93 protein-coding genes and 1 riboswitch (1 of these 94 running past the window's edge) are annotated in these 115,343 nt (G+C 71.9%); of the genes, 41 read left to right on the forward strand and 52 right to left on the reverse strand.

The annotated features are described in order from the left end of the window. A protein-coding gene (locus tag ACIBCM_RS01830) for an alpha-N-acetylglucosaminidase (protein WP_399239034.1) crosses the window boundary here: on the reverse strand, positions 1 to 230 show its beginning. Its footprint begins 2,926 nt before the window's first position; 230 of the gene's 3,156 nt are visible here — the first part of the coding sequence; the start codon lies at positions 228 to 230; the stop codon falls past the left edge of the window. Between the two features lie 102 nt (positions 231 to 332). Between ACIBCM_RS01830 and ACIBCM_RS01835 the strand changes: the two genes are divergently transcribed. After that, entirely contained in the window at positions 333 to 869 is a 537-nt protein-coding gene (locus ACIBCM_RS01835; RefSeq protein ID WP_399239036.1) for a hypothetical protein, read from the forward strand. 428 nt (positions 870 to 1,297) lie between these two features. Here the strand turns inward: ACIBCM_RS01835 and ACIBCM_RS01840 are convergent, their stop codons facing one another. From ACIBCM_RS01840 to ACIBCM_RS01850, 3 genes are all read right to left on the reverse strand, one after another. Continuing rightward, positions 1,298 to 2,833 (reverse strand): DUF1996 domain-containing protein, encoded by a 1,536-nt coding sequence (locus ACIBCM_RS01840; protein ID WP_399239038.1) that lies wholly within the window; start codon positions 2,831 to 2,833, stop codon positions 1,298 to 1,300. A 273-nt stretch (positions 2,834 to 3,106) separates the two neighbouring features. After that, on the reverse strand, positions 3,107 to 3,754 hold the full coding sequence (locus ACIBCM_RS01845; protein ID WP_399239040.1) for a LuxR C-terminal-related transcriptional regulator: 648 nt from the start codon (positions 3,752 to 3,754) through the stop codon (positions 3,107 to 3,109). Further along, on the reverse strand, positions 3,739 to 5,040 hold the full coding sequence (locus ACIBCM_RS01850) for a histidine kinase (RefSeq protein ID WP_399239042.1): 1,302 nt from the start codon (positions 5,038 to 5,040) through the stop codon (positions 3,739 to 3,741). Before ACIBCM_RS01850 ends, ACIBCM_RS01845 begins: the two co-directional genes overlap by 16 nt. Before the next feature lie 215 nt (positions 5,041 to 5,255). Between ACIBCM_RS01850 and ACIBCM_RS01855 the strand changes: the two genes are divergently transcribed. Beyond that, positions 5,256 to 7,400, forward strand: a complete 2,145-nt coding sequence (locus ACIBCM_RS01855) for an MMPL family transporter (RefSeq protein ID WP_399239044.1) — start codon at positions 5,256 to 5,258, stop codon at positions 7,398 to 7,400. Positions 7,401 to 7,695: 295 nt separating this feature from the next. Here the strand turns inward: ACIBCM_RS01855 and ACIBCM_RS01860 are convergent, their stop codons facing one another. Next, positions 7,696 to 8,688, reverse strand: coding sequence for an NAD-dependent epimerase/dehydratase family protein (locus ACIBCM_RS01860; protein WP_399239046.1), 993 nt, complete (start codon positions 8,686 to 8,688; stop codon positions 7,696 to 7,698). A gap of 137 nt (positions 8,689 to 8,825) precedes the next feature. On the opposite strand from ACIBCM_RS01860, the gene ACIBCM_RS01865 reads away from it, so the two are divergent. Beyond that, positions 8,826 to 9,482, forward strand: coding sequence for a hypothetical protein (locus ACIBCM_RS01865; protein WP_399239048.1), 657 nt, complete (start codon positions 8,826 to 8,828; stop codon positions 9,480 to 9,482). Positions 9,483 to 9,526: 44 nt separating this feature from the next. Then, a complete protein-coding gene (locus ACIBCM_RS01870) occupies positions 9,527 to 10,939 on the forward strand; it encodes a PepSY-associated TM helix domain-containing protein (protein ID WP_399239050.1) in 1,413 nt (470 codons plus the stop codon). 67 nt (positions 10,940 to 11,006) lie between these two features. Here ACIBCM_RS01870 and ACIBCM_RS01875 read toward each other — a convergent pair whose 3' ends face one another. From ACIBCM_RS01875 to ACIBCM_RS01895, 5 genes are all read right to left on the reverse strand, one after another. Beyond that, positions 11,007 to 11,600 carry a winged helix-turn-helix domain-containing protein gene (locus ACIBCM_RS01875; protein ID WP_399239052.1) on the reverse strand — a complete coding sequence of 198 codons (594 nt, stop codon included), beginning with the start codon at positions 11,598 to 11,600 and terminating at the stop codon, positions 11,007 to 11,009. 340 nt (positions 11,601 to 11,940) lie between these two features. After that, on the reverse strand, positions 11,941 to 12,753 hold the full coding sequence (locus tag ACIBCM_RS01880) for a DUF6891 domain-containing protein (protein ID WP_399239054.1): 813 nt from the start codon (positions 12,751 to 12,753) through the stop codon (positions 11,941 to 11,943). 94 nt (positions 12,754 to 12,847) lie between these two features. Next, on the reverse strand, positions 12,848 to 13,867 hold the full coding sequence (glnII, locus tag ACIBCM_RS01885) for a glutamine synthetase (RefSeq protein ID WP_399239056.1): 1,020 nt from the start codon (positions 13,865 to 13,867) through the stop codon (positions 12,848 to 12,850). Between the two features lie 244 nt (positions 13,868 to 14,111). Further along, positions 14,112 to 15,344 (reverse strand): ARPP-2 domain-containing protein, encoded by a 1,233-nt coding sequence (locus ACIBCM_RS01890; protein ID WP_399239058.1) that lies wholly within the window; start codon positions 15,342 to 15,344, stop codon positions 14,112 to 14,114. Beyond that, on the reverse strand, positions 15,341 to 16,771 hold the full coding sequence (locus tag ACIBCM_RS01895) for a hypothetical protein (RefSeq protein ID WP_399239060.1): 1,431 nt from the start codon (positions 16,769 to 16,771) through the stop codon (positions 15,341 to 15,343). The genes ACIBCM_RS01890 and ACIBCM_RS01895 overlap by 4 nt, the downstream gene beginning before the upstream one ends. 364 nt (positions 16,772 to 17,135) lie before the next feature. Here ACIBCM_RS01895 and ACIBCM_RS01900 point away from each other — a divergent pair, with 364 nt between their 5' ends. Then, positions 17,136 to 18,062 (forward strand): Gfo/Idh/MocA family protein, encoded by a 927-nt coding sequence (locus ACIBCM_RS01900; RefSeq protein ID WP_399239062.1) that lies wholly within the window; start codon positions 17,136 to 17,138, stop codon positions 18,060 to 18,062. A gap of 90 nt (positions 18,063 to 18,152) precedes the next feature. Here ACIBCM_RS01900 and ACIBCM_RS01905 read toward each other — a convergent pair whose 3' ends face one another. After that, positions 18,153 to 19,025, reverse strand: coding sequence for a haloalkane dehalogenase (locus ACIBCM_RS01905; RefSeq protein WP_399239064.1), 873 nt, complete (start codon positions 19,023 to 19,025; stop codon positions 18,153 to 18,155). Between the two features lie 91 nt (positions 19,026 to 19,116). On the opposite strand from ACIBCM_RS01905, the gene ACIBCM_RS01910 reads away from it, so the two are divergent. Further along, positions 19,117 to 19,599, forward strand: coding sequence for a MarR family winged helix-turn-helix transcriptional regulator (locus ACIBCM_RS01910; protein ID WP_399239066.1), 483 nt, complete (start codon positions 19,117 to 19,119; stop codon positions 19,597 to 19,599). Between the two features lie 473 nt (positions 19,600 to 20,072). Here ACIBCM_RS01910 and ACIBCM_RS01915 read toward each other — a convergent pair whose 3' ends face one another. Next, entirely contained in the window at positions 20,073 to 20,729 is a 657-nt protein-coding gene (locus ACIBCM_RS01915) for a hypothetical protein (protein WP_399239068.1), read from the reverse strand. A gap of 569 nt (positions 20,730 to 21,298) precedes the next feature. Next, positions 21,299 to 21,661 (reverse strand): arsenate reductase family protein, encoded by a 363-nt coding sequence (locus ACIBCM_RS01920; protein ID WP_399239070.1) that lies wholly within the window; start codon positions 21,659 to 21,661, stop codon positions 21,299 to 21,301. A 247-nt stretch (positions 21,662 to 21,908) separates the two neighbouring features. On the opposite strand from ACIBCM_RS01920, the gene ACIBCM_RS01925 reads away from it, so the two are divergent. Together ACIBCM_RS01925 and ACIBCM_RS01930 are read left to right on the forward strand one after the other, a co-directional pair. Continuing rightward, positions 21,909 to 22,199, forward strand: coding sequence for a hypothetical protein (locus ACIBCM_RS01925; protein WP_399239072.1), 291 nt, complete (start codon positions 21,909 to 21,911; stop codon positions 22,197 to 22,199). A gap of 260 nt (positions 22,200 to 22,459) precedes the next feature. Next, positions 22,460 to 24,076: a glycoside hydrolase domain-containing protein gene (locus ACIBCM_RS01930; protein WP_399239074.1), complete on the forward strand. Its 1,617-nt coding sequence runs from the start codon at positions 22,460 to 22,462 to the stop codon at positions 24,074 to 24,076. Between the two features lie 478 nt (positions 24,077 to 24,554). Here the strand turns inward: ACIBCM_RS01930 and hemC are convergent, their stop codons facing one another. Then, positions 24,555 to 25,490, reverse strand: coding sequence for a hydroxymethylbilane synthase (gene hemC / locus ACIBCM_RS01935; protein ID WP_399239076.1), 936 nt, complete (start codon positions 25,488 to 25,490; stop codon positions 24,555 to 24,557). Positions 25,491 to 25,657: 167 nt separating this feature from the next. On the opposite strand from hemC, the gene ACIBCM_RS01940 reads away from it, so the two are divergent. After that, a complete protein-coding gene (locus ACIBCM_RS01940) occupies positions 25,658 to 26,794 on the forward strand; it encodes an amidohydrolase family protein (protein WP_399239078.1) in 1,137 nt (378 codons plus the stop codon). Between the two features lie 102 nt (positions 26,795 to 26,896). On the opposite strand, the gene glnA is transcribed toward ACIBCM_RS01940, so the two are convergent. Continuing rightward, positions 26,897 to 28,306 carry a type I glutamate--ammonia ligase gene (gene glnA, locus ACIBCM_RS01945; protein WP_399239080.1) on the reverse strand — a complete coding sequence of 470 codons (1,410 nt, stop codon included), beginning with the start codon at positions 28,304 to 28,306 and terminating at the stop codon, positions 26,897 to 26,899. 220 nt (positions 28,307 to 28,526) lie between these two features. Between glnA and ACIBCM_RS01950 the strand changes: the two genes are divergently transcribed. Continuing rightward, positions 28,527 to 28,994, forward strand: a complete 468-nt coding sequence (locus ACIBCM_RS01950) for an RDD family protein (RefSeq protein ID WP_399239082.1) — start codon at positions 28,527 to 28,529, stop codon at positions 28,992 to 28,994. A gap of 412 nt (positions 28,995 to 29,406) precedes the next feature. On the opposite strand, the gene ACIBCM_RS01955 is transcribed toward ACIBCM_RS01950, so the two are convergent. From ACIBCM_RS01955 to lipB, 4 genes are all read right to left on the reverse strand, one after another. Continuing rightward, on the reverse strand, positions 29,407 to 30,123 hold the full coding sequence (locus ACIBCM_RS01955) for a DUF4191 domain-containing protein (RefSeq protein ID WP_399239084.1): 717 nt from the start codon (positions 30,121 to 30,123) through the stop codon (positions 29,407 to 29,409). A 10-nt stretch (positions 30,124 to 30,133) separates the two neighbouring features. Next, positions 30,134 to 30,352: a hypothetical protein gene (locus ACIBCM_RS01960; RefSeq protein WP_389269699.1), complete on the reverse strand. Its 219-nt coding sequence runs from the start codon at positions 30,350 to 30,352 to the stop codon at positions 30,134 to 30,136. A 369-nt stretch (positions 30,353 to 30,721) separates the two neighbouring features. Next, the gene (gene lipA / locus ACIBCM_RS01965) at positions 30,722 to 31,675 is read right to left on the reverse strand and encodes a lipoyl synthase (protein ID WP_399239086.1); all 954 of its coding nucleotides are present in this window, start codon (positions 31,673 to 31,675) and stop codon (positions 30,722 to 30,724) included. 172 nt (positions 31,676 to 31,847) lie between these two features. Then, the gene (gene lipB / locus ACIBCM_RS01970) at positions 31,848 to 32,642 is read right to left on the reverse strand and encodes a lipoyl(octanoyl) transferase LipB (protein WP_399239088.1); all 795 of its coding nucleotides are present in this window, start codon (positions 32,640 to 32,642) and stop codon (positions 31,848 to 31,850) included. Between the two features lie 372 nt (positions 32,643 to 33,014). Between lipB and ACIBCM_RS01975 the strand changes: the two genes are divergently transcribed. Next, complete coding sequence (locus tag ACIBCM_RS01975; protein ID WP_399239090.1) at positions 33,015 to 34,463, forward strand: regulator; 1,449 nt, start codon at positions 33,015 to 33,017, stop codon at positions 34,461 to 34,463. Between the two features lie 640 nt (positions 34,464 to 35,103). Here ACIBCM_RS01975 and ACIBCM_RS01980 read toward each other — a convergent pair. Together ACIBCM_RS01980 and ACIBCM_RS01985 are read right to left on the reverse strand one after the other, a co-directional pair. Then, positions 35,104 to 36,456 carry an NAD(P)/FAD-dependent oxidoreductase gene (locus tag ACIBCM_RS01980; RefSeq protein ID WP_399239092.1) on the reverse strand — a complete coding sequence of 451 codons (1,353 nt, stop codon included), beginning with the start codon at positions 36,454 to 36,456 and terminating at the stop codon, positions 35,104 to 35,106. Positions 36,457 to 37,121: 665 nt separating this feature from the next. After that, on the reverse strand, positions 37,122 to 38,024 hold the full coding sequence (locus ACIBCM_RS01985; protein ID WP_399239094.1) for a TIGR01777 family oxidoreductase: 903 nt from the start codon (positions 38,022 to 38,024) through the stop codon (positions 37,122 to 37,124). Positions 38,025 to 38,068: 44 nt separating this feature from the next. On the opposite strand from ACIBCM_RS01985, the gene ACIBCM_RS01990 reads away from it, so the two are divergent. Next, positions 38,069 to 38,581 carry a GNAT family N-acetyltransferase gene (locus ACIBCM_RS01990; RefSeq protein WP_399239096.1) on the forward strand — a complete coding sequence of 171 codons (513 nt, stop codon included), beginning with the start codon at positions 38,069 to 38,071 and terminating at the stop codon, positions 38,579 to 38,581. Between the two features lie 252 nt (positions 38,582 to 38,833). Here ACIBCM_RS01990 and ACIBCM_RS01995 read toward each other — a convergent pair whose 3' ends face one another. After that, a complete protein-coding gene (locus ACIBCM_RS01995) occupies positions 38,834 to 39,355 on the reverse strand; it encodes a DUF4240 domain-containing protein (protein WP_399239807.1) in 522 nt (173 codons plus the stop codon). 132 nt (positions 39,356 to 39,487) lie between these two features. Between ACIBCM_RS01995 and ACIBCM_RS02000 the strand changes: the two genes are divergently transcribed. Further along, positions 39,488 to 40,405 (forward strand): SDR family oxidoreductase, encoded by a 918-nt coding sequence (locus ACIBCM_RS02000; RefSeq protein WP_399239098.1) that lies wholly within the window; start codon positions 39,488 to 39,490, stop codon positions 40,403 to 40,405. A gap of 175 nt (positions 40,406 to 40,580) precedes the next feature. Here the strand turns inward: ACIBCM_RS02000 and ACIBCM_RS02005 are convergent, their stop codons facing one another. The 8 genes from ACIBCM_RS02005 to ACIBCM_RS02040 form a co-directional block, all read right to left on the reverse strand. Next, positions 40,581 to 41,549 carry a helix-turn-helix transcriptional regulator gene (locus tag ACIBCM_RS02005; RefSeq protein WP_399239100.1) on the reverse strand — a complete coding sequence of 323 codons (969 nt, stop codon included), beginning with the start codon at positions 41,547 to 41,549 and terminating at the stop codon, positions 40,581 to 40,583. Between the two features lie 33 nt (positions 41,550 to 41,582). After that, positions 41,583 to 42,401 (reverse strand): MerR family transcriptional regulator, encoded by an 819-nt coding sequence (locus ACIBCM_RS02010; protein ID WP_399239102.1) that lies wholly within the window; start codon positions 42,399 to 42,401, stop codon positions 41,583 to 41,585. Between the two features lie 305 nt (positions 42,402 to 42,706). After that, positions 42,707 to 45,376: a pyruvate dehydrogenase (acetyl-transferring), homodimeric type gene (gene aceE / locus ACIBCM_RS02015; RefSeq protein WP_399239104.1), complete on the reverse strand. Its 2,670-nt coding sequence runs from the start codon at positions 45,374 to 45,376 to the stop codon at positions 42,707 to 42,709. A 657-nt stretch (positions 45,377 to 46,033) separates the two neighbouring features. Next, positions 46,034 to 46,657 (reverse strand): GntR family transcriptional regulator, encoded by a 624-nt coding sequence (locus ACIBCM_RS02020; RefSeq protein ID WP_399239809.1) that lies wholly within the window; start codon positions 46,655 to 46,657, stop codon positions 46,034 to 46,036. Positions 46,658 to 47,470: 813 nt separating this feature from the next. Further along, the gene (gene sucB, locus ACIBCM_RS02025; RefSeq protein ID WP_399239106.1) at positions 47,471 to 49,312 is read right to left on the reverse strand and encodes a 2-oxoglutarate dehydrogenase, E2 component, dihydrolipoamide succinyltransferase; all 1,842 of its coding nucleotides are present in this window, start codon (positions 49,310 to 49,312) and stop codon (positions 47,471 to 47,473) included. 119 nt (positions 49,313 to 49,431) lie between these two features. Further along, positions 49,432 to 50,820: a dihydrolipoyl dehydrogenase gene (lpdA, locus tag ACIBCM_RS02030; protein WP_399239108.1), complete on the reverse strand. Its 1,389-nt coding sequence runs from the start codon at positions 50,818 to 50,820 to the stop codon at positions 49,432 to 49,434. A 395-nt stretch (positions 50,821 to 51,215) separates the two neighbouring features. Further along, positions 51,216 to 52,751 (reverse strand): leucyl aminopeptidase, encoded by a 1,536-nt coding sequence (locus tag ACIBCM_RS02035; RefSeq protein ID WP_399239110.1) that lies wholly within the window; start codon positions 52,749 to 52,751, stop codon positions 51,216 to 51,218. Between the two features lie 375 nt (positions 52,752 to 53,126). After that, entirely contained in the window at positions 53,127 to 53,981 is an 855-nt protein-coding gene (locus ACIBCM_RS02040; RefSeq protein WP_399239811.1) for an adenosylcobinamide-GDP ribazoletransferase, read from the reverse strand. Between the two features lie 36 nt (positions 53,982 to 54,017). Here ACIBCM_RS02040 and ACIBCM_RS02045 point away from each other — a divergent pair, with 36 nt between their 5' ends. Beyond that, positions 54,018 to 54,776: a hypothetical protein gene (locus tag ACIBCM_RS02045; protein WP_399239112.1), complete on the forward strand. Its 759-nt coding sequence runs from the start codon at positions 54,018 to 54,020 to the stop codon at positions 54,774 to 54,776. Here the strand turns inward: ACIBCM_RS02045 and ACIBCM_RS02050 are convergent. From ACIBCM_RS02050 to ACIBCM_RS02065, 4 genes are all read right to left on the reverse strand, one after another. Next, a complete protein-coding gene (locus ACIBCM_RS02050; protein ID WP_399239813.1) occupies positions 54,722 to 55,420 on the reverse strand; it encodes a hypothetical protein in 699 nt (232 codons plus the stop codon). The genes ACIBCM_RS02045 and ACIBCM_RS02050 overlap by 55 nt on opposite strands. A 5-nt stretch (positions 55,421 to 55,425) precedes the next feature. Beyond that, a complete protein-coding gene (locus ACIBCM_RS02055; RefSeq protein WP_399239114.1) occupies positions 55,426 to 57,219 on the reverse strand; it encodes a phosphatidylglycerol lysyltransferase domain-containing protein in 1,794 nt (597 codons plus the stop codon). A 92-nt stretch (positions 57,220 to 57,311) separates the two neighbouring features. Beyond that, positions 57,312 to 58,406: a nicotinate-nucleotide--dimethylbenzimidazole phosphoribosyltransferase gene (cobT, locus tag ACIBCM_RS02060; protein WP_399239116.1), complete on the reverse strand. Its 1,095-nt coding sequence runs from the start codon at positions 58,404 to 58,406 to the stop codon at positions 57,312 to 57,314. A gap of 29 nt (positions 58,407 to 58,435) precedes the next feature. Next, positions 58,436 to 59,635 (reverse strand): bifunctional adenosylcobinamide kinase/adenosylcobinamide-phosphate guanylyltransferase, encoded by a 1,200-nt coding sequence (locus tag ACIBCM_RS02065; protein WP_399239118.1) that lies wholly within the window; start codon positions 59,633 to 59,635, stop codon positions 58,436 to 58,438. A 90-nt stretch (positions 59,636 to 59,725) separates the two neighbouring features. On the opposite strand from ACIBCM_RS02065, the gene ACIBCM_RS02070 reads away from it, so the two are divergent. Beyond that, the gene (locus tag ACIBCM_RS02070) at positions 59,726 to 59,929 is read left to right on the forward strand and encodes a hypothetical protein (RefSeq protein WP_399239120.1); all 204 of its coding nucleotides are present in this window, start codon (positions 59,726 to 59,728) and stop codon (positions 59,927 to 59,929) included. Positions 59,930 to 60,554: 625 nt separating this feature from the next. Here ACIBCM_RS02070 and ACIBCM_RS02075 read toward each other — a convergent pair. The 4 genes from ACIBCM_RS02075 to ACIBCM_RS02090 all read right to left on the reverse strand — a co-directional run bounded on the left by ACIBCM_RS02075 (position 60,555) and on the right by ACIBCM_RS02090 (position 65,345). Continuing rightward, positions 60,555 to 61,643, reverse strand: a complete 1,089-nt coding sequence (locus tag ACIBCM_RS02075; RefSeq protein WP_399239122.1) for a S1C family serine protease — start codon at positions 61,641 to 61,643, stop codon at positions 60,555 to 60,557. Between the two features lie 133 nt (positions 61,644 to 61,776). After that, the gene (locus ACIBCM_RS02080; protein ID WP_399239815.1) at positions 61,777 to 63,690 is read right to left on the reverse strand and encodes an ABC transporter ATP-binding protein; all 1,914 of its coding nucleotides are present in this window, start codon (positions 63,688 to 63,690) and stop codon (positions 61,777 to 61,779) included. A 270-nt stretch (positions 63,691 to 63,960) separates the two neighbouring features. Next, positions 63,961 to 64,704 (reverse strand): class I SAM-dependent methyltransferase, encoded by a 744-nt coding sequence (locus tag ACIBCM_RS02085; protein ID WP_399239123.1) that lies wholly within the window; start codon positions 64,702 to 64,704, stop codon positions 63,961 to 63,963. 44 nt (positions 64,705 to 64,748) lie between these two features. Beyond that, positions 64,749 to 65,345 carry a DUF3043 domain-containing protein gene (locus tag ACIBCM_RS02090; RefSeq protein ID WP_399239124.1) on the reverse strand — a complete coding sequence of 199 codons (597 nt, stop codon included), beginning with the start codon at positions 65,343 to 65,345 and terminating at the stop codon, positions 64,749 to 64,751. A 347-nt stretch (positions 65,346 to 65,692) separates the two neighbouring features. On the opposite strand from ACIBCM_RS02090, the gene ACIBCM_RS02095 reads away from it, so the two are divergent. From ACIBCM_RS02095 to ACIBCM_RS02120, 6 genes are all read left to right on the forward strand, one after another. Then, positions 65,693 to 66,493, forward strand: a complete 801-nt coding sequence (locus ACIBCM_RS02095; protein ID WP_399239126.1) for a PspA/IM30 family protein — start codon at positions 65,693 to 65,695, stop codon at positions 66,491 to 66,493. Positions 66,494 to 66,581: 88 nt separating this feature from the next. Then, on the forward strand, positions 66,582 to 66,860 hold the full coding sequence (locus ACIBCM_RS02100; RefSeq protein WP_399239128.1) for a hypothetical protein: 279 nt from the start codon (positions 66,582 to 66,584) through the stop codon (positions 66,858 to 66,860). Positions 66,861 to 67,366: 506 nt separating this feature from the next. Then, complete coding sequence (locus ACIBCM_RS02105; protein ID WP_399239130.1) at positions 67,367 to 68,632, forward strand: sensor histidine kinase; 1,266 nt, start codon at positions 67,367 to 67,369, stop codon at positions 68,630 to 68,632. Then, positions 68,629 to 69,315: a response regulator gene (locus ACIBCM_RS02110; protein WP_399239132.1), complete on the forward strand. Its 687-nt coding sequence runs from the start codon at positions 68,629 to 68,631 to the stop codon at positions 69,313 to 69,315. Before ACIBCM_RS02105 ends, ACIBCM_RS02110 begins: the two co-directional genes overlap by 4 nt. Before the next feature lie 181 nt (positions 69,316 to 69,496). Further along, on the forward strand, positions 69,497 to 72,637 hold the full coding sequence (locus ACIBCM_RS02115) for an efflux RND transporter permease subunit (protein WP_399239134.1): 3,141 nt from the start codon (positions 69,497 to 69,499) through the stop codon (positions 72,635 to 72,637). 103 nt (positions 72,638 to 72,740) lie between these two features. Further along, positions 72,741 to 73,418 carry an alpha/beta fold hydrolase gene (locus ACIBCM_RS02120; protein ID WP_399239136.1) on the forward strand — a complete coding sequence of 226 codons (678 nt, stop codon included), beginning with the start codon at positions 72,741 to 72,743 and terminating at the stop codon, positions 73,416 to 73,418. Positions 73,419 to 74,032: 614 nt separating this feature from the next. Here the strand turns inward: ACIBCM_RS02120 and nadA are convergent. Then, entirely contained in the window at positions 74,033 to 75,238 is a 1,206-nt protein-coding gene (nadA, locus tag ACIBCM_RS02125) for a quinolinate synthase NadA (protein WP_399239138.1), read from the reverse strand. Positions 75,239 to 75,508: 270 nt separating this feature from the next. On the opposite strand from nadA, the gene ACIBCM_RS02130 reads away from it, so the two are divergent. After that, complete coding sequence (locus ACIBCM_RS02130; protein ID WP_399239817.1) at positions 75,509 to 75,865, forward strand: HesB/IscA family protein; 357 nt, start codon at positions 75,509 to 75,511, stop codon at positions 75,863 to 75,865. Between the two features lie 162 nt (positions 75,866 to 76,027). Here ACIBCM_RS02130 and ACIBCM_RS02135 read toward each other — a convergent pair whose 3' ends face one another. Next, positions 76,028 to 77,632: a hypothetical protein gene (locus ACIBCM_RS02135; protein WP_399239140.1), complete on the reverse strand. Its 1,605-nt coding sequence runs from the start codon at positions 77,630 to 77,632 to the stop codon at positions 76,028 to 76,030. A gap of 125 nt (positions 77,633 to 77,757) precedes the next feature. After that, entirely contained in the window at positions 77,758 to 78,006 is a 249-nt protein-coding gene (locus ACIBCM_RS02140) for a hypothetical protein (RefSeq protein ID WP_399239142.1), read from the reverse strand. 130 nt (positions 78,007 to 78,136) lie between these two features. On the opposite strand from ACIBCM_RS02140, the gene ACIBCM_RS02145 reads away from it, so the two are divergent. Then, positions 78,137 to 79,111: a carbohydrate kinase family protein gene (locus ACIBCM_RS02145; RefSeq protein WP_399239144.1), complete on the forward strand. Its 975-nt coding sequence runs from the start codon at positions 78,137 to 78,139 to the stop codon at positions 79,109 to 79,111. 442 nt (positions 79,112 to 79,553) lie between these two features. Here the strand turns inward: ACIBCM_RS02145 and ACIBCM_RS02150 are convergent, their stop codons facing one another. Continuing rightward, positions 79,554 to 80,957: a cysteine desulfurase/sulfurtransferase TusA family protein gene (locus tag ACIBCM_RS02150; RefSeq protein WP_399239146.1), complete on the reverse strand. Its 1,404-nt coding sequence runs from the start codon at positions 80,955 to 80,957 to the stop codon at positions 79,554 to 79,556. 351 nt (positions 80,958 to 81,308) lie between these two features. On the opposite strand from ACIBCM_RS02150, the gene coxB reads away from it, so the two are divergent. From coxB to ACIBCM_RS02170, 4 genes are all read left to right on the forward strand, one after another. Beyond that, complete coding sequence (gene coxB / locus ACIBCM_RS02155; RefSeq protein WP_399239148.1) at positions 81,309 to 82,304, forward strand: cytochrome c oxidase subunit II; 996 nt, start codon at positions 81,309 to 81,311, stop codon at positions 82,302 to 82,304. Beyond that, positions 82,301 to 84,031: a cytochrome c oxidase subunit I gene (gene ctaD / locus ACIBCM_RS02160; RefSeq protein ID WP_399239150.1), complete on the forward strand. Its 1,731-nt coding sequence runs from the start codon at positions 82,301 to 82,303 to the stop codon at positions 84,029 to 84,031. Before coxB ends, ctaD begins: the two co-directional genes overlap by 4 nt. Continuing rightward, positions 84,028 to 84,426 carry a cytochrome c oxidase subunit 4 gene (locus tag ACIBCM_RS02165; protein ID WP_399239152.1) on the forward strand — a complete coding sequence of 133 codons (399 nt, stop codon included), beginning with the start codon at positions 84,028 to 84,030 and terminating at the stop codon, positions 84,424 to 84,426. The genes ctaD and ACIBCM_RS02165 overlap by 4 nt, the downstream gene beginning before the upstream one ends. Positions 84,427 to 84,631: 205 nt before the next feature. Continuing rightward, positions 84,632 to 85,876 (forward strand): Ig-like domain-containing protein, encoded by a 1,245-nt coding sequence (locus ACIBCM_RS02170; RefSeq protein ID WP_399239154.1) that lies wholly within the window; start codon positions 84,632 to 84,634, stop codon positions 85,874 to 85,876. 251 nt (positions 85,877 to 86,127) lie between these two features. Here the strand turns inward: ACIBCM_RS02170 and ACIBCM_RS02175 are convergent, their stop codons facing one another. Then, the gene (locus tag ACIBCM_RS02175) at positions 86,128 to 86,529 is read right to left on the reverse strand and encodes a hypothetical protein (protein WP_399239156.1); all 402 of its coding nucleotides are present in this window, start codon (positions 86,527 to 86,529) and stop codon (positions 86,128 to 86,130) included. 251 nt (positions 86,530 to 86,780) lie between these two features. On the opposite strand from ACIBCM_RS02175, the gene ACIBCM_RS02180 reads away from it, so the two are divergent. The 6 genes from ACIBCM_RS02180 (at position 86,781) to ACIBCM_RS02205 (ending at position 94,535) form a co-directional block, all read left to right on the forward strand. Next, entirely contained in the window at positions 86,781 to 87,401 is a 621-nt protein-coding gene (locus ACIBCM_RS02180) for a heme-copper oxidase subunit III (protein WP_399239158.1), read from the forward strand. Positions 87,402 to 87,495: 94 nt separating this feature from the next. After that, on the forward strand, positions 87,496 to 88,305 hold the full coding sequence (locus ACIBCM_RS02185) for a c-type cytochrome (protein ID WP_399239160.1): 810 nt from the start codon (positions 87,496 to 87,498) through the stop codon (positions 88,303 to 88,305). Then, on the forward strand, positions 88,302 to 89,381 hold the full coding sequence (locus ACIBCM_RS02190; RefSeq protein WP_399239162.1) for a Rieske 2Fe-2S domain-containing protein: 1,080 nt from the start codon (positions 88,302 to 88,304) through the stop codon (positions 89,379 to 89,381). Before ACIBCM_RS02185 ends, ACIBCM_RS02190 begins: the two co-directional genes overlap by 4 nt. Then, positions 89,378 to 91,054 carry a cytochrome bc complex cytochrome b subunit gene (locus tag ACIBCM_RS02195; protein WP_399239164.1) on the forward strand — a complete coding sequence of 559 codons (1,677 nt, stop codon included), beginning with the start codon at positions 89,378 to 89,380 and terminating at the stop codon, positions 91,052 to 91,054. The genes ACIBCM_RS02190 and ACIBCM_RS02195 overlap by 4 nt, the downstream gene beginning before the upstream one ends. A gap of 152 nt (positions 91,055 to 91,206) precedes the next feature. After that, positions 91,207 to 92,271: an anthranilate phosphoribosyltransferase gene (gene trpD / locus ACIBCM_RS02200; RefSeq protein WP_399239166.1), complete on the forward strand. Its 1,065-nt coding sequence runs from the start codon at positions 91,207 to 91,209 to the stop codon at positions 92,269 to 92,271. Positions 92,272 to 92,851: 580 nt separating this feature from the next. Continuing rightward, a riboswitch (SAM riboswitch) is annotated at positions 92,852 to 92,969 on the forward strand. A gap of 177 nt (positions 92,970 to 93,146) precedes the next feature. Beyond that, positions 93,147 to 94,535, forward strand: a complete 1,389-nt coding sequence (locus tag ACIBCM_RS02205; protein WP_399239168.1) for an aminotransferase class V-fold PLP-dependent enzyme — start codon at positions 93,147 to 93,149, stop codon at positions 94,533 to 94,535. On the opposite strand, the gene ACIBCM_RS02210 is transcribed toward ACIBCM_RS02205, so the two are convergent. The 7 genes from ACIBCM_RS02210 to ACIBCM_RS02240 form a co-directional block, all read right to left on the reverse strand. Then, positions 94,490 to 95,695: a glycerate kinase gene (locus ACIBCM_RS02210; protein WP_399239170.1), complete on the reverse strand. Its 1,206-nt coding sequence runs from the start codon at positions 95,693 to 95,695 to the stop codon at positions 94,490 to 94,492. The two genes, ACIBCM_RS02205 and ACIBCM_RS02210, sit on opposite strands and share 46 nt — an antisense overlap. 88 nt (positions 95,696 to 95,783) lie before the next feature. Further along, positions 95,784 to 97,196, reverse strand: a complete 1,413-nt coding sequence (locus ACIBCM_RS02215) for an SLC13 family permease (RefSeq protein WP_399239172.1) — start codon at positions 97,194 to 97,196, stop codon at positions 95,784 to 95,786. 675 nt (positions 97,197 to 97,871) lie between these two features. After that, the gene (locus ACIBCM_RS02220; RefSeq protein ID WP_399239174.1) at positions 97,872 to 98,534 is read right to left on the reverse strand and encodes a response regulator transcription factor; all 663 of its coding nucleotides are present in this window, start codon (positions 98,532 to 98,534) and stop codon (positions 97,872 to 97,874) included. Continuing rightward, the gene (locus tag ACIBCM_RS02225; RefSeq protein WP_399239176.1) at positions 98,531 to 100,129 is read right to left on the reverse strand and encodes an ATP-binding protein; all 1,599 of its coding nucleotides are present in this window, start codon (positions 100,127 to 100,129) and stop codon (positions 98,531 to 98,533) included. The genes ACIBCM_RS02220 and ACIBCM_RS02225 overlap by 4 nt, the downstream gene beginning before the upstream one ends. After that, positions 100,116 to 100,526: a small secreted hydrophilic protein gene (locus tag ACIBCM_RS02230; protein WP_399239178.1), complete on the reverse strand. Its 411-nt coding sequence runs from the start codon at positions 100,524 to 100,526 to the stop codon at positions 100,116 to 100,118. Before ACIBCM_RS02230 ends, ACIBCM_RS02225 begins: the two co-directional genes overlap by 14 nt. Positions 100,527 to 100,616: 90 nt before the next feature. After that, positions 100,617 to 100,898 carry an Lrp/AsnC family transcriptional regulator gene (locus tag ACIBCM_RS02235; protein WP_389269797.1) on the reverse strand — a complete coding sequence of 94 codons (282 nt, stop codon included), beginning with the start codon at positions 100,896 to 100,898 and terminating at the stop codon, positions 100,617 to 100,619. After that, positions 100,895 to 101,632: a rhomboid family intramembrane serine protease gene (locus ACIBCM_RS02240; protein WP_399239181.1), complete on the reverse strand. Its 738-nt coding sequence runs from the start codon at positions 101,630 to 101,632 to the stop codon at positions 100,895 to 100,897. Before ACIBCM_RS02240 ends, ACIBCM_RS02235 begins: the two co-directional genes overlap by 4 nt. 193 nt (positions 101,633 to 101,825) lie before the next feature. Between ACIBCM_RS02240 and ACIBCM_RS02245 the strand changes: the two genes are divergently transcribed. The 5 genes from ACIBCM_RS02245 (at position 101,826) to ACIBCM_RS02265 (ending at position 107,642) form a co-directional block, all read left to right on the forward strand. Further along, complete coding sequence (locus tag ACIBCM_RS02245) at positions 101,826 to 102,068, forward strand: hypothetical protein (RefSeq protein ID WP_399239183.1); 243 nt, start codon at positions 101,826 to 101,828, stop codon at positions 102,066 to 102,068. A gap of 44 nt (positions 102,069 to 102,112) precedes the next feature. After that, on the forward strand, positions 102,113 to 103,474 hold the full coding sequence (locus ACIBCM_RS02250) for an NYN domain-containing protein (protein ID WP_399239185.1): 1,362 nt from the start codon (positions 102,113 to 102,115) through the stop codon (positions 103,472 to 103,474). A 551-nt stretch (positions 103,475 to 104,025) separates the two neighbouring features. Continuing rightward, the gene (locus ACIBCM_RS02255; RefSeq protein ID WP_399239187.1) at positions 104,026 to 105,051 is read left to right on the forward strand and encodes an NlpC/P60 family protein; all 1,026 of its coding nucleotides are present in this window, start codon (positions 104,026 to 104,028) and stop codon (positions 105,049 to 105,051) included. Between the two features lie 280 nt (positions 105,052 to 105,331). Then, positions 105,332 to 106,363 (forward strand): NlpC/P60 family protein, encoded by a 1,032-nt coding sequence (locus ACIBCM_RS02260; protein WP_399239189.1) that lies wholly within the window; start codon positions 105,332 to 105,334, stop codon positions 106,361 to 106,363. Between the two features lie 28 nt (positions 106,364 to 106,391). Then, positions 106,392 to 107,642, forward strand: a complete 1,251-nt coding sequence (locus tag ACIBCM_RS02265) for a hypothetical protein (RefSeq protein ID WP_399239191.1) — start codon at positions 106,392 to 106,394, stop codon at positions 107,640 to 107,642. Between the two features lie 140 nt (positions 107,643 to 107,782). Here the strand turns inward: ACIBCM_RS02265 and ACIBCM_RS02270 are convergent, their stop codons facing one another. Beyond that, entirely contained in the window at positions 107,783 to 109,069 is a 1,287-nt protein-coding gene (locus tag ACIBCM_RS02270; RefSeq protein WP_399239193.1) for a glycosyltransferase 87 family protein, read from the reverse strand. Between the two features lie 155 nt (positions 109,070 to 109,224). Between ACIBCM_RS02270 and ACIBCM_RS02275 the strand changes: the two genes are divergently transcribed. Further along, entirely contained in the window at positions 109,225 to 110,379 is a 1,155-nt protein-coding gene (locus ACIBCM_RS02275) for a glycosyltransferase family 4 protein (protein ID WP_399239195.1), read from the forward strand. A gap of 154 nt (positions 110,380 to 110,533) precedes the next feature. Continuing rightward, on the forward strand, positions 110,534 to 112,153 hold the full coding sequence (locus ACIBCM_RS02280; protein WP_399239197.1) for a GMC oxidoreductase: 1,620 nt from the start codon (positions 110,534 to 110,536) through the stop codon (positions 112,151 to 112,153). 223 nt (positions 112,154 to 112,376) lie between these two features. On the opposite strand, the gene ACIBCM_RS02285 is transcribed toward ACIBCM_RS02280, so the two are convergent. Further along, complete coding sequence (locus ACIBCM_RS02285; RefSeq protein ID WP_399239199.1) at positions 112,377 to 114,173, reverse strand: AMP-dependent synthetase/ligase; 1,797 nt, start codon at positions 114,171 to 114,173, stop codon at positions 112,377 to 112,379. A 310-nt stretch (positions 114,174 to 114,483) separates the two neighbouring features. On the opposite strand from ACIBCM_RS02285, the gene ACIBCM_RS02290 reads away from it, so the two are divergent. Further along, positions 114,484 to 115,263 carry a metallophosphoesterase gene (locus ACIBCM_RS02290; protein WP_399239201.1) on the forward strand — a complete coding sequence of 260 codons (780 nt, stop codon included), beginning with the start codon at positions 114,484 to 114,486 and terminating at the stop codon, positions 115,261 to 115,263. Positions 115,264 to 115,343: the final 80 nt, after the last annotated feature.

Raw genomic sequence — 115,343 nt, forward strand, 5'->3', positions numbered from 1 at the left:
TCGGCGTGGCGGGGCAGCACTCTGCGCAGGGCGGCCCGGGCGGGGGAGGTGTCGAAGGGGGCGGCGGGGGCCGCGCCCGGCGCCGGAGCGGCGGCGGTGGCGGGCAGGGGGGCGGCTGTGGCCGTGGGCAGGGGCCCGCCGGCGGCCGTTCCCCTGCCGAAGGCCCCCGCGCCGAGCGAGCCCGCGGTACCCAGAACCGTACGTCTCGACAGCCCCGACTGTTCGAACATCGGCACTCCTCCGTGTTACCCACGTCACAGCTGGTGCGTGCGTGGCGCAGGTTACCCGGCGTTCCGGCCCGGGCGGGGGCACCGAAGGGGCACGATGACCGGATGCGGACGAGCACGAGCACCGGCGCGCGGCGTACGGCCCGCGCGGCACTGGCAGTTGGGGCACTGGTCCTGGTCGCGGCGTGTGGCTCCGGAGGTGACGGCGATCGGCGTGGCGGCGGGGACGGCGACGGTGACGACGCTCCCCGGACGGCCACGGGCACCCTGGAGGAGATCGCCTCCCTGGCGGACTGCAAACCGAACATCCAGACGGACGCCCGGGAACTGCGGCAGGCGAACTGCCGGACAGGTGACGGCAGATATGTGCTGACGACCTTCGCGACCGATCGCGGCCAGCGCGAGTGGATCAACGAGGCCAATGACTACGGCGGGGCCTATCTGGTCGGCCGCAAGTGGGTCGCCTCGGGAGACGAGAAGGTGATCGAGGTGCTGCGGGGGCGGCTCGGGGGCACGGTGGAGACCGGCTCGGAACACCACCGGGAGAGCGAAGGGAACGGAGGGAACGGGGAGGGCGACGGCGGCTCCGGTCAGGGCGGCGGCGACGCCTCGGGCGAGGGCCACTCGGGCCACGGCGGCTGAGGGGGACGGGTCCGGGCCGGCCCGTCGGGTTCGGGCGGCCGGGGCCCGGACCTGCCGGCCGGTCAGCCGCCCTGCCCGGACCCCGGGGCGGCGCGGACCCGGCCGGCTCGCGGGGCGCGCCCGAACGCCTGGCCCGCCGGCCCGGTGGGCACCCGGCAACCCGCTTGGCCCGGCCGCACCCGGCAACAGGCGCCGCCCCGCCCGTACCCCGCTCGGGTCCGCCTGGACAAGGGAGCGCCATACCGCAGACCGGCCACCGGGCCGGAGCGAAGGAGCCCGGCCGCGAACCCGAACCGCCGGGTGGCCGGCACCGTGACGGCGAACGGCCGGGCCCGTCCCCTCCTCCTCGGGGACCGGCCCGGCCGGGTCGGCGGAACCTGCGGCCGCCGTGGCGCGGAGCACCCGCGCCACGGACGGCAGCGGGGCCCTCAGGTGCACCGCTGGTTGCGGTTGATGCAGTTCACCATCCTCTTCATCAGGCTCTCGTCGAAGACGTTGATGAAGTCACCGTGGTCCGTGACCGGCTTGTGCAACTGCTCCGGGAAGGAGTCCACCGCGAAGCCGGGGCCCGGCGGGACGCTGTAGACGATCCGCTGGACCAGCTGCGGAATCGCCTTGAACCCGTTCCGGCACTTGCCCTGCGCGTCGGCGAAGGCCACATGCGTACGGTGGTTGGCGCTGTCGATGTTCTGACCGTCCCAGCAGCTCTGGAACTTGAACGTACGGACGACCTTGCTGCCCCGCGGGCAGATCGGGTACTTGTCCTTGAGCTGGCGGTTCTCGAAGCCGGTGCAGCTCCAGGAGGCGTTGGCGTTGCCGGGGCCGTTGACGAACGCCTTGGCGTCGCCCGTGATGATGCGCAGCAGCCGCGGCATCGCGGTGACCCGGCCGTTCGGGCTGCCGACGAACTTCAGGCTGACCTCGGCCGGGGTCTGGATCTCTCCGACGTTCTTGTCCTTGCCGCCGCCGTCCTCGTTGGCGTCGTTCTCGTTCTGGCCGTTCTGGAGGCGCAGCACAGGCCAGAAGTACGAGGAGCGGTCGCCGCGGTTGCGGCAGGTGGTGGCGCCGTTGGCGAGGTCGTCGTCGCTGGCGAAGGCGTCGTTGGCCTGGTTGCCCACGTAGTCGTGCATATGGTGAGCGCCGTTGGAGACCCCCGGTGCCACGATCACATTGTCGGGGTTGAACAGGCCGTTGCGGTTCACTCCGCAGTTGGTGGTGAAGGTGCCCCGGGAGGCGTTGCGGCGGTTCTGGGGCGTCTTCACATTCGGCCGGACGGAGCGGATGTCGACGAAGTCGGACGCCTCGGGGCCATTGCCCGCCTGGCCGCCGTCACCACCGCCGCCGTTACCACCGTTGCCGCCGCCGCCCTGGCCTCCGTTGGCCGCGCCGCCCTGGCCCCCGCCGCTGCTGCTGCCGCCGCCGGTTCCGTTGCCCCCGTTGCTCCCGCCGCCGCTCCCGCCACGGCCGTTACGGGTCTCGTTGCCGCCGTCTGCGTCGTCGTCGCGCAGGGTGCACGGGGCCAGGCCCTGCATGCCCCGCCATCTGGTGCCGCCGCGGTTGATGGCCGCCGCGATCCGGTCGATGCTCGCCTGGCGGCTGGTCTTCAGGGGTTCGAGGATGTCCTCGTCGGCGACCGCGGGATCCTGCCGGATCCGGTCCCTCCGGTCGGCGAACCGCTGGTAGGCATCGGTGATCTGGCTGTCCATCGTGGCCAGTTCGCGGTCGACCTCGACGCGCGCCTCCGGGGGCACATCACGGGGAAGGCCGTTCGCCGCCTCGGGGCAGTCGATGGTCGACGCCTGTGCGGCGTTCTGCGCCTGCTGCCCGCGCCGGCCGGACGGGCCTTCGTCCGCGGACGCGTACACATTGACCGCTACCAGCCCACCCCCGCCCATGATCAAAGCGACCGATGCGACCACGGCCCGGTTCGCCAGCTTCGAGCGTTTTCTTGTCCTGCGTCCCATGGAACTCCTCTGCTTCGTTGCCGGGCGTGGGTGGTTGTCTGTGTTTCTGGGGGGTCCCGGCAGAGGGAGAAGCGCGACCATTCATACGTGAGAGTTCGATGAGGCGTTCAGGACACGATGAACTTTGTATCAATCTCCAGGAGTAAAACCGGCATTCAAGGGAAAATCAGGGCCCCAGAAGTCGTGTAGTGGCCCCTGGATCTCCCGGGTGCCCCGGCCGCTCCGGTGTCTTATGAGAGCGGACTCATCCGCCGGGCGGGAGCCGAAGGCCGCTCAGCCGTGGTCCAGATAGGCCAGCACCGCCAGCACCCGGCGGTTGTCGTCGTCCGACACCGGCAGCCCCAGCTTCCCGAAGATGTTCGAGGTGTGCTTGGCCACCGCCCGTTCGGTGACGGTCAGCTGGGTCGCGATCGCCGTGTTGGAGCGGCCCTGCGCCATCAGCTCCATCACCTCCAGCTCCCTCGGGGTCAGCCCGCCCATCGGCTTGTCCTGCGCCCGGCGCGACAGCAGCTGTGAGATCACCTGAGGATCCATCGCCGTACCACCGCCGGCCACCCGCCGTACCGCGTCGACGAACTGGTCCGCGTCGAAGACCCGGTCCTTCAGGAGATAGCCGACCCCGCCGTTCCCGTCGGCCAGCAGCTCACGCGCGTACAACTGCTCCACATGCTGCGAGAGGACCAGCACCGGCAGCCCCGGCCGGGCCCGCCGCGCCGCCAGCGCGCACTGGAGGCCCTCGTCCGTGTGCGACGGCGGAAGCCGGACGTCGACCACGGCGACGTCCGGCTCCAGCTCCGCGAGCGCCCGGCTCAGCTCGGGCCCGCTCTCCACGGCGGCCAGGATCTCGCAGCCGTACGCCTCCAGCAGCCGCACCAGGCCGTCACGCAGCAGAAACAGGTCTTCGGCTAGAACAACTCGCAAGGAATCTCCATGGTGACCATGGTGGGGCCGCCCTCCGGAGAGCTGACGGCAAGGACGCCGTCGAATGTACCGAGCCGCCGCTCCACCCCGCTCAGGCCCGACCCCGCGCCGATCACCGCACCACCCCGGCCGTTGTCGGTCACCGCGATCCGCAGCGAGTCCTCGCCGTACATCATGTCCACCCAGATCCGGTCGGCCCCCGCGTGCTTGACCGCGTTGGTCAGCGCCTCGCTGACCGCGAAGTACGCCGCCGACTCCACCGGCGCGTCCGCGCGGCCCGGCAGCTCCACATCCACCTCCGTGGGCACCGGCAGCCGCAGGGCGAGGGCCCTGACCGCGTCGCCGAGCCCGCGCTCCGCCAGTACGGGCGGATGGATGCCCCGGACCAGGTCGCGCAGTTCGGTCAGCGCCTCCGCCGAGGACTCCCGGGCTCTGGCCAGCATCTCCTTCGCCTGGGCCGGGTCCTTCTCGATCAGCGCCTCGACGGTGCCGAGATTCATGCCCATCGCGACCAGCCTGGCCTGCGCGCCGTCGTGGAGGTCCCGTTCGATACGGCGCAGTTCGGCCGCCGAGCTGTCCAGCGCGTCGTGCCGGGTCTCGGTGAGCCGGTCGATGCGCTGCTCCAGCTTCTCCTGCCCGTGCGGGTCGAGCGCGCCGCCGACGATCCGGAAGTGGGTGTTCACCAGCGTGGGGCCGGCCTTGATCCCGATGGTCAGCAAGGCCGTGGCGACCAGTGCGGCGAGCACGGCCGTGCCCCAGCCGCCGACCGGGACGAACGTGTACCAGAACGGGTCCTCCACCGCCACCAACGGTATCCACAGACCGCCGGCGACCAGCAGTCCGAACACGCCCTGGAGCAGCAGGGCCGGCCCGAGGAGCGCGACGACCGCGCCCGCCGTCATGTCCACCAGGAGCCACTGGAGATCCCGCCAGGTCGCCGGGTCCTTCAGCAGATGCACACACTGCTCGACCTGACCGGTGACCCCCCGGCGCAGATCACGCGGGAAGGGGCGGTACGCCGCCGGTATCCGGGCCGAGGACCAGCGGGCGGCCAGCAGTCTGCGCTGCCCCGCGTGCATACGCACCAGCTTGAGGACCGCCGGAGTGGCGAAGACGCCCACCCCGACCGGGATCAGGGCGATGGAGACGACCGAGAGGACGAAGAGCGTGATGGACCCGGCCAGCGCCAGCAGCGCCAGGGTCAGCCCCCGGACACCGGCCGTCAGCGCCGCCGGGTAGTGACGGACCCCTGGCCCGGCACCGGCGCGTTCCCTCGTCGCTTCCATGATCCACCTCTCGCCACTCGTTTCCCTCATCCTGCCGCCCGGCCCCGGCCCGGCGCACTGGGCCTCACCACCGGCTCGGGGGTGGTGCTGGCACCACCCCCCTGACCTCGCCCTATGGCTCACGGGAGGGGTGCCCGGCGGCTGGGGCAGGCGCGCCCCGGTTCCTAGCGTCGTAGGCGACCTGTCGGGCGCTCGGTTTTGGGGGCGGAAACACCATGAGGCGCAACCTCGCGGCACGTATCGGGGTATGGAGTGCGTACCACCGGAAAACGGCGATCATCGGCTGGCTGCTGTTCGTCGTCCTGGCCACCGGCGTCGGAGGCGCGGCCGGCATGGTCGAGATGACCGCCTCCGAGGAGGGCGCGGGCGACTCGGCACGGGCCCAGAAGATCCTCGACGACGCCCGGCTCGACCGGCCCGCCGGCGAACTCGTCCTGGTCACCGGCACCGCGCCCGGCGCCTGGAAGGACACCGCCCGCGAGCTGACCGAGGCGATCGAGCGGACCGGAGAGGTCCGCGGCGTCGAGCCGCCGCTGGCCTCCGGCGACAACCGGGAGGCGCTGATCCGTTTCGAGATCAGGGGTGACTCCGAGACCGCGGCCGACAGGGTGGAGCCCGTCCTCGACGCGGTACGGGACGCGGGCCAGGGCAGCCCCGGCGTCGAAGTCCATCAGTTCGGGCAGGCCAGCGCCGAGAAATGGCTCGGTGATCTGCTCTCCGACGACTTCCGCAGGGCTGAGTTCACCGCCGTACCGCTCGCGCTCGGCATTCTGCTCGTCGCCTTCGGGGCGGTCGTCGCCGCCCTGCTGCCGGTCGGTCTCGCGCTGACCGCCTGTATGGCGGCCTTCGGTCTGCTCTCGCTCGCCAGCCACCAGCTGCATCTGTTCCAGACGACGTACTCGGTGATGTTCCTGATGGGCCTCGCCGTGGGCGTCGACTACTGCCTCTTCTATCTGCGCCGCGAACGCGACGAGCGGGCCGCCGGACACGACGCCGACACCGCGCTGCGGATCGCCGCGGCGACGAGCGGGCGGGCCGTGCTGGTCTCCGGCGCCACCGTGATGCTGGCGATGGCGGGCATGTTCCTCTCCGGGCTGATGCTCTTCGAGGGCTTCGCGCTCGCCACGATCCTCGTCGTGTTCATCGCGATGCTGGGCTCGGTCACCGTGCTGCCCGCGCTGCTGGCCTGGCTGGGCGACCGGGTCGACGCGGGCCGGCTGCCCTTCCTCCACCGCCGCCGTACCGGGCGCGCCCACCGGAGCCGCGCGGGGGCGGGCGCCCTCCTGCGGCCCGTACTGGCGCGGCCCGGGCTGTTCGCGGTGAGCGGCACCCTGCTGATGCTGGTGCTCGCCGCCCCCGCCGTGGGCATGAAGACCGAACAGCTCGGCATGGAGAAGCAGTTCGGCTCACAGGCACCGCTGTCGGTCGCGTACAAGAAGATCACCGAGACGTTCCCCGGCGGTCCCGAGCCCGCCCGGATCGTGGTCGAGGCCGACGACATCACGGCGGAGCCGGTACGGGCCGCCCTGGCGCGGTTCGACCAGGTCACCGTCCACCGCGCGGAGAACGTCGCCGAGATCGAGGTGCCGCTCGCGGGGAACGGCACCGACGAACGCTCCAAGGACGCCCTCGCCGAACTGCGCGACATCACCGTCCCCGCCGCTTTCGACGGCACCGGCGCCCGGGCGCATGTCACCGGGGAACTCGCGGAGTCCGTCGACTTCAACGACCAGCTGAAGCGCGGGATCGTGCCGGTCTTCGCCTTCATCACCGTCGTCACCTTCGCGCTGATGCTGTACTGCTTCCGCTCGTACCTCGTCGCCGTGACCTCGATCCTGCTCAATCTGCTCTCGGTGGGCGCCGCGTACGGGGTGATGACGGCCGTCTTCCAGCACGGCTGGGGCGCGTCCCTCCTCGGTACGGAGGCGGTCGGCGCGGTACAGAGCTATCTGCCGCTGTTCGTCCTGGTGGTGCTGTTCGGGCTCTCCATGGACTACCACGTCTTCGTCGTCTCCCGGATCCGTGAGGCACGGGAGCGGGGAGCCGGCACCCGGGAGGCGATCGCCGAGGGCATCCGCCGCACGGCGGGACCGGTGACCGGCGCGGCGGCGATCATGGTCGCGGTCTTCGCGGTCTTCGGCACGCTGTCCATGCAGGACATGAAGCAGATGGGCGTCGGGCTGGCGGTCGCGGTGCTGCTCGACGCCACGGTGGTACGCATGGTGCTGCTCCCGTCCGTCCTGGCGCTGCTGGGCGAGCGCACCTGGCCCGACCTGAGGCCCGGGCCGGGCCGGCCGCCGGTCGAGGACCTTCCCGTGTCCGGGGGCGGACACGACGGGCAGGTGCTCCAGGGGCGGTGATCCTGTGGCGGTCCGGCCGGGGACCCCGCCCGGCCGGACCGCCTCGTACCGGCACGCGCCGGATCGTCCCCGGCCCGGAACGCCCCCGCATCCCGCCCGCACTTGGACCGCCCGGACCCGGACCCGCTCCCCGCCGGACCGCCCGGACCCGGACCCGCTCCCCGCCGGACCGCCCGGCACCCGGACCGCCCCCGGCGCACCCTCGCGCGTCCCCCGCGGCCCGCCACGCTCCAACAGGAACCTTCCCCTCCACCAGGCGCCAGCTCCACCAGGCACCCGCCCTTCCCCGCACACCTCAGCCGCCCAGCAGCGCCGCCTCCACCTCCGGAGCCAGCCCCACACCCGGCCGCCCCGCTCCCCGCCCGTCCCCGCCGGACGACCGCAGCCAGGACCAGGTGTCCGCGACGGTCTCCTCCAGCGGCCGGCACCGCAGCCCCGCCGCCGACGCCCGGCCGGCGTCCAGCGTGTAGACCGCGTTGTGGAGATCCCGCGCCTCCACCGGCGGAACCCAGATCGGCAGATCGGTCCACGGCTCGACCCCGGCCGCGAGAATCGCCGCCGGGGGAGTCCACCGCAGATCGGCCGCGGCCCCGGTGACCCGTACACACGCCGTCAGGACCTCCTCGAACGCCGTCCGTCCGGGCTCGCCCGCCAGGTTGTAGGGACCGCTCAGCCCGGCCCGCGCCGCCGAGACGGTCCAGTCCGCGAGGTCGCGTACGTCGATGTACTGCACGGTCGCCTCCCGGGGCCCGGGCGCGAGCACCGGCCCGCCGCGCGCGATCCGGTTCAGCCACCACGGCAGCCGTCCCACGTTCTCCCGGGGACCGAGGATCAGCCCCGCGCGCACCAGCAGCGAGCGGTCCTCCCCGAACGCCTCGATCGCGGCCAGCTCGCCGCCCCGCTTGGCCTCCGCGTACGGCGCCTCCTCCGCGTCCGGTGAGCCGTCGTACACGGCCGCCGTCTCGTCGAACCCCGCAGGCGGCGGCCACGCGTACACCGAACAGCTCGACACATAGACATAGCGACCCGCGCGATCCGCCAGCAGCCGCGCCGAGTCCCGTACGGCGCGGGGCGCGTCCGACCAGGTGTCGACGACGACGTCCCACTCGCCCCCGGCGAGCGCCGCGAGTCCGCCGGGCACGGTCCGGTCGCCGATGAGCGTACGCACCCCTTGCGGCGGGGCGTTCCGCCCCCGGTTGAAGACGGTCACGTCCCAGCCCCCGGCGAGCGCCGATTCGGCGACCGCGTGCCCGGCGAACTCCGTTCCGCCCAGAATCAGAAGTCTCATGGGCGTGACTCTGCCCTCCGGCACCGATGAGCAACAGGATTTCTGCCGGCAGAAGAACACAAACGACCCCCGCGCGGGCAGGAGGAATCCCCGACCCTCTCCCGCGCCGCGCCCGGCGGTGGCAGCATGTGCGGACGATGACGGATGCCCGGTCGCCCCTGCGCGCCCTGCGGGCCGCGCTGTTCGCGGCGATCTGTGTCGCGTGGTCCGCGACGGGGCACGCGTACACCTCCGGGCACGATCTTTCCCTCACGGCACTCCTGCCCGCCTTCGGGACGACCGCGGCCGGCGCGTGGCTCGCCGGCGGCCGCCGCCGGGGCGCGCTCTCCATCGGCACCGGACTGCTGACCGCCCAGGGTGCGCTGCATCTGCTCTTCGTCCGGACCCAGGCCCAAGGCCGCGCCCACGGCCCGGCATCCGGGAGCGCCCCGGACGTCCACCACGATCCGGCCGCCGGCGCGGAGGCGCTGTCCGGGGGCTCCGCGCTCCTCGGATCCTCCCCGGCGGGCATGCTCGCCGCCCACCTCCTCGCCGCCGCCGTATGCGCCCTGTGGCTGGCCCGCGGGGAGGCCGCGTTCTTCCGGCTCGCCCGTGCCGCGGTCGCCCTCGCCTTCACTCCGCTGCGGCCACCGCTCACCGCCGTACCACTGCCGCCGGGCCCCCGGCCCCTCGTACCGCCGCGGCCCGGCACCGCGCCCGGTCTCCTCAGTGCCGTACTCGGCCACACCCTGGTGCGCCGTGGACCGCCCGCGCTCCCCGCCATCCGCGCCACGGCCCCCGGAGCAGCCGTCTGACCTGGGGCCTCTTCCCCATGTCGACACCAACTCCCAGGATCACCATGGCCATTGACGCCTCTGCCCACGGCAGAACCGAAACCGAGCAGGAGACCGCGACAGGCTCCGTATGGAGCGCCCTGCGGCCCCTCGTCCTCCGTCTGCACTTCTACGCGGGACTGCTGATCGCCCCGCTGCTGCTGATCGCCGCGATCAGCGGACTGCTCTACGCCCTCTCCTTCCAGGCCGAGAAGATCGTCTACCGGCACGAACTGACGGTTCCCGCCGGTGAGCGGACTCTTCCGCTCAGCCGGCAGATCGAGGCCGCCCGCGAGGCCCGCCCCGACGGCACGGTCACCGCCGTCTGGCCCGGCTCGGAGAAGGACGCCACCACACGGGTGCTGATGAGCGCCCCCGGAGTCGAGGAGGGCACGTCCCTCGCCGTCTTCGTCGATCCGTACACCGCCGAGATACGGGGAGAGCTGCCGTCCTACGGCAGCTCGGGCGCCCTGCCGCTGCGCACCTGGCTCGACTCCCTCCACCGGGATCTCCAACTGGGCGATCCCGGCCGCAACTACAGCGAACTGGCCGCGTCCTGGCTGTGGGTTGTCGCGCTCGGCGGCCTGCTGCTGTGGCTCGGCCGCAGGCGTACCGCGCGCCGCGCGCTGTTCGTCCCCGAGCGCGGAGCCAGGGGCCGCCGCCGCACGCTCTCCCGGCACGGCGCCGTCGGCCTGTGGGCCGTCACCGGTCTGGTCCTGCTCTCGGCGACCGGACTGACCTGGTCGCGGTACGCGGGTGAGAACATCGGAGCGGTCCAGGACCAGCTCGGCGGGGCCACCCCCACCGTCTCCGCGGCCCTCGCGCCCGGCACCGGGACCGCCGCGGGCGGTGACCACGAGGGCCACGGCGGCGGGGCCGGGGGCGCCCACCACGGCACGGACGTCGGCGTCGACCGGGCCCTGGCGGCCGCACGCGGCGCGGGGATCGACGGCCCGCTCTCCCTCACCCTCCCCGGCGAGGGCACCGGCTATGTGATCAGGGAGACGGACGCCACCTTCCCCGTCCATCTGGACTCGGTCGCCGTCGACCCCGCCGACGGCCGGGTCATCGACGAACTGCGCTTCGCCGACTACTCCATACTCGCGCAGCTCACCCGCTTCGGCATCGACGCCCATATGGGGGTGTTCCTGGGCCTCCCCAACCAGCTGGCCCTCGCCGCCCTCGCGCTCGCGCTCATCGCGCTGATCCTGTGGGGCTACCGGATGTGGTGGCTGCGCAGGCCCACCAAGGCACACGGGCTCCGCGGCGGGCGTCCCGTGCCGCGCGGAACCTGGCGCAGGGTGCCGCTTCCCGTGCTGCTGCCGCTGGCGGCCGTCACCGCGCTGATCGGATGGTTCGTGCCGCTGTTCGGCCTCAGTCTGCTGGCGTTCCTGGTGGTGGACCTGGCGGTGGGGGCGGTGGCGAGAGCCCGCGCCTGACCGGGACCGCGGCCCGGACCCGTACCTCCCCCGGGTCCGGGCCGCTCCCACCCGCGGTGAGCACGGATCAGGGGGCGTAGGTGTAGCCGACCCGGCGTACCGTCCGGATCGCCTGGCGGTGCTCGGCGCCCAGCTTGCGGCGCAGCCGGGCGACATGGACGTCGACGGTGCGCCCGTCGCCGACGTGTCCATAGCCCCAGACCGTGGTCACCAACTGGTCGCGGGAGTGCACCCGGTGGGGGTGTGCCACCAGATGCGCCAGCAACTCGAACTCCAGATACGTCAGCTCCAGCGCCCGCTCGTCGACCACGGCCAGCCGCCGCGCCGGGTCGATCCGCACCGGCCCGGACCCGCCCGGCATCACGGCGGCCGGCGCGGGCGCCGCGGACGGGTGCTGATCGGCCGGTACGAGGACGAGATAGCCGAGCATCGGCGGTCGGCCCGGCAGACCGGGCACATCGTGCTGCGGCGCGGGCAGCCAGGTGGCGCCGGGCGGCAGCAGCTCCGCCACCTGGACGAAGCCGCCGGGCGGGACGACCTCGTCGGGGTCGACGGCTCGCAGCCGGTGGCGTACGGGACGGCCCGGGACGAGGCGCCCCGGCTGGACGGCGGAGGCGGCGGCCCGGGCCTGGACCGCGGAGAAGGGACGGGAATTCACCATGAGAGGTCAGCTCTCTTTCGCGCGGAGGAGTCGACGAGTCGATGGGACGGACGTACGTCGTGCGCGCTGGCCGAAGGCCGGATGAGCGGCTTTAGAGGGCCCGCGCGTTCACCGCGCGGCAACACACCCGGTCGAAGTCGTGGTGCTGCCGGGAAGGCCAGAACGGCTCAAGGTCGGTGTGACCTGTCGCGGAGTTCCGGAAGCCTGCCATGGGCTCATTGAATCAGATGAACGGCGCCTCAAGGAGGGTCGCTCTCACGGACCGAGACGGTGATTCCGTCACACCCGCCCGTTCTCGGGCCGTTCGCCGCCCGTTCTCCGGCCGTCATCCGTCCTCGCCTCAGTTGTCCTCCTCGTCCTGCTCGTCCTCCTCGTCCGCGCCGAACTCCCACGCGTCGTCGGCGTCGAGGGCACTCATGTCCTGGTCGACGCGCTTGCGCCAGTCCAGCTTCACCTCGACGGCCCGGTCCGGACTGCCGCTCCACTCCACCCGGAGCCCCTGCGCGGCCACCGCCGCCACCACCTCGTGGCCGATCGCCCGCGTCGTGTCCTCGGAGCCGTCGAAACCGCCGTAATACAGGGACAGGGAACCGGTCTCGACCGCGCTGTCCACCGCCTGCGAGTGGAAGAAGACAAAGCCGCGCGCGCCGGGGGAACGCTCATCCCCTATCTCGGACATCCCGCAGGACAGACAGCAGGTGAAGTCCTCCCGGGCGGTGATGCCGGCGTCGTCCAGCGCGTTGAAGGCGACGGTGAGCCGGTCGGGGTCCAGCTCGCCCTCCCACCCGGCCTCCTCGGCCAGCCGCTCCCGCCACAGCTCGCCGATGAGCGCTTCGATTTCCTCCTCGTCCGGCCTGTCGTCCTCGCCGTCCTCGCCGTCGAGGAAGTCGGCCGCGAACTCGGCGAGATCCTCGATGCCCGTGTATCCGCCGGCGATCCGGGTCCGGAGTTCGGACGTCAGCTCCCTCATCACGTCCCAGACGAACTCCTCCTCCGCTTCCGGATCCTCTGCTTCCGGGGCCTCCGCCTCTCGGTCCTCTGCTTCCGGGTCCTCTGCTTCTGGGGCCTCCGCCTCTGGGTCCTCTGCTTCCGGGGCCTCCGCCATCGCCTCGTACCGTTCCCGGCCTTCGTCCGTCACCCTGATCTCCGGCATGCGGTCACCCTGCCACAGGCCACCGACAGCGAGGGGGTGCGCGCCTTATCACGGCGCGCACCCCCTCGGGAGTCTCCGGAACCCGGCGGTGGCCTCAGACCTGGCCGGCCTTCTCCAGGGCCGTGCAGCAGGTGTCCACCATCAGCCGGGTCACCACATACGGGTCCACGTTGGCGTTCGGGCGGCGGTCCTCGATATAGCCCTTGCCGTCCCGCTCCACCTGCCAGGGGATACGGACGGAGGCGCCCCGGTCGGAGACGCCGTAGCTGTACTCGTTCCAGGGGGCGGTCTCGTGCAGACCGGTGAGCCGGTCGTCGATGCCCGCGCCGTAGTTCTTGACGTGGTCGAGCGGCTTGGAACCCTCGCCGAGCGACTCACAGGCGGTGATGACGGCCTCGTACCCCTCGCGCATCGCCTTGGTCGAGAAGTTGGTGTGCGCGCCCGCCCCGTTCCAGTCGCCCTTCACCGGCTTGGGGTCGAGCGTCGCCGCGACCTTGAAGTCCTCGGCGGTGCGGTACAGCAGCCAGCGGGCGATCCACAGCTGGTCGGCGACCTCCAGCGGCGGGAGCGGGCCGACCTGGAACTCCCACTGGCCCGGCATGACCTCGGCGTTGATGCCCGAGATCCCGAGGCCCGCGGTGAGGCAGTTCTCCAGGTGCGCCTCCACGACATCACGGCCGTGGATCTCGTCGACGCCGACACCGCAGTAGTAGCCGCCCTGCGGGGCGGGGAAGCCGCCGACGGGGAAGCCGAGCGGGCGGTCGCCGTCGAAGAACGTGTACTCCTGCTCGATGCCGAAGACCGGCTCCTGCCCGGCGAACCGCTCGGCCACCTCGGCCAGTTGCGCGCGGGTGTTGGAGGAGTGGGGGGTCATGTCCGTGTTGAGGACCTCGCAGAGCACCAGGACGTGGTCGCCGCCGCGGATGGGGTCCGGGCAGGAGCGGACCGGCTTGAGCACCCGGTCGGAGGCGTGACCCTTGGCCTGGTTGGTGCTGGACCCGTCGAAGCCCCAGACGGGCAGCTCGGTGGCGTCGGGGAGGATCCTCGTCTTCGAGCGGAGCTTCGCGGTCGGCTCGGTGCCGTCGATCCAGATGTACTCAGCCTTGATGGTCACGGGGGCCTCATCCTTTGCGGGTCCAGCGGTATGCCAGGCAGCTTGGCAATGCGCGATTTCCCGTCCGTTGCCCTGATGTGAACCCCGTGTTACGACGTCCGTGATGTGATGAATACCACCGGCCCGTCCGCATTCCGCTTCGGTACGGACGCCGGTGGGGGCTTCCCTGCGGAGACCGGCGGGGGCGGGCGTGCACGGGGGCTCTCAAGGGGCGGGGCGCCCGGCCGTGGAGGGCCCCCGCGCGCTACTTCCCGGGCCAGTGCTCCACGCCCTGCTTCAGCATCCATCCGAAACCCGCGTCATGGATCCGGCGCACCAGATCGGCCCGGCCGGTGCCGAGCGCGGCGGCCGTACGGTCCAGATGCCAGTCGCAGTCGTGCAGCGACGACAGCAGATGGCCCCGGCGGATCTGCGCCTCGGAGAGCCGGAACGTCTTCAGATAGGCCACCCGCCCCCGGTGGTCGGTGATCACCTCGCCGATGTGCTGCTCCCGCACACCCCGCTGGAACGGCGGGAGGAAGCGCCGGAGCGTGAACGACCCCAGGGAGCGGACCCGCTCGAACGCGTACGACGGATCGAGCAGTCCGGCCGCCATCACGGCGTCATGGTCACGCGTCCACTCGCGCTCCTGCTCCCGGGCCGCGGCCCGCAGATCCGCGAGCGTCCGCACCCGGTTCTCGTCACGGACGACCGCCTCGAACGCGGGCACGGGCCGGCCGAAGAGGGCGTGCTGATGGACCAGGTCCCCGTACAGGTCCTCGACCAGCGACGGATGCAGGGCACGGTAGTCGTCGGGATGCGGTACGACGAAGGCCGAGGCGAGCGAGTCCGCCGCGTACACCAGCACACCGCACTGACCCTCATGGATCTCGAACACCCGCAGCGCTTCCTCGAGCCCGCGCACCCGCCATCCGCCGTAGGCCGCCTCCGCGCGCGGCGACAGCCCCTGGCGTACCGCACGCTGGGACCATTCGTCCCACATCACGGAAGGGCCGCCGAAGTGGAGCGCCAGATACCCCTCCAGCGCCAGATGCAGCGGGAGGAAGCGCAGCCGCTGCCCGCCGCCGTCCCGGTCCGGGCCCCGGCGTTTGGCGAGCCGGTGATGGCGGCGGACCGGGACATGCTCGGGCGCGGTGTCGCCCAGCACCGTTCCGTACGCCGCCGACCGTCCTCCGTCGCCCGACCAGTCCGCCACGAAACCGTGCGGAACGTAGGAGACATAGCGGTGGCCCGACCCGAGGTCCACGGTGCTGTCGGCGCGCCCCGCGTCCTCGTCGTCCGCGCGGATGTCGCAGTCGCCGGGCCCGTACTCCGCCCGGGTTCCCGAGGTCCCGCCCGCGGGGACCGGGCCGCCGTAGACCTCGTGGCGCAGCCGCAGCCCCTCCACGGGGGCGTTCCGCACCAGCGGCACCAGCCGGATTCCGCCCCACACCTGGGCGGGCGCAGCGACCAGCCCGGTCATGTCCAGACGGCTCATCGCGCCCCCTCGGTACGGTGGCCGGGGCGGTCCAGAAAGAGTCCGGTGCGCCGGTCCAGATACGCCTGGAGCTCCACGAGACCCGTACGGCCCGTCGCGAACTGCGCGATCTCCACCAGCGCCGCCAGATCCTCGGCGTCCCGGATCCCGGCCGTCGGCACCCCGGGCGCGAGCCACCGTACGTCGAAACCGTCCGCGTCGTACACGGGGTTCATATGCACGACACTGGTGCTCCGGCCCGGATCGAGCCGGGTCCGCCAGACGCGCAGCACCTCACCGGCGAGCCCCGGCGGCGCGTTGTCCCAGCCGTCCGAGACGATCACCAGCCGCTCGGGGGAGTCCTCCAGCGCGTCCAGCACCCGCATACCGAGCGGGCTCGCTCCCCGGGGCCGTACCAGCAGCGGATCACGGCCGCCCGACGTCCAGTGCGCGGTGTACGACTCCGCCAGTGCCTCCAGCAGCCAGTGCGCCCCCAGCGCGACCGCCAGCGGGCGGCGGCGCTTGACCCCGGAGCCGTACGACGAGTAGCTGTCGTCCAGCACGGCCGAGACCCGGCCCCAGGTCCCCGCGTACGGCCCCGCCGCCCGGAGCGCGGCGGCCCGGAGCGCGTCCCTCAGCTCCGCGCGCCGTTCCCCGCGCGTTCCGGGCGGAAGGGACAGGACGTAGAGAGCGAGCCGGGTCAGCGGCATCACGGTCAGATCGTGCTCCGTACCCGCGCTCCGCCGGGTCCGCAGCCGCTCCAGCCTGGTCATCCGAGGGGCGATCCGCTCCAGGAACAGCTCACGCGGGACCCGGTGCCGGGCGGCGAATCCCCCGGCGACGGTGAACGGCAGCTCGTAGATCGCCCCCTGCTCGTAGTGGGCGCGCCGGTACGCGTCCAGGAGCCCGTGCTCGTAGCGGACCCGTGTGCCGGGCCGGAAGAGAAAGTCGCCCAGCTCCTGGCCGACGGGCAGATGGGCGTGCCGCGCCACGGCCTTCAGACCGCTCCGGTACTTCACCGCGTCATGGCCCGGATCGGGCCGTGACGCGAGCCAGTCGCGCTGGATCGCGCGGGTGCGGCGGTTGTTGACCCGGGCGTCGCGGAGCGCGCGGAACAGCCGGTAGACACGCTGCGGCGGCAGCAGGGCCAGCCGCGCGGCGATCAGCCGGCCCTCCACCCGCTTCTGCTCCGCGGTCGCGTCGCCCGCCGTGCGCAGCAACTGCTCGACGATCCGGGCCGCGTTGTGGTCGTTGATGTCGAGGGCGAGCGCCGCCGCGTACACCGACCGGTAGTTGACCCGTACATACTCATGGAGGAAGGACAGCGAGAGCTGTTGCCGGCCCGCGTCCGAGTGGAACTCCCGCTGCCCGGTGGCCGTGACGGCGGCGTTCACGAACAGCAGCACGTCCTCGGCCGCGATCAGATCGGCGAAACTCTCCTCCGCCATGGCTCCCCCCGGCGCGGCTATGGGAAACCGGCCGGGGAATGGGGGCGCGATCAGCGAAATCACTGCATCAGAAGCAAGTCTCGGAAGTCGCACCGGAGTCCCGCGGCCGGTCCGCCCCAAGGTAGCACCGGGCGTCGTGGGGCCCCTTCGAATATCGGCGGAGGGGGTGGGCCGGGGAGCGGGGCCGGAGTCGGAGTCGGCACCGGTCCGCCGTGCCCGCGGCCCGGTCCGGGCGCCCCCGTCCAACGGAGCGCGGTCGTCCGGCCGCCGGCCCCGCCCGTCCACCGGAGTGTGATCGTCCGGTCCGTCGGCCCCGGCGCCACCCGTCCTGCCCGCCCGTGGCCCGGCGGGGCAGACTGGGGCCATGACACAGCCCCTGAGCACTGACGGAGCGCCCCGGCGGCGGACACGTATCGGACTCCTCGGCGCCGGGCCCTGGGCCGGGAGAACCCAGGCGCCCGCCCTCGGCACCCATGAGGGGGTCGACTTCGCGGGGGTGTGGGCCAGACGGCCCGAGGCCGCCGCCGCGCTCGCGGATGCGTACGGCACGAAGGCGTACTCCGGCGACGACGGCGCCGATGAGCTGCTCGCCTCCTGCGACGCCGTCGCGTTCGCCCTGCCCCCGGACGTCCAGGCCCCGCTCGCGGTCCGCGCGGCCGAGGCGGGCTGCCATCTGCTGCTGGACAAACCGGTCGCGACGACGGTCGCCGCCGCGGCGGCGACGGCCCGGGCGGTGGAGCGCGCCGGGGTCGCGTCGGTGGTCTTCTGCACCCTGCGCTTCGCGGAGGAGACCCGCGGCTGGATTGCCGGACAGGCCGCCGCCGGGGGCTGGTTCACCGCCCGCGCGCAGTGGCTGGCCCCGCTGTTCGCACCCGGCGGGGCCGGCCCGTACGCGGCCTCTCCCTGGCGGCGGGAGAAGGGCGCGCTGTGGGACGTGGGGCCGCACGTGCTGTCCGTGCTGATCCCCGTGCTCGGCGAGGTGACCGGGGTGACGGCGGCACACGGGCCCGGCGACACCGTGCATCTGGTGCTCCGGCACGCCTCGGGCGCGTCGAGCACGGCGACCCTGAGCCTGAGCGCCCCGCCGGAGTCGGCGGGCACCAGCCTCGAACTCCTCGGTGACCGGGGCACGGTGACCCTGCCGAAGTGGTCCGACGCGGTCGGTGTGTTCCGGCTGGCCGTGGACGCCCTGCTGGAGGCGGCGCGTACGGGACGCCCGCACGCGTGCGACGCCCGGTTCGGACTGCGGCTGACGGAGATTTTGGCGGAGGCGGAGGCCCAGCTGGCCTGACGGGGGCCACCGTCAGGGCCCTGGCCGGGGCGACGACCGCCACCCCACCCGCGCCGGCGGTCCGCGTACGCCCGTCGCCGGCGCAGGTCATCAGCTCTGCCGGTCGCCGGCCAGAGCGTGCCGCCGGGCCCAGCTGCCGATCGCCTCGGCGATGGCCCCGGGCTGGTCCTCGGGCGCGTGGTGGCCGGCCGGGCCGCAGTGCCGGGTTTCCAGCCCGGCGATGTTCTCCTCGCACCACTTCGCCGTCTGTTCGTCGATCAGCAAGGTGGGCGAGGAGTCGAAGGTGAGGAGCAGTTTGGGGACCTCACCGCTGCCGGCCAGCCAGGTGTCGTACCGCTCGACCCGCTCCGTGACATCGGCGGGGTCACCGTCCAGCGGCAGCGAGCGGGCCCATTCCAGAATCGGGCGACGGCTTTCCGGGGTGGGGTACGGCGCCCGGTAGGCCTCCATGTCGGCCGCGCTGACCGGGGTCAGTACGCCTCCGGTGAAGGCCGACTCCAGGAAGACGTTCTGCTCCAGTACGAGCGTCTCGCCCTCGGGTCCGCGCATGGCCTCGGCACGTGAGCGCGGTCCTTCGCCCAGGTCGCTCCAGGACATCGGGCGCACGATGGTCTCGAGGAAGGCGATACCGCGGACCCGGTCGGGATGGCGGGCCGCCCAGTCGAAGCCGAGCGCTCCTCCCCAGTCGTGGCCGACGAGCACCACCTCGTCCAGGCCCAGCCGGTCGAACCACTCGTCCAGGTAGCGGGCGTGGTCGGCGAACCGGTACGGCACATCGGGCTTGCCGGAGCGGCCCATGCCGATCAGATCGGGTGCGAGCAGGCGGGCGGGCAGGTCGACCGCGGACAGCACCTTGCGCCAGAGGTGGGACGAGCCGGGGTTGCCGTGCAGAAAGACGACAGGGGTGCCGCTGCCCGTCTCCTCGTAGAACATCGTCGAGTCCAGTACATCGATCACCGGCATGATGTCTCCCTATCGCTAGTCGCACTAACTGTTGCGGTGTTCATCAACGTAGTTCGTTAGTGCGACTAATGCAAGGGCTATGATGGGCGGCATGAGCAACAGCACGCCAGACATGGCTCCCTCGGCGGGCCGGCCGGCCGGTGCCCGGCGGCTGCGGAATCTGCGGACCCGGCTTCTGTCGCAGGCCGCGATCCAGTCGGATCGCCTGGTGAACGACGAGTTGGCGCGGGCGGGCGCGCGCAAGTGGCATTTCGCGGTACTCGCCACGCTGGAGGAGTTCGGACCCCTCAGCCAGGCGGAGCTGAGCAGCCGTACGGGCATCTACCGCAGTGACATGGTCGGGGTGATCAAGGATCTGGCCGACGGCGGACTGGTGGAACGCTCACCCAACCCCGCCGACCGCCGGCAGAACGTCGTCACCCTCACCCGGCAGGGCAACCGGCACCTGCTGAAGCTGGACAAGCTGCTGACCGACGTGGAGAACGAGGTGCTCGCGCCCCTCACGCCCGCGGAACGCGAGGAGCTGGCCCGGCTCCTCGCCGTCCTGGTGGACCATCACGGCCGGCGGGCGTGACCGGGTAGCGCTGCCGTCGCCCGGCTCGATGCCCGGGTGTCCGGGACCGGTTCCGACGGCTCGAAGGCCGTACCCTCTCCGAGAGGGCGGGCCGCAGGACTGTTACGCGGGGAATGGGCCCGGGCGCGCTGACTCGCCGTCGCCTCCGTCAGGGTGTGCCGCCCATGTCCGCCCCTCGGGGATGTCTCGCGGCTGCTCTCGTCCCGCCCGTGGCCGGGTGCGTAGGGGCGGGGCGCCCCGGCGGGCGTTCACCAGGGCGTACGGCGGGGGAGTGGGTCCGCCCGGGGGAGCCGGGTCATACGGGCCGCGGGGCTTCTCGGACGCGCGGCTGGAGAGCAGCCCCCGATCTGCGTTGACCTGCGGCCTTCCGCCCGGCACGGGCCTTGCCGGTGCCCGTACCGGGCGGAGTACGCCAGGGGTGCCGGGAGCCCTCGCGATTCCTGGCATACGGCCCTCCCGGCGGACCAGGGGGCTCAGCCCACCCGCTCGATCCGGGCCTTGCGGATGAGGAACTTGCCGGGCTCCCGTACCTGCTCGAACGCCGCGTTGTTCAACAGGGCGCAACTGCCGGAGACCGAGGCGACCTTCACGGTCGTCGACTTGTTGTTGTCGAGGTTCGTCACCTTGAGGGTGGTACCGATCGGGAACTGGTTGCTGGAGGCGGCCGGGGCGCCGCCCTCGCCGGACAGCGTCACCGTGGAGCCGGCGCAGACGACCTGTCCGACGGCTCCGCCGTCATTGCCGCCACCGCCCTGACCGCCGTTGCCGCCGTCCTGGGAGGGGGGTGCGGCGGTCGGGGGCTGCTGCGCGGGGGGCTGCTGCCGCGGCGGCTGGGCCGCCTGACCGCCACCTCCGCCGCCCACCGGGCAACCGGAAGCGGCCTGCTTCCGCCTGATCTCCTCGATGACGGCCTGGCGGTTGGCGATCCGGGCCTCGGACTGCGCGTCGGGATTGGCGCGCTGACCGGCGATGAAGCGCTCGTTGTTCCGGAGCGCGGTGTCCAGCCCGTCGCAGACGACCGATGCCTGGCCGGTGCCGGTCATGGCGAAGGCCGCGCCGCCGGCCGCGAGGGCGGTGACGACGAGCAGGGCGATCTTCTTCTTTCCGCTGAGGGTTTTCTTGCGCGACACGTGGGACTCCCGTCGGGTCGGTTCCGTGTGCCGTTACGTACGAGTAGCTTCGGGCTTCGTCTCACCCTCCTCACCCGTGACTTCCTTAACTTTCCTTAAGGTCGAACAGGGGTGGAGAGGGGTCCGCGGGGCATTCCGCTTGTGATCACTGCGGGGGAGGAGCGCGCCTGTGATCGCGGAGATGGCCGAGCCTGCCCGCAGACGGCCGCGGGTCCCGGGCCCGGTCCGCGGCGCGTTGCGGGACTCCGGGCGGGCCCGGGCGGCCCGGTCGGCTCGGGCGGAACGCCGGGCCGGGCCGGCTCGGACGGAACCCCGGACCCGGCAGGGCTCGTGGGCAGCGGCCGTACGCGGTCTGATGGAACAGGCCCACAGGATCCAGCCCATGGAATCCGGCTCCACCTGAGCGGAGGAAGCGCGGCCGGGCCGGTGGAACCCCCGGCGGCGTTGCCGACGAGCGCCCGGAGCGGTCGCGGAGGCCGCCGGTGATCCCGGCCCTGCCGGAGCAGTTCGCTCCGTACGGCTCTACCCGGCGCCGGCCCTGCACGGGGCCCGCGTCGGAGCCGGGGGATTCACGTCCGGCCGAGGGCGTCCCGTACCGCGTCCTCCGTGCGCGCCACGACGGCCGTCCCGTCGTCCGCGGTGATGATGGGCCGCTGGATCAGCCGGGGATGGCTCGCGAGTGCCTCGATCCACCGCTCGCGCGACGCCTCGTCACGGTCCCACTCCGCCAGCCCCAGCTCCTTCGCGGCGGCCTCCTGGGTCCGGGTGACGTCCCAGGGTTCCAGTGCGAGCCGGGCCAGTACGTCCTTGATCTCGTCCGCGCTCGGCACATCCTCCAGATAGCGCCGCACGGTGTAGGCGGCGCCCTCCTCGTCGAGCAGTTCGAGGGCTCCGCGGCACTTGGAACACGCCGGATTGATCCAGATCTCCATGGCCGCCACCGTACCGCCGGGGGCGCGCCCCCGGCGGTCCCGCCCGTTCTCCCGCGCGCTGTGCCCGGGCGGCGCGAGTGGGCCCTTTCCATGCCCCCGCCGTGCCCCTCCCATGCTTCCGGCGTGCCCTCGAATGCCCCTTGCGCGCCCGCCTCAAATGCCGTCTGGCCAGCGGCGATTGTCAGTGGTGGGCAGTAGACTGAACAGTAGTTCGGGATGGTCCCGCCACCGCGCCTGGAGGTTGCCGATGGCCGTATCCAGACTCATGAGGAAGCCCGCGAAGCCCGGGCACACGACCCAGTACGCACCGTTGAGGAAGAAGCCGCTGCCGGCCGGGCAGCCGCGTGAGTGGTATGTGACGCACAACCGCCGGCTGAAGGCGATGCGGCTGGCGATCGCCCTGCTCGACTCGGGTGTGTACCACCCGGCGACGGCGGACAATGTGAGGATTCGCGCGACGGCGGACCAGATCGGTGTGCACCCGCCTTCGGACACGACCTGCCGGATGGTCAGGGCCCTGATCCGGTACGGCCGCTGAGGTGAGGCCCCGGCCCGCCGTCCGTTCCCGGATGGCGGGTCGTCGCCAATACCCGTTCGGGCGGGGTCGGCCGGGCGCGGGCGGGGGCATGCTGGAACCACTGGGTACGACCACCTTGGGGGACAGTCATGTGGCACCCGCATCGCGCCTTACGAAGAGTCATCCGAGCGCTCCTCGACCCGCGTCCGAGCGGCGACCGCGCGGCCGCCCGCCCGCCGTTGCGCGAGCGTCACGGCGGCGGTGACCGGCGGCCTCGCCCCGTGCACCGCACCCATGACGGGCACCGGGCAGCCCGGGTACCCCGCGATCTCCGGGCGCACGACGGCCACCGGGGCGGTGAGGGCCGCCCGGCGACGCGTCCCGAGCCTCGCGCCGACTCGCGCCAACACGGCACCGGCCGGCCGGACCCGGCCCTCCCGCCGCGCGGCCCCGGGCAGCGCACTCCGCGTGAGCACGGTGCTTCCCGCCCCGCGTCGCGCACCGTTGTCCGTACGGCCGCCGTTCTCCGTACGGCCGCCGCGTTCCGTCCGGCATCCCGTCCGCCCCGACCGCCTCGTCCGCGCCGTCTCGCCGCCGGGCTGGCCGTCGCCTCGACGGCGGGGCTCCTGGGCGCCGCCGCCGTGCTCGCCCTGGCCCCCTCGGCCGCCGCCGAGCCGGCCACGCCCGTCGCCTACCCCACCGGCGCGACCGCGACGCGGTACAGCGGCCTCGCCTTCGACACCTGTACGGCTCCGCCGCTCACCGCGATCCGCGCCTGGTCGGCCTCCCCGTACCGCGCGGTGGGGGTGTACTTCGGAGGAGTCAACCGCACCTGCGCCCAGCCTCAGCTGACCCCGTCCTGGGTGGCGTCCGTCAGCGCGCTGAAGTGGCGGCTGCTGCCGATCTACAAAGGGCTGCAACCACCCTGCGGCGCCCGGCCCACCGACGCGAAGATCAGCCTCGTCCCGGCGGCGGCCCGGTCCCAGGGCACCGCGGCGGCCACAGACGCCATAGCCAGGGCCGGAGCGCTCGGTATGCGGCCCGGCAGCGCGTTCTACAACGACATCGAGCACTATGCGCAGACCGACGCGCCCTGCCGGGTCGCCGTGCTGTCGTACATCTCCTCCTGGACGAAGGAGTTGCACCGCCGCGGCTATGTGTCGGGTGTGTACATGAACCTCAATCTCGGGGCCAAGCAGCTCTCCGACGTCTTCACCTCCACCGCCTACGCCCGCCCCGACGCGCTGTGGACAGCCCGGTACGACGGAGTGGACTCCCTGCGCGGCTGGGCCGGGATACCCGACTCCCGGTGGGCGGTCCACCAGCGCGCCAAGCAGTTCAGGGGCACCCACAGCGAGACCTACGGCGGAGTCACGATCAGCATCGACACCAACCGTCTCGACGCACCGGTGGCGACCGTCGCCCACCCCTACACGGCGACGAGCACGACCCCGCTCAACGCCCGCACCGGCCCCTCGACGGCCTACCCCGTCGCCAGGGCCTACGCCCCGGGGGCGGCGCTCACGGTGGTCTGCCAGACACCCGGCCCGAAGGTCGGCACCACCGCCGTATGGGACAAGCTCGCCGACGGCACCTATGTCAGCGACCGCTATGTGAGCACCCCGTCCAAAACGACCTACAGCGCCCCGCTCCCGCGCTGCGTCTACCCCTACCAGACCACCGCGACCCTCACCGAGCGCAGCGGCCCCGGCGCCGCGTACGCGGCCCGGGGCACCTCGCCCAACGGCGCCCTCGCGTGGGTGTACTGCCAGCGCGCGGGATCGAGGGTCGGTACCACGAACGTCTGGAGCAGGCTCGACACCGGCCGCTATGTGACCGACTACTACGTGGCCAACCCCAGCAACACCACCTACAGCAAACCGGTCCCGCGCTGCTGACGCTTCGCCACCGGGCGGGTCCCGCCTGATCCGGGCGGGCACCCCGGACAGGTCCCGCGCATCCCGGGAGGGCACCCCGGGCGGGTTGTCACACCCGGATAGGCGATTCCCCGGCACGGTCCACCCGATCGGACGGGCCCGGCTCCGCGGCCCGTATCGGCTGCGGAGCCGCCCCGCGAGGGAGGGACGGGCGTGTCCGGTGGACACCCCGGGTGGGCTCGCGCGCCGAGGCCCCCGGGCAGGCCCGGCCGCAGAGGCCGCAGACGTGCCCGGAGTCCGGGCCTCACGTACGCCCGCGGCGCCGCCTCCGGGGCCGGGCACCGGCCTCGGGGTCTTCACGGAGGGCACCCGCCGGCCGGCGCCCCGGCACATCACCGGCTGCCGTGGCCGCCGTCTGTTCCCGGGCCCAGCCACGCTCCGGACACGGCCACCCCGGCTCTCCGGCGGCGCCGGCGGGCTCAGTCGGTACTGGCCGGGCTCAGTGCGCGATGCTGTCGATCAGTTCCCGCGCGCCCTGCCGCAGCAGGGCCACCGCCACCGACGTTCCCAGCGTCGCCGGGTCGAGCGGCCCCGCCCACTCATGGGCGTTCAGTACCGTCTTGCCGTCCGGGGTGAACACCTTGGCCCGGAGCGACAGATCCCCGCCGCGTTCGGAGCGCGCGTACCCGGCGATCGGTGAGTTGCAGTGCCCCTGGAGGACATGCAGGAACATCCGCTCCGCCGTCGCCTCCCTATGGGCCGCCGGGTCACCGAGCGCGCTGACCACATCGATCGTCGCGGTGTCGTCCTCACGGCACTGGAGGGCCAGGATCCCCGCCCCGATCGGCGGACACATGGTCTCCTCGGAGAGCACCTCGCTGATCACCTCGGGGCGCTCGATCCGCTCCAGCCCGGACACCGCGAGCAGCAGCGCGTCCGCCTCCCCGGCCGCCAGTTTCTCCAGCCGCCGGTTGGCGTTGCCCCGCATCGGCACACACTCCAACTGAGGGTGCGACGCGGCCAGCTGGGCGATCCTGCGCACCGAAGAGGTCCCGATCCGGGTGCCCGCCGCCAGTTCGTCCAGCCGCAGCCCTCCGGGATGCACCAGTGCGTCCCGGATATCGTCCCGCCGGAGAAACGCGGCGAAGGTCGTCCCCACCGGAAGCGGCCGGTCCGCCGGTACGTCCTTCACACAGTGCACCGCCAGATCCGCCTCCCCGGCGAGCAGTGCCGCGTCCACCTCCTTGGTGAACGCGCCCTTCCCGCCCAGCATCGCCAGATCCCCCATCCAGCGGTCCCCGGAGGTGGTGACCGGCACGACCTCGGTACGGATCCCCGGCTGGATCGCCGCCAACTCGGCCCGGACACGTTCCACTTGGGCGAGGGCCATGGGCGAGGAGCGGGTGACGATACGGATCAGCTCAGGCACGGACATGCCGAACACCTTAGAGCGTCGGCCTCCATGGTCATTTCACCCGGGGGACGGATCCGGCTCGCGCATCCGGTGGACTCGGCTGCCCGGCCCGCGTGTGCTGACGTCGTCCCAGGTCCGCCCGCCACAGAGTGAAGCCCCACACGCACAAGCGAACCCGGGGAACCGCCATGCCACACGCCAGCCGGAGGTTCGGCCGTCGCCATATGCTGCTGCTGGGCGGCGGGGCGACGGCCTCCGTGGCCGCCGCCGAACTGACCGGAGCGTTCGCGGTCGACGCGGGCGAAGCCCCCGGCCCTCCCGAGGAAGCACACTCCGGCGGGGACGGACGCAGGGCGAGAATCGACGTCCACCACCATTTCACCGCACCCTCCTGGGTCACCTGGGCCGAGAAGAAGGGCCTCGTCACCCGGGAGCGACTGCCCTGGTGGACCAAGTGGGACCTCACCTCCACCCTCGAGCTGATGGACGACGCGGGCATCGCCACCAGCGTGGTCAGCCCGGCCATGCCGGTCCGCGGCTTCCGGGACTCCGCACAGCTGCGGGACAGCGTGAACGTCGTCTTCGACGCCGTCGAGGAACTGAAGACCGCCCACCCCGGCCGCTTCGCCTTTTTCGCCCCGGTCTTCCCCGACGATCTGAAGACCTCCCGCTGGTCGCTCGCCCGGGGGCTCGACACCTTCGGCGCGGTCGGCGTCCAGACCAAGGCGTGCAGCGACGGGGTCTATCTGGGCGACCGTTCCCACGACGCGCTGCTCGCCGAACTCAACGAGCGCTCCGCGGTGATCAGCACCCACCCCCTCGAACTCCCCGGTACGGACCCGTCCCGCCCGGCCGTCCCCGGCATTCCGAGCTTCCTGTGCGACTTCCCCCTCGACACCACCCGCGCGGCCGTCAATCTGATCCTCAACGGCACCCTGGACCGCTACCCCGACCTCTCCTTCATCCTGCCGCACGGCGGCGGCTTCCTCCCCTATATCGCCACCCGGGTGGAGCGCTTCGCCGGCTTCCTCACCCCACCCGTCGAACCCGCCCGGGTACGGGACTATCTGCACCGCTTCTACTACGACACGGCGGGCCCCCTCGCTCCCTCCTCCACCCCCACCCTGCTGTCCGTGACCAACCCTTCCCGCATCCTGTTCGGCAGCGACTGGCCCGCCACCCCCGCCAAGACCATCACCGAGCAGGCGTCCCCGGCCCTCGACACCGACCCCGCCCTCACCCCCCGCCACCGCCGTGCCATCAACCGCGACAACGCCCTGCGCCTCCTGCCGTCCCTCCGCGGCACATCGTCCCCCCGCCCCTGACGCCGAACCCCGCACCGCAAACACCCCGGCCCCCGCCACCCCGAAGAAGGGGCGGCAGGGGCCGGGGAGGACACCGAGCGGGCCGGGACGCGACCGGGTGCTCTAGATGTCGAAGTACAGCTCGAACTCGTGCGGGTGCGGGCGGAGCTGGATCGGGGCGATCTCGTTGGTGCGCTTGTAGTCGATCCACGTCTCGATCAGGTCGGCCGTGAAGACGCCGCCCGCCTGGAGGTACTCGTTGTCCGCCTCCAGGGCGTCGAGGACCGCGGGGAGGGAGGTCGGGACCTGGGGGACGCCCGCGTGCTCCTCGGGCGCCAGCTCGTAGAGGTCCTTGTCGATCGGCTCGGCCGGCTCGATCTTGTTCTTGACGCCGTCGATGCCCGCGAGGAGGAGGGCCGAGAAGGCCAGATACGGGTTGGAGGACGGGTCGGGGGCGCGGAACTCGACGCGCTTGGCCTTCGGGTTGGACCCCGTGATCGGGATACGCATCGCCGCGGAGCGGTTGCGCTGCGAGTAGACCAGGTTGACCGGGGCCTCGAAGCCGGGGACCAGACGGTGGTAGGAGTTCACCGTCGGGTTGGTGAACGCGAGCAGCGAGGGGGCGTGCTTGAGGATGCCGCCGATGTAGTAGCGGGCGGTGTCCGACAGGCCGGCGTAACCCTGCTCGTCGTAGAACAGCGGGACGCCGCCCTGCCACAGCGACTGGTGGACGTGCATGCCCGACCCGTTGTCGCCGAAGATCGGCTTCGGCATGAAGGTCGCGGTCTTGCCGTTGCGCCAGGCGACGTTCTTCACGATGTACTTGAAGAGCATCAGATCGTCGGCCGCGGCCAGCAGGGTGTTGAACTTGTAGTTGATCTCCGCCTGGCCCGCCGTGCCCACCTCGTGGTGCTGGCGCTCGACCTGGAGGCCCGCCCTGTCCAGCTCCAGGGAGATCTCGGCACGCAGGTCGGCGAAGTGGTCGACCGGCGGGGCCGGGAAGTAGCCGCCCTTGTAGCGGACCTTGTACCCGCGGTTGTCCTCGACCGCGCCGGTGTTCCAGGCGCCGGCCTCGGAGTCGATGTGGTAGAAGCCCTCGTTGGCGGAGGTGTTGAACCGTACGGAGTCGAAGACGTAGAACTCCGCCTCCGGACCGAAGTAGGCGGTGTCCGCGATACCGGTCGAGGCGAGGTAGGTCTCCGCCTTCTTCGCGATGTTGCGCGGGTCACGGCTGTACTGCTCGCCCGTGATCGGGTCGTGGATGAAGAAGTTGATGTTGACGGTCTTGTCCCGGCGGAAGGGGTCCACCCGCGCCGTCGACAGATCCGCGCGCAGCGCCATGTCGGACTCGTGGATGGCCTGGAAACCGCGGATCGACGAGCCGTCGAAGGCCAGCTCCTCAGCCGGGTCGAACACCGCGGCGGGGATCGTGAAGTGCTGCATCACGCCTGGCAGGTCGCAGAACCGGACGTCGACGAACTTCACGTCCTCGTCGGCGATGAACTTCTTCGCTTCGTCGGCGTTCTGGAACATCCAACTCCTCCTACTCCCGTCCCGGGAAGGGCGGGGTTGCAGCTCGTCCGTGAGGCCAGTGCGGTGGCACACGCAGGACCCGACGATAGGCAGATGGGATTTCTCCAGGATGACCCAATTGTTTCACCCAAGTTAACCGGAGCGCGCGGGGACGTCGCGTGGGTCACGCCCGGCGGACCCGGCCGGGGGCGGTTCGCCGGGTGCCCAGTACCGTGGACGGGTGGACAACAGGCAAGTAATCGGATCGTGGCTCTCCGGCCCCCGCGCGGCGGCCGAGGAGATGGGCGCCGACTTCGGGTACCGGGGCAAGCGGCTCGGTCTGCCCGAGGAGGGGTCCGGCTCCATCGCACCCCTCGGACGCCGCTTCGGAGCCCTCTTCGTCGACTGGGGCCTCTGCCTCCTGATCGCCTCCGCGTTCTTCGCGAACGGCGACCGGCAGGCCGCCGGGAACTGGGCGCTCGCCGTGTTCTTCGTGATGAGTCTGCTCACCGTCGGTACCCTCGGCTTCACTCCCGGCAAGCGGATCTTCCGGCTCCGCGTCATTTCCGTGAACGGCGGCCGACTGGGCGCCGGCCGGGTCGCGCTGCGCGGTGTGCTGCTCTGCCTGGGGATCCCGGCCCTCATCTGGGACCGGGACGGCCGGGGACTGCACGACCGCTTCGCCCGAGCCGTTCAGGTGCGGATCTGAACCGGACGCGGATCCGGCCGGTCCGGCCGTAGGTCCGGAACGGGCGCTGACACCGCTGCTCCCTGCGCCGTGAGCGCCTGCCCTGACGGCGCCGTGCGGACGGGCCCCGCGGATGTGTGGCCGGGCGCGGACCGGCCACACACACGACAGCGAGGGATGGCCGCGGTGAGCTGCGACCTGTGGAGAGGCGGGCTGACGCGAGGCGCCCGAGGTCGACGGACCGGCGCATCCTTCCGCGCGCGGCGTGCGCATGCCCTTGGGCATGGGGCCCTTCGGCGGCGGCATAGTGCTCATGAGGCGGCCCAGGGGATGCAGGGTGATCCGTGCGGAGAGGCGGCTGAGCGAGTCAGGGTGGAAGCGCGAGGGGCGCCCGGGTCGGACCCGGGCGCCCCTTCGCGTATCGCCGACGGCGTCAGCGCATCTTTCCGCCGCGTGGCATGCGCATGCCCTTGGGCATGGGGCCCTTCGGCAGCGGCATATTGCTCATGAGGTCACCCAGGGCGCGCAGCCGGTCGTTGGTGGCGGTGACCTGGGGGCCGCTGAGCACCCGGGGCAGCTTCAGCATGGTCGTACGGACCTTCTTCAGCGGCACCTGCCCCTCGTCCGTACCCACCACGATGTCGTGCACGGGCACATCCACCACGATGCGCGCCATCTTCTTCTTCTCGGCTGCCAGCAGCGTCTTCAGCCGGTTGGGGTTGCCCTCGGCGACCAGGACGATGCCGGCCCGGCCGACGGCACGGTGTACGACGTCCTGGTTGCGGTTCATCGCGATCGCGGGGGTCGTCGTCCAGCCCCGGCCCACGTTCTGGAGCACGGCGGCCGCGGCACCCGGCTGGCCTTCCATCTGACCGAACGCCGCCCGCTCCGCACGGCGTCCGAAGATGATCGCCATCGCGAGGAACGCGAGCAGGAAGCCCAGGATCCCGAGATAGACGGGGTAGCCGATCAGAAAACCGATCCCGAGGAAGACACCGAAGGTGACGATTCCCACGGCCGCGATGACCAGCCCGACCTTGGGGTCGGCCTTCCGGGTCATCTTGTAGGTCAGGGCGATCTGCTTGAGTCGCCCGGGGTTCGCAGCAGCGTCGGTGCTGGCAGCGCTGTCTGTGTTTGCCTTCCTCGCCATAACCCGAAGTTTACGTGGCCCGGGAAGCGCGGTCCGCCACGGCCTCCAGTACATACTGCGCCTCGACGCGGTCCTTGGCCCGGCGGCGGTCCTCCAGGACGGCCGTCCACGCGTTCCGGCGGGCGGTGCGCTGTCCGCCGCGCAGGAGAAGCGACTCCATGGCGCGCAGGGCGTCGGTCATCGACGGGATGGCGGTTGCGCGTACGGGGCGTACTGGCGCGGCCTGCATGGGTGGGGCCCCCTTCGGGGAGTGGTGAGGCAGGAGTGCGGGTGCGGTGCTCGCTCTGTTCGTCCGGTCCGAGCCCGTTCGCCTCGTCCGTGACGGGCCCGGCGGGAAGCTGCCGGGCGTCGTGGTACGCGTCGGGACGGGGCGGGTGCGGTGCTGAGAACCAGAGTTACTGATTGGTGTTACCAGTGCGTGACTGAGCGGTCAAACACCGATGAAACCTTTGCGCGCCGCCCGGAAAAGCCGACGCGGCCCCTACGCCTCCCCGACCTGCGGAGAGCGTACGGGCCGCGCCCGATCCGGAATTACCCGACAGTAGTCACTTGTGCCTGAATTCACAGGTTGAGTTCAGGGGCTGAGGGGCCGCGGCCGTCAGACGGCGGAGCGGTCCCGCTTCTCCATCGCCTGGCCGTACAGGCGCCCGGCCCGGTACGACGACCGCACCAGCGGGCCCGACATCACTCCGGAGTAGCCGATCTGCTCGGCCTCCTCCTTCAGCTCCACGAACTCCTGCGGCTTCACCCAGCGCTCCACCGGGTGGTGGCGCACCGAGGGGCGCAGATACTGCGTGATCGTGATCAGCTCGCAGCCCGCCTCGTGCAGATCGCGCAGAGTCTCGCTGACCTCGGCGCGCTCCTCGCCCATGCCGAGGATGAGATTCGACTTGGTGATCAGTCCGGCCTCGCGGGCGCGAGTGATGACGTCGAGGGAGCGCTCGTAACGGAAACCGGGGCGGATCCGCTTGAAGATCCTCGGCACGGTCTCGACATTGTGGGCGAAGACCTCGGGGCGGGATGCGAAGACCTCCGCCAGCAGCTCGGGTACGGCGTTGAAGTCGGGTGCCAGCAGCTCGACCTTGGTGCGGCCGCCCGGTCGGCCGGCGGTCTGCTCGTGGATCTGGCGCACGGTCTCCGCGTACAGCCAGGCGCCGCCGTCCTCCAGGTCGTCGCGGGCGACGCCGGTGATCGTCGCGTAGTTCAGGTCCATCGTGACGACCGACTCGCCGACCCGGCGGGGCTCGTCACGGTCCAGCGCCTGCGGCTTGCCCGTGTCGATCTGGCAGAAGTCACAGCGGCGCGTGCACTGGTCGCCGCCGATGAGGAACGTGGCCTCGCGGTCCTCCCAGCACTCGTAGATGTTCGGACAGCCCGCCTCCTGGCACACCGTGTGCAGTCCCTCGCTCTTGACGAGCTTCTGCATCTGGGTGTACTCGGGGCCCATTTTCGCCCGGGTCTTGATCCACTCGGGCTTGCGCTCGATGGGGGTCTGGCTGTTCCGGACCTCCAGGCGCAGCATCTTGCGTCCGTCGGGTGCGACAGCGGACACGTGGCGCCCCTTTCTGCTATCGCGGCATTCGATTCTGCGGCGCACACCAGGGTACGCCCGTCGTTCATACGGCCCAGAGTCCATACGGCCCTGAGTCAAGCCAACCCGCGGACCCGGGGGCGCATTCCCGCGAAGGGGCGTACGCCCGCGGCGGAAGCGCCCGCTCCGGCGGTCACCGGGCCGCCTCGATCGTCCTCGGGCGCAGGTCCGCGTTCTCCACGACGTCCCTCAGATGCCTCTCCACCACGGGGAGGACCTCGGCGATCGTGATGTCACGGCCCAGCTCGTCCGCCAGCGACGCCACGCCAGCGTCCCGGATCCCGCACGGCACGATCCGGTCGTACCAGGTGTTGTCCGGGTTCACATTGAGCGCGAAGCCATGCATGGAGACGCCCTTGGCGATACGGATGCCGATCGCGGCCAGCTTGCGGTCCTCACGGCGCTGGCCGGCGTTGGAGGGGGCGTACTCGGGGCCGTGGAGCCGGGGATCGAACTCGTCGTCCCGCAGCCGGGGGTCGAAGTCCAGCGACAGGCCCCCGATCGCGGGGCGGGCCTCCACCGGGTCGCCCAGCACCCACACACCGCTGCGGCCCTCGACCCGGCTGGTCTCCACACCGAACTCCGCGCAGGTACGGATCAGGGCGTCCTCAAGCCGGCGTACATGCGCGACGACGTCCACCGGGCGGGGCAGTTTCAGGATCGGGTAGCCCACCAGCTGGCCGGGTCCGTGCCAGGTGATCTTGCCGCCGCGGTCGACGTCGATGACGGGGGTGCCGTCCAGCGGGCGTTCGCTGTCCTCGGTGCGCCGCCCGGCCGTGTACACCGGCGGGTGCTCCAGCAGCAGACAGGTGTCCGGGATCTCGTCCGCGAACCGTGCGGCGTGGATCTCGCGCTGCCTCTGCCACGCCTCCTGGTACTCGACGGCTTCCTCGCCGAAGCCCAGTCGGACGAACCGCAGCTCACTCACGGCACTGCCTCCCTCGAACCTCACCCTGCGTGTACCGGGAACCCCGTGGGGACCGGGAACCCCCGCCTCGCGCGTACGAACGAGACGTACGGAGGGACCCGGTCCGCGCTTGCGGAGGGACCCGGTCCGCGTGTCACGGCGTCCGCCGATCCTCGGTGCGCGCGACCGCCGTTCCCGCCGGCCGCACCCAGCCACTGTACGGCGGGGCCCTGCGGTCCCGGCCGGAGGTGTGCCCCGTCAGCGGGGGCACCGGTCCTCACACGATCTGGTGAATCTGGGCGGAAGGGGCCGGTCCGGTGGGTAGGGGCCGCTAAATTCGCGCCGTTCCATGAGGGCTGCGACCGGCCCGGAAGGCAGGAGACCGCACAGCTGATGACGGAACGACCTCCGCAGCGCACCCCCAACCGCCAGCTCGCCGCACTCATCGCGGAGGCCGGATTCTCCAATGCGGGGCTCGCCCGCAGAGTGGACCAGCTCGGACTCGAACACGGGCTGGACCTGCGCTACGACAAGACGTCCGTGACCCGCTGGCTGCGCGGCCAGCAGCCGCGCGGGACCACCCCCGCGCTGATCGCCGAGGTGTTCACCAGACGGCTCGGGCGGCGGCTCTCCGCGCAGGACCTGGGTCTCGACGCGTGCGCGCCCGTGTACGCGGGACTGGAGTTCGCGGCCACGCCCGAGGAGGCCGTCGACATCGTCGGGGGCCTGTGGCGCAAGGACTCCGGCAGCCACGCGGAACTGCGGAAGATCGCCTTCACCCCGGCGGGGCTCGTCGTACCGAGCCGCGACTGGCTGATCGGGCGCGCCGACGAACGGGTGGCCCGGGGGGACGCGGGGGCCGTGCGGGTCCCCGTGCAGGGCGGGCTGAGCGTGCCCCGCCAGCGCACCGCCGACCGGAGCACGGACCGCGGCCCCGGACAGCGGGTGTCCAGCGGCGACATCGCGGCGCTGCGGTCGGTGGGCGAGCTGTTCCGGGCCCTCGACAACGCGTACGGGGGCGGGCACGCGCGCCAGGCCCTGGTCCGCTATCTCGAACACGAGGCCGAGCCCATGCTCCGCGGGACCTATGGGGAGGTGACCGGCCGAAGGCTCTTCGGGGCGATCGCCGATCTGACCCGGCTGGCCGGCTGGACCTCGTACGACATCGCGGCCCATGGGCTCGCCCAGCGCTACTTCGTCCAGGCGCTCAGGCTGGCCCAGGCGGCGGGGGACCGGGCGTACGGGTCCTATGTGCTGGTCACCATGAGCCGTCAGGCGGTCTACCTCGGCCACGGGCGTGAGGCGGTGCAGCTCACCCGGGTCGCCCAGCAGGGGCTCGGACCGTCCGCGCCGCCCGTGGTGCAGGCCCTGCTGCACGCGGTGGAGGCGCGGGGGCACGGGGTACTCGGGGAGGTGCGCGCCTGTACGGCCTCCCTCGTGCGCGCCGAACGGGCCCTGGAGGCGGCCCGGCCGGGGGACGAGGTGCCGCACTGGGCGCGGTTCTTCGACGAGGCGCAGCTGGCAGACGAGTTCGGGCACTGCTACCGGGATCTCCAGCAGTACCGGCCCGCCGTCCAGCACGCCGAACGCTCGCTCCAGCTGCGGCCGCACGGGCTCGCGCGCAGCCGGCTCTTCTGCCGGGTGGTGCTCGCGTCCGCGCGGCTCGGTCTCGGGGAGCTGGAACAGGCGTGCGCGCTGGGGGCGGAGGCGGCGCTCCAGGCGTCGGAGATGCGGTCGGCGCGGGCGGTGGAGTACGTCCGCGACTTCGAGCGACGCCTGGAGCCGTACCGGGACGCGGCGGCGGTGCGGGGGTATCGGGAGCGGGTGGCGGCGCTGGGGTGAGGCGGGGGGCGTGCCCGTTCGCCGGGGCTCGGCCCCGGGCCCCCGCGCCTCAAACGCCGGCGGGGCTGGTGATGGGTTTCTGCCCGATCCCGGGTGGCCGGTTGCCGGTGGGTTCCGGTTTCCGGGGCTCCGCCCCGGGCCCGGCGCCTCAATCGCCGGCGGGGCTTGAAATGCGGCCTCCGGCGCCGGGGGTGGTACGGGGCTGGTGATGGGTTTCTGCCGGGCCCCGGGCGGCTGGTTGTGGGTGGTGGGGGTTTCTGCCGGATCCTGGGCGGCTGGTTGTGGGTGGTGGGGGTTTCTGCCGGATCCTGGGCGGCTGGTTGTGGGTGGGGCGGGAGTGGGGGGCGCCCCAGGGGGCCTGTGTGTTGGTTGTGGGTGGGTTCCGGTTCGTGGGGCTCCGCCCCGGGCCCCTGCGCCTCAAACGCCGGCGGGGCTTGAAGTACGGCCCCAGGTGGCACGGGCGTGTGAGGCGGGCCCGGGGCGGATTCTGTGTGGGTGGTCGTCGGGGCGCCTGCACGTGCGGGACGCAGGTGTCGGGCGGGATGGGGGTACGGCCTCCGGTCTCGGCGCGGCCACAAGGGTAATGGTCTCGGCAGGGCTGAAGGTGAGCCTCCGGCACCTTCCGGGGCAGTCGGTGGGGTCAGGCCGCCGAAGGGAGGGGGCGGGGGGCCGGGGGGTGGAGGGACAGGTCCGTGAGGATCGCGTCCGCCGCGCGGCGGCCGGAGAAGAGGGCTCCCTGGACGGTGCTCGTATCGCGGTGGTCGCCGCATACATAGAGGCCCGCCAGGACGCGTACGGGCCGTCGAAGGTCGTGCGGCGGAGGCATCGCGGGGACGGCGTCGGGGGTGTGGTGGACCGCCAGCAGCTCCCAGTCGTCCGTGGCCACCCCGTACAGCCGCGAGAGATGCGCCCGGACCGTCCGGTCCAGATACGGCGGCGGCGTACCCAGCACCGTCGAGGAGACGAGCACCCGCCCCTGCGGCGCCCTCGACGGGTCGACCTCGCTCATCACCGCGGTGTGGGCGACCGGACCGCCCCCGTCCGCGTCCAGTACCAGCGCCGCGCCCGTCGGCGGGGCCACCGGCGCGGTGTGGTGCAGCACCGTCACCGAGTGGAACTCCGGCACCCGCAGCCCCGGCAGCAGCAGCGCGGCCTCCCGGGCGCCCGTCGCCAGGACGAGCGCGCGGCAGGAGAGTTCGCCGTACTCCGCCGTACTGACCCTGCTGATCGACGCGTCCTTGACCCGTACGCCCGTGAGGACCGTGCCCGGTGGCAGTGACGCGGCCAGCCGCTCCGGCAGCGACGCCGAGCCGCCCTCCGGTACGCACATCCGGCCCCGCGCGAAACCCCGCAGCGCGAGATCGGCGCACCGGCTCGACGTCGTCAGCTCCGGATCGCAGAGCAGCGCCGACAGCAGCGGGCGCAGAAAGCCGCTCACGGTGCGGACCGGGAGGCCACGGGCGGTCAGCGCGGCCTCGACGGAGCGTTCCGGACGGGACGTCAGACGCTCCAGCGGCATCACCCCGAGCCGGGCCAGCGACGCGCCGAGCCGGGCCTCGTCCAGGGGGCGCGGCGCGTTCGCAAGGGCGCGGGCCACGGTGAATGCGCCCCCCACGCTCCGCCGGGCATTCGGGGTGCTCCAGCGCGCGCTCCCCTGTTCCCCCGTACGGCAGACGGTCTCGCCGGTCCGCTGGAGCCGCCCGCCGCTGTGGACGAGGACGCCCGGTGAGAAGGGCCGCAGGGGCATCGTCCGCAGCCCGCCGAGACGGCGCAGTTCGGGGTACGAGGTGTTGAGCAGCCGTCCTACTCGGTCGAGCCGGAAGCCGTCGACGTCCTCGGTGGCCATCCGGCCCCCGGGCCGTGGCGCCGCCTCCAGCACACTGACACTGACGCCTGCGCTGGTCAGACGGTGGGCGGCGGCGAGACCGGCGACACCGGCCCCGACGATGACGACATCCGCGTGGTCCGCACTGTGAGCGGTGCTGATGAGCACGTGCCCCTCCCCGAGGTCGGCGCGGCTGTTGGAGGTCTCGCCCCCAACAGGCCCATGCAATACCGGAGTCCGGGTCGAGGGTAGGGAGGGCCGGGCGCGCTGCGGTGAGCGCATGGGGTGGGGCATCGTTGCGCGGGGGGCGCATGGCCTGCGGAAACATGGGCGTGGTCGTATGCACTGGCCCGCGCCGGATCCCCCCGGGGCTGCCCTCGCGCGCAGGGCCGTAGCCGGTCGCCCCCGCCCCGCCGGGACTCTCGGCGGCCGGGGCTGTCGGCGGCCGGGGCTGTCGGCGGCCGGGCTCCCGGGTGCCGGCGGACCCTCCCGGACGCCGAGCGGACGCCGAGCGGTGCAGGCTACGCCGCCGTGCGCCCCAGGGGCCCCGACGCCGGGCGCGTCAGGCATGCGTGTGCCGGACGACGGAGGCCAGGCGGAACGGCGGGAGGGTGACGACACGGCTCGGCGGCCCGGGCACCTTGCGTTCCGACGCCGGGCGCAGCGAGGCACGCGCGTGCAGGCGTCCGGGGCGGGCGGAAGGCGCCGACACCGCTCGGCGGCCCGGGCACCCCGCGTCACGGCCCGCGCGCCACAGGGCACCGACGCCAGGCATCTCGCGCCACGACGCCGTACGACGCCGGGCGGTGCCGGGTGGCCGCGTCGGTACGGGGCTACTTCGTGGGGGTCGTCAGCGCCGCCCTGATCGTTGACTCGATGTCCGGGAACGCGAAGGAGAAGCCCGACTCCAGAAGCCGGGCGGGGACCGCGCGTTGACTGGCGAGGACATCGGACGCCATGTCACCGAGGACGAGCCGGAGGGCGGCCCCGGGGACGGCGAAGAGGGCCGGGCGGTTCAGGACGCGGGACATGGCCGCGGTGATCTCGCGGTTGGTGAGGGGCTCGGGGGCCGTGCAGTTGACCGGGCCCGAGAGGGAGTCCGTGTCCAGGATGTGGCGCAGGGCCGCGACCTCGTCATGGAGGGAGATGAAGCTCCAGTACTGGCGGCCGTCTCCCAGCCGGCCGCCCAGACCCGCCTTGAAGAGGGGGAACATCCGGGCCCACGCACCGCCCTCGCGCGCCACGACCAGGCCCGTACGGGCGAACGCCGTCCGGATGCCCGCCTTCTGCGCGGGGGCGGCGGCCGCCTCCCACTCGACGCAGACCCGTGGCAGGAAACCGTCGCCGGACGGGGCGCTCTCGTCCACCGCGCGGTCGCCGGTGTCGCCGTAGTACCCGATGGCGCTCCCGCACAGGAGCACCCTCGGCGGGCTCTCCAGGGAGGCGGCGGCCTCGGCGATCGTGGCGGTGCCGAGGACACGGCTGTCGCGGATCTCCTTGCGGTACGCCTCGGTCCAGCGGCGGTCGGCGACCCCCGCGCCCGCGAGGTTCACGACACCTTCGCAGCCGACGAGTCCCGCCGTGTCCACATACTGCCGGCGGGGGTCCCACTCCACCTCGTCCCCGGCGCGCGCGGGACGCCGTACCAGGCGCACCACCTCGTGCCCGTCCGCGCGCAGGGAGTGGACGAGTGCCGTACCGATGAGTCCGGACGAGCCGGTGACCGCGATGCGCATGGTGCCATCCTGCCCCCGAGTACCCGCGTGACACTGTTGTTCTCATGGCTGAATCGCCCACATCACCCGAGTCGCACATACGCCCCGCGCGCGCCTCCGACGCCGAGGCCCTCGGCGGGCTCGACCGGGACACCTGGTCGACGCTGCACGCCGTGGCGCCGAGACCGATGCCTCCGTACGACCCCTTCTTCGACTCCAACCACCGCCCCGAGGACTTCTTCGTCGCCGAGGACGCAGGGGGGACGGTCATCGGCTACATCCGGCTCGTACCGCCGACACCGCTCGCCTGTAACCAGCATGTACGCCAGATTCAGGGGCTCGTCGTCGCGCCGGGCGCACGCGGGCTCGGGATCGGGCGGGCGCTGCTGAGGCGCGCGTTCGACGAGTCCCGGCGGCAGGGCGCGGTCCGCATCACGCTGCGGGTGCTCGGGCACAACACCCCGGCGCGTGCGCTGTACGCGTCGGAGGGGTTCGCCGTCGAGGGCGTGCTGCCGGAGGAGTTCTGGCTCGACGGCCGATATGTCGACGATGTGCTGATGGGGCGAAGCCTGCGCTGAAGGCTCGGTGCGCCGGAGCGGGCCCCGCATCGGTCGCCGGGGCCGGTCCATTGCCCGGTCCGGTGTCGTTCCGGTGTCGGTCCGGTCCGTGGCGGGGGTCGGTCCGCCGCCGGTCCGTTGCCTCGGGCGGTTGTTCCGCCGGGGCGCACCCTCCCGTGCCCGCCGGTTCGCGCGAGACGCCTTGCGCCCGGGCATACGTACCCGGCAACCCGGCAAGGGCGGGGAGGCGGCCCCGGCCGGGCAAAGGGCCCGTCAGCCGCGGCCGAAGCGGTCCCACAGACGGGGGAAGCGGGCCGCCAGCGCTGCGTTGTCGTCGAAGTCGAACGGCGTGCCCACCGGTTCCGCCGTCTGCGGTGAGATTCCCAGATCCGGCGCGACCACGCCCGTGAGCTGCTCGTACGCCTCGTCCGCCGCGTAGCCCAGCTCCTCACCGTCCCCGTCGACGTCCTCGTCGAACTCGTCCAGCAGATCGGCGAGGGACTCCGGGTCGTGCAGCGCGCCCTCGAAGATCTCCCGGCCCTGGCCGATGAGCCAGCAGCGGAAGTAGTCGAACGCGTCGTCGCTGGCACCGTCGAGCAGCACGGCCGCCGCGCCCCACAGATCCCAGGTGTAAGCACGGTTGTAGCGCGCCTCGAAATGGCGGGCGAAGTCCAGCACGGAGTCGGGGTCGAGCCGGAGCAGCCGTTCGACCAGCAGATCGGCGTGCTCCTCCGGGTCGCCCTCGGCGGCCTCGCGGGTGCTGTCGACGATCTCCCAGAACTCCGTCTCGTCCATCACGGGTACAGCATCGTGCTTGGCCGGGGGCCGCGCACGCGGAGCGACCGGATTACCGGCCGTTTCACGACGCCGTGAAACGGTGCGAATGGCAGACAGGGGATGTCGGGTTTCCGTGCGACGGTCGTTGGCATGACGACACAAGCAGCACTGTCAGGGAAGGTCGCCCTGGTCGCGGGGGCCACCCGGGGCGCCGGCCGCGCCATCGCCGTACAGCTCGGGGCCGCGGGCGCGACCGTCTACGCGACCGGCAGAACCACCCGTGCGCGGGTCAGCGAGATGGGCCGGGCGACGGAGACCATCGAGGAGACGGCCGAACTCGTCGACGCGGCCGGGGGAAGGGGCATCGCCGTGCCGACCGACCATCTGGAGGTCGAGCGGGTACGGGACCTGGTCGCCGCGATCGACCGCGACCACGGGCGTCTCGACATCCTCGTCAACGACGTCTGGGGCGGGAACCCGCTGCTGGACTTCGACACCAGGATGTGGGACGTCGATCTGGACCGCGGGCTGCGCATGCTGGACCTCGGCGTGAAAAGCCACATCATCACCAGCAGCGTCGCGCTTCCCCTGCTGGTGAGGGAGCCGGGCGGCCTGGTCGTCGAAGTCACCGACGGCACCGCCAGGACCAACAGGGGGTTCCGCGAGAACTTCTACTACGACCTCGCCAAGAACGGCCCGATCCGTATGGCGTACATCCTCGGCGAGGAGCTGAAGAGCGTCGGCGGCACGGCGGTCGCGGTCACACCGGGCTTTCTGCGCTCGGAGGAGATGCTCGACACCTTCGGCGTCACCGAGGAGAACTGGCGTGACGGCATCGCGAAGGAACGGCACTGGGCGCTCTCCGAGTCACCCCTCTATATCGGCCGGGGGGTCGCCGCCCTCGCCGCGGACCCCGGGCGGGACCGCTGGAACGGCCGGTCGCTCGACAGCGGACAGCTCGCGCGGGAGTACGGCCTGACGGACGCGGACGGCAGCCGGCCGGACGTATGGGGGTACATCCTGGCGGAGAAGGCGGGGGAGGAGCCCGTTCTCGACGACTTCCGGTAGCGGCCGACTCGATGACTTCTTGTAGGGGCCGGGGCGGAGGATGAGCCCGTTCCGGACGACCTGCGGTAGCGGCGGAGGCGGGGGAGGAGCCCGTTCTCGACGACTTGCGGTAGCGGCCGGGGCGGGGGAGGAGCCCGCTCCGGACGGCCTCCGGCAGCGGACCGTGCCCGGCTTCCTACCGGTACAGCCTCGCCGCCCGTTCCGCCGAGTCCGCGAACTGCTTCCGCAGCTCCGCCGGCTCCAGCACCTCCACGTCCGGGCCCAGGGCGAACAGCTGTGCGTACGCCACCTCAGGGGACTCGACCGGCAGGGTGAGGGTCACCCGGCCCTCCCCGTCGGGCGGGTCCGCCGCCGCGAGGGCCTCGCGGGCCGCCACCCGGTCCGTGAGATACGGCAGCCTCCGGGCGCCGTCCTCCGTCACCCTGATGACGACCTCCGCCCGCAGGAGGGACCGCGCGAACTGCCCCGCCCGCTCCTCCCAGAACGCCGGCAGATCGAAGTCCGGGTCCCGCTCGAAGAGATCGCCGTCCGTCTCGACGGACGAGAAGCGGTCGATCCGGTACACCCGGAACGTGCCCTCCACCCGGGCGCACAAGTACCAGACGCCCGCCTTCAGCACCAGCCCGTACGGCTCCAGCTCCCGCCGCACCTCCGCGTCCCGGCGGGAGCGGTAGGCCGCCCGTAGACACCGGTCGCCCCACACCGCCTCCGCGATCGCCGGAAGCAGATCCGGGGTCCTGGACTCGTGGTACCAGCCGGGGGCGTCGAGGTGGAAGCGCTGGGCCGCGCTCTGGGAGGCGTCGCTGACCGAGGGCAGCAGCGCCGCCGTCACCTTCAGCCGGGCAGCCGATGCCGCGTCCTCCAGCCCCATCTCCCGCAGGGCGACCGGGAGCCCGGAGAGGAACAGCGCCTCGGCCTCGCTGCGGCCGAGGCCCGTCAGCCGGGTGCGGTAGCCGCCGATGAGCCGGTAGCCGCCGCTGCGGCCCCGGTCGGCGTAGACGGGGACCCCGGCCTCCGACAGCGCCAGCGCGTCCCGGGTGATGGTCCGCTCGGAGACCTCCAGCTCACGGGCGAGCTCGGCCCCGGTCATGGACGGCCTCGTCTGGAGGAGGAGCACCATCTTGATCAGCCGGGCAGCACGCATGAACCCATGATGGCCGAGACGGAGCGGCGGAGGTCACACGAGCGGCTCCTGCAGTTCCGTCACCCACTTCTCCCGCTCCGCCGGGCACGCCAGCGTGACCTCGCGGGCGTATCCCGCCGAACGCAGGCCGCTCGTGTCGATCCAGTGGGCCAGGGTCTGCGCCGTGGGCACGACCGCGCTCATCGGGCCGCGGTGCACGATCGTCGCGGCCCGCTCGACGGCCGGCAGGTCCGTGATCCGTACGTCGAGACCCGGCCGGGGCGCTTGCGAGACCGTCACCGCCGCGTGCACCACGATCGAGCCGTCGCCCTGGGAGGCGTCCTCGTAGTAGGCGATACCGGGGCCGCTCGGGGTGATCCCGGCTGCCCCGAGCCGGCGGTACAGCTCCTGGTAGAGCGGTTCGACGACCGGGCCGATGTGCTCGGGGGCGAAGCTCTCGGCGGTGGCGGCCAGCTCGGCCACGCGTACGGCGGGGACACCCTTCACGATGACGTCGTCGGTCGGCATACGCCCCTCGCTCTCGATGGAGCGGAGCCTCGCCTCGACCTGGGCCAGCCCGGCGGCCGTCGCCGCCATCGCCTCCTCCAGCTCCGCTCGCCGCAGGACGAGCATGCCGCGCAGTTCCCCGGTGCTCACCGTGTCGTCGAGGATCCGCCGGATCTGCTGGAGGGTGAAGCCGAGGTCCTTGAGGGCGATGACCCGGTTGAGCGTGGCGAGCTGGGCCGCGGAGTAGCGGCGGTAGCCGGTGAACGGGTCGGTGTGGGCGGGCCGCAGCAGCCCGATGGCGTCGTAGTGGCGCAGCATACGGGCCGACACCCGGCCGTGCCGGGCGAACTCTCCGATGGTGAACATGGTTCCCCCAGTACGCGGCCGACCACGGGCTTTCGGTCAAGCATCGCCGACCGGACCGGCGGGCCGCACCCGGGGGCAGCCCGGCCGGGGCGCCGGAAACTCCCCGGAACCGAAACTCCCCGGAACCGAAACTCTCTGGAACCGGAGATTCCGGAGCGCCGGAAACCAGCTGGCACCTAGAACTTCCCGGGACCGGAAACTTCCCGGGACCGGAAACTTCCCGGGACCGGAAACTTCCCGGGACCGGAAAAGGGAATCACCCCCGGGCGGTGGTGCGAGCCGCCCAGGGGTGATCATCGGGAGCGTCAGAGCCCGTAGCGCTCCCGGGCCTCCTTCACCGCGGAGGCGGGCAGCTCGCCCCGTCGGGCGAGCTGTGCCAGTGCCGCCGCGGTGATGGACTGCGCGTCCACGCCGAAGTGCCGGCGGGCCGCCTGTCGTGTGTCCGACAGACCGAAGCCGTCGGTTCCCAGCGAGGTCCAGTCCTGCTCCACCCACTGGCTGATCTGGTCCGGAACCTGCCGCATCCAGTCGCTGACCGCGAGGACCGGTCCCGGCGCTCCGTCGAGCACCTGCCGGACGTACGGTGTGCGCTCCTCACCCCTGAGGAGTGCCTCGTCCGCCTCCAGCGCGTCCCGGCGCAGCTCGCCCCAGGAGGTCGCGGACCAGACGTCGGCCGTGACACCCCAGTCGGCCGCCAGCAGCTCCTGGGCCTCCAGCGCCCAGTGGATCGCCGTGCCCGAGGCGAGGAGCTGGAGCCGGGGGGAGTCCTGGTAGGGCGCGACACCCTCCCGGAAGCGGTACAGCCCCCGGACGATGCCCTCCTCGACGCCCTCCGGCATCGCGGGCTGCCGCTTGGGCTCGTTGTAGACCGTCAGGTAGTAGAAGACGTCCTCGGCCTCGGGGCCGTACATCCGCCGCAGACCGTCCTTGACGATGACCGCGATCTCGTACGCGAAGGCCGGGTCGTAGTTGAGCGACGCCGGGTTCGTGGACGCGATCAGATGCGAGTGGCCGTCCGCGTGCTGGAGCCCCTCGCCGGTCAGGGTGGTGCGGCCGGCGGTGGCGCCGACGATGAAGCCCTTGCCCAGCTGGTCGGCGAGCTGCCACATCTGGTCGCCCGTGCGCTGCCAGCCGAACATCGAGTAGAAGATGTAGAAGGGGATCATCGGCTCGCCGTGCGTCGCGTACGACGTGGACGCGGCGATGAAGTCCGCCATGGAGCCGGCCTCGGTGATCCCCTCGTTGAGGATCTGGCCGTCCGCGGCCTCCTTGTAGTACATCAGCTGGTCGCGGTCGACCGGGTCGTACGTCTGGCCCACCGGGGAGTAGATGCCGGCCGACGGGAACAGCGACTCCATACCGAACGTCCGGGCCTCGTCGGGGACGATCGGGACCCAGCGCCTGCCGGTCCCTTTGTCCCGCATCAGATCCTTGACCAGGCGTACGAACGCCATGGTCGTCGCCATCTCCTGCTGCCCCGAACCCTTTTCCAGCAGGGCGAAGGGCTTCTCGTCCGGGGCGGGAAGAGCGACCGCGTGCACTCGGCGGGCGGGGGCGGGACCACCGAGTGCAGCGCGGCGTTCATGGAGGTAGCGGACCTCGGGGGAGTCCGCTCCGGGGTGGCCGTACGGCACGGTGCCGTCGGCGAAGGCGCTGTCCGGAATCGGGAGTCCGAGCAGGTCGCGCATGCCCTTGAACTCGTCGATCGACAGCTTCTTCATCTGGTGGTTGGCGTTCTTGGACGCGAAGCCGGTGCCGAGGGTGTGGCCCTTCACCGTCTGGGCGAGGATCACGGTCGGCGCGCCCCTGTGGGCGAGGGCCGCCCGGTAGGCCGCGTACACCTTGCGGGACTCGTGGCCGCCGCGCGAGGTGGTGAAGCACTCCGCGATCTTCGCGTCCGGCAGCAGCCGCGCCATCTCGGCGAGCGCGGGCTCGGCGCCGAAGAAGTGCGCGCGGATGTACGCGACGTCGCGGGTGGCGTACGTCTGGAACTGCGCGTCCGGGACCTCGCGCAGACGGCGCAGCAGCGCGCCGGTCACATCCAGCCGGAACAGCTCGTCCCAGGCCGAGCCCCAGAGCGACTTGACGACATTCCAGCCCGCGCCGCGGAACTGGGCCTCCAGCTCCTGCACGATCTTGAAGTTGGCCCGGACCGGACCGTCGAGGCGCTGGAGGTTGCAGTTGACGACGAACGTCAGATTGTCCAGCCGCTCGCGGGCCGCGAGGGCGAGCGCCGCCGTCGACTCCGGCTCGTCCATCTCGCCGTCGCCGAGGAACGCCCAGACATGGGACTGGGAGGTGTCCTTGATGCCGCGGCCGTGGAGATAGCGGTTGAACCGGGCCTGGTAGATCGCGGACAGCGGGCCGAGGCCCATGGAGACCGTCGGGAACTCCCACAGCCAGGGCAGCCGGCGCGGATGCGGATACGACGGCAGGCCGTTGCCGCCGGCCTCCTGGCGGAAGTTGTCGAGGTGGGCCTCGGAGAGCCGGCCGTCGAGGAAGGCGCGGGCGTAGATGCCGGGGGAGGCGTGGCCCTGGATGTAGAGCTGGTCGCCGCTGCCCTCCCCCTCCTTGCCGCGGAAGAAGTGGTTGAAGCCGGTCTCGTAGAGCCAGGCGGCCGAGGCGAAGGTGGCGATGTGCCCGCCGACGCCGAGCCGGGAGCCGCGGGTCACCATGGCGGCGGCGTTCCAGCGGTTCCACGCGGTGATCCGGGCCTCCAGCTCCTCGTCGCCCTCGGGGGCGGGCTCGGCGGAGGTGGGGATGGTGTTGACGTAGTCCGTCTCCAGCAGCGTGGGTACGGGGACTCCGGCCGCCTCGGCGTGCTGGAGCGTGCGGCGCATGAGGTATGCGGCGCGGTGCGGGCCGGCGTGCCGGGCGACGGCGTCGAGAGAAGCCGCCCACTCGGCGGTCTCCTCGGCGTCGCGATCCGGGAGCTGGTCCAGCTCGCTCGGAAGCTTGCCTACGGGGTCGGTCATGGTCGCCGCCTTCCGGACTGGGAGGGGGGTGGAGACAGTGCCTTGTCTGGCAGGACAGGGCCGGTGGGTTTGTTGCCCGGCTCCGACTCTAAGCCTGTGATCGATGATCGATCAAAGTGCTAGGAGGTAAAACTTCTCCGGAAGGCGAAATTGGCATTCCGTGCCGCGAGAAAGGGCACGGAGTGTCGCAAGGGGCTTGTGGGTGGGGTGTGGCGGTTCACTGCGCTGGTGAGAGGCGTTCCGGCTGATCTCTCAAGCGCCGGAAGGGGCTGCGGATTGCCCGGGAGTGCGCCGGTTGTGTCATGGGGCGGGTGGGATGGGTGGGGCGGGTGTGAATCGGGCGTCCCTCCGGGGGCGAGCTCTCCGGGGGCGGGCTCCCTCGCCGGCCGGGCTTCTTCGTCGGCCGGGCAGGGGGAGGCCGGACCCTTCGCCAACCGGGCGACGCTCCGGGGGCCGGGTGTTCGCGAGCCTTGGCCGCGGCCCGGGCTTCCGGCCCGAATCGGTGCCCGGCGGGGCGTCGCCGGTCCGTCCGCGGGTGCCGGTTCCGCGGGCCCGGCACCCCGAGCACGCCTCGCGGGGCCAGGGGACGAGCCGGGCCGGCGGACGAGCCGGATGCGGGGGCGGCCGGTCGGCGCCGGATACGGGGGCGGACCGCCGTCACGCTCTGGGCGCGCAGCCCAGGACGTGCGCCTTGACCAGGGCGCCGATGTTCGGGTCGTGGCGGAGGAACGCCTCCACCAGGGCCTCGTGCTCCTCGGCGTACGACTGCTGCACCGTGCCCAGCCAGCGGATCGACAGCGCGGTGAAGACCTCGATGCCGAGGCCTTCCCAGGTGTGCAGCAGCACACCGTTGCCCGCCGCGCGGACCAGTTCGCGGTGGAAGGCGACCGTGTGGCGGACCTGTCCCGCCGAGTCGCCCGCGCGGTCCGCCGAGTACAGCGCCTCCACATGGGGCTGGAGCGCCGAGCAGTCCGCGGCCAGCCGGTCCGCCGCCAGCTCCGCGGCGATCTGTTCCAGGCCGGCGCGCACCGGATAGCTCTCCTCCAGGTCCGCGGCCGTGAGATTGCGTACCCGTACGCCCTTGTTGGGCACGGACTCGATCAGCCGCAGGCTCTCCAGCTCCCGCAGCGCCTCCCGTACCGGCGTCTGGGAGACCTGGAGCTCCGTCGCGATACCGCGCTCGACGATCCGTTCCCCGGGCTTCCAGCGGCCGCTGACGATCCCCTCCACGATGTGCTGGCGGATCTGCTCCCGCAGCGAGTGGACGACGGGCGGGGTCATGAGGGCTCCCGAGGGGGACAGCGCACGGATGTGGGGTGCCATTATTGCTCCCGCTCGTCCGGGTCGAGGTCCCGCGACCGTTTCGCGCACCGTCCGGCCCGGCCCCCGGCGGGCGGGATCGGGGGAGACCGGAGGTGCCGCCGGGCGGCTGACGAGGGCCCGGTGGAGATCACCCGGGAAGGCGAACGCGCGGGTGGGACCGCGCGGCACCCCCTCACCGGGAGCCCCGCCGGGCCCGGCCGGAGGGGCGGTCCCGTGCGGCGCTGCTTCTGCCTCTCCAGGTCCGCCGGTGTGTCCGCCGTCACGGGCCGGGGCCGGTGTCCGGCGGACGGGCCCCTGGGGCCGTCGCCCGTGCGCACAGGTGCCCCTGGTGGCGTACCCGTCCGAAGCGGGGTTCTTCCAGGACCGGCCTCCCGGCATGCACGCCCTCCCCGTGCCCAGGCCGCCTGCGGGGCTCCGCCCCGGACCCCGCTCCTCAAACGCCGGAGAGGCTGATTTTCCCCTGCCGGTCCCGCCCCGCAGGAACCCGCAACCTCCAGTCCCGTGCCCGGAATGCGCAATCTCCGGCTCCGCCGGCGATTGAGGCGCGGGGGCCTCGGGGGCAGCGCCCCCGACAAGGTCCCGCGCACAGCAGGAACCCGCACACCGGGCATCACCGCGCCCGCCAGGGGATCCCGCGCCCCCGACAAGGTCCCGCGCACAGCAGAACCCGCGCACCGTCGTCGGCAGTGCCGCGAAGGCTCCGGAGGAGCGGAACGCGGCGGAGCCCCCGCCCGGAAAGGGCGGGGGCTCCGGCGAGGGTGCCGTTCGGCCCTACAGGCCGAGCTCGACCTCGAACTCGCCGGCCTCCAGGATCGCCTTGACGGTCGTCAGATAGCGGGCGGCGTCGGCGCCGTCCACCAGACGGTGGTCGTAGGAGAGCGACAGATACGTCATGTCACGGACGCCGATCACGGTGCCCTCGGGCGTCTCGATGACGGCCGGGCGCTTCACCGTGGCACCGATGCCCAGGATGGCGGCCTGCGTCGGCGGCACGATGACCGTGTCGAACAGCGCACCGCGCGAACCGGTGTTGCTGACGGTGAAGGTCGCGCCCGCCAGGTCGTCCGGACGGATCTTGTTCTCCCGTACGGCACCGGCCAGCTCGGCGGTCTTCTTGGCGATACCGGCGATGTTCAGATCGCCCGCGCCCTTGATGACCGGGGTCATCAGCCCCTTCTCGGAGTCCACGGCGATGCCGATGTTCTCCGTGTCGAAGTAGGTGATGGTGCCCTCGTCGTCGTTGATCCGGGCGTTGACGACCGGGTGGGCCTTCAGCGCCTGGGCCGCCGCCTTCACGAAGAACGGCATCGGGGAGAGCTTGACGCCCTCACGGGCGGCGAAGGCGTCCTTCGCCTGGGCGCGCAGCTTCATCAGCCTGGTGATGTCGACCTCGACGACCGAGGTCAGCTGGGCCTGGCTGTGCAGCGCCTTCATCATGTTGTCGCCGATGAGCTTGCGCATACGGGTCATCTTGACCGTCTGGCCGCGCAGCGGGGACGTCTCCAGCGAGGGAGTCCTCGGGGCGGCGGGCGCCTGGGCCGCGGGGGCCGCCGGTGCCGGAGCGGCGGCCCTGGCGGCCTCCGCGGCGGCGACCACGTCCTGCTTGCGGATCCGGCCACCGACGCCGGTGCCACGCACCGAGGCCAGGTCCACGCTGTTCTCGGCGGCGAGCTTACGGACCAGGGGGGTCACATAGGCATCACCGGCGGACGGCGCGGCCGGGGCGGGCGCGGGAGCAGCCGGAGCGGCCGGAGCCGGTGCGGGCGCCGGGGGAGCCACCGGAGCGGCGGCCTGGACCGGAGCGGGCGCGGGTGCCGGTGCGGCGGGCGCGGGGGCCGGAGCAGCCGGGGCGGGGGCAGCGGGCTGCGCCGGGGGCGCGGCCGGAGCCGGAGCCGCGGCCGGAGCGGGGGCCGCCGGTGCCGCAGGAGCCGCGGGGGCGGCACCCGCCGCACCGATCACGGCCAGCTTCGCGCCCACCTCGGCGGTCTCGTCCTCGCCGACGACGATCTCCAGCAGAACGCCGGCCGCGGGGGCGGGGATCTCGGTGTCGACCTTGTCGGTGGACACCTCCAGCAGCGGCTCGTCGGCCTCGACGGACTCGCCGACCTCCTTGAGCCAGCGGGTGACGGTGCCCTCGGTGACGCTCTCGCCGAGCGCGGGGAGGACCACGTCCGTACCGGACGCGCCGCCGGCCGGAGCGGCGGCGGGCGCCGGAGCGGGCGCGGGGGCCTCGGCCACAGGTGCGGCGGCGACGGGCGCGGGAGCGGGAGCCGCAGGGGCGGGCTCCGGCTCGGCCGCGGGCGCCGGTGCGGCGACGGGTGCGGGTGCGGCGGCCTCGGCGGCGGCGGGCGCCGGAGCGGCGGCCACTCCGCCCGAGCCGTCGTCGATGATCGCCAGCTCGGCGCCGACCTCGACGGTCTCGTCCTCGGCCACCTTGATGGACGCGAGAACGCCGGCCGCGGGGGCGGGGATCTCGGTGTCGACCTTGTCGGTGGACACCTCCAGCAGCGGCTCGTCGGCCTCGACGCGCTCGCCCTCGGCCTTCAGCCAGCGGGTGACAGTGCCCTCGGTGACGCTCTCGCCGAGCGCCGGAAGGGTTACGGAAACCGACATGGTTTCAGTTGCTCCTAACGATGGGGTCTCCCCAGCTCAAGCGAAGCGGCGAGCGTGAGGAAGTGCGGAAGTGGTCGTCGCGCCCGAGAGCGCCCGAGGGCCCGGTCTGCTCAGTCTGCTCAGTCATGAGAGTGCAGCGGCTTGCCGGCCAGCGCCAGGTGCGCCTCGCCCAGCGCCTCGTTCTGCGTCGGGTGCGCGTGGATGAGCTGCGCGACCTCGGCGGGCAGAGCCTCCCAGTTGTAGATGAGCTGCGCCTCGCCGATCTGCTCGCCCATGCGGTCACCGACCATGTGGACGCCGACCACGGCACCGTCCTTGACCTGGACGAGCTTGATCTCGCCCTGGGTCTTCAGGATCCTGCTCTTGCCGTTGCCCCCGAGGTTGTACTTCAGGGCGACGACCTTGTCCGCACCGTAGATCTCCTTGGCCCTGGCCTCGGTGATGCCGACGGAGGCGACCTCGGGGTGGCAGTACGTCACCCGGGGCACCCCGTCGTAGTCGACCGGGACGGTCTTCAGACCGGCCAGCCGCTCCGCCACCAGGATGCCCTCGGCGAAGCCGACGTGCGCCAGCTGGAGCGTCGGGACGAGGTCGCCGACGGCGGAGATGGTGGGCACATTGGTCTGCATGTACTCGTCGACCAGGACATGGCCGCGTTCCATCGCGACGCCCTGCTCCTCGTACCCGAGACCGGCGGACACCGGGCCGCGGCCGACCGCGACCAGCAGCACCTCGGCCTCGAAGGTCTTGCCGTCCGCGAGGGTCACCCGGACCCCGTCCTGGGTGTACTCGGCCTTCTCGAAGAAGGTCCCCAGGTTGAACTTGATGCCGCGCTTGCGGAACGCGCGCTCAAGGAGCTTGGAGCTGTTCTCGTCCTCGGCCGGGACGAGGTGCTTCAGGCCCTCGATGACGGTGACGTCCGCGCCGAAGGACTTCCACGCGGAGGCGAACTCGACACCGATGACGCCGCCGCCCAGCACGATCGCGGACTGCGGGACGCGGTCCAGCCGCAGCGCGTGGTCGGAGGAGATGATGCGGTTGCCGTCGATCTCCAGGCCGGGCAGCGACTTCGGTACGGAGCCGGTGGCGAGGAGGATGTGACGGCCCTGGACCCGCTGGCCGTTGACGTCGACGGAGGTGGGCGACGACAGCCGGCCCGCTCCCTCGATGACCGTGATCTTGCGGGAGGCGATCAGTCCCGTGAGGCCCTTGTACAGGCCCTGGATCACGTCGTCCTTGTACTTGTGAACGGCTGCGACGTCGATGCCCTCGAAGGTCGCCCGGACACCGAACTGCTCGGACTCACGGGCCTGGTCGGCGATCTCGCCGGCGTGCAGCAGAGCCTTGGTGGGAATGCAGCCGTAGTGCAGGCAGGTGCCGCCGAGCTTGTCCTTCTCGATCAGGGCGACGTCCAGGCCCAGCTGGGCTCCGCGCAGCGCCGCAGCGTAACCGCCGCTACCGCCGCCGAGGATCACTAGGTCGAAAACGGTGCTGGCGTCGTTCGCCACGTCACGTCCTCCATGCATGTGCGCCGGTCGCCGGTTCCCCTTGACCCCGGGGACGACCGGCCTTTCGGCTGGTGTGCGGCCGATGTCTCGTCGGCCCTGTGGTGGGCCCTGTCCTGCCGAGAACCCATCTTCGCACTTGTTGGGGGAAGACGGGACGCGGGGCGGCGGTCTGACAACGTCTGATCGATCACCTCAGGGGTTACCGGTCCGTAGAACATCCGGACGTGCCGATCGATTCCGGCACGAATGTCATGTCAGCGACATTTCATCCAGAGCGAACGGTACGGCAGCACGGCCGCGGCCCCGGGTGAACGGCGCGGCGGACACCGGCCGCGGCCCCGGGCGCGTGGCCCGGGGCCGTACGGCCGCAGTCGGAGTCGGAGTCCGGAGGGGGCTCAGCCGAGGTCGCCCGAGGCCATCCGCTCGGCCAGCTTCACCAGCGTACGGACCGAGGAGCCGGTGCCGCCCTTCGGCGTGTAGCCGTACGGGGCGCTCTCGTGGAACGCCGGGCCCGCGATGTCCAGGTGCGCCCAGGTGATGCCCTCGCCCACGAACTCCTGGAGGAACAGACCGGCCACCAGCCCGCTGCCCATCCGCTCGCCCATGTTGGAGATGTCGGCGGTCGGGGAGTCCATGCCCTTGCGCAGCTCGGCGGGGAGCGGCATCGGCCAGGACTGCTCGCCGGCCTCGCCGGCGGTCTCGTGCACGGCGGTGCGGAAGGCGTCGTCGTTCGCCATGACACCGAAGGTGCGGTGGCCGAGCGCCAGCACCATCGCTCCGGTCAGGGTCGCCACGTCCACGATCGCGTCCGGCTTCTCCTCGGACGCCTTCCACAGCGCGTCCGCGAGGACGAGCCGGCCCTCGGCGTCGGTGTTGAGCACCTCGACCGTCTTGCCGCTGTACATACGCAGTACATCACCGGGGCGGGTGGCCGAACCGGACGGCATGTTCTCGGCGAGCGCGAGCCAGCAGGTGACATTGACGGGGAGGCCGAGCCGGGCGACCGCGACGACGGCGGCGAACACCGCGGCGGCGCCGCTCATGTCGCACTTCATCGTCTCGTTGTGACCGGCGGGCTTGAGGGAGATGCCGCCCGAGTCGTAGGTGATGCCCTTGCCGACCAGTGCGAGGGTCTTGGCCGCCTTGGAGTGGGTGTAGGTGAGCTTCACCAGGCGCGGCGGGTTCTGCGAGCCCTGGCCCACGCCGACGATTCCCCCGAAACCGCCCTTCACGAGCGCCTTCTCGTCCAGGACCTGGACCTTGAGGCCGTTCTCCTTGCCCGCGGCGGTGGCCACGGCCGCGAAGGCCTCGGGGGTGAGGTCGTTGGGCGGGGTGTTGATCAGATCGCGGGCGCGGTTGACCTCCTCGGTGACCGCGATCGCGCGCTCGGCCGCAGCCTTGTACGCCTTGTCGCGCGGCTTGGCGCCCAGCAGGGCGACCTCGGCGAGCGGCTGCTTGGGCCCGCCGTTCCCGGAGTCCTTCCCGCCGCCCTGGTAGGCGGTGAAGGCGTACGCGCCCAGCAGCGCGCCCTCGGCGATCGCCCCGGCGTCCTCGGCCGAGCCGATGGGCAGTGCGAACGCGGCCTTCTTCGAGCCGGCGAGCACCCGGGCGGCGGTGCCCGCGGCGCGGCGCAGCGACTCGGCCGCGTACCCGGCGGTCTTCTGGGCGTTCTCCGGCACCGGACCGAGGCCCACGCCGATGACGACGGGTGCCTTGAGGCCCGACGGGGAGGGGAGCTTGGTGGCCTCTCCCTCGGCGCCGGACGCGCCCATGGTCTCCAGTACGGACGCGAGCTTTCCGGCGAACGCCTTGTCCACGGCCTCGGCGCCCGGCGCGACCACCAGGCCCTTGGCGCCCTTCGCGACCCCGACGACAAGAGCGTCGGCGCGCAGAGTCGCCGCGCCGGCGGTGCTGAGAGTGAGAGCAGTCACGGTGGTGATTTCTCGCTTCCGTTGAGTTCCTGGGCCTGTCAGGGCCGTCGAGGGTGTGCGGCGGGTCCACGAGGCGGTCTGCCGGCATCCCGCGGGACAAAAGCCTACGCGCGGTCAGTTCCATCGCTCACGGCGGCGGCTGTTCACTCGTGGGTGGCGCCGGTTTCCCGCCGGGACCGTACGCCGTGTACGTCCGGCCGCCGTGAACCGGTGGCCGCCGTGTACGTCCGGATGCCGTGCACCCCGGACGCCGTTAACGCGTGGATGCCATGCACGCCCGGGGCGCCCTCCCGCCGCGCCGGGCGCGGGAGCCGAGGGCTTCCTCGCCGGCCGCCCGCGTACCGCGCCCACCCCGGAGCCACGGTGGTTCACGTTCTACGGCCCGAGGACCAGCACCACCAGCGCGGTCGTCGCCGCCGTCTCCGCGAGCGCCCCGAACACATCACCGGTCACCCCGCCGAAGCGCCGTACGCAGTGCCTCAGCAGCACCTGGGCCGCGGCCAGCGCGGCGAGGACCGCGAGCGCCCGGTGCACCGCGCCGTAGCCGCCGGTCACCGTGCCCGCGCCCGCGCAGACCGCCGTGACCACCGCGGCCACGGCCACCGCGGCGGGGACGGGAACGGTCTCCGCGACCGCCGCGCCGAGCCCTCCGGGGCGGGCCGCCGGTACACCGCGGCGGGCCGCCAGGGTCAGGGCGAGCCGGGCGGTGACGGCCGAGACCACCACGGCGAGGGCGCCGGAGGGCCAGCCCTCGTCGTACAGCGCGGATACGGCCACGATCTGGGCGAGCAGCGTGAACAGCAGGGTGATCACCCCGAACGGCCCGATGTCCGACCGCTTCATGACCGCCAGCGCCTGATCGGCGGGCCTGGCGCTGCCGAGCCCGTCGGCGGTGTCCGCGAGCCCGTCGAGATGGAGCCCCCGGGTGAGGACGGCGGGGACGGCGACCGTGGCCACGGCCGCGAGCGTCGCCCCCGAGCCCGCCAGCAGGAGCCCCCCGCCGACCGCGGCCGCGCACAGCCCCACGGCCAGACCGGCCAGCGGGGCGCACAGCATGCCGGCGCGCGCCGCGTCCCGGTCCCACCGGGTGACGCGGACGGGGAACACCGTCAGGGTCCCGAAGGCGAAACGGAGACCGGCCAGTTCACTCACGGGCGAAGGGTAGCCCGGCGGACCGGGCGGGCGACCCGCCGGGCGGAGGCCGTCGGCGGGCCTCACGCCGGTTTTAATTGCGCATAAGTCAGCAAATAGGGGAGTACCTGACATATGGGCAAGTGGTTCTACGACAACATCATCGAGCCGGGAAAGCTCCCGACGCTCCTCGCCCTGGCCTCCTTCGTCCTCACCTTCCTCGTCACACGGACCGTCACCCGGCTGATCCGGGCGGGCCGGGGGCCCTTCCGGAACATCACGCCCGGCGGGCTGCACATCCACCATGTGGTCCCCGGGGTGATCCTCACCGTCGTCGGGGGCTTCGGCGCGGTCGGCAGCGGACGCCAGGGGCTCGCCGCGGCCGTCTTCGCGATCATCTTCGGGATCGGCGCTGGCCTGGTGCTCGACGAGTTCGCGCTGATCGTCCATCTCCACGACGTCTACTGGACCGAGGAGGGCCGCAGAAGTGTGGAGGTCGTGGTCCTGGCCACCGCCCTCGCGGCCCTGGTCCTCGGCGGCTTCTCCCCGCTCGGCGTCAACTCGCTCTCACCCGACGAACGGCAGAACCGCGTCACGGTGATCGCCACCCTGCTGGTGAATCTCGTCCTGGTGCTGATCACCTTCGTCAAGGGCAAACCGACCATGGCCCTCATCAGCGTCCTCGTCCCGTTCGTCGCCCTCTTCGGGGCCGTACGACTCGCCCGGCCCACCTCGCCGTGGGCCCGGCGGTTCTACCGGGGCCGGCACCGGGCCCGCGCCCGGGCCGCGCTGCGCTCCTACCGGCACGACCGCCGCTGGGCCGGTCCCCGGCGAAGATTTCAGGATCTGATCGGCGGCGCGCCCGACCGGCCTTCCGTGCGCAGGAGGCGCTGAGCGGCCCGCCGCTGCCGGACCCCGGCGATCGCGCACAGCACCAGCGCCCCCGCGATCGCCGCCAGATGCTCCTTGCCCGCGAGATTGGGCTTGACGATCACCTCGACCACCATCGCCGCGATCACCAGCGCGCCCGTGAACCAGGCCCGGAAGCGCCAGCAGACGACCACGGCGAGCCCCACGACCGCGGCCGACGGTCCGGTGTCCACGATCCGCGCGTCATCGGCCGGCAGGCCGAAGGGGCCGTCGGGCCCGGCCGCGATGCCGATCCGCGCGTACAGGGTCCCCGCGAGGGTGGAGACATACGCGACGACCAGGGTCCGCAGGCGCCCCAGAGCGATCTCGGCGATACCGAACACCAGCAGGATCTGCGCCAGCGCGCCCCACACGGGAAGGTCGAGCGCGGGCACGAACAGCGACAGGGGAGTACGCAGCAGGGCGAGCCACAGCGGGTCCTCGGCCCGGACGAAGCCGACGCCGCGGACGAAGCCGTAGCCCCAGCCCTGGTTCTGGGTGAGCTGGAAGAGGGCGGTGAGGCAGACCGCCGCCAGCGTCATCGGCACCGCCCGCCACCCGCGTTCGGCCAGGGCCGTCCGCAGTACCGCGTACAGAGGCCCCCACTCGCGCCGCGCGAAGGCGCTCAGGGTGGTCACCGCCTGGTCTCCAGATGCCTGCGGTGCAGCCACTTGGGCAGTCCGGGGGCCTCCAGGAAGCCCTCGGCGCGCCCGGCCGCGAGGCCGATGCGCAGCAGATCGGCGCTCTTCTCGAAGAGCAGGAAGCGGGGCTCCCAGATGGGCCGGTACTTGGCGTTGGCGCGGTAGAGCGACTCGATCTGCCACCAGCGGGAGAAGAACGTCAGCAGGGAGCGCCACAGCCGCAGCACCGGGCCCGCGCCGAGCCGGGAGCCGCGCTCGAAGACGGACCGGAACATCGCGAAGTTCAGCGACACCTGCCGGATGCCGATATCCGCCGCGCGCTCCAGGAGTTCGATGACCATGAACTCCATCAGGCCGTTCTCGGAGTCGCGGTCACGGCGCATCAGATCGAGCGAGAGCCCCTTGGGCCCCCAGGGGACAAAGCTCAGCACCGCCCGCAGCTCGCCCTCGCCGTCGGTGCATTCGAGCATCACGCACCGGCCGTCGCCCGGATCGCCGAGCCGGCCGAGCGCCATGGAGAAGCCGCGCTCGGTGGCCCCGTCGCGCCAGTCGTCGGCGCGCCGCAGCAGCCGGTCCATCTCGTCGGACGGGATCTCCTCGTGACGGCGGATCCGCACCTCGTAGCCGGCCCGCCGCACCCGGTTGTACGCCTGGCGCACGGTCCGCATGGCGCGCCCCTCCAGGGTGAAGTCGGCGGTCTCGACGATTGCCTCGTCACCCAGTTCCAGGGCGTCCAGCCCATGCCGGGCGTAGATCGTCCCGGCCTCCTCGCTCGCGCCCATGACCGCGGGGATCCAGCCGTGTTCCCGGGCCTGGGCGAGCCAGGGTTCGATCGCGCCGGGCCAGGCCTCGGGGTCGCCGATGGGGTCGCCGGAGGCCAGGCAGACCCCGCCGACGACCCGGTAGGCGACGGCCGCCTTGCCGGTGGGGGACCAGACGACACTCTTCTCCCGGCGCAGCGCGAAGTAGCCGAGCGAGTCGCGGTCGCCCTGGCGCTGGAGCAGTACCCGCAGCCGTTCCTCGTCGTCCTCGGTGAGCGGGTCGACGGCCCGGCGGGAGCGGAAGGCCGCGTACAGCACGGCGAGCAGCAGCAGGGTGGACAGGACGTTGATGACGACGTCGACCCAGCCGGGGGTGCTGATGCCCGAGTGGCCGGAGTCGTCGGCGGCCAGGGTGACCAGCCGCATCGCCACATAGCGCCAGCGCTCCGGGAACGTGGAGCCGGAGCCTGCCGTGTTGGTGGCGGCGACGAGGAAGGTGGCGGCCAGCGAGGTGACCAGCAGCCCTCCGGCGGCGACGGCCGCGGCCAGCCTGGGATTGGAGCGGTCCCCCTTCGCGTAGAACTCCCGCCGGCCCAGCGCCAGCACGGCCGTGAACGCGGCGGACAGCGCGAACGACACCCAGTTCTGGAGATGCGACCGCACCTCCGGGTCCAGGCCGAGGGCGAGGCCGAAGAGCAGCAGGAAGAGCCCGCCCAGTACGGCGTTGAGGATCCACGCGGCCCGTTTGCGGCGGCGCATGGTGATCGCGAGGAAGAGCGTGAAGGCGCCGGAGGCGAAGCCCGCGGTCAGCAGATACGGGGTGAAGTAGCTGTCGACGTTGTGACGGCGGATGTCCTGCCCGAACGAGACCCATACGGCGCTCAGCAGGTTGATGAAGGTCACCGCCCGCAGATACCAGACCGCGAAGGCGGCGGCCCGCCGTGAGCGGGGTGTGCGGTGACTCGTGCCAGTGATCGTCGTGCGGCTTGTCGCTTCGCCAGTGCTGGTCAAACGGACCTCTCCCATGAAAAGCGATCATATGGGGCATCGCAGGCCATGGTGGGCGAGGGAACGGCCGTCGTGGTCAGTGGCGGCCGCACCCGGCGCGTCAGGGCGCGTCAGTCCGTGTCGCTCTCCGCCTCCGCGGGTTCCGGTCGCTTCTCCGGTTCCTCGCGTTCCGGCAGCTCCGCCGCGAGCGCGGCGGCCGCCTGGACGAGGGGAAGGGCCAGCAGTGCTCCGGTTCCTTCCCCCACAGTGACGCCCTGGTCCAGCAGCGGGTTGAGCGCCATCCGGTCCAGCGCCCTGGCCTGGGCGGGCTCACCGCTGAGATGACCGGCCAGCCACCAGTCCGGCGCGCGGAACGCCGCCCGCTGCCCCACCAGGGCACAGGCCGCCGATACGACCCCGTCCAGGATCACCGGCATCCGGCGCACCGCGCTCTGGAGGAGGAACCCGGTCGTCGCCGCGAGGTCCGCTCCCCCCACCGCCGCCAGCAGCTCCAACTGGTCGCCCAGCACCGGCCGCGCCCGCCGCAGCGCGTCCCGGACCGCCGCGCACTTGCGCATCCACGCCAGATCGTCGATGCCCGCGCCACCGCGGCCGGTGACCACCGAGGCGTCCGTACCGCACAGCGCCGCGATCAGTGTGGACGCGGGCGTGGTGCCGCCGACGCTGAGGTCCCCGAGCACCACCAGATCCGTGCCCGCGTCGGCCTCCTCGTCCGCCACGGCCATGCCCAGACGTACGGCGGCCTCCGCCTCGTCCGCCGTCAGCGCGTCCTCGATGTCGATACGGCCGCTGCCGCGCCGCACCCGGTGGCGTACCACGTCCTGCGGCAACAGGCCCGGATCGCAGTCGAGTCCGGCGTCGACGATCCGCACCGGCACCCCCGTCCGGCGGGCCAGCACGGAGACCGGGCTCGCACCCTCCAGCACCCCGCGCACCAGCAGATGGGCCGAGCCGGGCTCCCGCCCGGACACCCCCAGACCGGCCACCCCGTGGTCGGCGGCGAACAGCACCACGCGCGGACGCTCGACGGGCTTCACCGGCACGGACGCCTGCGCGGCCGAGAGCCATTCGCCCAGCTCGTCCAGGCGGCCCAGGGAACCGGGCGGGACGATCAGCCGCTCCCTGCGCTCCTCGGCGTCACGCCTGACGCCACCGTCGGGACGCTCGATCAGATCGGAGAAGTCATCGAGATTCAGCCTGCTCATTCGCTGAACAGTACCGGCTGGACGGAACGTCAGGACCGCAGGACCTGGGCCTGGCCCGCGACCACCAGCAGCACCTGTTCGCACTCCGCGGCGAACGCCGCGTTGAGCCGTCCCAGCTCGTCCCGGAACCGCCGCCCCGAGGCCGTCGCCGGGACCACACCCGACCCGGCCTCATTGGTCACCGCCACCACCGTGCGCGGAGTCTCGCGCACCGCCGTGACCAGTTCGGCGACCCGTTCGCGCAGCGCGCGCTCGCCGTCCGCCCGCCAGACCGCGTCGTCCCACGCCCCCACCCGGTCCATCGCGTCCGTCAGCCACAGCGACAGACAGTCGATCAGCAGTGCCGGGCCGTCCTCCGCCAGCAGCGGCACCAGATCGCAGGTCTCCTCGGTACGCCAGGACCCCGGGCGGCGCTCCCGGTGCAGGGCGATCCGCTCGGCCCACTCGGCATCGCCCTCCCGGGCGCCGCCGGTGGCGATGTACAGCACCTCCGGGAAGGACTCCAGCCGCCGTTCGGCCTCCATGGACTTGCCCGAGCGCGCGCCCCCGGTGACCAGGGTCCGGCGCGGTACGTCCGGCACCGCGTGGTACTCCCCGACGATCAGCGTCGTCCCGTCGGGCACCGCGCGCGCCCCTGCCGCCGCCAGCCTGCGGTCCAGCTCGGGACCGCCCGGAACGTCGTGGTCGAGATGGACGGCGATCACATCGGTCGTCGCCCCGGCCGCCCCGGCCGCCCGCAGCCGTGCGATCGCGTCCGGCCGCCCCACGACGTCCGCGACGACCATCTCGTACGCGGCCAGCCCCTCCGCCAGGCCGGCCGGAGCGGCGCCCGGCGGCAGATACAGCAGCCGGTCGCCGTCGGGCGAGGTCACCTCGTACCCCGTACCGGGGTGGTCCATCGGCACCGCGCGCACCCGGTGGCCGCTGATCAGCGTCAGCACCCGACCGTCGGGGACGCGCCCCGCCGGGGGCAGCCCGGCGGGCAGCTCCACCGCCGGACCGTTGTGAGGGTGCGTCAGCAGTACCTGCCGTACGCCCACGAGCGAATGCCCCGCCCTCGCGGCGGCCAGCGCCGCCCCGGGGGTGAGATCGAGCAGCAGCGCACCGTCGACGAGCAGCGCTGTCGCGGCCCGCGCGCGGGGCCCCCGGGCGAGGGCGCAGACGGCGCAGGGACAGTCGGACCGGGGCAGCCCGGCGGGTGCGCCGGTACCGAGCAAGGTGAGTTCCACTCCTCGATCCTCCCGCGTCCCCCCGCCCGCTGCGCGCCCGGATACGCTGCGGGCAGGACGGAGATCACCGAAGGTCCCTGGGAGGCGCACATGGCATGGACGTGGCGATTCGAGAAGTCCGACGGAACGGAGGTCCAGCCGGCGGTCGAGCCGGACGAGTTCACGACCCAGGGCGATGCGGAGTCGTGGATCGGCGAGTACTGGAAAGAACTCCGTGACGGTGGTGCGGACCAGGTGTTCCTCTCCGAGGACTCCACCAGGATCTACGGCCCGATGAGCCTCCACGCGGAGTGAGCCCCGGCCGGGGCGGTGTCCCGCTCGGCGCGGGAGTTCGGCGGCGGGGGTTGCTCGTCGGCCCCGGGCCCCTGGGGGCGGAACCCGGTCGGCCCGGGGCTCCTGTCGTCCGGGTCCCCGTCTGCTCGGGGACCCCGCGGGTTCTCCGGGTGCTGTTTCCCCGCCCGGGGCTCTGCCGTGGTCGGCGGGGCTCCCGGTTCCGTAGCCCCGGCCCGGTGGTCAGGTACGGCCTGCGGCCGTGTCCTCAGGCGCCGGACGGGCTGGGTTCCCCGGGGCGGGGCGGGGTTTTCTCGGGTGTGGGTTACCCGGGCTGGGGGGACTTCCGTGCCGGGGGCGTGCGGCGGGCTTGGAATCAGCGTCCTGGACCCGCCCCGGTTCTGTCTCCCCGGCCGGGTTCTGTCTCCCCGGCCCGGTGGGAGGTACGGCCTGCGGCTGTGTCCTCAAGCGCCGGACGGGCTGGGAGACCCCCGCCCCGGTCGTGTAACCGGGCCCCGGGGTGGTCAGGCACGGCCCGCGGCCGTGTCCCCGAAAGCCGGACGGGCTGGGGAACCCCGCCCCGATTGCGTAACCCGGCCCCGGTGGTCAGGCAGAGATTGCGGACGCACCGGGCGGCTGGGGGAGATCCCTAGATCTCGCCCAGCGTGACGTCCGCGGTTCTGCGCTCGCCCTCGCGGGTGTACACCACCTTCACCTTGTCGCCGGGACTGTACGAGGCCAGCGCCTCCGCGAGCGAGGTGATCGTCGTGATCGGCGCGGAGCCCACCCTGGTGATGATGTCCCCCGGCTGAAGGCCCGCCTTGTCCGCCGGGCCGCCCGGCTCCACGTCGACGACCGCGGCACCCGACGGCTGGTAGTTGTCGTCGACGACCGTACGGGCCGTGATCCCGAGCGCCGCCCGGCCCGAGTCCGTGACCTTGCCGGTCTTGATGATCTGGTCCGCGACCGTCTTCACCATCGAGACGGGGATCGCGAAACCGATCCCCGGCGCCGCGCTGTTGCCCAGCTGCGGATCCGTCGCCGCGAGGGTCGGGATACCGATGACCTCGCTGTCCAGATTGACCAGCGCGCCCCCGCTGTTGCCCGGGTTGATCGCCGCCGAGGTCTGCACCATATTGCCGATCGTCGCTCCCGTGCCCCCGCCCTGGGTGCTCTCGGTGACCGTGCGGCCGAGGCCCGAGACGATGCCCTGGGTGACGCTGCTGGACAGACCGAGCGGTGAGCCCATGGCGAGCACGATCTGGCCCACTTCCACCGTCGCCGAGTTGCCGAACCGCGCCGGTTTCAGCCCCGCCGGGACCCGGTCCAGTCTGAGGACCGCCAGATCCTGCTGCGGATAGGAGGAGACCAGCTTGGCGGGCAGCGGTTCCTCCCCGGTCGCGATCGTGACCAGGAAACTCTTGGACTCGTCGACCACATGCGCGTTGGTGATCACATGGCCCTGGCCGTCGTAGACGATGCCCGAGCCGAGGCTGTCGCCCGCCTCGATCTGGACGACCGACGGCAGCACATTCCTGATCACGGTCTCGTAGGCGTTCTGGAGCTCATTGCTCGCCTTGGGGACGACCGCCCGTGTGGAACTCTCCGGCGCGGTGGCCTCCGAGCCGGAGGAACAGCCGCCGATCAGTGCGGTGGCGGATACCGCGGCGGAGAGCGGCAGCAGCAGCCGACGTATGCGGCGGGAGATGCGGGAGGGGTGCTGGGGGAGTCCATCCATAGGAGGAGTGTCCCTTTTGTCCTTTCGGGGCGGCCCGTGGTACGCCTCCGATCAGGTGGTACCCCACCCGAGGGGCGGCCCACCCGTCGGGCCGCGGCTCCACGAGGCGCCCCCGGCCTGGGCACCTGGGCAGCTACTCCGCCTCCGCTCGCGTCACCCCTGCCCCGATCTCGACCCCGACTCCGGCCGTCTCCGTCCCGGCCGCGTCCGCCCCGGCCGTGCCCGCCACCGGTGTTCCCGGCCCCACCGCCCCGGGCTCCGACGCCAGGAACTGCGTCGCCGCCAGCTCCCCGTACAGCGGATCCCCGGCCACCAGCTCGGCGTGCGTCCCCACCGCCCGTACCCTCCCCGCGTCCATGACCACGATCCGGTCCGCCAGCGTGACCGTGGACAGCCGGTGCGCCACCACCAGGACGGTCACCTCCCGGGACACCTCGGCCACCACATCCCGCAGCGCCATCTCATTGACCGCGTCGAGCTGCGAGGTCGCCTCGTCCAGCAGCAGCAGCCGCGGCCTGCGCAGCAGCGCCCGCGCGATCGCCACCCGCTGGCGCTCCCCGCCCGACAGCTTGGAGCCCCGGTGGCCGACCACGGTCTCCAGGCCGTCGGGCAGCCGGTCCACGAGCGCGTCCAGCCGGGCCCGTACGAGAACGTCCCGGATCTCGTCGTCGCTCACCCCGGGCGCGGCGAAGACCAGGTTCTCCCGCAGGGTCCCGGCCAGCACGGGCGCGTCCTGCTCGACATAGCCGATCCCGGCGCGCAGCTCGGCCAGGGGCCAGTCGCGCACATCCCGCCCGTCGACGAGGATCCGGCCGCCGTCCGCCTCGTAGAACCGCTCGATCAGACCGAACACCGTCGTCTTGCCCGCCCCCGAGGGGCCCACGAACGCGGTCATGCCCGGTCCGGGTACGGAGAAGGTGACACCGTGGTGGACATACGGGAGGTCCTCCCGGTAGCGGAAGGTCACCTCCTCGAAGGCCACCGACGAGGCCCCGTCCACGGGCGGTACCACCGTGCCCGGCTCCCCGTCCGCCGCCCGCTCGCCGGCCGGCCGGTCCGTCTCCGGATGCTCGGTCTCCAGCCTCTCCGCCTCCACGATCCGCGCGATCGCCGCCGAACCCACCTGGTACTGCGTGGCCGCCTCCACCAGCTTCGACACCGGGTCGATCAGATAGAAGAGGAAGAGCAGGAACGCCACCAGCGTCGAGACCGAGATCGCGCCGGACGCCACCCGGGCCCCGCCGATGCCCAGCACCGCCAGGAACGACACCTGGACCGCGAGCCCCACCGACGACCAGGCCACGGACTGCCACTTCGCCGACCGGACGCCGTGCCGCCACGCCTCCCGCGCCGCCGCGGCCACGAGGGCCGTCTCACGCTCCTCGGCACCGGACGCCTTCACCGTGCGGAACGCCCCGAACGCCCGCTCCAGCACCGTGGAGATCTCGCCGACGGCCGCCTGCGCCCGCTGGGTGGACCGCGAGATCTGCGGCATGACCAGGGCGACACAGCCGCCGATCAGCACGATCACCCCGAGCGTGACACCGAGGAGAACCGCGTCCATCAGCCCCATCAGTACGATCGTGGCCACGAAGGCGAGCCCGCCGGTGACCGCGGAGACGAGCGACTGGGTGGTCACCGCCTTCAGCAGGGTGGTGTCGGACGTGACCCGGGACATCAGATCGCCCGGCTGGGTCCGCTCCACCTCCGGCAGCCGCAGCCGCAGCAGCCGCCCGATCAGGCTCCGGCGCGCGGCCAGCACCACGGACTCGGCGGTGCGCTCCAGGATGTACGCGCCCACCGCCTCGATCGCCGTGCCGATCACCACCAGAACCGTGAGCAGGACCAGCACCCCGGTGATCGAGCTGTCCTCGCCGAGCCGCTCCACCAGGGACTTCGCGGCGAGCGGCTGGGCGAGCCCGGCGACCGTGCCGACCAGGGCCAGCGACGCGCCGAGCAGGACGGTCCAGCGGTGCGGCCGGAAGTGCGTGTACAGGGCGCGCCAGGTCTCCCGGGCGGGGAGTTTGCGCGTGGAGTCCGGGGACAGCTGCGTCGAGCCCCCGGCCGGGGGCCCCGCCGGGCCGCCGCCCGCACCGGGCACGGGGTGACCGGCGCCGGTGGACCCGGGGTCGTCATTTCGGGTGGTCTTCGCGGTGCTCACTTGAATGAGGACGCATCAGGGGCTCCGCTGCCTGAGCGGCCGGGAAAACCCGAGAATCGCGGGAAAACCGGGAAACCCCGAAAACACGGTCCGCCGCCGCCGCTCCGGGCGCGGTGTGCCCGTACCGCCGACTGTCCGGCCGGCCGGGGCGCGGTCTCAGCCGCGTACGCCGCACAGATGCAGCAGCGCGGCCACCCTGCGGTAGGGCTCCGTGCGTCCCGCCCGGTCCTCGGCGGTGAGCAGCCGTTCCAGCTCGTCCGCGGCCGGGATGACGGTGTCGGCGCCCCAGTCGGTGAAGACCTGGACGCCGTACCAGGCGTGCAGGGGCGCGGCGATCCCCGCGAGCGTCGAGGTCAGCGCGTCGAGCCGGTCGGCCCGCAGGGGTACGCCCCCGCCGTCGGAGTACAGGTCCGACTCCAGGGCGGCCAGCGTCCCGCTCCAGTCCCCGGCGAGCCCCGGGCCCATGGCGAGCGCGTCCGCGTTGCGTACGAGCAGGGACAGCAGCCCGCCCGGTGCCAGCATCCTGGCGAGACCGGCGAGCATCGCGTCCGGCTCCGGCGAGGACATCAGGACCCCGTGGCAGAGGACCACGTCGAAGCTGCCCGGCAGGAAGTGCACCCCGGTCTCGTGGCCGTCGCCCTCCAGCAGCCGCACCCGCTCGCGGATGCCGGCGGGCTCGGTCGACAGCGACTCCTGGGCGGCCCGCAGCAGTACGGGGTCGGATTCCAGGCCGGTGATCGTGTGTCCCGCGCGGGCCAGCCGCAGCGCCTGGGCGCCCCGGCCCATGCCGACGTCGAGTATCCGCAGGCGCTGCCCGACCGGGTAGCGGGCCGCTATCTGCTCGTCGAGCTGCCGGGCCAGCAGCTCCTGGCGGACGGTGTCGCGCAGCCCTCCGGGCACGACGGGACCACCCGGGGCGTCCGCGACACCGGGGGCCTCAGTGCTCAGGGTCGCTCTCCGCGCTTGACCTGCGGCTTCGGCAGACGGAGCCGGCGCATCTGAAGCGTACGCATCAGACCGTAGGCGACCGCGCCGCGCTTGGGCTCATCGGGGAAGCGCTCCCGCAGCTGCTTCTTCAGCCGCATCGCCAGACCGGCCGAGTCCACCAGGATCATCACGATCACGCCGAGCCAGAGCAGCAGCGCGATGTTCTGGAGCTGGCCGACGCGGACCATGCTCGCGATGAGGATGACCACGGCCATCGGCAGGAAGAACTCGGCGACGCAGAAGCGCGAGTCGACGAAGTCACGGACGAAGCGGCGCACGGGACCCTTGTCACGGACGGGCAGATACCGCTCGTCACCGCTGGCGAGGGCCTCGCGCTGGCGCGCCAGATCCGCGCGCCTGGCCTCCCGCTGGCGCTTCATCGCCGCCTTGCGGTCGAGCGGCGTCGTGGCGGCACGGCGGCGCTGGCTCTGGGCCTCACTCCGCTTGGGAGTGGGGCGGCCCTTCGGGGCCTCGGGGTCGCGGGGATGCTGGGAGGAGTCCGCCGTCACCTGGTCGGTGGGGGACTTCTCCGTCTTGGCACGGCTACGGAACACAAAACCCAAGGGTAAGGGGTGGCGTGCATGGACCCAACGCCGGAGGGGAACGATCCGGCAACACCGTACGTCTGCCAGGGGAGAGAGGAACGGCGCGGGACGGGGGCCTTCGGGCCCGCGTCAGGACCCCGGCCGCGGTGGCCCCGGCGGGCCGGTGCGGACGGTCTCCCGGGTGATGTCCCCTACGGTCATCTACTCCTTGCGCCGGATCGGAAGCAGTCCGCAGTCGTCCTTGGGGAGGAGCGCATCCGCGCTCGAACAGTGCGGTAATGGATGCAGGGCCCGTACTGTGGGTTCTGTTGGAGTGCTGGAGCCGTAGTCCGTCATGAAGGGGGCGCGCGAAGCCCATGAGCGGTGTCATGAAGCGTATGGGGATGATCTTCCGCGCGAAGGCAAACAAGGCCCTTGACCGGGCCGAGGATCCGCGCGAGACCCTCGATTACTCGTACCAGAAGCAGCTGGAGCTGCTCCAGAAGGTGCGCCGCGGGGTCGCCGACGTGGCGACCTCCCGCAAGCGCCTGGAGCTCCAGCTCAACCAGTTGCAGGGACAGTCCTCCAAGCTGGAGGACCAGGGCCGCAAGGCGCTGGCGCTCGGCCGTGAGGACCTGGCGCGCGAGGCGCTCTCCCGCCGCGCCGCGCTCCAGCAGCAGGTCACCGACCTGGAGACGCAGCACACCACGCTGCAGGGCGAGGAGGAGAAGCTCACCCTCGCGGCCCAGCGCCTCCAGGCCAAGGTCGACGCCTTCCGCACCAAGAAGGAGACGATCAAGGCCACCTACACCGCCGCGCAGGCACAGACCCGGATCGGGGAGGCGTTCTCCGGCATCTCGGAGGAGATGGGCGACGTCGGGCTCGCGATCCAGCGTGCCGAGGACAAGACCGCCCAGCTCCAGGCGCGGGCGGGCGCGATCGACGAGCTGCTCGCCTCGGGCGCGCTCGACGACCCGAGCGGGATGGCGAAGGACGACATCGCCGCCGAGCTGGACCGTATCTCCGGTGGTACGGATGTGGAGCTGGAGCTCCAGCGGATGAAGGCCGAACTGGCGGGCGGCACCTCCTCGAAGCAGGCCATCGAGGGCGGCAGCGCCACTCCGCAGGACGCCCAGGGTCAGCAGAACAGCGCCAGGCCGAATTTCGACAAGCACTGAGGGCGCCTGGGCCGGACACCGGCGGCCTCCGGCTGGCGGCAGGCACCGGCCGACCGCGTCCCTCGGGACCGAGCAGTAGGGACTCGTCATGATCGTACGGATCATGGGGGAGGGTCAGGTGAAGCTGGCGGACAGCCACTTCGCCGAACTGAACAAGCTCGACGACGAGCTGCTGGCGGAGATGGAACAGGGCGACGGCCCCGGTTTCCGCCGGACGCTCACCGCGCTCCTGGAGCGCGTCCGGGAACTGGGGGAGCCGCTCCCGGACGACGCCCTGGAGCCGTCGGAGCTGATCCTCCCCGCCCCGGGAGCCACCCTGGAGGACGTCCGGGAGATGCTCGGTGACGGCGGTCTCCTCCCCGGCTGATCCCGGCCCCGACCGGGCCCGCACGGCCCGCGCATTCCAACAGCGTGCCCCGCTCAGGACTTTCCGAGCGGGGCACGCGCGCGTCGAGGGGCGTACGCCGGCCGGGACCGCCCGGACCGTACGGATCCAGGGGCACATCCAGGGACACCCTTCCCGGAGGCGGGGCCTGCCCGGGGCGAACGGTTTCCTCCCGGTACGGCACGTGAGCCGGGCCGGGGCCGCCGGATCTTCGCGGTTACGGCACCTGTGCCCGGCCCGGAGGTGCGACGACGGTACGACGAAGTGACCGGCGCCTCCTCCGGGCTCCGGACGCCGGCCCCGCCCGGACCGCCCGCGCCCCGGAATCCCCGCGTCCACCCCGGTTTCCGCACCCCTGTGTCCCCCTCGCCCGGGCACCCTCCACAGGTCGTGCCACCACCCCGCCCAGGCCCCGGATTCCCTACTTCCGTACATCTGAACGGCCGACGGGCACCCGGCGGCCGGGACACGTCGTACCGTTGCCTGTTGTGACCTCCCTCGCCGTCCGGTTCGCCCGCGCCCAGCGCTGGCTCCGTGAGCACCCCCTGGCGTTCGACGCCGCACTCGCCGTGATCGTGCTGGCCGGCATGGTCGTGGGCTCCTTCGCGGAGCCGTACGGCAAACACGGGCCGCAGTTCGGCGCCCGTACCCCCGGCGCACTCACCCTGGTGCTGCTGGTCCTGGCATCCGCGGCGCTGGTCTACCGCCGTCGCCGCCCGGTGTGCGTACTGGTCTTCGTCGGCGGCATGGCCGTGGTCGAGCTGATCTTCGCCAACCGCCCGGCCCCGGTCGCGATGGCCGCCGTCATCGCCCTCTACACCGTCGCCTCCCGCACCGACCGGCCCACCACCTGGCGGGTCGGCCTGCTCACGATGACCGTGCTCACCGGCTCCGCGATGTTCTTCGGCACGACCCCCTGGTACACCCAGGAGAACGTGGGCATCTTCGCCTGGACCGGGATGGCAGCGGCCGCCGGTGACGCCGTACGCAGCCGGCGGGCGTTCGTCGACGCCATCCGGGAGCGCGCCGACCGCGCCGAGCGGACCCGGGAGGAGGAGGCCCGGCGCCGGGTCGCCGAGGAGCGGCTGCGTATCGCCCGTGATCTCCACGATGTCGTCGCCCATCACATCGCCCTGGTCAATGTGCAGGCGGGCGTCGCCGCGCATGTCATGGACAAGCGCCCCGACCAGGCCAAGGAGGCGCTCGCCCATGTACGGGAGGCCAGCCGCTCCGCGCTCAGTGAACTGCGGGCCACGGTCGGGCTGCTGCGGCAGTCCGGCGACCCGGAGGCGCCCACCGAACCCGCGCCCGGCCTCGGCGTTCTCGATCAACTGGTCACCACCTTCCGGCAGTCCGGTCTGGCGGTGGAGGTGGCCCGCGCCGACGAGGGCGTCCGGCGCCCCGCGGCCGTCGACCTCGCCGCGTACCGGATCATCCAGGAGGCCCTCACCAATGTGCGCAAGCACGCGGGCCCGGAGGCCAAGGCCGAGGTGAGCGTGATCCGCGTGGGCACGACCCTGGAGGTCACGGTCCTGGACAACGGCTCCGCCCCGGAGCCCGGCGGCCGGATACCCGACGCCCCGGTCGTGCCTGGGACGAGCGCCGACGACCCGGGCGGCGGCCATGGCCTCCTCGGCATGCGCGAACGGGTCTCGGCCCTCGGCGGCCGGCTCAGCGCGGGCCCCCGGTACGGCGGCGGATTCCGGGTGCAGGCGATACTTCCCCTGAAAGCGCGCACGGGGGAGGACACATGACGATCAGGGTGCTGCTCGCCGACGACCAGGCACTGCTGCGCAGTGCCTTCCGGGTCCTGGTGGACTCGGAACCGGACATGGCCGTGGTCGGGGAGGCCGCGGACGGCGCCGAGGCCGTCGCCCTCGCCCGCTCCGAACAGGCCGACGTCGTCCTGATGGACATCCGGATGCCCGGTACGGACGGCCTCGCCGCCACCCGTATGATCAGCGCCGATCCCACGCTGGCCCATGTCCGTATCGTCATGCTGACGACCTTCGAGGTGGACGAGTACGTCGTCCAGTCCCTGCGCGCCGGGGCGTCGGGCTTCCTCGGCAAGGGCGCCGAACCCGACGAACTCCTCAGCGCCATCCGTATCGCCGCCGCCGGTGAGGCGCTGCTGTCGCCCGTCGCCACCAAGGGGCTGATCGCCAAGTTCCTCGCCCAGGGCGGCGGCCGGGACGACGACCCGGACTCCGCGACCTACTCCGAGCGCCTCGAAGCGCTCACCGTGCGCGAGCGCGAGGTCCTCGTCCTGGTCGCCGGCGGCCACTCCAACGACGAGATCGCCGAACGCCTCGCGGTGAGCCCGCTCACCGTGAAGACCCATGTGAACCGGGCCATGGCCAAGCTGGGCGCCCGGGACCGCGCCCAACTGGTGGTCACCGCCTATGAATCGGGTCTGGTCCGTCCGAGGGCGGACTGAACCGACTCCCGCGTGTACTCCAATCGCGGTATACGCGAGATAAAGAAACGAGACCTGGGGGCGACGGGTCCGCCATCCTCATGGCTGATCGTATAAGCGGGCCACCGACTGTGCCCGACGCCACACAGTACGCCTGTCGTCCGGCGCCTTCCTGCCGCGTAAGTCACAGAAGAGAGACCTCATGTCCTGGCTGTCGAGATTCAGCCTGAAGCAACGCGCCCTGGTCGGGCTGATGTCGATCGTGGCGATCGTCTTCGGCGCGATCGCCATCCCCCAGCTCAAGCAACAGCTGCTGCCGTCCATCGAACTTCCGATGGTCTCCGTGCTCGCCCCCTATCAGGGCGCGTCCCCCGATGTGGTCGAGAAGCAGGTCGTCGAGCCGCTGGAGAGCTCGCTCAAGGCCGTCGACGGCATCAAGAGCATCACCTCCACGGCGAGCGAGGGCAACGCCGTGATCATGGCCGGCTTCGAGTACGGGGACGGTACCAAGCAGCTCGTCGCCGATGTCCAGCAGGCGGTGAACCGGGCGAGCGCCGAGCTGCCCGACGACGTCGACCCGCAGGTGATCGCCGGCTCCACGGACGACATCCCGACCGTCGTCCTCGCGGTCACCTCCGACAAGGACCAGCAGGCGCTCGCCGATCAGCTGGAACGTACCGTCGTCCCCGCCCTGGAGGACATCGACGGCGTCGGCCAGGTCTCCATCGACGGCGTCCAGGACCTCCAGGTCTCGGTCACCCCCTACGAGGCGAGGCTCCGCGCCGCCGGTCTCGGCGTCGACGCGATCAGCGGAGCGCTGAAGGCGGGCGGCGCCACGATGCCGGCCGGCTCCTTCAGCGAGGGGGGCAAGAATCTCACCGTCCAGGTAGGCGGCGGGTTCACCAGCCTCCGCCAGATCGCCGACGTACGGATCCCTTCGGCGGCTCCCAAGGGCAAGCCCGTCCGCCTCGGCGACATCGCCAAGGTCGAGCAGACCCCGTCCACCGCGGTCTCCCTCACCCGTACCGACGGCAAGCCCAGCCTCGCGGTCCTCGCCACCATGGACAACGACGGCAGCGCCGTCGCCATCTCCGACGCGGTCCGGGACAAGCTGCCCGAGCTGCGCGAGGACCTGGGCTCCGGCGCCGAGCTGACCGTCGTCTCCGACCAGGGCCCGGCGGTCTCCAAGGCGATCTCCGGTCTGACCACTGAGGGCGCGCTCGGTCTGCTCTTCGCCGTGATCGTGATCCTGGTCTTCCTGGCCTCGCTGCGCTCCACCCTGGTCACCGCGGTCTCCATCCCGCTGTCCGTGGTGCTGGCGCTGATCGTGCTGTGGACCCGCGACCTCTCGCTCAACATGCTCACCCTCGGCGCGCTGACCATCGCCATCGGCCGGGTCGTCGACGACTCGATCGTGGTGCTGGAGAACATCAAGCGCCATCTCGGCTACGGCGAGGAGCGCGAGAGCGCGATCATCAACGCGGTGAAGGAGGTCGCCGGCGCGGTCACCGCCTCGACACTGACCACCGTGGCCGTGTTCCTGCCGATCGGTCTGACCGGCGGGATGATCGGTGAGCTGTTCGGCTCGTTCTCGCTCACCGTCTCCGCGGCCCTGCTGGCCTCCCTCCTCGTCTCGCTCACCGTGGTGCCGGTGCTGTCGTACTGGTTCCTGCGCGCGCCGAAGGCCGTCCGCGGAATGGACCCGGACGAGGCCCGCCGGATCGCGGAGGAGAAGGAGGAGCGCAGCAGGCTCCAGCGCTCGTACATCCCCGTACTGCGCTTCGCCACCCGCCGCCGGATCACCAGCGTCGTCCTCGCGGTCGTCATCCTCTTCGGCACCTTCGGCATGGCCGGACTGCTGAAGACGAACTTCTTCGACCAGGGCGAGCAGGAGGTCATGTCGATCAAGCAGGAGCTGCCCCCGGGCACCAGCCTGGAGGCGTCCGACGCCGCCGCGAAGAAGGTCGAGAACGTCCTCAGCGGTATCGACGAGCTGGAGAACTACCAGGTCACCGTCGGCTCCTCCGGATTCATGGCCGCCTTCGGCGGTGGCACCGGCGCCAACCAGGCGTCGTACCAGATGACCCTGAAGGACGCGGCCGACTACGAGAAGACCCGCGACCGCATCGACGACGAACTGGCCAAGCTCGACGGCATCGGCGACACCACCATCGCGGCGGGCGACGGCTTCGGCAGCCAGGACCTGAGCGTCGTCGTCAAGGCCGCCGACCCGGCCACCCTGAAGTCCGCCTCCGAGGCGGTACGGGAAGAGGTCGCCGGACTCAAGAACGTCACCGACGTCCAGAGCGACCTGGCGCAGAGCGTCCCGAGGATCTCGGTCAAGGCCAACGCCAACGCCGTGGCGGCCGGCTTCAACGACGCCAGCCTCGGTGCCGCCGTCGCCCAGGCCGTGCGCGGCACCCCCATCGCCAAGGCGATCCTCGACGACAGCGAGCGCGATGTCGTCATCACCTCCGCCAAGCCCGCCAAGACCATCGCGGAACTGCGGGACCTGCCCCTCGGAGCGCTGAAGCTCGGCCAGGTCGCCGAGGTGCAGCAGGCGCCGGGACCGGTCTCCATGACCCGTATCGACGGCTCCCGCGCCGCCACGATCACGGCCAAGCCGACCGGCGACAACACCGGCGCCGTCAGCAGCGCGCTCCAGTCCAAGCTGAAGTCCCTCGATCTGCCGGAGGGCGCCACGGCCTCCATCGGCGGAGTGTCGGAGGACCAGGACGAGGCGTTCGGCTCCCTCGGCCTGGCGATGCTCGCGGCGATCGCGATCGTCTTCATGCTGCTGGTCGCCACCTTCCGCTCGCTGGTGCAGCCGCTGATCCTGCTGGTCTCCATCCCGTTCGCGGCGACCGGAGCGATCGGTCTGCTCGTCATCACCGGCACCCCGATGGGCGTCCCGGCGATGATCGGCATGCTGATGCTGATCGGCATCGTCGTCACCAACGCGATCGTGCTGATCGACCTCATCAACCAGTACCGCGCACAGGGGCTCGGCGTCGTCGAGTCCGTCATCGAGGGCGGGCGGCACCGGCTGCGCCCGATTCTGATGACCGCCCTGGCGACGATCTGCGCCCTGCTCCCGATGGCCCTGGGCGTCACGGGCGAGGGCGGCTTCATCGCCAAGCCACTGGCGGTGGTCGTGATCGGCGGTCTGATCACCTCCACCCTGCTCACCCTGCTGCTCGTGCCGACGCTCTACTCGATGGTGGAGCTGCGCAAGGAGCGGCGCGCGAAGAAGAAGGCCGCGAAGCGCGCGAAGTCCGGCGACGGACGGCCGCCGGAGGTCTCGGACGCCGACGCGGACGTCCTGGCCTCGGCCGACCTGTAGCGCAGATCCGGTGAACTCGCCCGGTCCGGGCCCCTTCGGGAGCCCGGACCGGGCTTTCGTGCGCCACGATGGGGTCCTCTGGTCCCTTCCGCAGGAGCGGCGTATGACGGAGTACCTCCTCATCCCCGGCGCCGACGGCCGCGCCTGGTACTGGCACCGGGTGGTGCCCGAGCTGCGTGCCCGGGGCCATGAGGCCATCGCCGTCGACCTCCCCGAGGACAACACCGCGGATCTGTCCGACTACACCGAAGCCGTGGTCGACCAGCTCGGCGCGCCCCCCGGGAGGCTGGTCGTCGTCGCCCAGTCGCTGTCCGGTTTCATCGCGCCCCTGGTCTGCGAGCGGGTCTCCGTGGAGCGTCTGATCCTGGTCAACGCCATGGTCCCGGCGCCCGGCGAGACACCGGGCCAGTGGTGGGCCAACACGGGCCAGCCGGCGGCCCGCCGGGCCCTCGCGGTCCGCGACGGCCGCGACCCCGACGCCCCGTTCGACCCGCTCGTCGACTTCTTCCACGACGTCCCGCCCGAGGTCACCACCGAGGCGATGACCTCCCCGCCCGGGGCCCCCTCCGAGGCCCTGTTCGCGGACCCCTGGCCCCTGCCGTCCTGGCCGGAGATCCCCACCCGCTTCCTCCAGTCCCGCGACGACCGCTTCTTCCCCGCGGACTTCCAGCGCCGCACGGTCGCCGCGCGCCTGGGCATCCCGGTGGAGATCCTTCCCGGCGGGCATCTGGTCGCCCTGAGCCGCCCCTCGGAACTCACGGACTGGATCTGCGAGTCCTAACGGGGCCGGCGTTGCCGGGGCACTTCCCGGCCGCGTCGGGGGTCTGTTCCTTCCCGGGGCTCCGCCCCGGACCCGGGTCCTCAATCGCCGGACGGGCTGGGTCGGCCGGGGCCCGGGCCCTTTCAGCCTTGCCGCTGCCGGGGCAGCTGTGGCCTTGCCGGGGCTGGGGCACCCCAACTGTGCCGGGGCGTGGACGTTTCCAATCCCGCCGGGGGACTGTCCCGGGGGCGGGATGTTTCCAGCCTCGCCGGCGTTTGAGGCGCGGGGTCCGGGGCGGAGCCCCGGCAGGGGCCCGGGTGGTCCGGCCCGGCGCGCGTCGGCTGTGGCTCACCGGCCCTGGAGCGGGGTCGCTCCCGGCCCGCTGGGCTTCGGATTCCCAAGTCCGCCAGGGTCGGGGGACCTCGACTGTGCCGGGGGCGGGATGTTTCCAGCCTCGCCGGCGTTTGAGGCGCGGGGTCCGGGGCGGAGCCCCGGCAAGGGCCCGCGCGGTTGGCCCCGCGCACCAGGCCACGGCCTACCCGTGCCGAGGCCCGGGAACCCCCGGCCCCGCCGGCGTTCGAGGCGCGGGGACCGGGGCAGCGCCCCGGCAAGGAGGGCTTCACACCAGGCCACCCCTACGGCAGCGCCAGCATCCTCTCCAGCGCCAGCTTCGCGAAGCTCTCCGTCTCCTTGTCGACCTGGATACGGTTCACCAGCGAGCCCTCCGCCAGCGACTCCAGCGCCCACACCAGGTGCGGCAGGTCGATGCGGTTCATGGTCGAGCAGAAGCAGACCGTCCGGTCGAGGAAGACGACCTCCTTGTCGGGGTGCGCGTTGGCCACCCGGCGCACCAGATTCAGCTCGGTGCCGATCGCCCACTTGGAACCGGCGGGAGCCGCCTCCAGCGTCTTGATGATGTACTCCGTCGAACCGACGTGGTCCGCCGCCGCCACGACCTCGTGCTTGCACTCCGGGTGCACCAGCACATTCACCCCCGGGATCCGCTCCCGTACCTCCCGGACCGAATCCAGCGAGAAGCGGCCGTGCACCGAGCAGTGCCCGCGCCACAGGATCATCTTCGCCGCGCGCAGCTGCTCCGCGGTCAGCCCGCCGTTCGGCTTGTGCGGGTTGTAGACCACGCAGTCGTCGAGCGACAGACCGAGGTCCCGGACGGCGGTGTTGCGCCCGAGGTGCTGGTCCGGCAGGAACAGGATCTTCTCGCCCTGCTCGAACGCCCACTCCAGCGCCCGCTTCGCATTGGACGAGGTGCAGATCGTGCCGCCGTGCTTCCCGGTGAACGCCTTGATGTCCGCCGAGGAGTTCATATACGAGACGGGCACGACCTGATCGGCTATACCGGCGTCGGTCAGTACGTCCCAGCACTCGGCGACCTGCTCGGCCGTCGCCATGTCGGCCATGGAACAGCCCGCCGCGAGGTCCGGCAGGACGACCTTCTGGTCGTCGGAGGTGAGGATGTCCGCGGACTCCGCCATGAAGTGCACACCACAGAAGACGATGTACTCGGCCTCCGGCCGGGCCGCCGCGTCCTTCGCCAGCTTGAAGGAGTCACCGGTGACATCGGCGAACTGGATGACCTCGTCGCGTTGATAGTGGTGGCCGAGGACGAAGACCTTGTCGCCGAGTTTCTCCTTCGCGGCACGTGCGCGTTCCACCAGATCCGGGTCGGACGGGGACGGCAGGTCGCCGGGGCACTCCACACCGCGCTCGCTCCTGGGGTCGGCCTCACGGCCGAGGAGCAGCAGGGCGAGGGGCGTCGGCTGTACGTCGAGCAGGGCGTCCTGCGGTTCCGTACGGGCTTGGGCGGTGGTCACGTCACGCACCCTTTCTCTTTTCTACACCTTTATCGTCTATTTGACGTTATCTATCATAACCGCTTCACGTCACTTTGACGATGCCCATAGCGTCGATGTGACGCACCCCCTGGCTCCACGCCGTGTCCCCAGCCCAGGCGGTGTGCGAGCATAAGAAGGGAAAGAGGGGCCACGGGCCCGGAATGAATCCGCGGTCCCGCCGGTTGCAACCGTCGGCAAGCAGTCTCCGTACTTCGCCCTGCCTCAGGCGGGGAGACCATCCCGGGAGTGATGAAGCAGATGTCCGTATCGGACGAGACCACCACCGTGAGCGACGGTATCCTCCTGTCCGACGCCGCCGCGGCGAAGGTGAAGGCCCTGCTGGACCAGGAAGGCCGGGACGACCTGGCGCTGCGTGTCGCCGTACAGCCCGGTGGCTGCTCCGGCCTGCGCTATCAGCTGTTCTTCGACGAGCGTTCGCTCGACGGCGATGTCGTCAAGGACTTCGACGGCGTGAAGGTCGTCACCGACCGGATGAGCGCCCCGTATCTGGGAGGCGCCTCCATCGACTTCGTCGACACCATCGAGAAGCAGGGCTTCACCATCGACAACCCGAACGCGACGGGGTCCTGCGCCTGCGGCGACTCCTTCAACTGAGCGGCGCGGCGAGCCGGGCGACGTCCGGTTGGCGTACGCAGCAGAGGCGGCGGCCCCCTTTTCCGGGGCCGCCGCCTCTGTCGTATCCGAGTCTCCGGTATCGCAGTCTCCGGTGTCCCGGTCTCCGGTGTTCCCCGGGGCCCGTGACTCCGTGGGCCCTGCTCAGCCGGTGCGGGGCGGGATCGCCTTCCCCGTCGTCGCGTCCACGACCTCACGGTCGCCCAGGGGAGCGTCCAGAGTCACCTTCACCGTCGTATCGACACCGATCTCGATGCAGACGCGATCGGGTTCGGGATGCGACGCGGTGATGGTCACCCGCACCTGGCGCCCGGTCTCGCTCGCCTTCGCGCTATAGGTGTCGCAGACCCCGCCGATGAACCGGACCGTCAGCGTCCGCCCCTTCGTGGTGTACCACTCCACGGGCGGGGACACCGGAAGACCGGTCCTGTCCGGCGCGGGCGGTGCCGGTGCGATGTCCTTGCCCGGGGCCGACGACGGCGGGACCGGCGGAATCCCGGGCGCGTCCGGCGACGTCGGAGCGCTCTGGAGCAGATACCCGGACTCCACCGCGGCCTGGGCGACCGTGTACGACGGCGCCGCACCACCGGGCGCGACCCGGAACAGCCACGACGGTACGAGGGACAGCCGCCCCTCCGCGTACATCGCGGACAGCCCGAAGACGGCCTTGTCGACGGTCAGCGGTTCGGCCGGCGGAGGTGGGAGGGTGCCGCACCCGGTGTGGTCCCGTGCCGTGCCCGCGGCAGGGGCCGGCGGGGCACTGGCCTTGCCGCCGCCCCCGCCGTCCCTGCCCAGCGGCATCGGCGTGGCACAGGCGGGCAGGTCGCACGGCTCTATACCCCCGCTCCCGGCCCGGCCCTCGCCCGCGGGGCAGACGGCCGGCCGGGCCGCACCGCTTCCCCCGGGGGCGGAGTTCAGCCGCGCGAGTGCGTCCGTGGCGGAGACCACGGGGTACGAAGCCTGTGCGCGGGGTTCCTTCAACTGTCCGCCCCCGCCGACCACCCGGCCGTCCGCGCCGATCTGGATCCCGGTGGTCCAGCCGTACGTCGGCAGCCCGCCGACCACCGGCTCGGCGTTCACCACGCGGACCGCGCCCATCACCTGGCCGGCGTCCACGGCGGCATCACTCTGCCCGAGTGCCTTCAGTACGGGGGCGGCGGCCTTCTTCGCGGCCTCCTCGCTCACCGCAGGAACACCGTCCGGGCCGCTGGGGCCGCTCGTGGTCGTACCGGAGGGGCAGACATCGGTCCTCGGGCAGGCGTCACCGCGGGGAGCGGGCCCGAACCCGCCGTACGTCCAGGTGCCCGGGGCGTCCGCACTCACCTGGAGCACCGGGCCCGAGCCGTCCTTGTCGTCGCCCGTCAGCCACACCGAACCCTTCCGCAGGGGGGAGCCCGGCAGTCCGAGTACCTGCGCGAGCCGGCGCACCTCGTCCTCGGTGACCGTGCCCTCCGGGCGGTGCACGGAGGCCCGGTCCGGACCGTCCGGCAGAGCGCCCTTCGCCCGGTAGCCGGGCCCGGGGCCGGGGTGGGGCTCACCGGGCGCGATCCCGGCGGCGTCCACCGGAGCGGGGCTCACCGAGAGCTTCGGCGGCTCCGCGCCCCGGGGGTCCGGGCCGTCGCCGAATCCCGCCGTGGCGAGATAGGTGCCGCCTCCGCCCCCCACGACGAGTACCGCCGCCACGAGTGAGGCCACCAGCGGTGAACGCCACCGGCGTCCGCTGTCCTCGTCGGTCTTCGTCCCGCTCACCGCATCGCTCCCTGTCACCCGTCGACTGTCCCAACGGCCACGCGCCCCCTGATGCGGGGTCACGAGTGGGACGGGACAAGGGCGCGCGCGGTTCCCGGTTCGCGCCCCCGGTGAGCGGGCCGCCCTCAGCCTCCGCATCCGTATCCGCATCCAGATCCGTGTCCGAAGCCGGATCCGTCGTCGGACATCGAGGCGACGATCCGCGCCGGGGCGGCGGGCACGACGACTCCGCGGATACGGGACGGCGGAACGGCCGCGGGCACGGCGGACAGGGGCGCCGGACGGTGCGCGGCCATCCGGGCGCGGTCGCCCCGCAGCTGCGTCAGAGTGAATTCCCGGTCGCGGGAGGCCCTGTACGCCGGGGAGTTCGTCATATCCGCACCGTACGCACCGAGGAGCCGGGGGACGAAGACCTCCTGTCGGGCGGTTTCCGCCCTGCGATCCCCGGCTTCGACCGGGTAGCGTGAGATGTCATCCCCACCCCGCCACAGGAGCGCAATCGCCGTGCGAATCGCAGTCACCGGCTCCATCGCAAACGACCACCTCATGACCTTTCCCGGCCGCTTCGCCGACCAGCTGGTCGCGGATCAGCTGCACACGGTCTCCCTCTCCTTCCTGGTCGACAGCCTGAATGTGCGCAGGGGCGGTGTCGGGGCGAACATCTGCTTCGGCATGGGCCAGCTGGGTACGCGGCCCATCCTCGTCGGCGCCGCCGGAGCGGACTTCGGCGAGTACCGGGCCTGGCTCGACCGCCATGGTGTGGACACCGGGTCCGTACGTATCTCCGAGGTGCTGCACACGGCCCGCTTCGTCTGTACGACCGACGCCGACCACAACCAGATCGGCTCCTTCTACACCGGGGCGATGAGCGAGGCCCGGCTGATCGAGCTGAAGTCGGTGGGCGACCGGGTCGGCGGCCTCGATCTGGTCCTCATCGGCGCGGACGACCCCGAGGCGATGCTGCGGCACACCGAGGAGTGCCGTTCGCGGGGGATCCCCTTCGCGGCGGACTTCTCCCAGCAGATCGCGCGGATGAGCGGGGACGAGATCCGGATACTGCTGGACGGTGCGACCTATCTCTTCTCCAACGAGTACGAGAAGGGGCTGATCGAGTCCAAGACCGGCTGGACGGACAAGGAGATCCTCGACCGGGTCGGCCACCGCGTCACCACGCTCGGCTCCCGCGGTGTCCGTATCGAGCACGGCGGGGGCGACCCCATCGAGGTCGGCTGCCCCGAGGAGGAGGCCAAGGTCGACCCCACGGGCGTCGGCGACGCCTTCCGCGCCGGGTTCCTCTCGGGCCTCTCCTGGGGCGTCGGCCTGGAACGGGCGGCGCAGGTGGGCTGCATGCTGGCCACGCTGGTGATCGAAACCCTCGGCACCCAGGAGTACACCCTGCGGCGCGCGCACTTCATGGACCGCTTCACCAAGGCGTACGGCCAGGAGGCGGCCACCGAAGTCCAGTCCCACCTGACCTGACCTGACCCGCCCGGGGCACCCGGTCGCCCCGGGCCGTGTCCGCTCAGAGGCGGTCTGCCCGGAAACCGGCCCGCCCGGAAGGCCCGGCCCGCTCGGGCCGGGGGCGCCGGACCCCGCCACGCCCCCGCGTCACCCCCGCGGCCGGAAACACCCCCCGCGCCCGCGGGTGTCCGGCCGCTCCGCGTACCGGGTGACGAGCCCTCGCCCCGGTACGCCGTCCCGGGGACGATTCCCCCGGTCGGGCACCTCCCGGCCTCATGGGTGGGGGAGGCGCGGGTCCGGCGAAGGAAGCCGGAGCCGGGGCGGCCCCGCCGGCCGACCACCACCCGGGGTGCCCTCTCCCCGGCACCGGAAAATGGGCCGGAAGGCACGGGACACCGATCCGGGGAGCGGACGGGGCAAGCCGCCGGTGCCCCGGCGGCACCGGGGGCGGGCCCGTCCGCTATGTCACGCGGCGCACCACATAGGCCACCCGGCCCCCGCCGCGCTCCTCCTCGCCCACGTACTCCTGGCCCCGCATCTCGCACCACGCGGGAATGTCCAGCCGGGCCGCCTCGTCGTCCGAGAGCACCGTCACCGTCGCGCCCGGCGGCACATCGCCGATCACCCTGGCCAGTTCGATCACAGGGACCGGGCACCGCTTCCCGAGCGTGTCCAGCACCAGATCACCCCCGGCCGAACCGGAACCAGTACCGGAACCCGTCCGCCTGCCCGCCGCTGACACCGCCTCCGCCCCCATCCGCCCGCGGACCGCCGAGACCACCCCCGGCAGCACCTCCAGGAAGCCCTCCACGTCCGTAGCCGCCGTTCCGGCGGGCAGTGACACCCGTACGTTCCCCTCGCTGAGCACGCCCATCGCCCGCAGTACATGGCTCGGGGTCAGGGTGCTCGACGTACACGAGGAGCCCGACGACACGGAGTACCCCGCCCGGTCCAGCTCGTGCAGCAGCGCCTCCCCGTCGACATAGAGACAGGAGAAGGTGACCAGATGGGGGAGGCGCCGTACCGGGTCGCCCACCACGTCCACGTCCGGCACCAGCTCCGGCACCCTCGCGCGGATACGGTCCACCAGGCCCCGCAGCCGTACCGCCTCCGTCTCGGCCTGGGCCCGGACCGCCCGGAGCGAGGCCGCGGCGGCCACGATCCCCGGGATGTTCTCGTAACCGGCCGACCGCCCCGACTCCCGCTCGTCCGCGGGCTCCGGGGACGCGAACCGGACGCCCTTGCGCACCGCGAGCAGCCCCACCCCGCCGGGCCCGCCCCACTTGTGCGCGCTCGCGGTCAGCAGCGACCAGCCGTCGTCCACCGGCCCCCACGCCAGTGACTGCGCCGCGTCCACCAGCAGCGGCACCCCGGCCGCCCCGCAGATCCCGGCCACCTCCCGTACCGGCTGCTCGGTGCCGACCTCGTGGTTGGCCGACTGGAGGCAGGCCAGCGCCGTGTCCCCGCGCAGCGCCGCCGCGAACCGGGACGGATCGACGCGCCCGAGGCGGTCCACGGGAACCTCGGAGGTCTCCTCCCCGTAGCGCGCGGACGCGTGCAGTACGGAGGAGTGCTCCACCGCCGAGACCACCGCATGCCCGCCCACCCGCCGGCGCCCGGCGAGGGCCCCCGCCACCCCGAGGTGCACCGCGCGGGTCCCCGAAGGGGTGAAGACCAGTTCGTCCGGGCGGCAGCCCACCGCCTCCGCGGCCGCCTCCCGGGCCGCGTCCAGCAGCAGCCGGGCCCGCCGCCCCTCCCGGTAGAGCCTGGCGGGGTCGGCCCACCCCTCGTCGAGGGCGGCCTGGAGGGCCTGGCGGGCCACGGGGTGCAGCGGGGCGGAGGACGCGGTGTCGAAGTAGGGCACACGGTTACGCTACGACCCCGCCGGGAGCACCGCCCGAAGGGGCGTCAGCCGTCCACCGGAAGCGAGTACTCCGGGGGTGCGGACGGGGCGGCGAAGGCCCGTGCGCCGGCGCCGGGCGAGGCGGATAAACCCGAGGTGTTTCGGGCGGAAATCCCATGAAATATCAGGGTGATTCCACCTCTTCGGGGAGCCGAACGGCGCGTTGGGCACCCTCCCCGCGCGACCCCAGATAGCGTCCAGTAGGGTTTGGTCCGCATAAACATCCAAACCCCTGCCCGCGTCAGGACCGGCGACCGACCAGCGAGACGGCCGCACCCGTCGCGCGGGCCGAGACTCTCGGGAAGGCGCTACGTGAGTCCCAACGGCTCCGACCTCCCCCGCAGCCAACGCGCGGGTGGTACCCCCGCGTCGCGGCGCCCGATGCGGCGGAAGCTGCCGCAGGTGCTGACTGCGGGCCTGATCCTGGTTACCGCCACCGGTTGCGAATACACCTGGGAAGACTTTCCCCGCCTTGGCATGCCCACTCCGGTCACGGAAGAGGCGCCCATCATCCTCTCCCTGTGGCAGGGGTCGTGGGCTGCGGCGCTCGTCACGGGCGTCCTGGTGTGGGGGCTGATCCTGTGGAGTGTCTACTTCCACCGGCGTACCCGAACCAAGGTGGAGATCCCCCCGCAGACCCGGTACAACCTCCCCATCGAGGCGTTGTACACCGTGGTCCCGCTCATCGTCGTCTCGGTGTTCTTCTACTTCACCGCGCGTGACGAGACAAAGCTCATTTCCCTCTCCGAAAAGCCTGTCCACACCATCAACGTGGTCGGCTACCAGTGGAGCTGGGCCTTCAACTACATCGAGCCCGTGCCGGGTGTGACGGGCGATGCCAAGAAGGACAAGAACCTCAAGGCCATCCCCGACAAGTGGCTGGACGACCTCCCGCAGAACGCGGGCGGTGTCTACGACGCGGGCATCCCCGGCACCCGGAACCCCCAGAACGGCAACCCCGGCCCCACGCTGTGGCTGCCCAAGGGGGAGAAGGTCCGCTTCGTGCTGACCTCCCGTGATGTGATCCACTCCTTCTGGGTGGTCCCCTTCCTCTTCAAGCAGGACGTCATCCCCGGGCACACCAACGCCTTCGAGGTGACGCCCAACCGGGAGGGCACCTTCATGGGCAAGTGCGCGGAGCTCTGCGGCGTGGACCACTCCCGGATGCTCTTCAACGTCAAGGTCGTCTCCCCCGAGCGCTACCAGCAGCACCTCAAGGAGCTGGCGGACAAGGGTCAGACCGGCTACGTCCCGGCGGGCATTGAGCAGACGACCCCCGCCAAAAACGCGGAGAAGAACCAACTGTGAGCATCCTCAACCAACCCCAGGGTGCAGCCGCGGCCGACGACTCGTACGAGAACGAGCTGCCCGTCCGGCGCAAGCAGCCCGGCAATGTCGTGGTGAAGTGGCTGACCACCACCGACCACAAGACCATCGGTACGCTCTACCTGGTCACGTCGTTCGTGTTCTTCGTCATCGGCGGAATCATGGCGCTCGTGATGCGCGCCGAACTGGCCCGTCCCGGCACGCAGATCATGTCGAACGAGCAGTTCAACCAGGCGTTCACGATGCACGGCACGATCATGCTGCTGATGTTCGCGACGCCGCTGTTCGCCGGTTTCGCGAACTGGATCATGCCGCTGCAGATCGGCGCGCCCGATGTGGCGTTCCCGCGGCTGAACATGTTCGCCTACTGGCTGTACCTCTTCGGCTCGATCATCGCGGTGGCCGGCTTCCTCACCCCCCAGGGTGCCGCCGACTTCGGATGGTTCGCCTACTCCCCGCTCTCGGACGCCGTCCGTTCGCCGGGTGTCGGCGCCGACATGTGGATCATGGGTCTGGCCTTCTCCGGCTTCGGCACGATCCTCGGTTCGGTCAACTTCATCACCACGATCATCTGCATGCGCGCACCCGGTATGACGATGTTCCGGATGCCGATCTTCACCTGGAACGTGCTGCTGACCGGTGTTCTGGTCCTGCTCGCCTTCCCGGTGCTCGCCGCCGCGCTCTTCGCGCTGGAGGCGGACCGCAAGTTCGGTGCCCATATCTTCGACGCGGCCAACGGCGGCGCATTGCTCTGGCAGCACCTCTTCTGGTTCTTCGGCCATCCAGAGGTGTACATCATCGCCTTGCCGTTCTTCGGCATCATCTCGGAGATCATCCCGGTCTTCAGCCGCAAGCCGATGTTCGGCTACATGGGGCTGGTCGCCGCGACGATCGCCATCGCCGGTCTCTCGGTGACGGTGTGGGCGCACCACATGTATGTGACGGGCGGCGTCCTTCTGCCGTTCTTCTCCTTCATGACCTTCCTGATCGCGGTACCGACCGGTGTGAAGTTCTTCAACTGGATCGGCACCATGTGGAAGGGGTCGCTGTCCTTCGAGACACCGATGCTCTGGACGATCGGCTTCCTGATCACCTTCACCTTCGGTGGTCTGACCGGTGTCATCCTGGCCTCGCCGCCGCTGGACTTCCACGTCTCCGACTCGTACTTCGTCGTCGCGCACTTCCACTACGTCGTCTTCGGCACCGTGGTCTTCGCGATGTTCGCCGGCTTCCACTTCTGGTGGCCGAAGTTCACGGGCAAGATGCTGGACGAGCGGCTCGGCAAGATGACCTTCTGGACGCTGTTCCTGGGCTTCCACGGCACCTTCCTGGTCCAGCACTGGCTGGGCGCGGAGGGTATGCCCCGGCGGTACGCGGACTATCTGGCCGCGGACGGCTTCACGGCGCTGAACACCATCTCCACGATCAGCTCCTTCGTGCTCGGCGCGTCGCTCCTGCCGTTCTTCTACAACGTCTGGAAGACCGCCAAGTACGGCAAGAAGGTCGAGGTCGACGACCCGTGGGGCTACGGCAGGTCGCTCGAATGGGCGACGTCGTGCCCGCCGCCGCGGCACAACTTCCTCACGCTTCCGCGGATCCGTTCCGAATCCCCGGCGTTCGATCTGCATCACCCTGAGATCGCCGCTCTCGACCACCTCGAGAACAAGGGCGAGCACGCTCTCACCAATGGGACGGAGGCCGGCAAGTGAAGATCCAGGGAAAGATGTTCCTCTGGCTGAGCGTCTTCATCCTCGCCGTCGCCATCCTGTACGGCGTATGGTCGAAGGAACCGGCCGGTACCACCGCGCTCTTTCTCGCCTTCGGCCTGAGCGTCATGGTCGGCTTCTACCTGGCCTACACGGCCCGGCGGGTCGACGCGATGGCCCAGGACAACACCGAGGCCGATGTCGCGGACGAGGCCGGCGAGGTGGGGTTCTTCTCCCCGCACAGCTGGCAGCCGCTCTTCCTGGCCACCGGCGGCGCGTTCGCGTTCCTCGCCGTCGCGGTGGGCTGGTGGCTGCTGTACTTCTCGGCGCCGCTCATCCTCGTCGGTATCTGGGGCTGGACGTTCGAGTACTACCGCGGTGAGAACCAGAACCAGTAGTGGCGCGGGCGGCGCCGCAGGCGCCGCCCGAGGCATCAGGACCGGCCGGTACCGCCACCGGCGGTACCGGTCCCGTCCAGGGCGTCGGCACCGCGCCGACGCCGTATGACCCGGGCCCGGGTTCCCCTCCCCAGGGGGACCCGGGCCTCGCCCGTTTGCACGCACTCAGCGCGCCGCCGCGAAGTGATCTTCATACCGTATGGATATGAACCAGACGCCGCGCTTTCGCACCGTATTCCGCTGCACGCTGCTGGTCGTGTCCCTCGGGCTGGTCGCGACCGCGTGCGGCGACTCCGACTCCCATCCGCTGTCGACCAAGCCGTTCGACGCGGCCCAGCAGGTCGTCCTCAACACTCCCAAGGCGGGCACGGTCGACCCCGACAAGCCCCTGGAAGTGACCGTCAAGGGGGACGAGGGCCGGATCACCGATGTGACGGTCGTCTCCGACGACGGCCACCACCTCGCGGGGGAGCTGACCGCGGACGGCACCCGCTGGCGGTCCACCGGCTCCCTGGCCGCGGGTGCCAAGTACACGGCCAAGGTCTCCACGGAGGACGGCGAGGGCTCCCCGGGCAGCCGTACGGTCGCCTTCGACACCTCACCGGCCCAGCGGTTCCTGACGGTCGAGTTCGGCCCCGAGGCGGGTACGTACGGCGTCGGCCAGCCCCTCATCGCCGAGCTGAGCCTCCCGGTCAAGGACAAGGCGGCCAGGGCCCTCGTCGAGCGCGGGCTCAAGGTGGAATCCCGTCCCTCCATCGAGGGCGCCTGGCACTGGGTGAACGACGAGGTGCTGCACTACCGCCCGAAGGAGTACTGGCCCGCGGGAGCGACCGTCAACGTCGCCAGCAACCTCCGGGGCGTGAAGGTCTCCAACAAGCTCTACGGAGGCCCCTCCAAGGGCCTCAAGCTCACCATCGGGGACCGTATCGAGGCCATCACCGACGCCTCGGCGCACGAGATGACGGTCCTGCGCAACGGAGAAGTGATCAACACCATCCCGGTGACCACCGGCAAGCCGGGCTTCTCCACCCGGAGCGGGGTCAAGGTGATCCTCGGCAAGGAGTACTTCGTCCGGATGCGGGGCGCCAGCGTGGGCATCTTCGGCTCGGAGCAGTACGACCTGCCGGTGTACTACGCGACCCGGGTCACCTGGAGCGGCGAGTACGTCCACGCGGCACCCTGGTCCGCGGGGTCGCACGGATCGGCCAATGTCAGCCACGGCTGTGTGGGAATGTCGACCGGAAACGCCGCATGGTTCTACGAGACCGTGCGCGAGGGAGACATCGTCCAGGTCGTCAACAGCATCGGCGAGGAGATGGACGCCTTCGGCAACGGGTACGGCGACTGGAACATGCCCTGGGACGAATGGCGCGAGGGCAGCGCCCTGGCCGCCGGGACGCGGGACGGCACCAGCCCCTCGGACTCGGCCCGGCTGCGCCCGCGGGTCTGAGCCGCCGAGCCGCGGACGGGCCGGCGGTCCGGTCACGGGCCCGGCTACGGACGCCGGCGGCCACGCAGGCGGACGGACACGGGACCGGCCACCGGTTCGGGCCGGAACCCGCCCCCTCGGATCCGGCCATACGGTCCGGGAGGGCCGCCGACGACGGGACCCGGCGCCCGGAACGGACGGCGGGCACCGTGATCCGTACAGCACAAGAGGTCCGGAGCCCCGCTCCGGACCTCTTCCCGTCACCGCCGCCGTCAGGCGTCCACGGCCAGCCTGGTGCGCAGCAGCGAGGCCAGTGCGTCCGCGAACTCCACCGGGTCCACCGGGAGCGTCACCGCGGCGTCCGCGCGGCTCCAGGTGGCCAGCCAGGCGTCCTGCGGGCGGCCGATCAGCAGCAGCACGGGCGGGCAGTCGAAGATCTCGTCCTTGATCTGCCGGCAGACCCCCATACCGCCCGCCGGAACGGTCTCCCCGTCCAGCACGCAGACGTCGATACCGCCCGCGTCGAGCCTGCTCAGCACGGCGGGCAGGGTGGCGCACTCGATGAACTCCAGCGGGGGAACGTCGGCCGCGGGCCTGCGTCCGGCGGCCAGCCTCACCTGCTCGCGGGTGTTGGCGTCATCGCTGTAGACCAGCACGGTGGCGGTCGGCTGCATCGTTCCTCCGCGTCGTCGGACCGGCCGGTGGATCCGGCCGGGATCCCTTGTCGGACCAGGTGCCGGTGCCGGGTTCCGTCCAGCGGCGCCGGGGCCTGTCCCTCGGGTCCTTGGGCCTGGATGCTACTCCGTCCGACTGCGCGTCAACAGTTGCCCGGGCGCCGCTTCGATGGGCCGTTCGAGCTGGGGCGGAACCACTGACACACCGAACGGCACCCCCCGGAGTGAGGGCGGGATAAGCGACCGACATAATGTCGGTCGTGGCGACAGCAACGACAGTAGAAACCGGGCACGCGCACCCGTCGGTCAATCGGCCGAACCTCACCAGCGTCGGAACCATCATCTGGTTGAGTTCCGAGCTGATGTTCTTCGCGGCCCTCTTCGCGATGTACTTCACTCTGCGATCGGTGACGGGTGCCGAGTTCTGGAGCGGGAAGGCAGACCTTCTCAACTTCCCCTTCTCGGCGACCAACACCACGATCCTGGTGCTCTCCTCCCTCACCTGCCAGCTCGGCGTTTTCGCCGCCGAGCGCGGTGATGTGAAGAAGCTGCGGACGTGGTTCATCATCACCTTCATCATGGGTGCGGTGTTCGTCGGCGGCCAGGTGACCGAGTACGTCGAGCTGGTCAAGCACGAGGGCCTGTCGCTCTCGTCCGACCCGTACGGCTCGGTGTTCTACCTGACCACCGGCTTCCACGGACTGCATGTGCTGGGCGGCCTCATCGCCTTCCTGCTGGTCCTGGGCCGCACCTACGCGGCCAGGAGATTCACCCATGAGCAGGCAACCGCCGCCATCGTCGTGTCCTACTACTGGCACTTCGTCGATGTCGTCTGGATCGGCCTTTTCCTCACGATCTACATGATCAAGTAATGAGGGCAGGCGCCCCGTGCCCGATGCAGGCGCCGCCTGAAACAGACACAGTCCAGAAGCATCGACGCAGAAAATCCTGACACCGGGGTAATCCGTGAAAAAGCTCTCCGCACGACGACGCCATCCGCTGGCGGCGGTCGTCGTCCTACTCCTCGCGCTGGCGGCCACCGGGGGGCTGTACGCCGCGTTCGCGCCCGCGGACAAGGCGCAGGCTGATGAAACCGCCCAGTCCCTCGCCATCGAGGAGGGCAAGAAGCTCTACACCGTCGGCTGCGCGAGCTGCCACGGAACCGGCGGTAAGGGAACCAGCGACGGCCCGAGCCTGGTCGGCGTCGGCTCCGCCGCGGTGGACTTCCAGGTCGGCACCGGCCGGATGCCCGCCCAGCAGCCCGGCGCCCAGGTGCCCAAGAAGAAGGTCATCTACAGCCAGGCCGAGATCGACCAGCTCGCGGCGTACGTCGCCTCGCTCGGCGCCGGTCCGATCACACCGACCGAGAAGCAGTACAGCCCCACCGGCGCGGATGTCGCCAAGGGCGGCGACCTCTTCCGTACCAACTGTGCCCAGTGCCACAACTTCACGGGCAAGGGCGGCGCGCTGACCGACGGCAAGTACGCCCCCACCCTGGAGGGCGTCAGCGCCAAGCACATCTACGAGGCCATGCAGACCGGCCCGCAGAACATGCCCTCCTTCCCCGACGGCGTGATGCCCGAGAAGGAGAAGCAGGACATCATCGCCTACGTCCAGAAGATGAACGGCACGGAGGCCGAGAGCCCCGGTGGTCTCTCGCTCGGTGGCCTCGGCCCCGTCAGTGAGGGGCTCTTCGCCTGGGTCTTCGGACTCGGCGCGTTGATCGCAGTCGCCGTCTGGGTCGCGGCCCACACCGCTAAGGCCAAGAAGTCATGAGTAGCCAAGACATTCCAGAAGAGAACCTGCCCCACGAGCAGGGCGCCGGGCACGGTCCGGCCGGACACGGTGACGTGGCCAGGCACGGGGAGGCCGGCACCGACCCGTTCGCCGACCCGGGGATGCCGGCCCACCGGCCGCGTATCCAGGACATCGACGAGCGCGCCGCCAAGCGGTCCGAGCGCGCGGTCGCCTTCCTGTTCACGCTGTCGATGCTGGCCACGGTGGCGTTCATCGCCTCCTACGTCGTCTTCCCGGTCGACAAGATCGTCTACATCTTCCCGTTCGGCCATGTGAGCGCGCTGAACTTCTCGCTGGGCCTGACACTCGGTGTCGCCCTCTTCGCCATCGGCGCCGGGGCGGTCCACTGGGCCCGCACCCTGATGTCCGACGAGGAGATCGCCGACGAGCGCCACCCGATCGCGGCGTCGCCCGAGGTCAAGGCCAGGGTCGCGGCCGACTTCGCGGCCGGCAACGAGGAGTCCGGCTTCGGCCGCCGCAAGCTGATCCGCAACACGATGTTCGGCGCGATGGCGCTGGTGCCGCTCTCCGGAGTGGTGCTGCTGCGCGACCTCGGCCCCCTGCCGGAGAAGAAGCTCCGCTCCACGCTCTGGGCCAAGGGCAAGCAGCTCATCAACATGAACACGAACGAGCCGCTGCGCCCCGAGGACATCACCGTCGGTTCGCTGGTCTTCGCCTCGCCCGAGGGGCTGGAGCACGACGCCCACGACTGGCAGATCCAGATGGGCAAGGCCGCCCTGATGCTCGTCCGGATCCGTCCGGAGGACATCAAGGACAAGCGCGAGCTGGACTGGTCGCACGAGGGCATCGTCGCGTTCTCCAAGGTCTGCACCCACGTCGGCTGCCCGATCAGCCTCTACGAGCAGCAGACGCACCATGTGCTCTGCCCGTGTCACCAATCCACCTTCGACCTCTCCGACGGCGCCCGGGTCATCTTCGGCCCCGCAGGCCACCCCCTTCCGCAGCTGCGGATCGGCGTGAACGCCGAGGGCAACCTCGAAGCCCTCGGGGACTTCGAAGAGCCCGTCGGTGCCGCCTTCTGGGAGCGCGGATGAGTAATACGCCTGACCGCAAGCAGTCCGAGCGCAAGGCACCCGCCGGTGAGCGGGTCGCCGACTGGGCGGACGGCCGGCTGGGGATCTACACCCTGGCCAAGGCCAATATGCGCAAGATCTTCCCGGACCACTGGTCCTTCATGCTGGGCGAGATCTGCCTCTACAGCTTCATCATCATCATCCTCACGGGTGTGTATCTGACGCTGTTCTTCAACCCGTCGATGAACGAGATCGTCTACCACGGCAGCTATGAGCCCATGCAGGGCGTCAGGGTGTCCGAGGCGTTCGCGTCGACGATGGACATCAGCTTCGACGTACGCGGCGGTCTGCTGATCCGGCAGATCCACCACTGGGCCGCGCTGATCTTCGTCGCCGCGATGATGGTCCACATGATGCGCGTCTTCTTCACCGGCGCGTACCGCAAGCCGCGCGAGGTCAACTGGCTGTTCGGCTTCCTGCTGCTCGTCCTCGGCATGTTCACCGGTTTCACCGGTTACTCGCTCCCGGACGACCTGCTCTCCGGCACCGGTGTCCGCTTTGTGCAGGGCGCGATCCTGTCCGTACCGGTCGTCGGTACGTACATCTCGATGTTCCTCTTCGGCGGCGAGTTCCCCGGCCACGACTTCGTGCCCCGGTTCTACTCGATCCACATCCTGCTGCTGCCGGGCATCATGCTCGCCCTGCTGGTGGGCCACCTCATCCTCGTCGTGTACCACAAGCACACGCAGTACGCGGGCCCCGGCCGGACCGAGAAGAACGTCGTCGGCATGCCGCTGCTGCCGGTCTACATGGCCAAGGCCGGAGGCTTCTTCTTCCTGGTCTTCGGTGTCATCACCGTGGTCGCCGCGATCGCCACCCTGAACCCGATCTGGGCCGTCGGCCCCTATCGCATCGACCAGGTGTCCACCGGCGCGCAACCGGACTGGTACATGGGCTTCGCCGAGGGTCTGGTCCGTGTGATGCCTGGCTGGGAGATCAACGCCTGGGGCCACACACTGGTACTGGGCGTGTTCATCCCGCTGGTCGTCTTCCCGCTGGTGCTGACCGCGATCGCCGTCTATCCGTTCATCGAGTCCTGGATCACCGGGGACAAGCGCGAGCACCACATCCTGGACCGCCCGCGCAACACCCCGACCCGTACGGGCTTCGGTGTGGCCTGGCTGGTCGCGTACTTCATCATGCTGGTCGGCGGCGGCAACGACATCTGGGCCACGCACTTCAATCTGTCGATCAACGCGATCACCTGGTTCGTCCGGATCTTCTTCTTCGTCGGACCGGTCCTCGCGTTCATCATCACGAAGCGCATCTGCATGGGTCTCCAGCGCCGCGACCGGGACAAGGTGCTGCACGGACGCGAGTCCGGCATCATCAAGCGCCTGCCGCACGGTGAGTTCATCGAGGTCCACGAGCCGCTCAGCCAGAGCGATCTGCACACGCTCACGGCCCATGAGCAGTACCAGCCGCTGGAGGTCGGCCCCGCGGTCGACGAGAACGGCGTACGGCGCAAGATCAGCCTCACGAAGAAGCTCAGGGCCAGGCTCAGCAAGGGCTACTACGGCGAGGGGAACCAGATCCCCAAGCCGACGAGCGAGGAGTACCGGGAGATCGCCGCCGCCCATGGCCACGGCCATGAGGAACACGAGGAGATCCCCAGCGGTCAGTCGCACCACTGACCGTCCGGACCCACCGGCCGCCGTGACCGACGGCGGCCGGCCGGTCGCCACAGCGGGAGCCCCGTCCGTACGCCGGACGGGGCTCTTCGCTGTGCCCGGGGCTGGATAGGGTGGTACCCATCCCTATTCGCGTGTGGACCCAGGAGCGGACCATGAACGTTGTGACCCCGGTTGGCGGCGACAGCGGGCTGGCCCACTCCTGGCCCGGTGTGCTGGACTCGCTGCTCAACAACAACGACCAGAGCGCCGACGCGACCGCCTGGGCGATGGACCGCATCCTCAGCGGAGAGGCGACCAACGCCCAGATCGCCGGATTCGCGGTGGCCCTGCGTGCCAAGGGGGTGACCGTCGAGGAGTTCTCCGGTCTGGTGCGGACCATGTACGCGCACGCGAATCTGATCGAGGTGCCCGGACCGAGCGTCGACATCGTCGGCACGGGCGGCGACGGCGCGAAGACGGTGAACATCTCCACCATGTCGGCGATCGTCGTCGCCGGTACGGGGGCCAAGGTCGTCAAGCACGGCAGCCGTGCCGCGTCCAGCGCCTCGGGTGCCTCGGACGTCCTGGAGAAGCTGGGCGTCAATCTGGAACTGACCCCCGAGCGCGTCGCCGAGGTCGCCGAGGAGGCGGGCATCACCTTCTGCTTCGCGGTGAAGTTCCACCCGGCCCTGCGGCATGTGGCGACGGTACGCAAGGAACTCGGCATCCGTACGCTTTTCAACTTCCTGGGTCCCGTGACCAACCCCGCGCGGGTGAAGGCGCAGGCCACCGGGGTCGCGGACCCGCTGATGGCGCCCGTGCTCGCCGGCGTGCTGGCCGAGCGCGGTTCCTCCGCGCTCGTCTTCCGCGGCGACGACGGTCTCGACGAGCTGACGACGACGGCGACATCGCGCGTATGGGTCGTCCGGGACGGTTCCGTACGGGAGGAGACCTTCGATCCGCGGGACATCGGTATCGGCCTCGTCCCGGTCGAGGCCCTGCGTGGTGCGGACGCCTCCCACAACGCGGATGTGGCGCGCCGTGTCCTGGCCGGTGAGACGGGACCGGTCCGTGACGCGGTCCTGCTGAACGCGGCCGCAGCGCTGGTCGCGCTCGCTCCCGGCGAGGGGCCGCTCACCGGACAGCTCGCCGACGCGATGGGCCGGGCGGCCCGGTCGGTCGACTCCGGAGCCGCGAAGGCGGTTCTGGAGGGGTGGGTCCGCGCGAGCAACGCGTAGGGGCACGAGGTTACGGTTCCTTCCCGGCCGGGGAACGGCGTAGGGCGCGAGGTTACGGCTCCCTCCCGGCCCGGGGCCGTCAGGTTCCCCTTGGGCCTGGGGCCGGGGTGGTGCCCCTGGGCCCGGGGTCCGGGATGTACGCCCGAGCCCTCCGGGCCACCACTGCCCGGGAGGTGCGTCCGAGCCCCGTCGTCCGGATGACCCGCGTACGACCCGTATGAGTGCGGCCCTCCGTCCGGCGACCGCGCGCACCGGACACCGCGGCCCGCGCCTTCCGGACGGTCGGCGCTCCTTCGGCGACACGGCTCAGCGCTGTCTTCTGGGATCCTCTGCCACCCATCCGCCCATCCGCCGGTGCGACCGCCGGACCCCGGTACTCCTCGGCAGCCACACTCCCGTCACGGGTTCCGCGCCCGGGCCCCCGAAGCCGAACCGGCTGTCACACGGTCGGTGCCGTGGTGTCCGTCCGGAGCGGGGACGGCGGCGCCCCCACGCGCCCGGGGCGAGCACCGGCGGCGGGCCGGTCCGGGATACGGGACCGGGTTGCGGGCAGGCGCGGCGGTGCCATAGCGTTCCCGCAGGTCATGAGTGACAGCGACTACGGCCCCGGCCCGCTGTCCGGCAACCCTCCGTCCGTGGCGGGGTGCCCCGGGTGAAGACCAGGCCGTGGGCAGCGAGGCCCGCGGCAAGCGCGGACCCCTGCGAAACCTGGGGTCCTGGTCCTCAAGGGAGCAGTCTCGTGAGCAAGCGAATGCGATAGGGCTTCCCGCCCCTTCTTCAGCACACCCTCCGCCACGGACCTGTGCCGTGCGCCGAGGCGCCCCCGTGTGGGGTCATCGAAGCCATTCCGCCTTGTATCCCCGGGAGAACCCGCCATGTCCGCATGCCCCGACACCCTCGTCCAGACCGCCCCACTGCCCGTTCTCGGCCGTGATGTCACCGTTCCGCTCGTCACCGGCGGCGAGGTCACCTATGCCGCTCTCGACTACGCGGCCAGCGCCCCCGCGCTCCAGCGCGTCTGGGACGACGTCGCCGCGTACGCCCCGTACTACGGAAGTGTCCACCGGGGCGCCGGCTATCTCTCCCAGCTCTCCACGGACCTCTTCGAGAACAGCCGCCGCACCGTCGCCGATTTCCTCGGCTGCCGCGACGATGACCAGGTCGTCTTCACCCGCTCCACCACCGACTCGCTCAATCTGCTCGCCGGGGCCCTCCCCGCGGGCTGCGAGGTCTTCGTCTTCGAGACCGAGCACCACGCGGCGCTGCTGCCGTGGGGGTCCCCGCACGGCGGGGGGCGCGGGAGGGACACCCGGGTGACCTATCTGAACGCCCCCCGCACCCCCGGGGAGGCCGTACGCATCCTGGAGACCGCGCTCGCCGGCCGTGATCCGTACGGACCGGCCCTGGTCTGTGTGACGGGCGCGTCCAATGTGACCGGTGAGCTGTGGCCCGTACGGGAGCTGGCCGCCGCCGCCCATGCGGGCGGCGCGCGGATCGTCCTGGACGCGGCCCAGCTCGCGCCGCACCACCCGGTGTCGGTGCGGGAACTGGACGTCGACTGGATCGCGTTCTCCGGGCACAAGCTCTACGCGCCGTTCGGCTCGGGCGTGCTGGCCGGGCGGGCGGACTGGCTCCGGGAGGCGGAGCCGTATCTCGCGGGCGGCGGTGCGTCCCGGACGGTCGCCCGGGGCGCGGACGGCGGGGTGGACGTGGAGTGGCACACCACCGCCGCCCGCCATGAGGCCGGTTCGCCGAACGTCATCGGCGCCTATGCGATCGCCTCCGCCTGCAAGGCGCTCACCGAGGCCGGTTTCGACACCCTGGTCGCCCGCGAGCAGGACCTCGTCGCACGGGTCCGGGCGGGCCTCGCCGAGGTGCCCGGGGTCAGGGTGCTGTCGCTGTTCGGCGACGACGCCCCGAGGGTGGGGGTGATCTCCTTCGTCGTCGACGGCTGGAACAGCTCCCACTTCGCCGCCGCGCTCTCCGCCGAGTACGGCATCGGGGTACGCGACGGTCTGTTCTGCGCCCACCCCCTGGTCCGCACCCTGCTGGGCGGCGAGCCCCGGGACCCGGGCGAGTGCGGAGCGCCCGACGCCGGGACGGGGGAGACGTCCCTGAACGCGATCCGCGTCAGCTTCGGCGCGGGCACCCCCGACGAGCACCTGGAGCGGTTCGTCCGGGCCGTGAGGGAACTGGTCACCGAGGGCGCGCGGTGGAGCTACCGCACCGAGGACGGGCGCTGCGTCCCCGACACCACCGGCTGACGGACCGCCCCGGCCGGCAGCCGGGTCCCGATCAGGATCATCCGCAGGGCCCGCTCGGTCGCGTCGGTGAGGAACTCGCCGCCGCGCCCGAGCGCCTCCGTGAGCGTGACCGGCGCGGGCAGGATCGCGCTGTACGCGTCCACGCCCACGGTGCGCACCTGATGGGCGCCCTCGCCGATCGTGCCCGCCAGCGCCAGCACCGGCCGCCCGAACCGCTTGGCGCGCCGGGCGACCTCGGCGGGTACCTTGCCGCGGGTGGTCTGGTGGTCGAGGGCTCCCTCGGCCGTGAGGACGAGATCGGCGCGGGCCAGCCGGGCGTCGAGATCGAGCTGGTCGAGGAGTACCTCGAACCGGGGCAGCAGCCGTCCGCCGAGGGCGGCGAGCCCCGCGCCGAGGCCGCCGGAGGCGCCCGTGCCGGGACCGGCGTACAGATCGGCCCGTACGTTCAGATCGCGGGTGAGGACACACGCCCAGTTCTCCAGCCCGGCCGAGAGCTGGTCGACCTGGGCGGGGGTCGCCCCCTTCTGGGGGCCGAAGACCCGGGCGACACCGCGCTCGCCGCACAGCACGTTGAACGGATTGCACGCGACCCGGATCCCGGTGCGGGCCAGCCGGGGGTCGAGGCCCGAGGGGTCGACGCGCCGGAGCCGGGCCAGTTCCCGTCCGCCGTGCGGGAGTTCCCGCCCCTGGTCGTCGAGCAGCCGCGCGCCGAGTGCCTGGAGGGCCCCGGCGCCGCCGTCGGAGGTTCCGGAGTCGCCGCAGCCGACGAGGATCTCCCGGGCGCCGGCGTCGAGCGCGGCCCTGATCAGCTCGCCGACACCGTAGGTGGTGGTCCTCCCCGGATCGCGCAGATCGCGGGGGACGAGCGACAGCCCGGCGACGGCCGCCATCTCCACGACGGCGGTGTACTTGTCGAGGAGCGCGAAGTGCGTGTCGACCGGGGCGCCCGTGGGGCCGGTGGCGGTGAGCGGTACGAGCCGGCCGCCGGAGGCCGCCGCCAGCGCACGGGCCGTGCCCTCGCCGCCGTCCACCAGGGGGATCAGATCGATCTCGGCGTCCGGGACGACCCGGCGTACACCCGAGGCGATGGCCTCGGCGGCCGACTGTGCGGACAGGGACTCCTTGAAGCCGCTCGGGGCGACGGCGAATCGGGTCAGCATCGTGGGAACTCCTGGCGTATGAGGGTGTTTCGAGGACTGAGAGGACTGATGGGAGGGAGCGGGCGGTGGTGACGGGTGCGGTGGTACGTCAGCGGACGGGGACACCGAGCAGCGGCCAGACGGCGACGGCGAAGAGCAGCACCAGCGCTGTGGTGAGCGGCGCGAGCACGGCGGACAGCCTCAGCAGATCGCGCGGGGTGTAGGTGGGGGTGCCGGGTATGTCGGCGAAGAGGGTGACCGGCTTGGCCGACGCGGGCAGCGTGTGGCAGAAGCCGGCGGCCGCCGTGGAGGCGAGGGCCGCCGCGACCGGATTGACCCCGGCGCCCGCGGCCGCCGCGACGACCAGGGGAACCAGCACGGACGAGCGGGCCGAGCGGGACTGGAGCACCAGATGAGCGGCCGTGGACACGGCGATCACCACGCCCAGGAACAGCCACGGCGGCAGATCCAGCGGTACCCCGCCCACCAGCCACTTCGCCGCGCCCGAGTCGGCGAGCGCCACCCCCATCGCCATCGTCGCGGCCATGAACAGCAGCAGCGACCACGGCACGGTCTTCAGCGCCTCCTTCAGCCGTACGGTGCCCAGCGCGGGCGAGGACGCGACGACCGCGCCGATCAGCGCGACGACGGCCGGGGCCACCCCGTGCAGGGGTTCGCTGCACCACAGGGCGACGACGGTCGCGAGCAGCAGCGCGCACCGGGCCTCCGCGGGCGACCAGGGGCCGGTGACGGGCCGTTCGCTGTGCGCCTGTATCTGCTCGGCGGTGATCCGGACCGGGCCCCGGCGGTCCGCGCGCCCGGTGGTCGTGAACAGGACGGCCTCGGCCGCCAGATGGGAGGACACCACCGCGAGCGGCAGCCCGAGCAGCAGCCACTGGGCGAACCCGACCCGTTCACCGGTGGTCTCCCACAGCACGGACACGGTGATCAGATGCGCCCCCGCGCCGATCAGGGTCGCGACCGCGGACAGCAGGATGACGGTCGGGAACAGCAGCGCCAGCATGACGATCAGCCGGGTACGCCCCGCCAGCGCCTTCGCGAGCGCCAGGAACACCGGCAGCGCCAGCGCCGCCCGGCCGGAGGTCGCGGGAACGGCGAAGGCCGTGACGACCAGCGCCGCGGTGGTCAGATGCGTCAACTGCCGTACGCTGCGGGCCCCGGTGACCAAGAACGCCGCCGCCCGTCCGGCGAGCCCGGTCCGTGTGACCGCCGCGGCCAGTACGAAGGCGCAGATCAGCAGCCACACCGTGTCGTCCCCGAGAGTGCCGAAGAGCGTGTCGCTGCTGATCACCCCCGTCGCGGTCAGCGCCAGCCCCGCGCCCAGGGCGATATAGGTGTCGTCGATCGGCGTACCGATCCAGGCGCAGGTGGCGAAGGCGAAGACGGCCAGGGTGATCCGCGCGTCGCCGCCGAGCCCGGGGAAGTTCCCGGGCACGGCGAGCAGCGCGCAGATACTCAGGGCCACACAGAGGGTGGCGGCTTGTCGCGGGTTCAGGCTCACCTCACCGAGGGTTCACGCGGCCGGTGAGGGTTCCATGAGCCGCTGATGAAAGGAACTTCACGCGGGATACGCGACATTCGCGGCCGCCCCGGCGGGGCCGGGCGCGCTCGCGGGAACGGTCCGTGCTGTCCGTACACGCAGGTCACGGGCACCGAAGTGACCGGCACGGAAGTGACCGGTGCGGTGGGGGTGACCGGTGAGCACGCGACCGACGGATCCGGCGGTGGTGCGGCCTCCGGGGCAACCTGGCCGGTGGGCCGTGTCCAGGGGAGGCGTTCGAAGGGCGGGTGTCCCGGGTGCGTGACCGGAGGGGCGCCTTCGCGGTCGGCGGGGATGGGCAAGGCCCCGGGGCGCCTCCGCCCGGCGAGGGCGGAAGCCGGACGCGGGGTCGCGGAACGTCCGGGAGCAGAGGAAGCGGAAGGCGGGTGACGGAACGTCCGGGAGCCCGGGAGCCCGGGAGCCCGGGAAGGCGGGAAGGCGGGAAGCCGGAAGCAGGGGAGCAAGGAGCCGGGAGCCGCGTATGCGCGAACGGCCGCCCTCGCGCCGGGCCTCACGCGTACGGGCGGTGGGGATCCGGCATCGATAGGGGCCCGCGCGGTGGCCGGGCCCGGTGCCGAAGCGGGTCCCGCGCACCGGCGGATTCCCGCGGTGGGTGCCCCGCGCCCGGGCGCGGTGTCAGTCGGGGAGCCGGTAGCCCATCCCGCGTACCGTCTCGACCCGGTCCGCACCCAGCTTCTTGCGCAGCGCGCGGACGTACACATCCACGATGTTGGAGCCCGGGTCGAAGTCGTACCCCCAGACATGGGACAGGATCTGCTCCCGTGACAGCACCTGCCCCGGGTGGCGCAGGAACAGTTCCAGCAGGACGAACTCCCGCGCGGTCAGATCCACCGTGCGCTCGCCCGAACGGGCCCTGCGGGTGCGCAGATCGAGGGTCAGTTCGCCGTTGCGCAGGACGGTGACCTCCGGTGCCCTCGCGGCCGTGCGGAGCCGGAGCCGTACCCGTGCCAGGAGTTCCTCGAAGCGGAAGGGCTTGGTCATCCAGTCGTCGGCGCCCCCTTCCAGGCCGGCCACCGTGTCCCGTACGGAGTCGCGTGCGGTGAGGACGATCACGGGTACGGAGACCTGGGCCTCGCGCAACTGGCGCAGCACGGTGAAGCCGTCGCGGCCGGGGAGCCCGATGTCCAGGACCACCAGGTCGAAGCCGCCGGTCATGGCGTAGTCGTAGGCGGCGTCGCCGTCCGCGACGACCGTGGTGGTGAAGCCGTTCGCCCGCAGCCCCTTCTCGACGAATGCGGCGATGCGTTCCTCGTCCTCGACGATGAGTATCCGGTTCACGGCTTCGCTTCCTCCTGGAGGGTGAGGACGAAGGTCGCCCCGCCACCGTCGGTGGGGCGCAGTTCCACCCGTCCACCGTGCCCTTCTGCGATGGCCTTCACAATGGCGAGGCCGAGGCCCGCGCCGGTGGCCCGCGCACCCCGGCGGGCGGTCCCGCGGCGGAAGCGCTCGAAGATCACCTCGGAGTCCTGCGGCTGGACACCGGGACCGGTGTCGGCGACGTACAGCTCGATCAGGCTCCCGACGCCGGAGCCCCCGGAGCCGCCGGAGCCCGGGGACCCGGTACCCGGAAACCCGGAGGACCCCGGGCCGCAGGCACCCGAACCGCCGGAACCCGTCCCCCCGTACGCGGCTCCGCCGTCGCCCCCGTCGGGTACGCCGATCCGCGAACCTATGCTGACGCGCTGGCCCGGCACCGTGTGCTGGACGGCGTTCTGCGCGAGCTGGACCATGGCCTGGGTGATGCGCTGCGGGTCGAGCCGTACCTCCGCGTCGACCGCCTCGGCCAGCTGCCAGTCCCGCTCGCCCAGCGCCCGCGCCTTGACGAAGACGTCCGCGGTCAGCTCCCCGAGCTGTACGGGCTCCGGTGCGACGAAGTCCGGCCGCTCGGCCTTGGCCAGCAGGAGCAGGTCCTCGACGATCCGGCTCATCCGGTCCAGTTCCTCCATGACGATACGGACCGTCTGCTCGCGCTCCGCCGGATCCTCGCCCATCAGCTCCAGATGCCCGCGGACGATCGTGATGGGCGTCCGCAGCTCATGGCCCGCGTCGTCGACGAACTCACGCTGTGCGGCGAACGCCCGCTCCAGCCGGTCGAGCATCGCGTTGAACGTCCCGGCGAGTGCGGCGATGTCGTCCTTGCCCTCCACGGGGATGCGCTGGGTCAGATCCTGCTCGGTGAGCTGGGCCGCGGTGGTGCGGACGAGCCGTACGGGCCTCAGGATGCGGCCCGCGACGACCCAGCCGATGCCGGTCGTCATCACCAGCGCCACCCCCGAGACGGCCAGAAGCATCCGGAAGACGCCGATCGCCTTGCCCTGCTCGCTCTCCGGGTGGATGGCGACGACGAAGGCGGCGGCCGGGCGGCCGGGCGCCCCGGGATCGATGGCGACCTTGGCCCAGCGGATCTCCCCCTGGCGCCGGTGCAGGGTGCCGATCGCGTCCGGGGAGTCGAAGATCGCGGCGAGCGAGGCCGGGTCGTCGGCCAGCGGCAGGCTGGTCCGCAGCTCGCGCGACTGGACCATCTTGCGGGGCGTGGCCGTGTTCTGCTCGAAGAGGCCGAGCAGTTCCTCGTCGGGGTCGGCGTACTGGCGCTCCAGGAACAGCCGGACCAGCCGGTCGGGTTCGGTGAACTTCCGGCCCGTCCTGGGGTCGACGCCCTGTCTGACGAAATTGGCGAACTCGCTGGTCTCCTGGACGAGGAGGCCGTCGATCCGGTGGTCCACATCGCGGAGCAGCACCGAGCGGGTGGCCACGGCGACCGAGCCGAGCGCGACCGCCATCACGATCAGCAGCCACAGCAGGATGCGGGTCCGGGCGGAGACGATGTGCAGCCGTGCGGTGACCCAGCGGCGCAGGGGTTCAGCCGTCGTCACCGTGGTCGTCGCCCCCCGGGCCGTCGTCGTCCCGCCCCGCGGAACCGGAACCGGAATCAGTACCGGAACCGGACCCGGCTCCGGACCCCGGGGCCGTTTCCGTTCCGGCGGTCCCGCCGGGACCGGCCGGCGACCCGGTACCGCCGCCGTCGTTGCCGTCGTCGTCGCCCGGAGGGTTCCCGCTCACGGGCGGCCCCACCGTCTGGTCGCCCGGGGTGGGCCCGGGGGTGCCGGGTGAGCCCGACGGCGTTCCGCTGCCCGGGTCGGTCTCCAGCTGCACCTTGGGCGGAACCTTGCGCGAGTCGGGGCTGTCGGTGAGGGCATAGCTGGTCACCGCGATACCGAGGGGTATCGCGACGACGGCGGCCAGGGCCGCGATGCGGTGGGAGAAGACCATGATGTCGATGGTGGGGGCGCCACCACAGGCGCCGGATGAGGACGAGATGAGGACTTCTTCATCCGGCCGCGGATCAGGACCGGCCGTGGATCACGAGTCGAGACCGATCGCGAAGGCGGCTTCCAGGTCGTGCTGGGAGTACGTACGGAAGGCGACGTGCGTGTCCGTGGCGAGCACGCCCTCGATCCTGCTGATCCGGCCCGGGATCACCTCCGCCAGATCGTCGTGCCGGGCGACCCGGACCATCGCGATCAGATCGTAGGTGCCGGTGACGGAGAAGACCTCGCTGACGCTGTCGAGGGCCGCGATCGACTCGGCGATCTCGGGGATGCGGTCCACGCTGGTCTTGATGAGCACGATCGCGGTGATCACGGCTGGCTTTCTCCCTCGGTGGCCGCTGACTGGACCTTCACTCTAGCCGGACGCCGGAAACGCCCCCACGCGTAGAGGAACCCGGCCCCGAACCCCACCAGATGCGCGAGATACGCCACTCCCGGGCCGCCCTTGCCCGCGCCGGAGGCGGCCAGCCACTGGAGGACGAACCAGAAGATCAGCACGATCCACGCGGGAAAGCGCAGTGGCAGGAAGAAGAGGAAGGGGAAGAGACTGGTGACGCGGGCTTTCGGGAAGAGGAAGAGAAACGCGCCGAGCACTCCCGAGATGGCCCCGGACGCCCCCACCAGCGTCTGCTCCGAGCCCGCGTTGACCGCGGCGTACGCGACCAGTGCGGCGTATCCGGTGCCGAGATAGAAAAGGGTGTATTCCAGCCGCCCCATGTACTCCTCGGCCATCGCGCCGAAAACATGGAGGAACAGCATGTTCCCGAGGAGGTGCAGCCAGTTGCCGTGGACGAACAGCGCGGTGAACGGGGTGAGCAGGGTGCCGGACGCGCCGCTCATCAGTTCGTCGGGGATCACCCCCCACCGTTCGAAGTACGCGCTCTGCGCCGCGAGCAGCGCGTCACCGGTTCCGTACGCGGGGTTGAGACCGGAGACGGGGCTGACGAGGAAGACCGCGCAGCAGACGGCGATCACGCCGTATGTCACGGCGGGGCCGGTCACCGCGCCGCGGACCGCTCCCAGGGCCCCGCCCCGCCAATCGATCACGGGACAGATCATGACGTAACCGAACCGAACGGTACAGGGCGCCTCGCCGTGCTTCCGGGTACCCGCGAGGCCATAGAGTTACGAGAAGTACACCCGCAGTCCGATGGCGCACCGCGGCACCCGCATCCGGTACGGAGAAATCCGGTACGGCCGGCCCGTACGACAGACCCGTACGAGAAATGAGGACGGAACGATGAAGACGGTTCCCTCGCCGACGGCGGACACCCGCTGGCGCTGCACGCTCTGCGGCAATCTCACCCGCTTCGATGTCACCCGCTCCTCGAAGGTCGTCGAATACGTCCATCTGGACCTCGCGGGGGAGCCGAACGTGGAGGAGCGCAAGGTGCTGAGTGAGACCATCGAGTCGGTGCGTTGCCGCTGGTGCAACGCCGTGGACGAGATCGAGCTCGTGGACAGGCCGGGCGCGGACTCCTGAAGGAGCGCCGGCGACGGTGCCGAGGGGTAGTGGGGTGACGGATCGTGGAGCAGCCTGACAGCGGCGCCGAACCGGCCGGTGCGGCCGGTGACGCCGCAGAGGCGCTCGACCGGCCGTTGCCGGAGGGCGTACGCCGGCGGGTCGTCGGCCTGGTCGCCGACGCCTTCGGCAGCCTCATGGTCGCCGAACTCCCCGCCCAGCTGAGGCAGTACGCCCGCTTCACCCCCTCCCGCCGGGCCAAGCTCGCGGGCAACGCGATGGCCGCGGCGCTGGAGAGCGATCCGGTCTTCCGCCAGCGGATCGCCGATCGGCTCACCAAGGCGCAGCCCGAGCTGTGTGCCGCGCTGACGGCCGGATCGCCGCCCGCCGCGGCCGATCCCCTCGATGTGGCGGCGGCCGCCTATGTCCTGCGGCCGACCGGCTGGGTGAAACTCGTCGCCGCCGCGGGCGAGGAGGCCCTGCGCGCCGACGCCGAACGCGCCGACGAGGCCGGACGGCGCGAGCTGGAACGGCTGCGTGAGGAGCTGTCCGAGGCCCGCGGGCTCACCAAGAGCGAGACGGAGCGGCTGCGCACCGAGCTGGAGACGGCCCGCAAGGAAGCCGAATCGCTTCGCCGCAAGCTCCGCAGCGCGCACAGCGACATCAAGCGCGGCGAGGCCGCCCTGCGCCGGGCCAACGCCGAGATCGAGACCGTACGGACCGAGGCCGCGGGCCAGCTCTCCGCGGCCGAGAGTGAGACCCGGCGGCTCAAGGCGCGGCTCGGCGAGGCGGAGGCGGCCGTCGAAGCGGGCCGCCGGGCCACCCGGGAGGGCCGCTCGATCGAGGACATGCGGCTGCGGCTGCTGCTGGACACCGTGCTGGACGCGGCCCAGGGGCTGCGCCGTGAACTGGCGCTGCCACCCGCCTCGGTCCACCCCGGTGACACGGTCGACGCGGTGGCACCCGGCCGGATGTCGCCCAAGGACATCGCCGCCCGCGCGCTCTCCGAGACCGACCCGGCCCTGCTGGACCAACTGCTCGCGCTGCCGCAGGTCCATCTGGTGGTCGACGGGTACAACGTCACCAAGACCGGCTATCCGACGATGCCGCTGGAGAAGCAGCGGCTGCGGCTGCTGGGCGGGCTCTCGGTGCTGGCCGCGCAGACCGGTGCCGAGATCACCTGTGTCTTCGACGGGGCCGAACTGGCCGCCCCCGTCCTGCTGGCACCGCCGCGCGGGGTGCGGGTGCTCTTCTCCAAGCCGGGCGTCACGGCGGACGAACTGATCCGCCAGCTCGTGCGCGCGGAACCGCCGGGCCGGCCCGTGGTGGTGGTCTCCACCGACCGCGAGGTCGCCGACGGCGTGGCCAAGGCCGGTGCCAGGCCCGTCGCTTCCGCCCTGCTGCTGCGGCGGCTCTCGCGCGTCTGACCGGTCCGCGTACACGGATCCCCTCCCGTGCGTACGGGGTCTCCCGTACGGCGTTCTCCCGCGCTCGGTCCGTCCGGAGCCCGCCCGTCCGGAGCCCGCCCGTCGGTCCGTCCGGAGTCTGCCTGTCTGTCCGGAGTCCGTCCGGTCGGCCCGCGTGCGCGGGTTCTCGCGCGCCCCCGATCGGCGCCCGCTCCACTCCCTCCCGCCCCGGTCGCATCATCGGAATAATGGCCAAATTGCCGCTGAATTTCCCGAATTGGCGTTCGGCATTGCGGGACTGTGTGTCAATTAACCATCACCACGGGTGTGATGTGAGTAAAGAATTCGGTCTGCCGAGAGATTTTTCCCACGAGGATTTGAAGTGATCACAAGAAGGTCACTAGGGTCAGGCGTCGAACCTTCGCGCGGTCGATCGCCCATCCGGGGCGGCAGCGGAGGAACCGCCGAGTCCGTGTGTGCCGGCCTGTTCCCGGGGGAGCCGTCCGCGCGGAGCCGGGGATACGGATGTCTCCCTTCCCGGCTGGCGGCAGACGAAGAAGGAGCCCGCCTTCGTGGCGTCTCACCGTCGTGCAAAGCAGCCGGGCCGCACCCGAGTGACCGTGCTCACCGCGACCGCTGCCGCGGCCGTCGCCCTGACCTCGCAGGCCGCCCAGGCAGCCCCCCAGCCCAGCAAGAACGAGGTCAAGGAGAAGGTCGACAAGCTCTACGAAGAGGCTGAGAAGGCCACCGAGAAGTACAACGGCGCCAAGGAGCAGCAGACCAGGCTCCAGAAGGAGGTCGACGCCCTCCAGGACAAGGTCGCCCGTGGCCAGGACGAGCTGAACACCCTGCGCGCCGGCCTCGGTACGGTCGCCAGCGCCCAGTACCGCTCCGGCGGCCTGGACCCGGCCGTCCAGCTCTTCCTCTCCTCCGACCCGGACACCTATCTCGACCAGGCGTCCGCGCTCGACCAGCTCGGCTCCAAGCAGACCGAGGCGCTCACGGAGATCCAGTCCAAGCAGCGCACCCTCGCGCAGCAGCGCAAGGAGGCCCAGGCGAAGCTCGGCGACCTCGCCGACACACGCAAGGAACTCGGCACCAAGAAGCGCGAGGTGCAGACCAGACTCGCCTCCGCGCAGAAGCTGCTGAACTCCCTGAGCGCCAAGGAGCGCGCCGCCCTCAAGAAGGACGAGAGCCGCGCCAACCGGGCCAGCGCCCGTGCGGACCTCGGCAAGGCCGTACCCGCCTCCGGGCGGGCCGCCGCCGCCTTCGCCGCGGGCCAGAGCAAGATCGGCACACCGTATGTGTACGGCGCCTCCGGCCCCAACTCCTTCGACTGCTCCGGCTTCACCTCCTGGGCCTTCGCGCAGGCCGGGGTCGGCATCCCGCGCACCTCGCAGGCGCAGGCGAACGCCGGCACCCGCATCTACTCCCAGAGCCAGCTCAAGCAGGGCGATCTGGTGATCTTCTACGGCGATCAGCACCACGTCGGCTTCTACGCGGGCAACGGCCAGATCCTGCACGCGCCGCGCACCGGCACGGTCGTCCGCTACGAGTCGATCAACAACATGCCGTTCCAGTTCGGCGTCCGTATCTGACCGGCGTCCCGGGGCCCGCCCGGCGTTCCGGCCCGATGTCCCGGGCCCTGCCCGGCGCACCGGAGAGCGGTGGGCGGGGCGGGCCCGGTGCGAGGGCGCGCACATGGCGCCCGAACGAGCGAATTCCCGTACCGTCCGCGGACACTGCGCCCCGCCGGTGACCTGTGGGTCTCCCGGCGGGGCGTCGTCGCGCCCGCCCGCCGGGGTCTTTGGCCGCACTGTAGTCGCCCGGCTACTGTCTGCCGCGCAATGTCCCCGTACGCGGAAGGGAGCGCGGCCCGTGGTGTCCCATCGACGGTCCTCACAGCCCGGTCTCACCCACGGTGCCCGGGTCACCGTCCTGTCGGCCGCCGCCGTGGCGACGGCCGCCGCGGCGTTCGGAGCCGCACCCGCCCTGGCCGACCCGCAGGGCTCGCCGGAATCGGCACGGGCCCGGGTGAACCGGCTGTTCGAGGAGGCCGAGCGGGCCACCGAGCGCTTCAACCGGGCCGATGAGCGCAGCGATCGGCTCCGTGAGCGGCTCACCGCGGCGCAGGACCGCGTGGCCCGCGGCCAGGAGCGCATCAACCGCATGCGCGGCGCGCTCGGTTCGGTGGCGGGCACGCAGTACCGGTCCGGCGGCATGGACCCCGCGCTCTCCCTGCTGCTCTCCTCCGACCCCGAGAACTATCTGGAAAAGGCCGAGCTGCTGGAACGCGTCAGCGAACGCCAGACCGTCATGCTCCGGGACTTCCGGTACACCCAGCGCCGGCTGCGCCAGGAACGCGCTGAAGCCGGACTCCATCTCGCCGATCTGGAACGCAGCCGGGCCGCCGTCGCCCGCCACAAGCGCGCCGTCGAGGGCAAACTCGCCCAGGCGCAGCGGCTGCTGAACTCCCTTCCGGTGAGCGAGCGCGCCGACTACGGCCGCACCGCCCGCTCCGGCCGCGCGCCCGTGCCGGGCCCGTCCGGCGGCGCGCCCGCCTCCGCCCGCGCCGCCACCGCGGTCATGGCCGCCCGCGGCGCCGTCGGCCGCCCCTATGTGTGGGGCGCCAACGGGCCCTCCGGTTTCGACTGCTCCGGGCTGACCCAGTGGTCGTACGCCCAGGCGGGCGTCTCCCTCCCGCGCACCTCGCAGGCCCAGCGGTACGCGGGCCGCCGGATCCCGCTCTCCCAGGCACGCCCCGGAGATCTGGTGGCCTACCGCGACGACGCCAGTCATATCGGGATGTACGTGGGCAACGGACAGGTCGTCCACGCGCCCTATCCCGGCGCCTCGGTGCGCTACGACCCCGTCGGGATGATGCCCGTCTCCTCGGTCACCCGGGTCTGAGCGGGGCTGCGTTCCGTACGATCGGCGGATGGCAGGACACAGGCGGCGGGGCGCGCCGCACCGGGCGGTACGGAGGGCGACGGGGCTCGGCCTCGCCGCGGCCCTCCTGGCCCAGGCGCTCCTGACCGGGTGCACCTCCGGGCCCACGGCGTCCGAGCACACCGTGGACGCCGTCCAGCAGGCGCTGGACGCCCGCGCGGCCGCCGTGCTCGCCCGCGACGAGAACGCCTATCTCGCCGCGCTCGCCCCCGAACTGGCCGAACTGCGGGCCGAGGAGCGCCGTCTGTTCCGCAATCTCGCGGATGTGCCGCTCGGCTCCTGGGACTACCGGGTGGCGAAGGTGGAGCGCGACGGCCCCAAAGCCGTCGCCCGGGCCGACCTCCGGTACCGCATCGCCGGATACGACACCGCGCCCGTGGCCGTGCCCCGCGTCCTGGAACTGGGGCTGCGCGACGGCCGCTGGTACGTGACGGCCGACCGGCCCGGCGAGGGCGCGGCCGAGCAGCTCTGGCAGCAGGGCGATGTCTCCGTCGTCCGCGGCCATCGCAGCCTGGTCCTCGCCGTGGACCAGGAGCCCGCCCGGCTCAGGGCCATCGCCGCCACCGCCGACCGGGCCGTACCCGCGGTCTCCGCCTCCTGGCCCAGCCCCTGGGCCCGGCGGGTCGTCGTCCTCGTCCCCGGCTCCGTGGAGGCGATGGGGGCGCTCCTCGGCACCCCGTCGGCGGGCTACCGGGGCATCGCCGCGGTCACCACGGGCGAGACCGGTACGACGGCGGCGGTGCCCGCGGACCGGGTGATCGTGAACCCCGCGGCGTACGGACTGCTGGGCGACTTCGGCCGGGACGTCGTCCTCACCCACGAGACCACGCATGTCGCCACCCGGGCCCACACCTCGTCCGCGACCCCCATGTGGCTCTCCGAGGGCTTCGCCGACTGGGTCGCCTACCGCGGCACCGCCCGTACGGCGGGCCAGAACGCGCCCGAGTTGCAGCGGGCCGTCCGCGCGGGCGACGTGCCCGCGGAGCTGCCGTCCGACGAGGACTTCTCCTTCGGGGGCGACGCGGAAGCGCTGGCGCGGGCGTACGAGGGCGGCTGGCTCGCCTGCGAGCTGATCGCCGAGCGGTGGGGGGAGGAGAAGCTGACGGAGTTCTACCGGGAGGTGGGCGGCGGGAAGCACCGGGCGTCAGCGCTGCGGAAGGCGATGTCGGACCTCCTGTCCACGACCCCGGAGGACTTCACGGCGCGATGGCGCGACCATCTGCGGGAACGGCTGGGGTAGCGCGGAGCGGGCGGGGCCTCCTGACGGGTCAGCACATCCAGGGGCACGGGCGCGGCGACCCCGCCCCAGGACGGGAGCGCCCGCCGTGCCCACCGGGTTCCGTACCGCGTCCGGCGGGCCCGCACCGTCCGCCCGATGCGTCACATCCGCCGGTCGGGCTCGCAGGGGGCGGCGGTGACGGCGGCCGGAGTCCGGGGCGCGGGGCCCGGGAGAGGGTCCCCGGCGGAGTCCGGGCCCGGGGGGAGGTCCGCGCGGGCCGTCGTACGCCAGAGCCTCGCGCAGGCCACCACCGTCGCCGCCACCAGCAGACCGTTGCGCACCACCAGCAGCGACACCCCCAGCGCGTCGCTCGACACCACATGCGCGAACCAGACGGGGAACTCCAGCACCGTCACCCCGGCCGCCGCGAGGACCAGCCAGGCCGGCAGCGCCATCCGGCTGGCGCGGAAGACGAGGCAGACGGCGGCCAGACCGATGAGCCAGAGCAGATACTGGGGGCTGATGACCCGGCTCGTCGTCGTGAAGAGCAGCACCGCCGCGAACGCCGCGTCACACGGTGTCCCCGGCCCGAACCGCCGTACGCACATCCGCCACACCACCAGCCAGCCCAGCGCCGCCGCCGCCAGGAGAAGCGCGAGGGACGAGACCAGGGGCACATGGGGGCCGAGGAACTCGACGGAGCCGTAGTTGAGGGTGACCTGCCCCTGCCAGCCGAAGCGGCGGGCCGCGTGGAAGACCAGCGCGCCCAGCGACTCGATCTCGGTGCCCCGGTCGCGCTGGTGGGTGAGAAAGCCGAGCGCGCCCGGCATCGTCATCAGGAACACCGCCGTCAGTCCGGCCGCCACCGCGGCCGCCGTGCCCCACGCGCGCCGGGTGGCCCGTCCGCGCTCCACCCCCACCAGCAGCAGGACCGGCCAGACCTTGAGCAGCGCGCCGAACGCGGCCAGCGCCCCGAGGACCCGTGGCCGCCGGGCGCCCGCCAGCAGCGCGGCGACGGCGACCGCCGTGACCATCAGGTCGTAGCGGGCGTACGCGGTGGGTCCGAGCAGCGGTACGCCCCAGGTCCACACCCAGGCCCCCCGCCGGGACGCCCCGCCGCGCCCGCCCGCGTACAGCAGCATGCCGAGCACCACCGCGTCGCAGAGCAGGACGAGTACGAAGAACGCCGGGGTGTAGCCGAGGAACGGCAGCACCACGGGGGAGAGGATCGCGAGTGCCGCGGCGGGCGGGTACTGCCAGGTCACATCGTCCAGAGGGAACGTTCCGGTCCGGAGGATTTCGTACCATCCCCGGTAGATCACCGAGACATCGGCGGTGACGTCCGGCCCGGGGAACACGACGATCTTGAAGACGAAGAGCAGCAGTGCCGTCCTGGTGAGGAGCCACACGGTGAGGATCCGCCGGGTGCCGCTGCTTCTGTCCGTCATGGGCGCCTCATCCATTTCAGCCATTTCGACCATTTCATGCCGAATGATGAAGTGCCCATGATGCAGGGCGGGGAGGTGCCCGGACCGGGAGGCGGGGCCGGGCCGCGTCCGCCGGGCGCGGTGGAGCCCCGGGATTTCGGTACTGTCGGCCCACGATGCACAAGACCCTGATCGTGACCAATGACTTTCCGCCCAGGCCCGGCGGTATCCAGGCGTTTCTGCACAACATGGCGCTGCGGCTGGACCCGGACCGCCTCGTCGTCTACGCCTCCACCTGGAAGCGCGGGCGTGAGGGCGCCGAGGCCACGGCCGCCTTCGACGCCGAGCAGCCGTTCACCGTCGTACGGGACCGTACGACGATGCTGCTGCCCACCCCCCGGGTCACCCGCAGTGCCACCGCCCTGCTGCGGGAGCACGGCTGTGAGTCGGTGTGGTTCGGGGCGGCGGCGCCGCTCGGGCTGATGGCCCCCGCCCTGCGCCGGGCCGGTGCGCGGCGGCTCGTCGCCACCTCGCACGGCCATGAGGCGGGCTGGGCCCAGCTGCCCGCGTCCCGGCGGTTGCTGCGCAGGATCGGCGAGGGCACGGACACGATCACCTATCTGGGGGAGTACACCCGTTCCCGTATCGCCGCCGCGCTGACCCCGCAGGCGGCCGCCCGTATGGTCCAGCTGCCGCCGGGGGTGGACGAGAAGACCTTCCACCCGGACTCGGGCGGTCACGCCGTACGGGAGAATCTCGGCCTCAGCGACCGGCCCATCGTCGTCTGTGTCTCACGGCTGGTGCCCCGCAAGGGCCAGGACACCCTGATCCTGGCGATGCCCGCGATCCTGGCGCAGATCCCGGACGCCGTCCTCCTGATCGTCGGCGGCGGACCGTACGAACGGGATCTGCGCTCACTGGCGGACGGGAAGGGGGTCGCCGGCTCGGTCCGCTTCACCGGTCCGGTCCCCTGGGACCGGCTGCCCGCCCACTACGGCGCCGGTGATGTGTTCGCCATGCCCTGCCGTACCCGCAGGGGCGGTCTGGATGTCGAGGGCCTCGGGATCGTGTATCTGGAGGCGTCCGCGACCGGGCTGCCGGTCGTCGCGGGCGACTCCGGCGGCGCGCCCGACGCCGTGCTCGACGGGGAGACCGGCTGGGTGGTCCGCGGCGGCACCGACCCCGAGCGGGTGGGGGAGTGCGCCGAGCGGATCGTGGCGCTGCTCCAGGACCCGGAGCTGCGGCGGCGGATGGGTGAGCGGGGCCGGCGGTGGGTCGAGGACACCTGGCGCTGGGACCTGCTGGCCGAGCGGGCGCGCGTGCTGCTCTGAGCGGCGGGACCGCTGCCCCGGGCAGTGGCCGTCCGGTGGGGCCCGTTTGCCTCAACGGACCTGTGTCCCGGCGGTGTTGATTATATTGACGGTTCATCAGATTCTCTTTCCCCCGGGTCTGGGCATCGCACCGGATCTCGCTCACGATCGGCCTATGACTCCACAACTGACACGCCGTCAAATCCTGGGGGCGGGGGCCCTCCAGACCGCCGCCGTCCTCGGGTTCACCCGTATCGGCCTCTCCTCGGCCGCCGCCGTCGAGCCACCGGCCGCCGACAACGCCCCCGCCGTTGTCATCGGCTCCGGCTACGGCGCCGCCGTGGCCGCCCTCCGGCTCGGCCTGGCGGGCGTCCGTACGATCGTCCTGGAGATGGGCCGGCTCTGGGACACCCCCGGCCCGGACGGGAAGATCTTCTGCGCCACCACCGCTCCCGACCATCGCTCCATGTGGTTCCGTACCCGTACCGAGGCCCCGATCGGCACCTTCCTCTGGCTCGATGTGGTCAACCGGAACATCACTCCGTATCCGGGCGTCCTCGACCGGGTCGGCTACGGCGACATGTCCGTCTACGTGGGCCGCGGGGTCGGCGGCGGTTCGCTGGTCAACGGAGGCATGGCGGTCACCCCGCCCCGCGCGTACTTCTCCGAGGTCCTCCCGGGCGTCGACGCCGACGGGATGTACGGCACCTACTTCCCGCGCGCCCGGCAGATGCTGGGCGTCAACGACATCGACCCGGCCTGGTTCGAGTCCACCGAGTGGTACCGCTTCTCCCGGATCTCCCGCAGACACGCCCACAACGCCGGGCTGCGCACCGTCTTCGTGCCCAACGTCTACGACTTCGATTACATGCGGCGCGAGGCCGCGGGCCAGGTCACCAGGTCGGCGCTGGCCGGGGAGGTCATCTACGGCAACAACCACGGCAAGCGCAGCCTCGACAAGACGTATCTCGCCGCCGCGCTCGCCACCGGCCGGGTCACCATCGAGACGATGAGCCGGGCCAGGGCGATCCGCCGGGACCCCGGCGGCGGTTACGTCCTCACCGTCGACCGCTCGGACCTCACCGGACGGGTCACCGAAACCCGCGAGATCGGCTGCACCCGGCTCTTCCTCGGCGCGGGCAGCCTCGGCACCACCGAACTCCTGCTGCGCGCCCGCGAGACGGGGGCCCTGCCCGATCTCAGCACCGAGGTCGGCCGGGGCTGGGGACACAACGGCAATGTGATGACCGCCCGCGCCAACCACCTCTGGGACACGGTCGGCGCGAACCAGTCGACCATGCCCGCGATGGGCATCGACGACTGGGCCAACCCCGCCAACCCCGTCTTCGCGGAGATCGCGCCCCTGCCGATGGGCCTGGAGCACTGGATCAGCCTCTATCTGGCGATCACCAAGAACCCGGAGCGCGGCACGTTCACCTATGACGCGGCGACCGACTCGGCCCGGCTGAACTGGACCCGCTCGCAGAACCAGCCCTCCGTCGACGCCGCGAGATCTCTCTTCGACCGGATCAACCGGGCCAACACCACGATCTACCGCTACGACCTGTTCGGCGGGAACCGGACCTTCGCCGACGACTTCACCTACCACCCGCTCGGCGGCTGCGTCCTGGGCCGGGCCACCGACGCCTACGGCCGGGCCAGGGGGTACGGCGGTCTGTACGTGGTGGACGGCTCGCTGGTGCCCGGCTCGATCGGCGTCAATCCGTTCGTCACCATCACGGCGCTCGCGGAGCGCAATATGGAGCGGATCATCCAGGAGGACATCGCGGCCTGAGCGCGCGGCGGATCCGGGGACCCGTTCGGACGAGCGGGTCCCGTTCCGGGGCGCCCCCAGGGCCCGTTCCCGGGCGCCCTCCCCGGGTCCCGTTCCCGGCCCGGGAACCCCTTCCGGGCACCTGGTTCGGTCTCCTTTTCGGGGCGCCCTTCCCGGGCACCTGCCCAAGGCCCCCTTCCGGGGAGCCTTTCCCAGGTCCCCGTTCCCGGGCGCCCTTCGCGGGTCAACTCCGGTAGATCGCCTCGATCTCGTCCGCGAAGTCCTTGGCCACCACATTCCGCTTGAGCTTCAGCGAGGGGGTGATGTGACCGGCCTCCTCGGTGAACCCCGTGCCCAGGATGCGGAACTTCCGCACCGACTCCGCCTTGGACACGGCCGCGTTGCCGTCGTCGACCGCCCGCTGGATCTCGGCCTGCAACTCCGGGTCCTCACGCAGCGAGGCCGCCGTCGAACCGGCGGGCTTGCCGTGGTCCGCGGCCCACCGGCCGAGGAACTCCTCGTCCAGTGTGATCAGCGCGCCCACGAAGGGCCGCCCGTCGCCCACCACCATGCACTCCGCGACCAGCGCGTGCGCGCGGATACGGTCCTCGATCACCGCGGGAGCGACGTTCTTGCCGCCCGCGGTGACCAGGATCTCCTTCTTGCGGCCGGTGATCGCGAGATAGCCGTCCTCGTCGAGCGTGCCGATGTCACCCGTGTGGAACCAGCCGTCCTTCAGCGCCTCCGCCGTCGCGGCCTCGTTGTTCCAGTAGCCCGAGAACAGGTGGTCACCGTGCAGCAGGACCTCGCCGTCGTCCGCGATCCGCACCACCGTGCCCGGCATCGGCTGCCCGACCGTGCCGATCTTCTGCCGGTCCCAGGGGTTGAAGGAGGTCGCGGCGCACGACTCCGTGAGGCCGTACCCCTCCAGCACCGTGAAGCCGATGCCCCGGAAGAAGTGCCCCAGACGCTCGCCCAGCGGCGCTCCGCCGGAGATCGCGTACTCCCCGCGCCCGCCCAGCACGGCACGCAGCTTGCCGTAGACCAGCCTGTCGAACACCATGTGCCCGAGCCGCAGTCCCAGCGACGGGCCCCTGGGGGTGTCCAGCGCCCGGCTGTAGTCGATCGCGATCCCCGCGGCCTTGTCGAAGATCCTGCCCTTGCCGTCGGCCCGCGCCTTGGAGCGCGCCCCGTTGTACACCTTCTCGAAGACGCGCGGCACCCCGAGGATCAGCGTCGGACGGAAGGAGGCCAGTTCCTCGGTGAGGTTCTTGACGTCGGGGACACAGCCGAGCTTGATCGGCGCCATCACGGCCGCCACCTCCACCAGCCGGCCGAAGACATGGGCGGCGGGCAGGAAGAGCAGCACGGAGCAGTCGTTCGTACGGAAGAGGGGTTTGAGGCGTTCGACCGCGTTCCCGCACTCCGCGAAGAAGCTGCGGTGGGTCAGCACACAGCCCTTGGGGCGGCCGGTGGTGCCCGAGGTGTAGACGATCGTGGCCGGGTCGTCGGCCCTGGCCTTCGCGCTGCGCTCGTCCACGGTGGCGTCCGGGACCCCGGCGCCCGCCGTGACCAGCGCCTCCACCCCGCCGTCGTCGATCTGCCAGATCTCCCGCAGCAGCGGCAGCCGGTCCCGTACGGACTCCACGGCGGCGACATGCGCCCCGCTCTCCACGATGGCCGCGACCGTGCCCGAATCCTCCAGGATCCAGGACACCTGCTCGGGCGAACTGGTCTCGTACACAGGGACGGTCACCGCCCCGGCGCTCCAGATCGCGAAGTCCAGCAGCACCCACTCGTAGCGCGTACGGGACATCAGGGCCACCCGGTCACCGGGGGCGATGCCCGCGGCGATCAGCCCCTTGGCCGCCGACCGCACCTCCGCGAGGAACTCCTTCGCGGTCACATCGGTCCAGGCGCCCGCGACCTTGCGGCTCATCACCGCGACCTCGGGATGCTGAGCGGCGTTGCGGCGGATGAGATCGGTCAGATTGCCGTCGGCAGGCACCTCGTACAGGGCCGGAAGGCTGAACTCGCGCAAGACAGCTGCTCCTCATCGGGCGCCGGCGCCACGGCTCCGTGTGCCGCGCCGACTGCGGTCCATGATCGGGCAGGGTGCTCCGGGGGTGAGCACGGTTGGACTGCCCGGACGTTACCCATCAGTAGTCGGTTACGGATAGGGGGTTCCGGCCAGATGTTCTCTGCGTCACACATACCGTCATACGGATACGGCCATGCGTGGCTCAGAGCAGTCCCACGGTAGTCCACCCGCGCGGTGCCCGGAAGCATGACCGGTCCGTCCCCTCTGTCCAGTCACGACGGCCGCGCCTAGGGTGATCGCCATGGGAGGCATGCGGGTGAAGACACGGGTGAACGTGGTCAGTGACGTACACGGCAATGCCAAGGATCTCGCCATCGCGGGCGACGGCGCGGACGCGCTGATCTGCCTCGGCGATCTGGTCCTGTTCCTCGACTACGCGGACCACTCGCGCGGGATCTTCCCCGATCTGTTCGGCGTCGAGAACGCCGATCTGATCGTCGGGCTGCGTACGGCCCGCCGCTTCGACGAGGCCCGGGAACTGGGCCGCAGGCTCTGGGCCGCACTGGACATGGACCGTGAGACCGCCATCGAGTCGGCCGTCCGGCGCCAGTACGCCGAACTGTTCGCGGCCTTCCCCACCCCGACGTACGCCACCTACGGCAATGTCGACATCCCCGATCTATGGCCCGAGTACGCGCGCCCCGGCGTCACCGTCCTCGACGGCGAACGGGCCGAGATCGGCGGACGGGTCTTCGGCTTCGTCGGCGGGGGACTGCGCACCGCCATGCGCACACCGTACGAGATCTCCGACGAGGAGTACGCGGCCAAGGTCGAGGCCCTCGGCGAGGTGGACGTCCTGTGCTCCCACATCCCGCCCGAGGTGCCGGAGCTGACCTATGACACGGTCGCCCGCCGCTTCGAGCGCGGCAGCCCCGCCCTGCTGGACGCGATCCGCCGCACCCGGCCCCGGTACGCCCTCTTCGGCCATGTCCACCAGCCGCTCGTCGCCCGCATGCGGGTGGGCGCGACGGAGTGCGTGAACGTGGGGCACTTCGCGTCGACCGGGCGCCCCTGGACACTGGAGTGGTGAGCGCGTGGCGGGCCGGACAACGGCGGCCGTGCTTCTGAGCGTTGGGCCGCCCGCCCTCCGGGCGCCCGGCCGGCGGTGGC

The organism is Streptomyces sp. NPDC051018 (genome assembly GCF_044456085.1).
GTDB lineage: Bacteria > Actinomycetota > Actinomycetes > Streptomycetales > Streptomycetaceae > Streptomyces.

Bases quoted from the DNA above. Each gene is read 5' to 3' on its own strand.
- ACIBCM_RS01955 (WP_399239084.1), bottom strand. From the start codon at position 30,123: ATGGCGAGGAAGGCAAACACAGACAGCGCTGCCAGCACCGACGCTGCT.
- ACIBCM_RS02110 (WP_399239132.1), top strand. From the start codon at position 68,629: ATGACGATCAGGGTGCTGCTCGCCGACGACCAGGCACTGCTGCGCAGT.
- ACIBCM_RS02005 (WP_399239100.1), bottom strand. From the start codon at position 41,549: ATGCGTGCTGCCCGGCTGATCAAGATGGTGCTCCTCCTCCAGACGAGG.
- ACIBCM_RS01855 (WP_399239044.1), top strand. From the start codon at position 5,256: ATGAGGCGCAACCTCGCGGCACGTATCGGGGTATGGAGTGCGTACCAC.
- ACIBCM_RS01985 (WP_399239094.1), bottom strand. From the start codon at position 38,024: ATGCGCATCGCGGTCACCGGCTCGTCCGGACTCATCGGTACGGCACTC.
- ACIBCM_RS01900 (WP_399239062.1), top strand. From the start codon at position 17,136: ATGACACAGCCCCTGAGCACTGACGGAGCGCCCCGGCGGCGGACACGT.
- ACIBCM_RS02000 (WP_399239098.1), top strand. From the start codon at position 39,488: ATGACGACACAAGCAGCACTGTCAGGGAAGGTCGCCCTGGTCGCGGGG.
- aceE (WP_399239104.1), bottom strand. From the start codon at position 45,376: ATGACCGACCCCGTAGGCAAGCTTCCGAGCGAGCTGGACCAGCTCCCG.
- ACIBCM_RS02175 (WP_399239156.1), bottom strand. From the start codon at position 86,529: ATGCAGCCGACCGCCACCGTGCTGGTCTACAGCGATGACGCCAACACC.
- ACIBCM_RS01880 (WP_399239054.1), bottom strand. From the start codon at position 12,753: ATGCCGGAGATCAGGGTGACGGACGAAGGCCGGGAACGGTACGAGGCG.
- ACIBCM_RS02130 (WP_399239817.1), top strand. From the start codon at position 75,509: ATGTCCGTATCGGACGAGACCACCACCGTGAGCGACGGTATCCTCCTG.
- ACIBCM_RS02230 (WP_399239178.1), bottom strand. From the start codon at position 100,526: ATGGTCTTCTCCCACCGCATCGCGGCCCTGGCCGCCGTCGTCGCGATA.
- ACIBCM_RS02190 (WP_399239162.1), top strand. From the start codon at position 88,302: ATGAGTAGCCAAGACATTCCAGAAGAGAACCTGCCCCACGAGCAGGGC.
- ACIBCM_RS02045 (WP_399239112.1), top strand. From the start codon at position 54,018: ATGGGCAAGTGGTTCTACGACAACATCATCGAGCCGGGAAAGCTCCCG.
- ACIBCM_RS02265 (WP_399239191.1), top strand. From the start codon at position 106,392: ATGGCAGGACACAGGCGGCGGGGCGCGCCGCACCGGGCGGTACGGAGG.
- ACIBCM_RS01940 (WP_399239078.1), top strand. From the start codon at position 25,658: ATGCCACACGCCAGCCGGAGGTTCGGCCGTCGCCATATGCTGCTGCTG.
- ACIBCM_RS01895 (WP_399239060.1), bottom strand. From the start codon at position 16,771: ATGGCGGAGGAGAGTTTCGCCGATCTGATCGCGGCCGAGGACGTGCTG.
- ACIBCM_RS01975 (WP_399239090.1), top strand. From the start codon at position 33,015: ATGACGGAACGACCTCCGCAGCGCACCCCCAACCGCCAGCTCGCCGCA.
- trpD (WP_399239166.1), top strand. From the start codon at position 91,207: ATGAACGTTGTGACCCCGGTTGGCGGCGACAGCGGGCTGGCCCACTCC.
- ACIBCM_RS02280 (WP_399239197.1), top strand. From the start codon at position 110,534: ATGACTCCACAACTGACACGCCGTCAAATCCTGGGGGCGGGGGCCCTC.
- ACIBCM_RS01870 (WP_399239050.1), top strand. From the start codon at position 9,527: ATGGCCATTGACGCCTCTGCCCACGGCAGAACCGAAACCGAGCAGGAG.
- ACIBCM_RS02205 (WP_399239168.1), top strand. From the start codon at position 93,147: ATGTCCGCATGCCCCGACACCCTCGTCCAGACCGCCCCACTGCCCGTT.
- ACIBCM_RS02275 (WP_399239195.1), top strand. From the start codon at position 109,225: ATGCACAAGACCCTGATCGTGACCAATGACTTTCCGCCCAGGCCCGGC.
- ACIBCM_RS02140 (WP_399239142.1), bottom strand. From the start codon at position 78,006: ATGACGAACTCCCCGGCGTACAGGGCCTCCCGCGACCGGGAATTCACT.
- ACIBCM_RS02115 (WP_399239134.1), top strand. From the start codon at position 69,497: ATGTCCTGGCTGTCGAGATTCAGCCTGAAGCAACGCGCCCTGGTCGGG.
- ACIBCM_RS01860 (WP_399239046.1), bottom strand. From the start codon at position 8,688: ATGAGACTTCTGATTCTGGGCGGAACGGAGTTCGCCGGGCACGCGGTC.
- ACIBCM_RS02180 (WP_399239158.1), top strand. From the start codon at position 86,781: ATGTCGGTCGTGGCGACAGCAACGACAGTAGAAACCGGGCACGCGCAC.
- ACIBCM_RS02020 (WP_399239809.1), bottom strand. From the start codon at position 46,657: ATGACCCCGCCCGTCGTCCACTCGCTGCGGGAGCAGATCCGCCAGCAC.
- ACIBCM_RS02195 (WP_399239164.1), top strand. From the start codon at position 89,378: ATGAGTAATACGCCTGACCGCAAGCAGTCCGAGCGCAAGGCACCCGCC.
- ACIBCM_RS01850 (WP_399239042.1), bottom strand. From the start codon at position 5,040: ATGGAAGCGACGAGGGAACGCGCCGGTGCCGGGCCAGGGGTCCGTCAC.
- ACIBCM_RS02010 (WP_399239102.1), bottom strand. From the start codon at position 42,401: ATGTTCACCATCGGAGAGTTCGCCCGGCACGGCCGGGTGTCGGCCCGT.
- cobT (WP_399239116.1), bottom strand. From the start codon at position 58,406: ATGAGCAGGCTGAATCTCGATGACTTCTCCGATCTGATCGAGCGTCCC.
- glnA (WP_399239080.1), bottom strand. From the start codon at position 28,306: ATGTTCCAGAACGCCGACGAAGCGAAGAAGTTCATCGCCGACGAGGAC.
- ACIBCM_RS02075 (WP_399239122.1), bottom strand. From the start codon at position 61,643: ATGGATGGACTCCCCCAGCACCCCTCCCGCATCTCCCGCCGCATACGT.
- ACIBCM_RS02120 (WP_399239136.1), top strand. From the start codon at position 72,741: ATGACGGAGTACCTCCTCATCCCCGGCGCCGACGGCCGCGCCTGGTAC.
- ACIBCM_RS02070 (WP_399239120.1), top strand. From the start codon at position 59,726: ATGGCATGGACGTGGCGATTCGAGAAGTCCGACGGAACGGAGGTCCAG.
- ACIBCM_RS02270 (WP_399239193.1), bottom strand. From the start codon at position 109,069: ATGACGGACAGAAGCAGCGGCACCCGGCGGATCCTCACCGTGTGGCTC.
- ACIBCM_RS01960 (WP_389269699.1), bottom strand. From the start codon at position 30,352: ATGCAGGCCGCGCCAGTACGCCCCGTACGCGCAACCGCCATCCCGTCG.
- ACIBCM_RS01925 (WP_399239072.1), top strand. From the start codon at position 21,909: ATGGCCGTATCCAGACTCATGAGGAAGCCCGCGAAGCCCGGGCACACG.
- ACIBCM_RS01910 (WP_399239066.1), top strand. From the start codon at position 19,117: ATGAGCAACAGCACGCCAGACATGGCTCCCTCGGCGGGCCGGCCGGCC.
- ACIBCM_RS01920 (WP_399239070.1), bottom strand. From the start codon at position 21,661: ATGGAGATCTGGATCAATCCGGCGTGTTCCAAGTGCCGCGGAGCCCTC.
- ACIBCM_RS01865 (WP_399239048.1), top strand. From the start codon at position 8,826: ATGACGGATGCCCGGTCGCCCCTGCGCGCCCTGCGGGCCGCGCTGTTC.
- ACIBCM_RS01990 (WP_399239096.1), top strand. From the start codon at position 38,069: ATGGCTGAATCGCCCACATCACCCGAGTCGCACATACGCCCCGCGCGC.
- ACIBCM_RS01835 (WP_399239036.1), top strand. From the start codon at position 333: ATGCGGACGAGCACGAGCACCGGCGCGCGGCGTACGGCCCGCGCGGCA.
- ACIBCM_RS02290 (WP_399239201.1), top strand. From the start codon at position 114,484: ATGCGGGTGAAGACACGGGTGAACGTGGTCAGTGACGTACACGGCAAT.
- sucB (WP_399239106.1), bottom strand. From the start codon at position 49,312: ATGTCGGTTTCCGTAACCCTTCCGGCGCTCGGCGAGAGCGTCACCGAG.
- ACIBCM_RS01905 (WP_399239064.1), bottom strand. From the start codon at position 19,025: ATGCCGGTGATCGATGTACTGGACTCGACGATGTTCTACGAGGAGACG.
- ACIBCM_RS01875 (WP_399239052.1), bottom strand. From the start codon at position 11,600: ATGGTGAATTCCCGTCCCTTCTCCGCGGTCCAGGCCCGGGCCGCCGCC.
- hemC (WP_399239076.1), bottom strand. From the start codon at position 25,490: ATGTCCGTGCCTGAGCTGATCCGTATCGTCACCCGCTCCTCGCCCATG.
- ACIBCM_RS02055 (WP_399239114.1), bottom strand. From the start codon at position 57,219: ATGGGAGAGGTCCGTTTGACCAGCACTGGCGAAGCGACAAGCCGCACG.
- ACIBCM_RS02170 (WP_399239154.1), top strand. From the start codon at position 84,632: ATGAACCAGACGCCGCGCTTTCGCACCGTATTCCGCTGCACGCTGCTG.
- ACIBCM_RS01840 (WP_399239038.1), bottom strand. From the start codon at position 2,833: ATGGGACGCAGGACAAGAAAACGCTCGAAGCTGGCGAACCGGGCCGTG.
- ACIBCM_RS02095 (WP_399239126.1), top strand. From the start codon at position 65,693: ATGAGCGGTGTCATGAAGCGTATGGGGATGATCTTCCGCGCGAAGGCA.
- ACIBCM_RS01995 (WP_399239807.1), bottom strand. From the start codon at position 39,355: ATGGACGAGACGGAGTTCTGGGAGATCGTCGACAGCACCCGCGAGGCC.
- ACIBCM_RS02245 (WP_399239183.1), top strand. From the start codon at position 101,826: ATGAAGACGGTTCCCTCGCCGACGGCGGACACCCGCTGGCGCTGCACG.
- ACIBCM_RS02100 (WP_399239128.1), top strand. From the start codon at position 66,582: ATGATCGTACGGATCATGGGGGAGGGTCAGGTGAAGCTGGCGGACAGC.
- ACIBCM_RS02210 (WP_399239170.1), bottom strand. From the start codon at position 95,695: ATGCTGACCCGATTCGCCGTCGCCCCGAGCGGCTTCAAGGAGTCCCTG.
- ACIBCM_RS01890 (WP_399239058.1), bottom strand. From the start codon at position 15,344: ATGAGCCGTCTGGACATGACCGGGCTGGTCGCTGCGCCCGCCCAGGTG.